General features: G+C 60.7%; 115 protein-coding genes (2 of these 115 running past the window's edge). 92 read left to right on the top strand and 23 right to left on the bottom strand.

The features are described 5' to 3' along the window. The 42 genes from GDV60_RS08355 to GDV60_RS08560 all read left to right on the top strand — a co-directional run. Positions 1-1,229 carry the 3' portion of a flagellin gene (locus GDV60_RS08355; RefSeq protein ID WP_092234526.1) on the top strand. 442 nt of this gene lie to the left of the window's left edge, so only the last 1,229 of its 1,671 coding nucleotides appear in the window; its start codon lies beyond the left edge, outside the window; its stop codon occupies positions 1,227-1,229. Positions 1,230-1,470: 241 nt separating this feature from the next. Continuing rightward, positions 1,471-3,129 (top strand): flagellin, encoded by a 1,659-nt coding sequence (locus GDV60_RS08360; RefSeq protein WP_092234528.1) that lies wholly within the window; start codon positions 1,471-1,473, stop codon positions 3,127-3,129. A 330-nt stretch (positions 3,130-3,459) separates the two neighbouring features. Further along, positions 3,460-3,807 (top strand): flagellar protein FlaG, encoded by a 348-nt coding sequence (locus GDV60_RS08365; RefSeq protein ID WP_159906852.1) that lies wholly within the window; start codon positions 3,460-3,462, stop codon positions 3,805-3,807. An 81-nt stretch (positions 3,808-3,888) separates the two neighbouring features. Further along, positions 3,889-5,247 carry a flagellar filament capping protein FliD gene (gene fliD / locus GDV60_RS08370; RefSeq protein ID WP_159906854.1) on the top strand — a complete coding sequence of 453 codons (1,359 nt, stop codon included), beginning with the start codon at positions 3,889-3,891 and terminating at the stop codon, positions 5,245-5,247. 139 nt (positions 5,248-5,386) lie between these two features. Further along, positions 5,387-5,785, top strand: a complete 399-nt coding sequence (fliS, locus tag GDV60_RS08375) for a flagellar export chaperone FliS (RefSeq protein WP_092234537.1) — start codon at positions 5,387-5,389, stop codon at positions 5,783-5,785. A gap of 25 nt (positions 5,786-5,810) precedes the next feature. Next, positions 5,811-6,107: a flagellar protein FliT gene (fliT, locus tag GDV60_RS08380; protein ID WP_029292500.1), complete on the top strand. Its 297-nt coding sequence runs from the start codon at positions 5,811-5,813 to the stop codon at positions 6,105-6,107. A 173-nt stretch (positions 6,108-6,280) separates the two neighbouring features. Continuing rightward, entirely contained in the window at positions 6,281-7,756 is a 1,476-nt protein-coding gene (locus GDV60_RS08385) for a sigma-54 dependent transcriptional regulator (protein WP_159906856.1), read from the top strand. A 110-nt stretch (positions 7,757-7,866) separates the two neighbouring features. Beyond that, positions 7,867-9,078 (top strand): PAS domain-containing sensor histidine kinase, encoded by a 1,212-nt coding sequence (locus GDV60_RS08390; RefSeq protein WP_029292505.1) that lies wholly within the window; start codon positions 7,867-7,869, stop codon positions 9,076-9,078. Positions 9,079-9,283: 205 nt separating this feature from the next. Beyond that, a complete protein-coding gene (locus GDV60_RS08395) occupies positions 9,284-10,663 on the top strand; it encodes a sigma-54 dependent transcriptional regulator (RefSeq protein ID WP_029292507.1) in 1,380 nt (459 codons plus the stop codon). A gap of 131 nt (positions 10,664-10,794) precedes the next feature. Then, positions 10,795-11,124: a flagellar hook-basal body complex protein FliE gene (gene fliE, locus GDV60_RS08400; RefSeq protein WP_029292509.1), complete on the top strand. Its 330-nt coding sequence runs from the start codon at positions 10,795-10,797 to the stop codon at positions 11,122-11,124. 16 nt (positions 11,125-11,140) lie between these two features. Then, positions 11,141-12,916, top strand: a complete 1,776-nt coding sequence (gene fliF, locus GDV60_RS08405; RefSeq protein WP_159906858.1) for a flagellar basal-body MS-ring/collar protein FliF — start codon at positions 11,141-11,143, stop codon at positions 12,914-12,916. Continuing rightward, entirely contained in the window at positions 12,909-13,928 is a 1,020-nt protein-coding gene (fliG, locus tag GDV60_RS08410; RefSeq protein ID WP_029292514.1) for a flagellar motor switch protein FliG, read from the top strand. Before fliF ends, fliG begins: the two co-directional genes overlap by 8 nt. Positions 13,929-13,938: 10 nt before the next feature. Continuing rightward, positions 13,939-14,703 carry a flagellar assembly protein FliH gene (gene fliH, locus GDV60_RS08415; RefSeq protein ID WP_029292516.1) on the top strand — a complete coding sequence of 255 codons (765 nt, stop codon included), beginning with the start codon at positions 13,939-13,941 and terminating at the stop codon, positions 14,701-14,703. Further along, complete coding sequence (fliI, locus tag GDV60_RS08420; RefSeq protein ID WP_029292518.1) at positions 14,693-16,051, top strand: flagellar protein export ATPase FliI; 1,359 nt, start codon at positions 14,693-14,695, stop codon at positions 16,049-16,051. The genes fliH and fliI overlap by 11 nt, the downstream gene beginning before the upstream one ends. A 6-nt stretch (positions 16,052-16,057) precedes the next feature. Beyond that, complete coding sequence (gene fliJ, locus GDV60_RS08425) at positions 16,058-16,507, top strand: flagellar export protein FliJ (RefSeq protein WP_029292520.1); 450 nt, start codon at positions 16,058-16,060, stop codon at positions 16,505-16,507. Positions 16,508-16,758: 251 nt separating this feature from the next. Continuing rightward, positions 16,759-17,064, top strand: a complete 306-nt coding sequence (locus GDV60_RS08430; protein ID WP_092234555.1) for an STAS domain-containing protein — start codon at positions 16,759-16,761, stop codon at positions 17,062-17,064. A gap of 8 nt (positions 17,065-17,072) precedes the next feature. Continuing rightward, entirely contained in the window at positions 17,073-18,773 is a 1,701-nt protein-coding gene (locus GDV60_RS08435) for a fused response regulator/phosphatase (RefSeq protein ID WP_159906860.1), read from the top strand. A gap of 30 nt (positions 18,774-18,803) precedes the next feature. Continuing rightward, complete coding sequence (locus GDV60_RS08440) at positions 18,804-19,145, top strand: Hpt domain-containing protein (protein WP_092234563.1); 342 nt, start codon at positions 18,804-18,806, stop codon at positions 19,143-19,145. Between the two features lie 90 nt (positions 19,146-19,235). Continuing rightward, positions 19,236-20,558 carry a flagellar hook-length control protein FliK gene (locus tag GDV60_RS08445; protein ID WP_159906862.1) on the top strand — a complete coding sequence of 441 codons (1,323 nt, stop codon included), beginning with the start codon at positions 19,236-19,238 and terminating at the stop codon, positions 20,556-20,558. A gap of 202 nt (positions 20,559-20,760) precedes the next feature. Beyond that, complete coding sequence (gene fliL, locus GDV60_RS08450; RefSeq protein WP_029292530.1) at positions 20,761-21,264, top strand: flagellar basal body-associated protein FliL; 504 nt, start codon at positions 20,761-20,763, stop codon at positions 21,262-21,264. 9 nt (positions 21,265-21,273) lie between these two features. Next, entirely contained in the window at positions 21,274-22,242 is a 969-nt protein-coding gene (gene fliM / locus GDV60_RS08455; protein ID WP_029292532.1) for a flagellar motor switch protein FliM, read from the top strand. A gap of 55 nt (positions 22,243-22,297) precedes the next feature. Continuing rightward, positions 22,298-22,765 (top strand): flagellar motor switch protein FliN, encoded by a 468-nt coding sequence (gene fliN / locus GDV60_RS08460; protein WP_029292534.1) that lies wholly within the window; start codon positions 22,298-22,300, stop codon positions 22,763-22,765. 1 nt (position 22,766) lies between these two features. Next, positions 22,767-23,201 (top strand): flagellar biosynthetic protein FliO, encoded by a 435-nt coding sequence (fliO, locus tag GDV60_RS08465; RefSeq protein ID WP_256679364.1) that lies wholly within the window; start codon positions 22,767-22,769, stop codon positions 23,199-23,201. Further along, positions 23,201-23,944 (top strand): flagellar type III secretion system pore protein FliP, encoded by a 744-nt coding sequence (gene fliP, locus GDV60_RS08470; protein WP_029292538.1) that lies wholly within the window; start codon positions 23,201-23,203, stop codon positions 23,942-23,944. The genes fliO and fliP overlap by 1 nt, the downstream gene beginning before the upstream one ends. A gap of 4 nt (positions 23,945-23,948) precedes the next feature. Then, the gene (gene fliQ, locus GDV60_RS08475; protein WP_003192936.1) at positions 23,949-24,218 is read left to right on the top strand and encodes a flagellar biosynthesis protein FliQ; all 270 of its coding nucleotides are present in this window, start codon (positions 23,949-23,951) and stop codon (positions 24,216-24,218) included. Between the two features lie 4 nt (positions 24,219-24,222). Continuing rightward, positions 24,223-25,008, top strand: coding sequence for a flagellar biosynthetic protein FliR (gene fliR, locus GDV60_RS08480; protein ID WP_029292545.1), 786 nt, complete (start codon positions 24,223-24,225; stop codon positions 25,006-25,008). Positions 25,009-25,011: 3 nt separating this feature from the next. Further along, positions 25,012-26,148, top strand: coding sequence for a flagellar biosynthesis protein FlhB (gene flhB, locus GDV60_RS08485; protein ID WP_029292547.1), 1,137 nt, complete (start codon positions 25,012-25,014; stop codon positions 26,146-26,148). A 328-nt stretch (positions 26,149-26,476) separates the two neighbouring features. Continuing rightward, positions 26,477-26,680, top strand: a complete 204-nt coding sequence (locus tag GDV60_RS08490; protein WP_159906864.1) for a cold-shock protein — start codon at positions 26,477-26,479, stop codon at positions 26,678-26,680. 134 nt (positions 26,681-26,814) lie between these two features. Continuing rightward, complete coding sequence (gene flhA, locus GDV60_RS08495; RefSeq protein ID WP_169852090.1) at positions 26,815-28,929, top strand: flagellar biosynthesis protein FlhA; 2,115 nt, start codon at positions 26,815-26,817, stop codon at positions 28,927-28,929. Between the two features lie 11 nt (positions 28,930-28,940). After that, a complete protein-coding gene (gene flhF / locus GDV60_RS08500) occupies positions 28,941-30,257 on the top strand; it encodes a flagellar biosynthesis protein FlhF (protein ID WP_029292553.1) in 1,317 nt (438 codons plus the stop codon). A 100-nt stretch (positions 30,258-30,357) separates the two neighbouring features. Beyond that, positions 30,358-31,191 (top strand): flagellar synthesis regulator FleN, encoded by an 834-nt coding sequence (gene fleN / locus GDV60_RS08505; RefSeq protein WP_003192912.1) that lies wholly within the window; start codon positions 30,358-30,360, stop codon positions 31,189-31,191. After that, positions 31,188-31,928 (top strand): RNA polymerase sigma factor FliA, encoded by a 741-nt coding sequence (fliA, locus tag GDV60_RS08510; protein WP_029292560.1) that lies wholly within the window; start codon positions 31,188-31,190, stop codon positions 31,926-31,928. Before fleN ends, fliA begins: the two co-directional genes overlap by 4 nt. Positions 31,929-32,096: 168 nt before the next feature. After that, positions 32,097-32,471 carry a chemotaxis response regulator CheY gene (locus GDV60_RS08515; protein WP_162473193.1) on the top strand — a complete coding sequence of 125 codons (375 nt, stop codon included), beginning with the start codon at positions 32,097-32,099 and terminating at the stop codon, positions 32,469-32,471. An 18-nt stretch (positions 32,472-32,489) separates the two neighbouring features. Next, positions 32,490-33,278, top strand: coding sequence for a protein phosphatase CheZ (locus tag GDV60_RS08520; protein WP_029292564.1), 789 nt, complete (start codon positions 32,490-32,492; stop codon positions 33,276-33,278). 276 nt (positions 33,279-33,554) lie between these two features. After that, positions 33,555-35,762, top strand: a complete 2,208-nt coding sequence (locus GDV60_RS08525; RefSeq protein WP_159906866.1) for a chemotaxis protein CheA — start codon at positions 33,555-33,557, stop codon at positions 35,760-35,762. A 49-nt stretch (positions 35,763-35,811) separates the two neighbouring features. Then, a complete protein-coding gene (locus tag GDV60_RS08530) occupies positions 35,812-36,933 on the top strand; it encodes a chemotaxis response regulator protein-glutamate methylesterase (RefSeq protein WP_029292568.1) in 1,122 nt (373 codons plus the stop codon). Beyond that, positions 36,933-37,673, top strand: coding sequence for a flagellar motor protein (locus tag GDV60_RS08535; RefSeq protein WP_029292570.1), 741 nt, complete (start codon positions 36,933-36,935; stop codon positions 37,671-37,673). Before GDV60_RS08530 ends, GDV60_RS08535 begins: the two co-directional genes overlap by 1 nt. Positions 37,674-37,818: 145 nt before the next feature. Further along, positions 37,819-38,706, top strand: coding sequence for a flagellar motor protein MotD (motD, locus tag GDV60_RS08540; RefSeq protein WP_029292572.1), 888 nt, complete (start codon positions 37,819-37,821; stop codon positions 38,704-38,706). Between the two features lie 51 nt (positions 38,707-38,757). Beyond that, positions 38,758-39,546, top strand: a complete 789-nt coding sequence (locus tag GDV60_RS08545) for a ParA family protein (RefSeq protein ID WP_133714231.1) — start codon at positions 38,758-38,760, stop codon at positions 39,544-39,546. An 84-nt stretch (positions 39,547-39,630) separates the two neighbouring features. Next, positions 39,631-40,431 carry a CheW domain-containing protein gene (locus GDV60_RS08550; RefSeq protein ID WP_133714232.1) on the top strand — a complete coding sequence of 267 codons (801 nt, stop codon included), beginning with the start codon at positions 39,631-39,633 and terminating at the stop codon, positions 40,429-40,431. A 75-nt stretch (positions 40,432-40,506) separates the two neighbouring features. Next, positions 40,507-40,992, top strand: a complete 486-nt coding sequence (locus GDV60_RS08555) for a chemotaxis protein CheW (protein ID WP_029292578.1) — start codon at positions 40,507-40,509, stop codon at positions 40,990-40,992. Further along, positions 40,993-41,385: a DUF2802 domain-containing protein gene (locus tag GDV60_RS08560; RefSeq protein ID WP_104911851.1), complete on the top strand. Its 393-nt coding sequence runs from the start codon at positions 40,993-40,995 to the stop codon at positions 41,383-41,385. A gap of 211 nt (positions 41,386-41,596) precedes the next feature. Here GDV60_RS08560 and GDV60_RS08565 read toward each other — a convergent pair whose 3' ends face one another. Both GDV60_RS08565 and GDV60_RS08570 read right to left on the bottom strand, forming a co-directional pair. Beyond that, positions 41,597-41,926 carry an EscU/YscU/HrcU family type III secretion system export apparatus switch protein gene (locus GDV60_RS08565; protein WP_029292582.1) on the bottom strand — a complete coding sequence of 110 codons (330 nt, stop codon included), beginning with the start codon at positions 41,924-41,926 and terminating at the stop codon, positions 41,597-41,599. Then, complete coding sequence (locus tag GDV60_RS08570; RefSeq protein ID WP_104911852.1) at positions 41,923-43,500, bottom strand: flagellar hook-length control protein FliK; 1,578 nt, start codon at positions 43,498-43,500, stop codon at positions 41,923-41,925. The genes GDV60_RS08565 and GDV60_RS08570 overlap by 4 nt, the downstream gene beginning before the upstream one ends. A gap of 197 nt (positions 43,501-43,697) precedes the next feature. Here GDV60_RS08570 and ccmA point away from each other — a divergent pair, with 197 nt between their 5' ends. The 25 genes from ccmA (at position 43,698) to GDV60_RS08695 (ending at position 62,547) form a co-directional block, all read left to right on the top strand. Further along, entirely contained in the window at positions 43,698-44,333 is a 636-nt protein-coding gene (ccmA, locus tag GDV60_RS08575; RefSeq protein ID WP_029292586.1) for a cytochrome c biogenesis heme-transporting ATPase CcmA, read from the top strand. After that, entirely contained in the window at positions 44,330-44,998 is a 669-nt protein-coding gene (gene ccmB / locus GDV60_RS08580) for a heme exporter protein CcmB (RefSeq protein ID WP_029292588.1), read from the top strand. Before ccmA ends, ccmB begins: the two co-directional genes overlap by 4 nt. Before the next feature lie 85 nt (positions 44,999-45,083). Beyond that, positions 45,084-45,839 carry a heme ABC transporter permease gene (locus GDV60_RS08585; RefSeq protein WP_029292590.1) on the top strand — a complete coding sequence of 252 codons (756 nt, stop codon included), beginning with the start codon at positions 45,084-45,086 and terminating at the stop codon, positions 45,837-45,839. Next, the gene (gene ccmD, locus GDV60_RS08590; protein WP_029292593.1) at positions 45,836-46,012 is read left to right on the top strand and encodes a heme exporter protein CcmD; all 177 of its coding nucleotides are present in this window, start codon (positions 45,836-45,838) and stop codon (positions 46,010-46,012) included. Before GDV60_RS08585 ends, ccmD begins: the two co-directional genes overlap by 4 nt. Next, on the top strand, positions 46,009-46,464 hold the full coding sequence (gene ccmE, locus GDV60_RS08595; RefSeq protein WP_104911854.1) for a cytochrome c maturation protein CcmE: 456 nt from the start codon (positions 46,009-46,011) through the stop codon (positions 46,462-46,464). Before ccmD ends, ccmE begins: the two co-directional genes overlap by 4 nt. Before the next feature lie 3 nt (positions 46,465-46,467). Then, a complete protein-coding gene (locus GDV60_RS08600; RefSeq protein WP_029292597.1) occupies positions 46,468-48,456 on the top strand; it encodes a heme lyase CcmF/NrfE family subunit in 1,989 nt (662 codons plus the stop codon). Further along, entirely contained in the window at positions 48,453-48,989 is a 537-nt protein-coding gene (locus tag GDV60_RS08605; RefSeq protein WP_029292599.1) for a DsbE family thiol:disulfide interchange protein, read from the top strand. Before GDV60_RS08600 ends, GDV60_RS08605 begins: the two co-directional genes overlap by 4 nt. Then, complete coding sequence (locus GDV60_RS08610) at positions 48,986-49,459, top strand: cytochrome c-type biogenesis protein (RefSeq protein ID WP_029292601.1); 474 nt, start codon at positions 48,986-48,988, stop codon at positions 49,457-49,459. Before GDV60_RS08605 ends, GDV60_RS08610 begins: the two co-directional genes overlap by 4 nt. Beyond that, a complete protein-coding gene (gene ccmI / locus GDV60_RS08615) occupies positions 49,452-50,645 on the top strand; it encodes a c-type cytochrome biogenesis protein CcmI (protein ID WP_159906868.1) in 1,194 nt (397 codons plus the stop codon). Before GDV60_RS08610 ends, ccmI begins: the two co-directional genes overlap by 8 nt. Before the next feature lie 16 nt (positions 50,646-50,661). Then, positions 50,662-51,057 carry a hypothetical protein gene (locus GDV60_RS08620; RefSeq protein WP_029292605.1) on the top strand — a complete coding sequence of 132 codons (396 nt, stop codon included), beginning with the start codon at positions 50,662-50,664 and terminating at the stop codon, positions 51,055-51,057. A gap of 311 nt (positions 51,058-51,368) precedes the next feature. Continuing rightward, on the top strand, positions 51,369-52,202 hold the full coding sequence (gene phnC, locus GDV60_RS08625; RefSeq protein WP_092234593.1) for a phosphonate ABC transporter ATP-binding protein: 834 nt from the start codon (positions 51,369-51,371) through the stop codon (positions 52,200-52,202). Positions 52,203-52,234: 32 nt separating this feature from the next. Continuing rightward, positions 52,235-53,236, top strand: coding sequence for a phosphonate ABC transporter substrate-binding protein (gene phnD, locus GDV60_RS08630; RefSeq protein WP_159906870.1), 1,002 nt, complete (start codon positions 52,235-52,237; stop codon positions 53,234-53,236). 146 nt (positions 53,237-53,382) lie between these two features. Further along, positions 53,383-54,165 (top strand): phosphonate ABC transporter, permease protein PhnE, encoded by a 783-nt coding sequence (phnE, locus tag GDV60_RS08635; protein WP_032859104.1) that lies wholly within the window; start codon positions 53,383-53,385, stop codon positions 54,163-54,165. Between the two features lie 35 nt (positions 54,166-54,200). After that, on the top strand, positions 54,201-54,905 hold the full coding sequence (phnF, locus tag GDV60_RS08640; RefSeq protein ID WP_166647836.1) for a phosphonate metabolism transcriptional regulator PhnF: 705 nt from the start codon (positions 54,201-54,203) through the stop codon (positions 54,903-54,905). Between the two features lie 11 nt (positions 54,906-54,916). Then, entirely contained in the window at positions 54,917-55,354 is a 438-nt protein-coding gene (gene phnG, locus GDV60_RS08645) for a phosphonate C-P lyase system protein PhnG (RefSeq protein ID WP_092234599.1), read from the top strand. Then, complete coding sequence (phnH, locus tag GDV60_RS08650) at positions 55,354-55,944, top strand: phosphonate C-P lyase system protein PhnH (protein WP_104911860.1); 591 nt, start codon at positions 55,354-55,356, stop codon at positions 55,942-55,944. Before phnG ends, phnH begins: the two co-directional genes overlap by 1 nt. Continuing rightward, a complete protein-coding gene (locus GDV60_RS08655; protein WP_133714239.1) occupies positions 55,944-57,020 on the top strand; it encodes a carbon-phosphorus lyase complex subunit PhnI in 1,077 nt (358 codons plus the stop codon). Before phnH ends, GDV60_RS08655 begins: the two co-directional genes overlap by 1 nt. After that, positions 57,013-57,879: an alpha-D-ribose 1-methylphosphonate 5-phosphate C-P-lyase PhnJ gene (locus GDV60_RS08660; RefSeq protein ID WP_159906872.1), complete on the top strand. Its 867-nt coding sequence runs from the start codon at positions 57,013-57,015 to the stop codon at positions 57,877-57,879. Before GDV60_RS08655 ends, GDV60_RS08660 begins: the two co-directional genes overlap by 8 nt. After that, complete coding sequence (gene phnK, locus GDV60_RS08665; RefSeq protein ID WP_178121342.1) at positions 57,840-58,649, top strand: phosphonate C-P lyase system protein PhnK; 810 nt, start codon at positions 57,840-57,842, stop codon at positions 58,647-58,649. The genes GDV60_RS08660 and phnK overlap by 40 nt, the downstream gene beginning before the upstream one ends. Next, on the top strand, positions 58,649-59,368 hold the full coding sequence (phnL, locus tag GDV60_RS08670; RefSeq protein WP_092234614.1) for a phosphonate C-P lyase system protein PhnL: 720 nt from the start codon (positions 58,649-58,651) through the stop codon (positions 59,366-59,368). The genes phnK and phnL overlap by 1 nt, the downstream gene beginning before the upstream one ends. Then, positions 59,358-60,503: an alpha-D-ribose 1-methylphosphonate 5-triphosphate diphosphatase gene (locus GDV60_RS08675; protein WP_092234617.1), complete on the top strand. Its 1,146-nt coding sequence runs from the start codon at positions 59,358-59,360 to the stop codon at positions 60,501-60,503. Before phnL ends, GDV60_RS08675 begins: the two co-directional genes overlap by 11 nt. Beyond that, the gene (phnN, locus tag GDV60_RS08680) at positions 60,503-61,069 is read left to right on the top strand and encodes a phosphonate metabolism protein/1,5-bisphosphokinase (PRPP-forming) PhnN (RefSeq protein ID WP_154906354.1); all 567 of its coding nucleotides are present in this window, start codon (positions 60,503-60,505) and stop codon (positions 61,067-61,069) included. The genes GDV60_RS08675 and phnN overlap by 1 nt, the downstream gene beginning before the upstream one ends. Continuing rightward, a complete protein-coding gene (phnP, locus tag GDV60_RS08685) occupies positions 61,060-61,809 on the top strand; it encodes a phosphonate metabolism protein PhnP (protein ID WP_092234623.1) in 750 nt (249 codons plus the stop codon). Before phnN ends, phnP begins: the two co-directional genes overlap by 10 nt. Positions 61,810-61,930: 121 nt before the next feature. Beyond that, positions 61,931-62,119 (top strand): type II toxin-antitoxin system HicA family toxin, encoded by a 189-nt coding sequence (locus GDV60_RS08690; RefSeq protein ID WP_029292612.1) that lies wholly within the window; start codon positions 61,931-61,933, stop codon positions 62,117-62,119. A gap of 23 nt (positions 62,120-62,142) precedes the next feature. Then, entirely contained in the window at positions 62,143-62,547 is a 405-nt protein-coding gene (locus GDV60_RS08695; RefSeq protein WP_029292614.1) for a type II toxin-antitoxin system HicB family antitoxin, read from the top strand. Between the two features lie 144 nt (positions 62,548-62,691). Here the strand turns inward: GDV60_RS08695 and GDV60_RS08700 are convergent, their stop codons facing one another. The 9 genes from GDV60_RS08700 to gcl all read right to left on the bottom strand — a co-directional run bounded on the left by GDV60_RS08700 (position 62,692) and on the right by gcl (position 73,482). Then, a complete protein-coding gene (locus GDV60_RS08700) occupies positions 62,692-63,888 on the bottom strand; it encodes an MFS transporter (protein ID WP_169871594.1) in 1,197 nt (398 codons plus the stop codon). 246 nt (positions 63,889-64,134) lie between these two features. Next, entirely contained in the window at positions 64,135-65,139 is a 1,005-nt protein-coding gene (locus GDV60_RS08705) for a sulfate ABC transporter substrate-binding protein (RefSeq protein ID WP_029292620.1), read from the bottom strand. Positions 65,140-65,232: 93 nt separating this feature from the next. Further along, positions 65,233-66,057, bottom strand: a complete 825-nt coding sequence (locus GDV60_RS08710) for an ion transporter (protein WP_029292622.1) — start codon at positions 66,055-66,057, stop codon at positions 65,233-65,235. Positions 66,058-66,088: 31 nt separating this feature from the next. Then, positions 66,089-66,964 (bottom strand): urea transporter, encoded by an 876-nt coding sequence (locus GDV60_RS08715; protein ID WP_159906876.1) that lies wholly within the window; start codon positions 66,962-66,964, stop codon positions 66,089-66,091. 116 nt (positions 66,965-67,080) lie between these two features. After that, positions 67,081-68,496 carry a pyruvate kinase gene (gene pyk, locus GDV60_RS08720; RefSeq protein ID WP_029292627.1) on the bottom strand — a complete coding sequence of 472 codons (1,416 nt, stop codon included), beginning with the start codon at positions 68,494-68,496 and terminating at the stop codon, positions 67,081-67,083. Next, positions 68,486-69,766, bottom strand: a complete 1,281-nt coding sequence (locus GDV60_RS08725) for a glycerate kinase (RefSeq protein ID WP_092234630.1) — start codon at positions 69,764-69,766, stop codon at positions 68,486-68,488. Before GDV60_RS08725 ends, pyk begins: the two co-directional genes overlap by 11 nt. A gap of 107 nt (positions 69,767-69,873) precedes the next feature. Continuing rightward, the gene (locus GDV60_RS08730) at positions 69,874-70,764 is read right to left on the bottom strand and encodes a 2-hydroxy-3-oxopropionate reductase (protein WP_029292631.1); all 891 of its coding nucleotides are present in this window, start codon (positions 70,762-70,764) and stop codon (positions 69,874-69,876) included. Between the two features lie 149 nt (positions 70,765-70,913). Next, positions 70,914-71,696 carry a hydroxypyruvate isomerase gene (gene hyi, locus GDV60_RS08735; RefSeq protein ID WP_159906878.1) on the bottom strand — a complete coding sequence of 261 codons (783 nt, stop codon included), beginning with the start codon at positions 71,694-71,696 and terminating at the stop codon, positions 70,914-70,916. A gap of 10 nt (positions 71,697-71,706) precedes the next feature. After that, positions 71,707-73,482, bottom strand: coding sequence for a glyoxylate carboligase (gcl, locus tag GDV60_RS08740; RefSeq protein WP_029292636.1), 1,776 nt, complete (start codon positions 73,480-73,482; stop codon positions 71,707-71,709). Between the two features lie 268 nt (positions 73,483-73,750). On the opposite strand from gcl, the gene GDV60_RS08745 reads away from it, so the two are divergent. Continuing rightward, on the top strand, positions 73,751-74,191 hold the full coding sequence (locus GDV60_RS08745) for a heme-binding protein (RefSeq protein WP_029292638.1): 441 nt from the start codon (positions 73,751-73,753) through the stop codon (positions 74,189-74,191). 102 nt (positions 74,192-74,293) lie between these two features. Here GDV60_RS08745 and GDV60_RS08750 read toward each other — a convergent pair whose 3' ends face one another. After that, positions 74,294-74,752 carry a transposase gene (locus tag GDV60_RS08750; RefSeq protein ID WP_029292639.1) on the bottom strand — a complete coding sequence of 153 codons (459 nt, stop codon included), beginning with the start codon at positions 74,750-74,752 and terminating at the stop codon, positions 74,294-74,296. Positions 74,753-74,962: 210 nt separating this feature from the next. Next, positions 74,963-75,568, bottom strand: coding sequence for a TetR/AcrR family transcriptional regulator (locus GDV60_RS08755; protein ID WP_029292641.1), 606 nt, complete (start codon positions 75,566-75,568; stop codon positions 74,963-74,965). Positions 75,569-75,702: 134 nt separating this feature from the next. Here GDV60_RS08755 and GDV60_RS08760 point away from each other — a divergent pair, with 134 nt between their 5' ends. Next, positions 75,703-76,617: a DUF808 domain-containing protein gene (locus tag GDV60_RS08760; protein WP_159906880.1), complete on the top strand. Its 915-nt coding sequence runs from the start codon at positions 75,703-75,705 to the stop codon at positions 76,615-76,617. A gap of 51 nt (positions 76,618-76,668) precedes the next feature. On the opposite strand, the gene GDV60_RS08765 is transcribed toward GDV60_RS08760, so the two are convergent. The 3 genes from GDV60_RS08765 to GDV60_RS08775 all read right to left on the bottom strand — a co-directional run bounded on the left by GDV60_RS08765 (position 76,669) and on the right by GDV60_RS08775 (position 79,410). After that, complete coding sequence (locus GDV60_RS08765) at positions 76,669-77,139, bottom strand: hypothetical protein (protein ID WP_159906882.1); 471 nt, start codon at positions 77,137-77,139, stop codon at positions 76,669-76,671. 191 nt (positions 77,140-77,330) lie between these two features. Continuing rightward, the gene (locus tag GDV60_RS08770) at positions 77,331-78,119 is read right to left on the bottom strand and encodes a VacJ family lipoprotein (RefSeq protein ID WP_070995408.1); all 789 of its coding nucleotides are present in this window, start codon (positions 78,117-78,119) and stop codon (positions 77,331-77,333) included. Next, entirely contained in the window at positions 78,112-79,410 is a 1,299-nt protein-coding gene (locus tag GDV60_RS08775) for a serine/threonine protein kinase (RefSeq protein WP_092234639.1), read from the bottom strand. The genes GDV60_RS08770 and GDV60_RS08775 overlap by 8 nt, the downstream gene beginning before the upstream one ends. Positions 79,411-79,647: 237 nt before the next feature. Between GDV60_RS08775 and GDV60_RS08780 the strand changes: the two genes are divergently transcribed. Beyond that, positions 79,648-80,016, top strand: a complete 369-nt coding sequence (locus GDV60_RS08780; RefSeq protein WP_029292649.1) for a hypothetical protein — start codon at positions 79,648-79,650, stop codon at positions 80,014-80,016. A 348-nt stretch (positions 80,017-80,364) separates the two neighbouring features. On the opposite strand, the gene GDV60_RS08785 is transcribed toward GDV60_RS08780, so the two are convergent. Then, entirely contained in the window at positions 80,365-81,918 is a 1,554-nt protein-coding gene (locus GDV60_RS08785) for a beta (1-6) glucans synthase (protein ID WP_371923819.1), read from the bottom strand. Positions 81,919-82,191: 273 nt separating this feature from the next. Here GDV60_RS08785 and GDV60_RS08790 point away from each other — a divergent pair, with 273 nt between their 5' ends. The 3 genes from GDV60_RS08790 (at position 82,192) to GDV60_RS08800 (ending at position 85,251) form a co-directional block, all read left to right on the top strand. Further along, a complete protein-coding gene (locus GDV60_RS08790; protein WP_029292653.1) occupies positions 82,192-83,043 on the top strand; it encodes a glycine betaine ABC transporter substrate-binding protein in 852 nt (283 codons plus the stop codon). A 241-nt stretch (positions 83,044-83,284) separates the two neighbouring features. Further along, positions 83,285-83,596: a DUF485 domain-containing protein gene (locus GDV60_RS08795; protein ID WP_029292656.1), complete on the top strand. Its 312-nt coding sequence runs from the start codon at positions 83,285-83,287 to the stop codon at positions 83,594-83,596. Continuing rightward, the gene (locus GDV60_RS08800) at positions 83,593-85,251 is read left to right on the top strand and encodes a cation acetate symporter (RefSeq protein WP_029292658.1); all 1,659 of its coding nucleotides are present in this window, start codon (positions 83,593-83,595) and stop codon (positions 85,249-85,251) included. Before GDV60_RS08795 ends, GDV60_RS08800 begins: the two co-directional genes overlap by 4 nt. A 244-nt stretch (positions 85,252-85,495) precedes the next feature. On the opposite strand, the gene gltA is transcribed toward GDV60_RS08800, so the two are convergent. Next, positions 85,496-86,785, bottom strand: a complete 1,290-nt coding sequence (gene gltA / locus GDV60_RS08805; RefSeq protein ID WP_003222994.1) for a citrate synthase — start codon at positions 86,783-86,785, stop codon at positions 85,496-85,498. 364 nt (positions 86,786-87,149) lie between these two features. Between gltA and sdhC the strand changes: the two genes are divergently transcribed. From sdhC to GDV60_RS08865, 12 genes are all read left to right on the top strand, one after another. Then, complete coding sequence (sdhC, locus tag GDV60_RS08810; protein WP_070995406.1) at positions 87,150-87,524, top strand: succinate dehydrogenase, cytochrome b556 subunit; 375 nt, start codon at positions 87,150-87,152, stop codon at positions 87,522-87,524. Next, positions 87,518-87,886, top strand: coding sequence for a succinate dehydrogenase, hydrophobic membrane anchor protein (gene sdhD, locus GDV60_RS08815; RefSeq protein ID WP_029292670.1), 369 nt, complete (start codon positions 87,518-87,520; stop codon positions 87,884-87,886). The genes sdhC and sdhD overlap by 7 nt, the downstream gene beginning before the upstream one ends. 3 nt (positions 87,887-87,889) lie before the next feature. Next, positions 87,890-89,662, top strand: coding sequence for a succinate dehydrogenase flavoprotein subunit (gene sdhA, locus GDV60_RS08820; protein ID WP_029292672.1), 1,773 nt, complete (start codon positions 87,890-87,892; stop codon positions 89,660-89,662). Positions 89,663-89,673: 11 nt separating this feature from the next. Beyond that, complete coding sequence (locus GDV60_RS08825) at positions 89,674-90,378, top strand: succinate dehydrogenase iron-sulfur subunit (protein ID WP_029292674.1); 705 nt, start codon at positions 89,674-89,676, stop codon at positions 90,376-90,378. 260 nt (positions 90,379-90,638) lie between these two features. Then, positions 90,639-93,470 carry a 2-oxoglutarate dehydrogenase E1 component gene (locus GDV60_RS08830; protein WP_070995405.1) on the top strand — a complete coding sequence of 944 codons (2,832 nt, stop codon included), beginning with the start codon at positions 90,639-90,641 and terminating at the stop codon, positions 93,468-93,470. 44 nt (positions 93,471-93,514) lie between these two features. Continuing rightward, the gene (gene odhB, locus GDV60_RS08835) at positions 93,515-94,747 is read left to right on the top strand and encodes a 2-oxoglutarate dehydrogenase complex dihydrolipoyllysine-residue succinyltransferase (RefSeq protein WP_159906887.1); all 1,233 of its coding nucleotides are present in this window, start codon (positions 93,515-93,517) and stop codon (positions 94,745-94,747) included. A gap of 97 nt (positions 94,748-94,844) precedes the next feature. Continuing rightward, entirely contained in the window at positions 94,845-96,281 is a 1,437-nt protein-coding gene (gene lpdA, locus GDV60_RS08840; protein ID WP_029292680.1) for a dihydrolipoyl dehydrogenase, read from the top strand. Positions 96,282-96,485: 204 nt separating this feature from the next. After that, a complete protein-coding gene (gene sucC, locus GDV60_RS08845) occupies positions 96,486-97,652 on the top strand; it encodes an ADP-forming succinate--CoA ligase subunit beta (RefSeq protein ID WP_003233235.1) in 1,167 nt (388 codons plus the stop codon). Then, positions 97,652-98,533 (top strand): succinate--CoA ligase subunit alpha, encoded by an 882-nt coding sequence (gene sucD, locus GDV60_RS08850; RefSeq protein WP_029292685.1) that lies wholly within the window; start codon positions 97,652-97,654, stop codon positions 98,531-98,533. Before sucC ends, sucD begins: the two co-directional genes overlap by 1 nt. A gap of 416 nt (positions 98,534-98,949) precedes the next feature. Next, on the top strand, positions 98,950-100,263 hold the full coding sequence (brnQ, locus tag GDV60_RS08855) for a branched-chain amino acid transport system II carrier protein (RefSeq protein WP_029292687.1): 1,314 nt from the start codon (positions 98,950-98,952) through the stop codon (positions 100,261-100,263). Between the two features lie 264 nt (positions 100,264-100,527). Beyond that, complete coding sequence (locus GDV60_RS08860; RefSeq protein WP_029292689.1) at positions 100,528-101,268, top strand: DUF599 domain-containing protein; 741 nt, start codon at positions 100,528-100,530, stop codon at positions 101,266-101,268. Beyond that, complete coding sequence (locus tag GDV60_RS08865) at positions 101,265-101,666, top strand: MAPEG family protein (protein ID WP_029292690.1); 402 nt, start codon at positions 101,265-101,267, stop codon at positions 101,664-101,666. The genes GDV60_RS08860 and GDV60_RS08865 overlap by 4 nt, the downstream gene beginning before the upstream one ends. A 74-nt stretch (positions 101,667-101,740) precedes the next feature. Here GDV60_RS08865 and GDV60_RS08870 read toward each other — a convergent pair whose 3' ends face one another. Continuing rightward, positions 101,741-101,992, bottom strand: a complete 252-nt coding sequence (locus GDV60_RS08870; RefSeq protein ID WP_029292691.1) for a hypothetical protein — start codon at positions 101,990-101,992, stop codon at positions 101,741-101,743. Positions 101,993-102,150: 158 nt separating this feature from the next. Here GDV60_RS08870 and GDV60_RS08875 point away from each other — a divergent pair, with 158 nt between their 5' ends. The 4 genes from GDV60_RS08875 to GDV60_RS08890 all read left to right on the top strand — a co-directional run bounded on the left by GDV60_RS08875 (position 102,151) and on the right by GDV60_RS08890 (position 105,923). Next, complete coding sequence (locus GDV60_RS08875) at positions 102,151-102,627, top strand: PaaI family thioesterase (RefSeq protein WP_070995402.1); 477 nt, start codon at positions 102,151-102,153, stop codon at positions 102,625-102,627. After that, the gene (locus tag GDV60_RS08880) at positions 102,624-103,088 is read left to right on the top strand and encodes a PaaI family thioesterase (RefSeq protein WP_159906889.1); all 465 of its coding nucleotides are present in this window, start codon (positions 102,624-102,626) and stop codon (positions 103,086-103,088) included. Before GDV60_RS08875 ends, GDV60_RS08880 begins: the two co-directional genes overlap by 4 nt. A gap of 89 nt (positions 103,089-103,177) precedes the next feature. Next, entirely contained in the window at positions 103,178-105,082 is a 1,905-nt protein-coding gene (gene htpG, locus GDV60_RS08885; protein WP_029292695.1) for a molecular chaperone HtpG, read from the top strand. Between the two features lie 112 nt (positions 105,083-105,194). After that, positions 105,195-105,923 carry a dienelactone hydrolase family protein gene (locus GDV60_RS08890; RefSeq protein ID WP_104911876.1) on the top strand — a complete coding sequence of 243 codons (729 nt, stop codon included), beginning with the start codon at positions 105,195-105,197 and terminating at the stop codon, positions 105,921-105,923. A gap of 363 nt (positions 105,924-106,286) precedes the next feature. On the opposite strand, the gene GDV60_RS08895 is transcribed toward GDV60_RS08890, so the two are convergent. After that, positions 106,287-107,153, bottom strand: coding sequence for a pirin family protein (locus tag GDV60_RS08895; protein ID WP_092234662.1), 867 nt, complete (start codon positions 107,151-107,153; stop codon positions 106,287-106,289). Positions 107,154-107,217: 64 nt separating this feature from the next. After that, the gene (locus GDV60_RS08900) at positions 107,218-107,634 is read right to left on the bottom strand and encodes an OsmC family protein (protein ID WP_029292701.1); all 417 of its coding nucleotides are present in this window, start codon (positions 107,632-107,634) and stop codon (positions 107,218-107,220) included. Between the two features lie 140 nt (positions 107,635-107,774). Here GDV60_RS08900 and GDV60_RS08905 point away from each other — a divergent pair, with 140 nt between their 5' ends. The 3 genes from GDV60_RS08905 to GDV60_RS08915 all read left to right on the top strand — a co-directional run bounded on the left by GDV60_RS08905 (position 107,775) and on the right by GDV60_RS08915 (position 111,076). Further along, positions 107,775-108,779: an amidohydrolase family protein gene (locus GDV60_RS08905; protein ID WP_159906891.1), complete on the top strand. Its 1,005-nt coding sequence runs from the start codon at positions 107,775-107,777 to the stop codon at positions 108,777-108,779. 67 nt (positions 108,780-108,846) lie between these two features. Next, a complete protein-coding gene (locus GDV60_RS08910; protein WP_070995398.1) occupies positions 108,847-109,311 on the top strand; it encodes a DUF3859 domain-containing protein in 465 nt (154 codons plus the stop codon). Between the two features lie 139 nt (positions 109,312-109,450). Beyond that, positions 109,451-111,076 (top strand): methyl-accepting chemotaxis protein, encoded by a 1,626-nt coding sequence (locus GDV60_RS08915; RefSeq protein ID WP_159906893.1) that lies wholly within the window; start codon positions 109,451-109,453, stop codon positions 111,074-111,076. 175 nt (positions 111,077-111,251) lie between these two features. On the opposite strand, the gene fabB is transcribed toward GDV60_RS08915, so the two are convergent. After that, a complete protein-coding gene (gene fabB / locus GDV60_RS08920; RefSeq protein WP_159906895.1) occupies positions 111,252-112,472 on the bottom strand; it encodes a beta-ketoacyl-ACP synthase I in 1,221 nt (406 codons plus the stop codon). 11 nt (positions 112,473-112,483) lie between these two features. Continuing rightward, a protein-coding gene (fabA, locus tag GDV60_RS08925; protein ID WP_010211704.1) for a 3-hydroxyacyl-[acyl-carrier-protein] dehydratase FabA crosses the window boundary here: on the bottom strand, positions 112,484-112,891 show its 3' portion. 108 nt of this gene lie beyond the right edge of the window; 408 of the gene's 516 nt are visible here — the last part of the coding sequence; the start codon falls outside the window, past its right edge; it ends in the stop codon at positions 112,484-112,486.

A 112,891-nucleotide genomic window follows, 5' to 3' on the forward strand; every position in this document is an offset into this window, starting at 1 on the left:
AGATCGGCGCCAACGCCAATGAAACCATTTCGTTTGGTATGACTGATATCAGTGCTACCGGCCTGAAAGGTTCCTACGGCGAAGCCAAGGCTGCTGGTGCGGCGACTGATCTGTCTGCCAAAGTGACGGGGGCCGAAGGCCAGTTTGCGGGCTTTGGTACCACCAACGCGTTCACTACCACTACAGCCGCTCGCGTTTTGACTGTCAACGGTACTGACATTGCAATGGGCACGGGCACTACCCTGGCTCAGGCGGTTGATCTGGTTAACCAGCAGTCGAGCAAAACCGGCGTGACCGCAGTAGTTGATACTGGTCAGTTGAAAATGACTTCAGCAACCGCCTTTAGTGTCCAAGGCAGCACTACCGAAGTCGGCCCGGCGGTGGCTACCCCTGCTGCTGCGTTCACTGGCCTGGTCAGTGGCGCTGAAATCAATATCAATGGCACTGCAGTGACTATCGCTGCTGGCCAGACCCTGACCCAGGCAATCGGTACAATTAATGCCACTGCTACCGTAGCCGCTACTGGTGTGACTGCTTCCCAGCAGGACGGCCGTTTGGTTCTGACTTCTGCTGACGGTAAAGCTATCAAGCTGGATAACGGTACTAACGCTACTACCGGTCCGGGCGCGCTGTCCAAGTTGGGTCTGCAATCGGGTACTACCCAAGCCAAGCTGACCGCCGACACTTCGGTGGTCCTGAACGGCGTAGAAGTGAAGTTCAAGAAGGGTGACACCGCTGACGCGATCGTTTCCTCGATCAACAGTGCAAGTACCGGCGTTACGGCCAGCAAAAATGCTGACAACACCCTGGCGCTGTTCTCCAACAAGACCTTCACCGTTGCCAATGGCAGCGCTGGCACTGGTCTGGCTCAACTGGGTCTGACAGCTGCCACGTCGACGGCAGTTACCGTGGAAACCACTGTTTCCAACCTGAGCATCCAGGATGCCGCTTCGTCGCAGCGTTCGGTTCAGGCGCTGAACGATGCGATCCAGCAGATCGACAGCCAGCGCTCCCAGTTGGGTGCAGTGCAAAACCGTTTCACCAGCACCGTTGCCAACCTGCAAAGCATTTCGGAAAACTCCACTGCTGCCCGTAGCCGTGTGCAGGACGCCGACTTTGCTTCGGAGACTGCCGAGCTGACCAAGCAGCAAACCCTGCAACAGGCTTCTACTGCCATTTTGTCGCAGGCTAACCAACTGCCATCGTCGGTACTGAAACTGCTTCAGTAATCGCTTAAGGCTGGTTAAAGACGGAAGGGCGCCTAGTGCGCCCTTTTTTTGTCTGGATTCAAGCTGATAACACTCTTCTAGATCAAGATTCAGTGCTATTTGCAAGTGGAAAAGGGTCGGACTGCAAAAAAAACCTAAAGAAGCCGGCGATGTCGACGATAACTCTTGTGTAAGGTTTTCACTATCAAGCCAGGCGGTTGCCCGGTCGGAAGCCGCTAATACCATTTACGAGGACTTTGTCATGGCTTTATCTGTCAATACCAACATCACTTCTCTGGGCGTTCAGAAGAATCTGAACAAGGCTTCCGACGCGTTGAGCACCTCGATGAGCCGCCTATCTTCGGGCCTGAAAATCAACAGCGCCAAAGACGATGCTGCCGGCATGCAGATCGCTAACCGTCTGACCAGTCAGGTCAAAGGCCTGACTGTCGCTGTGGCTAACGCCAACAACGGCGTGTCGATTGCCCAGACTGCTGAAGGCGCGATGCAAGAATCGACCAACATTCTGCAGCGTATGCGTGAACTGGCCCTGCAATCGGCGAACGGTTCGAACAGCGATGACGACCGTACGTCCCTGCAGCAGGAATTCACGGCGCTGACCGGTGAATTGACCCGTATTTCCCAGACTACCAACTTCGGTGGCCGTAAACTTCTGGACGGTTCGTTCGACAACGTAGGCTTCCAGATCGGCGCCAATGCCAATGAAACCATCTCGTTCGGTATGACTGATATCAGTGCTACAGGCCTGAAAGGTTCCTTCGGCGAAGCCAAGGCCGCAGGTGCTGCGACTGACCTGGCGGCTTCGGTAGTTGGAAGCTCATCGCTGCCGTTTGCGGCGCAAGGTGCTGCGGCATATACCACGGCAACAGCCAACAACACTCTGAAACTCAATGACACCACTATTGATCTGGCGACGGGCACCACTGCCGGTCAGGCCGTAGCGCTGATCAATGAAAAAACGTCCTCCACTGGCGTCACCGCCTCGCTGAGTGCGGCGAATGAGTTGGTGCTTCAGTCTGATAGTGCCTTCACTGCCACAAGTAACAGTGCAGAAGCGGGCTTTGGAACTGCGACCGCAGCTGCGCGCACGCTGGTTGGTGATACCGACATCAGCGTCAATGGTACGCTGGTCAATCTCACGAATGGCATGGACCTGGCTGCTGTCGCTGGTGCCATTGAAGCTGAAAAAGCCACTACTGGTGTAGGTGCTAGCGTTGCAAACGGTCGTCTGTTGTTGACCTCTGAAGATGGCAAGGCTATCAAGCTGGATAACGGTGGCACTGCCAACGGCCCGGGTGCTTTGGCCAAAATTGGTCTGCAAGCAGGTACGTCCCAAGCTAAGCTGACCGCCGACACTTCGGTGGTCCTGAACGGCGTAGAAGTGAAGTTCAAGAAGGGTGACACCGCTGACGCGATCGTTTCCTCGATCAACAGTGCAAGTACCGGCGTTACGGCCAGCAAAAATGCTGACAACACCCTGGCGCTGTTCTCCAACAAGACCTTCACCGTTGCCAATGGCAGCGCTGGCACTGGTCTGGCTCAACTGGGTCTGACAGCTGCCACGTCGACGGCAGTTACCGTGGAAACCACTGTTTCCAACCTGAGCATCCAGGATGCCGCTTCGTCGCAGCGTTCGGTTCAGGCGCTGAACGATGCGATCCAGCAGATCGACAGCCAGCGCTCCCAGTTGGGTGCAGTGCAAAACCGTTTCACCAGCACCGTTGCCAACCTGCAAAGCATTTCGGAAAACTCCACTGCTGCCCGTAGCCGTGTGCAGGACGCCGACTTTGCTTCGGAGACTGCCGAGCTGACCAAGCAGCAAACCCTGCAACAGGCTTCTACTGCCATTTTGTCGCAGGCTAACCAACTGCCATCGTCGGTACTGAAACTGCTTCAGTAATCGCTTAAGGCTGGTTAAAGACGGAAGGGCGCCTAGTGCGCCCTTCCGTCTTTTCTGGCTCCGTTTGCGGGCGAGATCGATCTGATTGAAAACACGGCCTACAGTCGTGTTTAGGAAAATAATCCGCAAAAATTCTCAAGCTACACGTTTTTGGGTCGATATACCTTACGAGGCTTTATAAATCACCTCAGGCAGTTGCTAGGTCGACAGTACAATTTTTAAAAACGGTCTGCCCTGAAGTCAAAGCTTGAGTAGGGCGGTACGGCAATTGGCTGGGGCACACTGTGGCGTAGCCTTCTATTTTTTCACTTGAATAATTAGGTGGCACAGATGGATATGAGCGTGAAGCTGAACTTATCCTACACGACGGCTGCAGCGGCCCAAGTCGTGAAGACGCCCGAGATCGTCAATCAGCCCAAAGTCGAGGTGACCGCCCAGGCCGCCCGCGAGCCCAAGCGGGACGATTTGGAGAAAGCGGTGACAGATATTCGAGAGTTCGTACAGGCAGCGCGGCGTGAGCTGGATTTTTCCATCGATGACTCTACAGGGAAGGTGGTGGTCAAAGTTATTGCTACCGATAGTGGAGAGGTAATTCGACAAATTCCCTCGGAAACCGCATTGAAACTGGCACAGAGTTTGACCGATGCCAGCAGCCTGCTGTTTGATATGAAAGCCTGAATTGGCATGAAAATTGTTTGTGTCTGCGCTTGAAGGGGCTTTTGTCAAGAAAGCTGCAGCCACCGGTTAAGGAGCAAAAAGATGGCGAGTTCAACGATCAGTGGCGTGGGATCTGGCGTCGATACACAGGCAATCGTCAAGGCTTTGGTGGAGGCAGAAAAGGCACCAAAGCAAGCGCAGATTACCGCCCAGCAAAAGACCACGACTACGCAGTTGTCCGCTGTCGGCAGTGTTAAGTCTGCGATGGAAGCTTATCGTGCGGCCATCGCCAAGCTGAATACGGCCTCCTCATTCACGGGCCTGGCCGCCACGTCCTCTGAAGAGAAATTCGCCAAGGTGACCTTGGGTGACTCCGCCTCCAGTGGCAGCTATGCGCTGCATGTAGAGAAACTCGCTACTGCATCCAAAACCCAATCGGCAGTGTTTGCTGATGGTGCTTCGACGGTCGTTAACTCCGGTTCGGAGGCTCAGATACTTACGATTTCCCAATCTGATACCGACCATAGGGTATCGATCCCGGCGGGTGCCACGCTGCAACAGACGCGTGATCTGATCAATACCCAGCTACAGTCTAAAGGCCTTAGTGCAAATATTCTGACTGACGCCAATGGTTCGCGCTTGGTGATGACTTCGCAGACCACTGGCAAGGGCAGCGATATTACCGTTGCTTCCGGTACGCTTGGCCTGGGCACTTTTACGAGAGTGGGTGAGCTTGCACAAAATGCTGAGTACACCATTGATGGTATTGCAATGGAGTCCACCAGTAACAAGGTTACGTCGGCGATCAGTGGTGTGAATCTGGAGTTGATCGCAAAGGGTGACAGTTCCATCAAGGTGGCGAGCAATACCGATACCCTCAAGACCTCGGTGCAGTCGTTTGTTACGGCCTACAATGCTTTAATTGGCTCGATCAACAGCCAGACCAAGGTAACTGCCACTGGAGAAACTGCGACTACTACGGCGGGTGCTCTGACTGGTGACGCGACTATGCGTCAGTTGGTTTCTACCTTGCGTGGTGAGCTGCTTAACGGCTCGGGTTCGGGCGCCCTGGCCAGCCTATCGCAGATTGGCCTAAACACTGACCAGAAGACTGGCCTGCTGTCCCTTGACAATAAAAAGTGGGACAAGGCGGTAGCTACTGGTGGGGCGGATGTCGCGGGTTTGTTCACCGGCGATAAGGGTTTGATCACCCGCATGACTAAAGCTACTGACAGCTATGTGGGTACTACTGGAGTTCTGGCGTCGCGAACCAGTAGCCTGGACGCTAAACTGACGGATCTGGACACCGAGCAGAAAGCCCTTGACCGTCGAATCGAGAGTCTGCAGTTGTCCCTAAGCGCAAAGTACAATGCCATGGACTCCTTGGTGGCTAAGCTCCGGGCCAGCAGTAGCAGTATCATGACTACGCTCAACTCATTGAATAATCCCAAGACGACCTGATTAGCGCTTGGCTCTTTGGGTTTGGATCAATTGCGTTTTTGATCCGGGCCTATGCGCTAGCGTTTTAAAGTTTTTTGTCGCGTGGTCGACATAATAGTTAGAACAGTTTTTCAGCTATTTCCGGTAGGGAGTTAGAGATATGAACCCCATGAGAGCCCTTCGTCAGTATCAGAAGGTCAATTCCCACGCGCAGATTTCCGAAGCCAGTCCGCACCGTCTTGTGCAGATGCTGATGGAGGGTGGGTTGGATCGTTTGGCGCAGGCAAAAGGCGCTATGAGCCGTGGCGATGTGGCACAGAAAGGGTTGATGCTCGGCAAGGCGATTGAAATCATTTCGGGGTTGCGCGAAGGTCTGGATCCGGAAAAGGTTGAAGATCCGACGTCGATCAAGCGTCTGGATGAGCTTTATGCCTACATGACATCTCGTTTGGTTGAGGCCAACAGTGGCAACGACGCTCAGATGATTGATGAGGTTGCAGGCCTGCTGATCACTGTTAAAAGCGGTTGGGATGCCATTGCTGCCGAGGCAGCCAATTAAGGCCGCCGGCCTTGAGGAACACAGCATGAGCCACGCACTGCAACGCATTGACGAAACCCGCGACGCCTTGATCGGTGCGCTGGCAGAACGCAATTGGGATGCTATCGGCGAGTTGGACATGGGTTGCCGCGCCTGTATCGACGAAGTGCTCAGTGAAGCGCCGGTGGACGAGGGTGCGCTGCGCGAGAAGCTGGAGAGCCTGTTGGTGGTCTACCAACAGCTGCTGGAGGTGACGACCGGCGAGCGCCAGGCGATATTTGAAGAGATGTCGCAGATCAACCAAGCGAAAAATGCGTCAAAGGTTTACCATCTGTTCGGCTGATCTGGCTCAGTTAATCCGAACATAGCGCGTCATAAATTTGACTGCTCGCATAATTTTGACTTAACTAGTGCTATTTTCAGACGTCAGGTAACCGTAGCGCAGAAAACGCCTACAGCTATCTAGATTGCCCCGATTCGAGGGCATTAGAGTTTTACTAGGGAAGTTGCTATTGCATGTGGCGTGAAACGAAAATTCTGCTGATTGATGACGATAGCGTCCGTCGCCGCGATTTGGCGGTGATTTTGAATTTTCTTGGTGAAGAAAATTTACCCTGCGGCAGCCACGATTGGCAGCAGGCCGTCAGCTCTTTGTCATCGAGCCGTGAAGTCATCTGTGTGCTGATCGGGACGGTAAACGCTCCTGGCGCAGTTCTTGGCCTGTTAAAGACACTCTCATCCTGGGATGAGTTCCTTCCCGTGTTGCTGATGGGCGATATTTCTTCCGTGGATTTGCCGGAAGACCAGCGCCGCCGTGTGCTTTCTACCCTGGAAATGCCCCCCAGCTACAGCAAATTGCTCGACTCCCTGCACCGTGCCCAGGTCTATCGCGAGATGTACGACCAGGCCCGCGAGCGCGGTCGTCACCGCGAACCCAACCTGTTCCGCAGCCTGGTCGGCACCAGCCGTGCGATCCAGCACGTGCGCCAGATGATGCAGCAAGTGGCCGATACCGACGCCAGCGTGCTGATCCTCGGCGAGTCCGGCACCGGCAAGGAAGTGGTCGCGCGCAACCTGCATTACCATTCCAAGCGCCGCGACGGACCTTTCGTGCCGGTCAACTGTGGGGCGATCCCGGCAGAGCTGCTCGAAAGCGAACTGTTCGGCCACGAGAAGGGCGCCTTTACCGGGGCGATCACCAGCCGTGCCGGGCGTTTTGAGCTGGCCAACGGCGGCACCCTGTTCCTCGACGAAATCGGCGATATGCCGTTGCCGATGCAGGTCAAGCTGCTGCGCGTGTTGCAGGAACGCACCTTCGAACGCGTGGGCAGCAACAAGACCCAGAGCGTCGACGTGCGCATCATCGCCGCCACCCACAAGAACCTCGAAAGCATGATCGAGGTCGGCAGCTTCCGCGAAGACCTGTACTACCGCCTCAACGTATTCCCCATCGAGATGGCTCCGCTGCGCGAGCGTGTGGAAGATATCCCGTTGCTGATGAACGAGCTGATCTCGCGCATGGAGCACGAAAAGCGCGGCTCGATCCGTTTCAACTCCGCCGCAATCATGTCCCTGTGCCGCCACGGCTGGCCGGGCAACGTGCGCGAGTTGGCCAACCTGGTGGAACGCATGGCGATCATGCATCCGTACGGGGTGATCGGCGTGGTCGAGTTGCCGAAGAAATTCCGCTACGTCGACGATGAAGACGAGCAATTGGTGGACAGCCTGCGCAGTGATCTCGAAGAACGCGTAGCCATCAACGGCCACACCCCGGACTTCGGTGCCAATGCCATGTTGCCCCCCGAAGGCCTGGACCTTAAGGACTACCTCGGCAGCCTCGAACAAGGGCTGATCCAACAAGCCCTGGACGACGCCAATGGCATCGTCGCCCGTGCCGCCGAGCGCCTGCGCATCCGCCGCACCACGTTGGTGGAGAAGATGCGCAAGTACGGCATGAGCCGGCGTGAAGGTGATGAACAGGCGGATGATTGACGCCTGTTTTTTAACCTGCTGAAAAATAAGGATATTTTTTTCGGCACGGGTATTGCTATAGCACTCGCAACGTTCCGTTTAACTGACGGTCAGCCAAGCGAGAGAGCACGATGCCCCACGCCGCCCACCTTTCTTCAGTCCCTGACACCCAGGGACTTGTCCCGTCCGTAGAGCAGATCAGCCGGCAAGGGCTTGAGCAGGCGTTTTCGCTGTTCAGCCAGATGTCCAGCCAGTTGACAGACTCCTACAGCCTGCTGGAAGCCCGGGTTTCGGAGCTTAAGGGCGAGTTGGCGGTGGTCAGTGCCCAGCGCATGCAAGAGCTGGCCGAGAAAGAGCGCCTGGCCAACCGTCTGCAAAACCTCCTCGACCTGTTGCCCGGTGGCGTGATCGTGATCGACGACCAGGGCCGCGTGCGCGAAGCCAACCCTGCGGCCTGTGACCTGCTGGGCCTGCCGCTGGAAGGCGAGCTGTGGCGCCATGTCATCACCCGCTGCTTTGCCCCCCGTGAAGACGACGGCCACGAAATTTCCCTCAAGGACGGGCGCCGCCTGTCCATCGCCACCCGTTCCCTGGACGCCGAGCCTGGTCAATTGGTGCTGCTCAACGACCTGACAGAAACCCGTCACCTGCAAGACCAGCTGGCGCGCCATGAGCGCTTGTCGTCCCTGGGGAGGATGGTGGCTTCGCTGGCGCATCAGATCCGCACGCCGTTGTCCGCTGCGTTGATCTACGCCAGCCATTTGACTGATGAGCAATTGCCGACCGCCACCCACCAGCGTTTTGCCGGGCGGCTCAAGGAGCGCCTGCATGAGCTGGAGCACCAAGTGCGCGACATGCTGGTATTCGCCCGTGGCGAATTGCCGCTGACCGACCGGGTCACGCCCGCCGCCTTGATGCAGTCGCTGCAGGCCGCCGCCGCCACCCATGTACAGGAAGCCTCGGTGCGTTGGCAGTGCGACAGCCATTGGGGCGAGCTGCTGTGCAATCGCGACACCCTGGTGGGCGCGCTGCTCAACCTGATCGAAAACGCCAGCCAGGCCAGCGGCCCGGGCGCGCGACTCAAAGTGCACCTGTACAGCCGCGAGCAAACCCTGCGCCTGTGCATCAGCGACAGCGGCAGTGGGATTGATCCAGCCGTGTTGCAGCGCCTGGGTGAACCCTTCTTTACCACCAAGACCAACGGCACCGGCCTGGGGCTGACCGTGGTCAAGGCGGTGGCCCGTGCCCATCAGGGAGAATTGCAGTTGCGTTCCCGTGTGGGGCGCGGCACTTGTGCATTGATAACGCTGCCGCTGTTTTCGGGCACGGCAAGCGCGGAGTAAACAACACGCTTATGCCCTGTGGCGAGGGGGTTTATCCCCCGTTGGGCTGCATAGCAGCCCCAATAAGATCGATGACTTTTTCTGATAGACCGAGTGAGCGGTTTTAGGGCCGCTACGCAGCCCAACGGGGGATAAACCCCCTCGCCACGGGGCAAAAATGCAGCTGCCTTTTCAAAAACCTTGAAAAGGATGGGAGTAAGGATAAATGGCTATCAAGGTTTTACTGGTTGAAGACGATCGCGCCCTGCGTGAAGCACTGGCTGACACGCTGTTGTTGGCGGGCCATGACTATCGGGCGGTCGGTTCGGCCGAGGAAGCCTTGGAGGCGGTGGAGCAAGAGTCCTTCAGCCTGGTGGTCAGTGACGTCAACATGCCTGGCATGGACGGCCACCAATTGCTCGGCCTGCTGCGGGCACGCCAGCCGCAACTGCCGGTGCTGTTGATGACCGCCCACGGTGCGGTAGAGCGCGCCGTCGATGCCATGCGCCAGGGCGCGGCAGATTACCTGGTCAAGCCTTTCGAGCCCAAGGCCTTGATCGAGCTGGTGGCACGCCATGCTCTCGGCGTCGTCGGGGCGGCAGACAGTGAGGGACCGATTGCCTGCGAACCGGCCAGTGCGCAACTGCTGGAGCTGGCGGCCAAGGTTGCCCGCAGCGATTCCACGGTACTGATCTCCGGCGAGTCCGGTACCGGCAAGGAAGTGTTGGCGCGCTATATCCACCAGCAATCCCACCGCGCCAGCCAACCGTTTATCGCGATCAACTGTGCTGCGATCCCCGACAACATGCTCGAAGCCACCCTGTTCGGCCATGAGAAAGGCTCCTTTACCGGCGCCATCGCCGCCCAGGCCGGCAAGTTTGAGCAGGCCGATGGCGGCACCATCCTGCTCGACGAAATCTCCGAAATGCCCCTCGGCCTGCAAGCCAAGCTGCTGCGCGTGCTGCAAGAGCGCGAAGTGGAGCGGGTCGGCGCACGCAAGCCGATCCAGTTGGATATCCGCGTGGTCGCCACCACCAACCGTGACCTCGCCGGCGAAGTGGCGGCGGGGCGCTTTCGTGAAGACTTGTTCTACCGGCTCTCGGTCTTCCCGCTGGCCTGGCGCCCGTTGCGTGAGCGCCCGGCCGATATCGTGCCGCTGGCCGAGCGCCTGTTGAACAAACACGTCAATAAAATGAAGCATGCCCAGGCGCGCCTGTCGGCCGAGGCCCAGGCCTGCCTGATCAGTTACCCATGGCCCGGTAACGTGCGTGAACTGGACAACGCGATCCAGCGTGCGCTGATTTTGCAGCAGGGCGGCCTGATCCAGCCCCAGGACTTCTGCCTGGCGGTCGGTGCCGGTACGGCGCCGATGCCGAGCCTGGCCCCGGCGCCTTTGCAAAGCGCGCCGGCCGAGGCCGCAGGTGGCTTGGGCGACGACCTGCGCCGCCGCGAATTCCAGATGATTATCGACACCCTGCGTGCCGAACGTGGCCGCCGCAAAGAGGCTGCCGAGCGCCTGGGCATCAGCCCGCGCACCTTGCGCTACAAGCTGGCGCAAATGCGCGATGCGGGTATGGACGTGGAAGCGTTTCTTTTCGCCAGCTGAGATACACATCAGCTGACAAGGTTTGTCGGCTTTTCTTACGAGTTGCCATGGAGCTGGCACCCTTGTTGCTACCACCCCTACTAACCGCTGCGTAGTGTCAAAAAATTGCGGGTCGTCGGAGAGAGAAGTTCATGAGCCAAGGTGTTGAGTTCAATCGGTTGATGTTGGATATGCGATCCATGCAAATGGACGCCATGTCCCAGCCGAAATCCGTCGTGCAAGCGCCGGAATTGGGCCAAAGCAGCTTCGCCGATATGCTCGGTCAAGCCATCAACAAAGTCAGCGATACCCAGCAGGCGTCCAGCCAACTGTCGACCGCTTTCGAAATCGGCAAGAGTGGCGTCGACCTCACCGACGTGATGATCGCATCCCAGAAAGCCAGCGTTTCCTTCCAGGCCTTGACCCAAGTGCGCAACAAGCTGGTTCAGGCTTATCAAGACATCATGCAGATGCCGGTTTAAGGACGAGATTTAAGTCATGGCAGAAGCAGTCGTGGATAACGTACCCGCCAAGACAGACGGCAAGCCGCCGCTGTTTGGCCTGTCGTTCCTGGAAAACCTCTCCGAAATGACCATGTTGCGTCAGGTGGGCCTGATGGTCGGCCTGGCTGCCAGCGTGGCGATTGGTTTTGCCGTGGTGTTGTGGTCCCAGCAACCCGATTACCGGCCACTCTATGGCAGCCTGGCGGGGATGGATGCCAAGCAGGTCATGGAAACCCTGGCCGCCTCCGATATCGCCTATACCGTGGAGCCCAACTCCGGCGCCTTGCTGGTCAAGGCCGACGACGTCGCCCGTGCCCGCTTGAAGCTGGCCGGCGCCGGCGTGGCACCGACCGACGGCAACATCGGTTTTGAGATTCTCGATAAAGACCAGGGCCTGGGCACCAGCCAGTTCATGGAAGCCACCCGCTACCGTCGCGGCCTGGAAGGCGAACTGGCGCGCACCATCGCCAGCCTGAACAACGTCAAGGGTGCCCGTGTGCACCTGGCGATCCCGAAAAGCTCGGTATTTGTGCGCGACGAGCGCAAGCCCAGCGCTTCGGTATTGGTCGAACTGTTTGCCGGGCGCTCCCTGGAGCCGGGCCAGGTCCTGGCCATCGTCAATTTGGTGGCGACCAGCGTGCCTGAGCTGAGCAAGTCACAGATCACCGTGGTCGACCAGAAGGGCAACCTGCTCTCCGACCAGGCGGAAAACTCCGCGCTGACCATGGCTGGCAAGCAGTTCGACTACAGTCGCCGCATGGAAAGCATGCTCACCCAGCGTGTGCACAACATCCTGCAACCGGTACTGGGCAATGACCGCTACAAGGCTGAAGTGTCCGCCGACGTGGACTTCAGCGCCGTCGAATCGACCTCCGAGCAGTTCAACCCGGACCAGCCGGCCCTGCGCAGCGAGCAATCGACCAGCGAACAACGCACTGCCGCCAATGGTCCTCCGCAAGGCGTACCCGGTGCCCTGAGCAATCAGCCGCCAGCGCCGGCCAGTGCCCCGCAAACCACCGGTGGCGCCGCCGCGACCGCCAGCGCGATCCAGCCCGGCCAGCCGCTGTTGGACGCCAATGGTCAGCAGATCATGGACCCGGCCACCGGCCAGCCGATGCTCGCGCCGTATCCCGCCGACAAGCGTTCGCAATCGACGAAAAACTTCGAACTGGACCGCTCCATCAGCCACACCAAGCAACAGCAAGGGCGCTTGAACCGCCTGTCGGTGTCGGTGGTGGTGGATGACCAGGTCAAGATCAACCCCGCCAACGGCGAAACCACCCGCGCCCCGTGGACCGCCGATGAATTGGCGCGCTTCACCCGCCTGGTGCAGGACGCCGTGGGCTTCGATGCCAGCCGTGGTGACAGCGTCAGCGTGATCAACATGCCGTTCTCCCTGGAGCGCGGTGAGGTGATTGCCGATATTCCGTTCTACTCTCAACCCTGGTTCTGGGACATCGTCAAGCAAGTGCTGGGGGTGTTGTTCATCCTGGTGCTGGTGTTTGGCGTGCTGCGCCCTGTGCTCAACAACATCACCGGCCACGGCAAGAAGCAGCTGGCGCCGTTCGGCGATGTCGAGTTGGGTGGCATGGGCGGCCTGGATGGCGAACTGGCCAACGACCGCGTCAGCCTCGGCGGGCCGCAGAGCATTCTGCTGCCAAGCCCGAGCGAAGGTTACGACGCGCAGTTGAATGCAATCAAAAGTCTGGTGGCAGAAGACCCGGGTCGTGTGGCCCAGGTCGTGAAAGAGTGGATCAACGCAGATGAGTGATAATCGAGCCTCTGTTGCCAAGCTGACCCGGGTCGACAAAGCCGCCGTGCTGTTGCTGTCCCTGGGTGAGACCGACGCGGCCCAAGTGCTGCGCCATATGGGCCCCAAGGAAGTGCAACGGGTCGGCGTCGCCATGGCGCAGATGCGCAATGTGCACCGCGAGCAAGTCGAGCAGGTGATGAGCGAGTTCGTCGAGATCGTCGGCGACCAGACCAGCCTGGGCGTTGGCTCCGACAGCTATATCCGCAAGATGCTCACCTCGGCCCTGGGCGAAGACAAAGCCAACGGCCTGATCGACCGCATCCTGCTGGGCGGCAACACCAGCGGCCTCGACAGCCTCAAGTGGATGGAACCGCGAGCGGTGGCGGACGTGATCCGTTACGAGCACCCGCAGATCCAGGCGATTGTCGTGGCCTACCTGGACCCGGACCAGGCCGGCGAAGTGCTCGGCCATTTCGACCACAAGGTGCGCCTGGACATCATCCTGCGCGTCTCATCGTTGAACACCGTGCAGCCGGCGGCCTTGAAAGAACTGAACACGATCCTGGAGAAGCAGTTCTCCGGCAACTCCAACGCCGCACGCACCACCCTGGGCGGTATCAAACGCGCGGCCGACATCATGAACTTCCTCGACAGCTCGGTCGAAGGCCAGCTGATGGACTCGATCCGCGAGATCGACGACACCCTGTCGGTGCAGATCGAAGACCTGATGTTCGTGTTCAACAACCTCTCCGATGTCGACGACCGTGGCATCCAGGCGTTGCTGCGCGAAGTGTCCTCCGATGTACTGGTGCTGGCCCTCAAGGGCTCGGACGAGGGCGTCAAGGAAAAGATCTTCAAGAACATGTCCAAGCGTGCTTCCGAACTGCTGCGCGACGACCTCGAGGCCAAGGGCCCGGTGCGCGTCAGCGACGTGGAAACCGCGCAGAAAGAAATCCTCACCATTGCCCGCCGTATGGCCGAAGCCGGAGAAATCGTTCTCGGCGGGAAGGGCGGCGAAGAAATGATCTAAGGCGCAGCGCATGTCGAACAATGATGAGACGCCCAGCGACTTGATTCGCGCCCGGGACGTCGGCGGGTTCGACGTCTGGTCGCTGCCCAGCTTCGACCCGCATAAGCCCGAACCCGAGCCCGAGCCGGTCGAAGAGACCCCGGTGGAAATGGAAGAAGTGCCCCTGGACGAAGTCCAGCCACTGACCCTCGAAGAGCTCGAAAGCATCCGCCAGGAGGCTTACAACGAAGGCTTCGCCACGGGTGAGAAAGAGGGCTTTCACAGCACCACCCTCAAGGTTCGCCAGGAAGCTGACGCGGCCCTCGCTGTGAAACTGGCCAGCCTCGAACGGCTGATGGGCAACCTGTTCGCGCCGATTGCCGAGCAGGACTCGCAACTGGAAAAAGCCATGGTCGGCCTGGTGGAGCACATCACCCGCCAGGTTATCCAGCGTGAACTGGCGCTGGACTCCAGCCAGATTGAAAGCGTGATGCGCGAAGCCCTCAAGCTGTTGCCCCTGGGCGTCGGCAATGTGCGGCTGTACATCAACCCGCAGGATTTCGAGCAGGTCAAAGCCCTGCGCGAGCGCCATGAGGAAACCTGGCGCATTGTCGAGGATGCCGCGTTGCAGCCCGGTGGTTGCCGGGTCGAGACCGAGCACAGCCGGATCGACGCCACGGTCGAGACGCGTATCACGCAGATCATGGCCAAGCTGTTCGACCAGTTGCACGAACAGGCGCTGCACCCGGCGGCACCGGACCTGAGCACGGACCTGGACGCACCTGATGCGCCTTGATCGCACCAGCTTCGCCAAGCGCCTGGGTGGTTATATCGAAGCCACCGAGTTGCCCGGCCAGCCGATCCTGGAAGGCCGCCTGCTGCGCATGGTCGGCCTGACCCTCGAAGCCGAAGGCCTGCGCGCGGCCATGGGCAGCCGCTGCCTAGTGATCAACGATGACAGCTACCACCCGGTGCAGGTGGAGGCGGAAGTCATGGGCTTTTCCGGCAGCAAGATTTTCCTGATGCCGGTCGGCAGCCTCGCCGGTATTGCGCCAGGCGCACGCGTGGTGCCGTTGGCGGATACCGGGCGCCTGCCGATGGGCATGAGCATGCTCGGCCGCGTACTCGACGGCGCCGGTCGTGCGCTGGACGGCAAGGGCGGGATGAAGGCCGAAGACTGGGTGCCGATGGACGGCCCGACCATCAACCCGCTCAAGCGCAACCCCATCAGCCAGCCGCTGGACGTGGGTATTCGTTGCATCAACGGTTTATTGACGGTCGGTCGCGGCCAGCGCCTGGGCCTGTTTGCCGGTACCGGCGTGGGCAAGAGTGTGCTGCTGGGCATGATGACGCGCTTTACCGAGGCCGACATCATCGTGGTCGGCCTGATCGGTGAGCGGGGCCGTGAGGTCAAGGAATTCATCGAGCACATCCTCGGTGAAGAAGGCCTCAAGCGGTCCGTGGTGGTGGCGTCGCCGGCGGACGATGCGCCATTGATGCGCCTGCGTGCCGCCATGTATTGCACGCGGATTGCCGAATATTTTCGCGACAAGGGCAAGAATGTCCTGTTGCTGATGGACTCCCTCACGCGTTTCGCCCAGGCCCAGCGGGAAATCGCCTTGGCCATTGGCGAGCCGCCTGCCACCAAAGGCTATCCGCCGTCGGTCTTCGCCAAGCTGCCCAAGCTGGTGGAACGTGCCGGTAATGCCGAGGCCGGTGGCGGCTCGATCACCGCGTTCTACACCGTGTTGTCCGAAGGCGATGACCAGCAGGACCCGATTGCCGACTCGGCGCGGGGCGTGCTCGATGGGCACATCGTGCTGTCCCGGCGCCTGGCCGAGGAAGGGCACTACCCAGCCATCGATATCGAAGCGTCCATCAGCCGGGTCATGCCCTCGGTGGTCAGCGCCGAGCATATGACCCGCGCCCAGCAGTTCAAACAGTTGTGGTCGCGCTACCAGCAGAGCCGCGACCTGATCAGCGTCGGCGCCTATGTGGCCGGTGGCGATCGCGAGACCGATCTGGCGATTGCCCTGCAACCGCAACTGGTGACCTACCTGCGCCAGGGCCTGAACGACAACATCAGCATGGCCGAAAGCGAAGCGCACCTGGCGTCGGTGTTCGCACCTGCGCCTGGCGGCTAACCCCGCATGGCCAGCAGTCGCGCCGCGCGTCTTGCGCCGGTGGTGGAGATGGCTGAAAGCGCCGAACGCACCGCCGCCCAGCGCCTGGGGCATTTCCAGGGCCAGGTGCGCCTGGCCGAGAGCAAACTGGGCGACCTGGAACGCTTTCGGGGCGAGTACCAGCAGCAGTGGATCGATCGCGGCAGCAAGGGCGTTTCCGGGCAGTGGCTGATGAATTACCAGCACTTTCTCAACCAGCTGGAAAGCGCCGTCGGCCAGCAGCGCCAGAGCCTGGCCTGGCACCAGAACAACCTCGACAAGGCCCGCGAAGGCTGGCAACAGGCCTACGCCCGGGTCGAAGGCCTGCGCAAGCTGGTGCAGCGCTACATCGACGAAGCCCGCGCCCTGGAAGACAAGCGCGAGCAGAAGCTGTTGGATGAACTGTCCCAGCGCTTGCCACGCCAGGATCAGTACTAGCCGCACGCTTGTTGTGGCGAGGGGGCTTGTCCCCCGCTGGGCTGCGCAGCAGCCCCAAGACCTGCCGGCCCGGTCTATCTGAAAAACTCAGCGGTCTTATTGGGGCCGCTACGCAGCCCAGCGGGGGACAAGCCCCCTCGCCACGACAGCACCTTGCCCACAACAAACACCACATTTGCTGCTGCTTGTTGCCCACTCTGTGATCACCTGCTACACCTTGTTGCACATACCCACGACAAGGAAGCAGTCGTATGTCAGTCGAGTCAGAAGTGTCCCTGGATGGGAAGCAGTTGACGATCGCAATCAAGGGCCGATTCGATTTCGGTAGTCACCAGCCCTTTCGTGATTCCTATGAGCGGTTCTACAAGGTTCCCGATGTCTACGTGGTGGACTTGAAAGAGGCCACCTATCTCGACAGCTCGGCCTTGGGCATGTTGCTGCTGTTGCGTGATCATGCCGGGGGCGATAACGCGGATGTGCGTGTGATCAACAGCAACTCCGACGTGCGCAAGATCCTCGCCATCTCCAACTTCGAAAAGCTGTTCGATATCACTTGAGCACTCAAGTGCCTGAAACCCTGACCGTGCTGATCGCCGAAGACAGCGCCACTGATCTGCTATTGCTCTCGACCATCGTGCGCCGCCAGGGCCATCACGTGCTGACCGCCAGCAATGGCGCCGAAGCGGTGCAGGTGTTTGCCCGCGACCGCCCGCAGTTGGTGTTGATGGATGCCCTGATGCCGGTGATGGACGGCTTCGAGGCGGCCCGGCAGATCAAGCAGCTGGCTGGCGAGGCGCTGGTGCCCATCATCTTCCTCACCTCCCTGCGTGAGAGTGAAGCCCTGGCGCGCTGCCTGGATGCCGGCGGCGACGACTTTCTGGCCAAGCCCTACAACCAGGTCATCCTGGCGGCGAAGATCAACGCCATGGACCGCCTGCGCCGGTTGCAGGCCACGGTCCTCGAGCAGCGCGACCTGATCGCCCGCCACCATGACTACCTGCTGCACGAGCAACGGGTGGCCAAGGCGGTGTTCGACAAGGTTGCCCACTCCGGCTGCATCAACGCGGCCCCGAATATTCGCTACCTGCAATCACCCTATGCGCTGTTCAACGGCGACCTGCTGCTGGCGGCCTACACGCCATCGGGGGACATGCACGTGCTGCTGGGTGATTTCACCGGCCATGGGCTGCCGGCGGCCGTCGGCGCGATGCCCCTGGCCGAGGTGTTCTACGGCATGACCGCCAAAGGCTATGGCCTGGCGCAGACCCTGCGGGAGATGAACGCCAAGCTCAAGCGCATCCTGCCGGTGGACATGTTCTGCTGCGCCACGCTGTTGTGCCTCAGCGTGCAGCGGCGGGTAGTAGAGGTATGGAACGGCGGGATGCCCGATGGCTATGTGCATGAAGTGGCCACCGGCAGGCGCACGCCGTTGGTGTCCCGGCATTTGCCGCTGGGCGTGTTGGCGCCCGAGGTCTTTGACGATGGCACTGAAGTCTGGCCGATGGCCCTGGGGGATCGGGTGTTCCTGCTGTCCGATGGGGTGATTGATACGGCGGATGCCAGCGAACAATTGTTTGGGGTGGAGCGTTTGCTTGAGGTGTTCGCCGCCAACCGCGAGCCTGAGCGCCTGTTTGAGGAAATCGAACAAGCCCTTGCCGGGTTTCGTGGCCAGGTACGCGATGATGTGAGCCTGGTGGAAATCAGCCTGTTGCCCGGCCAGGTTTTGCATTCTTCGACCATGCAATACACCGACAGTGGGCAGTCGTGCCCGCTGGACTGGTCAGTGAGTTTTGAATTTCGCGCCGAAACCCTAAAACGTTACAACCCGTTGCCGTACTTGCTGCAACTGCTCCTGGAAATCCACGGCCTGCGCGGCCAGAGTGGCGCGCTGTACAGCGTAATGGCCGAGTTGTATTCCAATGCGCTGGAGCATGGCGTGCTGGGCCTGGACTCCCAGCTCAAGCGCGATGTGCAGGGCTTTGCCCGCTACTATCGCCTGCGCAGCGAGCGGCTCGACCAGTTGAACAGTGGTTATGTGCGCATACATGTGGATGTGCTGCCGACCGAAGTGGGTGGGCGCCTGAGCTTGCGTATCGAAGACAGTGGTCCGGGCTTTGACGTGGAAGCCATGCTGGCGCGGCCCCTGGATATCGACCGTCTGTCTGGGCGCGGGCTGAACCTGGTCCGGCAACTGAGCAGCGATGTACGCTGGACCGATGGCGGGCGCAGCGTGTGCGTGGAGTTTTGCTGGGTGGCTCTGGCATAATCCGCCGATTCTTGATCAAGGAGCGAGCAAGTGACGCAGATACATATGGACCCTGAAGTGTTGGTGGGGTTGCGGGAAGTGATGGAGGGTGAATACCCCCTTTTGCTCGACACCTTCCTCGATGACTCGCAAAAGCGCGTCGAAGCACTGCGCAAGGCGCGCGATGACGCCAAGGCGCTGGGGCAGATTGCCCACAGCTTCAAGGGCAGCAGCGGCAACCTCGGTGCGGTGCGCCTGGCGCGGCTGTGCCAGCGCCTGGAGGCAGAATCAGCCAAGGCGCAGGTGACCGACCTGGGCAAACTGGTCGACCAGATCGACCACGAGTTTGCCTTGGTCAAGCCGCTGTATGAATCGGAGCGCCAGCGCTTCTAGGGTTGCCCGGGCCGGTTTGCAAAGCTGGCCCGACTTTTGCTCTCTATCTTCTGCCTGCGCCCTCGACCCTGCGCAGCGGAGACCTGAACTATGCCTCTAGCCCCCAACTCGCTCCTGCAGGCCGCCCCCGCGGTCAAGCCGCAGGCTTCCCCCGCCAATGCGCAGGCAACGGCCGCGGACGCGCGGGCCAAAGCGCCAGGCTTTGCACAGGTGTTCGCCAAGGAGTCCAAGGCGGCACCTTCCAAGGCTGTGGAAATGGCGCCCAAGCCCAGCCGCGACAAGCCGGCCGAGGCCAGCGCGAAGAAGGATGTCGGCAACGACAAGCCTGCCGCTGGCACTCCAGCAGTTGCCGATAGCGGCAAGACTTTGCCTGCCACGCCGCCCGCCAAGGCAGACGCGGCAGCCAGCAGCGATGACGATAAAAGTGCCGACAAGGATCTGGCGCAAGCCCAGCCACCGGCAGTCGACCCGGTGCTTGATCCAGCCGTGATCGCGGCGGTGGCCCCCGCCCCAGTGGCGGCCCAGGCTGGCGCGGCAGATGACGTCAGCACGCCGCTGCTGGTGACCACGCTGCCGGTCACGGAAGAGGTCGCGCCGGCCTTCGACCCCGAAGCCGATCCATTGGACTCGTTGCCGGCGGTGCGCCTGGCGATGGAGCAGGGCGGCCATGTCTCAGCCAGCAGCCAGGCGGCGCAAAAGAACTTGCCGGCCCAGGCTGAACCCACCGCCGCGCAGAACTTCACCAACGGCCTGGCGGCCATGGTCGACCAGCAGGCGGCCAAGGACAGCACCGACCAGGGGGGCGAAAAGGCTTTCAGTGGCCTGATCGAAGATGGCCTCAAGGATTTGAAAGGCGCGAGCAGCGACACCCGCGTCGATGACTTCGCCAATCGCCTGGCCGCCTTGACCCAGGCCGCCACGCCCAAGACTGCCAACGCCTTGCCGCTGAACAACCAGCCGCTGGCCATGCACCAGGGTGGCTGGACCGAGGAAGTGGTGAACCGGGTCATGTACCTGTCCAGCGCCAACCTCAAGTCTGCCGATATCCAATTGCAGCCGGCCGAACTGGGGCGCCTGGATATCCGCGTGAACATCACCGCCGACCAGCAGGCCCAGGTGAATTTCATGAGCGGCCATGCCGCCGTGCGCGAGGCCCTGGAAAGCCAGTCCGGGCGCCTGCGGGAGATGTTCGCCCAGCAGGGCATGGGCCAGGTCGATGTGAACGTGTCCGACCAGTCCCGTGGCTGGCAGGGCCAGGGCCAGGACCAACAGCAGAACCAGGCCCGTGGTGTCAGTGGCAGTGGTGGGCACAACGATGGGCATGACACTGGCCTTGCCGGCGAAGTCACCGAAGTGGCGGCGCCGATAGCCCAATCCGTCATCGGCTCCAGCGCCGTGGACTACTACGCCTGAAACCTGACCTCTGTGGGAGCTGGCTTGCCTGCGATAGCGGTGGGTCAGCAATATAGCTCGTGCCTGACACACCGCTATCGCAGGCAAGCCAGCTCCCACACTGGTTTTGTAGCGTTGCTGAAAACCGTGACAACTCTGGCATAACACTTGCTCTTGCCTTCCCGTGGATCTATGAAACCCCGAATAGTGACGGATTATTGGCATGGCGAAGAGTGACGACGCAGCAACAGCTCCTGCAGCAGGCAAGGGCAAGCTCAAGATGATCCTGTTGATTGTCCTGGCCTTGTTATTGGCCATCGGCGTGTCGGTGGGGGCTACCTGGTACTTTATGCACAGTGCCCAGAGCAAGCCGGTACCTGCGGCCGAGACCGCCAGCAACGTCAAGCAACCGGCAATCTTCGAGCAGATGCTCCCGGCCTTTGTCGCCAACTACAACCAGAACGGTCGACAACGCTACCTGCAGGTGAGTATTTCCCTGCTGGCGCGCAACCAGGCGGACCTCGATGCCCTCAAGGTGCATATGCCGGTGATCCGCAACAACCTGGTGATGCTGTTCTCCGGGCAGAGTTTCGACAGCCTGGCCACCCCGGTGGGCCAGGAAATGCTGCGCCAGAAAGTCACTGCCAGTGTGCAGGAAGTGGCCCAGAAAGAGCTGGGCAAAGTCGTGGTCGAGCAGGCACTCTTCACTAATTTCGTATTGCAGTAGGATCACGACATGGCCGTGCAAGACCTGCTGTCCCAGGATGAAATCGACGCCCTGTTGCATGGCGTCGACGATGGTCTGGTACAGACCGAAATGGCTGCCGAGCCCGGCAGCGTCAAAAGTTATGACCTGACCAGCCAGGATCGCATCGTCCGTGGACGCATGCCGACCCTGGAGATGATCAACGAACGTTTTGCCCGCTACACCCGTATCAGCATGTTCAACATGCTGCGCCGCTCGGCGGACGTGGCAGTGGGCGGCGTGCAGGTAATGAAGTTTGGCGAGTACGTGCATTCGCTGTACGTGCCCACCAGCCTCAACCTGGTCAAGATCAAGCCCCTGCGTGGTACCGCGCTGTTCATCCTCGACGCCAAACTGGTGTTCAAGCTGGTGGACAACTTCTTTGGCGGCGACGGCCGTCACGCCAAGATCGAAGGCCGTGAATTCACGCCTACCGAGCTGCGCGTGGTGCGCATGGTGCTGGAGCAGGCCTTTATCGATTTGAAGGAAGCCTGGCAGGCGATCATGGAAGTCAATTTCGAGTACATCAACTCGGAAGTGAACCCGGCCATGGCCAACATCGTCGGGCCCAGCGAAGCCATTGTGGTCTCCACCTTCCACATCGAACTCGATGGCGGTGGCGGCGACCTGCACGTGACCATGCCGTACTCGATGATCGAGCCGGTGCGCGAGATGCTCGATGCGGGCTTCCAGTCCGACCTCGACGACCAGGACGAACGCTGGGTCAAGGCCCTGCGCGAAGACCTGCTGGATGTCGACGTGCCGCTGAGCGCCACCGTGGCGCGTCGCCAATTGCGCCTGCGGGACATTTTGCATATGCAGCCGGGGGATGTGATTCCTGTCGAACTGCCAGACGAATTGATCATGCGCGCCAACGGCGTGCCGTCGTTCAAGGTCAAGCTCGGTTCCCACAAGGGCAACCTGGCGTTGCAGGTGGTCGAGCCGATCAACCGTCGCTGACTCAACCCGATGATGCATCCCTAATTCATGATTTTTGCTGCGCCGAGGACATGTAATGGCTACCGAACACGAAAACACTTCCGCCGAAGACCAGGCCCTGGCTGACGAATGGGCGGCAGCCCTGGAAGAAACCGGCGATGCAGGCCAGGACGATATCGACGCCTTGCTGGCCGCCGACGCCGCCACTGCACCCGTGGGCAACCGCTTGCCTATGGAAGAGTTCGGCAGCGTGCCGAAGAACCATGAGCCGGTATCGCTGGATGGTCCGAACCTGGACGTGATCCTCGATATCCCGGTGTCGATCTCCATGGAAGTGGGCAGTACCGAGATCAATATCCGCAACCTGCTGCAGCTCAACCAGGGTTCGGTGATCGAGCTCGACCGCCTGGCCGGCGAGCCGCTGGATGTGCTGGTCAACGGCACATTGATTGCCCATGGCGAAGTCGTAGTGGTCAACGAGAAGTTCGGCATCCGCCTGACTGACGTGATCAGCCCCAGCGAACGTATCAAGAAGCTGCGCTGAGATGGCGCGCCGCTGGCTGGGACTCGTGTGGGCATTGCCCCTGGGCGTGATGGCGGCTGAACCGGTGGCCCAGGTCGCCGTGCCCGCCGCCGGCGCCAGCGTGACGGGGCAGCTGACCCAGTTGGTGCTGGGCCTGTTGCTGGTGGTGGGGCTGATCTTCGTCCTCGCCTGGCTGTTGCGCCGGGTGCAACGCATCGGCCCGGGCAACGCCCAGGTCATTGAGCTGGTGGGCTCGCGGGCCTTGGGGCCGCGTGATCGCCTGGTGCTGGTGCAGGTGGGCGAAGAGCAGATCCTGCTCGGCCTCACCCCAGGCCGTATTACCCCGTTGCATGTGCTCAAGCATCCGGTGAGCGTGGCCCAGACCGAGCCCGCCACACCGGAGTTCGCCCAGCGCCTGATGGAGCTGATGGGCAAGGACCAGAAGGATAAGAAGTAATGCGCGTTCTACTGACGCTCATGCTGTTGCTGGCAGCGCCGCTGGCGTTCGGCGCGGACCCGTTGTCGATCCCGGCGATCACCCTGGGCACCAATGCGGCCGGCGCCCAGGAGTATTCGGTCAGCCTGCAGATCCTGCTGATCATGACCGCGCTGAGCTTTATCCCGGCGTTCGTCATGCTGATGACCAGCTTTACCCGGATCATTATCGTGTTCTCGATCCTGCGCCAGGCCCTGGGCCTGCAGCAGACCCCCTCGAACCAGATCCTCACCGGCATGGCGCTGTTCCTGACGCTGTTCATCATGGCGCCGGTGTTCGACAAGGTGAACCAGCAAGCCCTGCAACCCTACCTGGCAGAGAAAATGACGGCCCAGGACGCGGTGGAAAAGGCCCAGGGCCCGATCAAGGACTTTATGCTGTCGCAGACCCGCTCCAGCGACCTGGAGCTGTTCGTGCGCCTGTCCAAGCGCACTGACATCGCCAGCCCGGACCAGGCACCCTTGACCATCCTGGTGCCGGCGTTTGTCACCTCCGAGCTCAAGACCGCGTTCCAGATCGGCTTCATGATCTTTATCCCGTTCCTGATCATCGACCTGGTGGTGGCCAGTGTGCTGATGGCCATGGGTATGATGATGCTGTCGCCGCTGATCATTTCGCTGCCGTTCAAGATCATGCTGTTTGTATTGGTGGATGGTTGGGCGCTGATTATCGGCACCCTGGCCGGCAGTTTCGGAGGGGTATAGCGCCATGACTCCGGAAGTCGCCGTCGACCTGTTTCGTGAAGCACTGTGGCTGACCACCCTGATGGTCGCCGTGCTGGTGGTGCCCAGCCTGTTGGTGGGTTTGCTGGTGGCGATGTTCCAGGCCGCCACGCAGATCAACGAACAAACCTTGAGCTTCCTTCCGCGCCTGCTGGTGATGCTGGTGACGCTGATCGTTGCCGGCCCCTGGCTGGTGCAGACCTTCATGGAATACATCCTGCAGTTGTACGGCAGTATTCCGCAGTTGATCGGCTGACCTGATGCAGTCCTTGCTGGCGTTGACCGACACCCAGATCAGCACCTGGGTGGCTGCGTTCATCCTGCCGCTGTTTCGGGTGGGCGCCTTGCTGATGACCATGCCGGTGATCGGTACCACGCTGGTCCCCAAGCGCGTACGCCTGTTTTTCACGGTAGCGATTACGGTGGTCATCGTGCCGACGCTGCCAGCGATGCCGCCGGTCAACGCCCTGGACCTCAGTGCGCTGTTGCTGATCGCCGAACAGATCCTGATCGGCGCCTTGATGGGCTTCTCCCTGACCCTGTTCTTCCAGGCCTTCGTGATTGCCGGGCAAATCGTCTCGATCCAGATGGGTATGGGCTTCGCCTCCATGGTCGACCCCACCAACGGCGTATCGGTGGCGGTGATCGGGCAGTTCCTGACCATGCTGGTGACCTTGCTGTTTCTGGCAATGAACGGCCATCTGGTGGCGTTCGAGATCCTCACCGAGAGCTTCACCACTTTGCCGGTGGGCGAGGGCTTGATCGTCAATCACTTCTGGGAAGTGGTCGGTCGTCTCAGTTGGGTGCTGGGCGCCGCGTTGCTGCTGGTGCTGCCGGCGATCACCGCGCTGCTGGTGGTCAACATTGCCTTCGGCGTGATGACCCGCGCCGCGCCGCAGTTGAACATCTTTGCCATTGGTTTCCCGCTGACCCTGGTGTTGGGCCTGGGGATTTTCTGGGTCGGCCTGGCTGACATTCTCAATCAGTATCAACCGCTGGCCAGTGACGCCTTGCAGTTCTTACGTGATCTGGCACGGGCGCGCTGAGCCATGGCCGAGAGCGAGAGTGGTCAGGACAAAACAGAAGACCCCACGGAGAAACGTAAAAAGGACTCCAGGGAAAAGGGCGAGATTGCCCGCTCCAAAGAGCTCAACACCCTCGCGGTGATGCTCGCCGGTGCCGGTGGCCTGCTGATCTACGGCGGCGGCCTGGCCCAGGACCTGATGGAAATCATGAAGCACAACTTCTCCCTGCCCCGGGAAGTGCTGCTGGACCCGCGTGCCATGGGCATCTACCTGCTGCATTCGGGGAAGATCGCGATCCTTGCCGCGCAACCGGTGCTGATCACCTTGCTCCTGGCGGCGATCATCGGGCCGATCTCCTTGGGCGGCTGGCTGTTTGCGGCTGGCAGCCTGGCGCCAAAATTCAGCCGGATGAACCCCGGTGCCGGGATCAAGCGCATGTTCTCCGCCAAGGCCGTGGTGGAGCTGCTCAAGGCCTTGGCGAAATTCTTTATCATCCTGTTCGTGGCGTTGGTGGTGTTGAAGTCAGATATCGACGACCTGCTGCGTATCGCCCATGAGCCGCTGGACCTGGCAATCATCCATAGTGTGCAGTTGGTGGGGTGGAGCTCATTGTGGATGGCCTGCGGGCTGATCCTGATTGCAGCGGTGGATGCGCCGATCCAGCTGTGGGAAAGCCACAAGAAACTGCTGATGACCAAGCAGGAAGTGCGCGACGAGCACAAGGACCAGGAAGGCAAGCCGGAAGTGAAGCAGCGCATCCGCCAGCTGCAGCGCGAGATGTCCCAGCGCAAGATGATGGCTTCGGTGCCCGATGCCGACGTGGTCATCACCAACCCGACCCACTATGCCGTGGCGCTCAAATACGACGCCGAGAAGGGCGGTGCGCCGCTGTTGCTGGCCAAGGGCAGTGACTTCACCGCCTTGAAAATCCGCGAAATCGCCCAGGCCAACGACATCCTGCTGCTGGAATCACCGGCGCTGGCGCGTTCGATCTTCTACTCAACCGACCTTGACCATGAAATCCCGGCCGGGCTGTACCTGGCGGTGGCGCAGGTGCTGGCCTATGTCTACCAGATTCGCCAATACCGTGCGGGCAAGGGCAAGCGTCCGGATCCGCTCAAGGATTTGCCGATTCCGCCGGATTTGCAGCGCGATTCCTGAGTAGCAACTGGGGGCTTGCCTGGGTTTTAGGGGGTTGTTTGTGGCGAGCGGGCTTGCCCCGCGCTGGGCTGCGAAGCAGCCCCAAAACCAGCCGCCTCGGTTTGCCTGGCACTACGCGGCGGCCCTATTGGGGCTGCTACGCAGCCCAGCGCGGGGCAAGCCCGCTCGCCACAGACAAATCCACAACCCACAGACGATCCATAAGCCCCCTGCAAGCCCTTACCATCGGTCTGAAGTTGCGCGCAACCTGTCAACTTTGACAGTAGCCGGCACTCGCGTAGCGCGCTTTGATAGGCCGTGAAGAATGGGCTGATCCGGGAGACGGGCAATGGCAACGGGCACAGTGAAGTGGTTCAACGATTCAAAGGGCTTTGGCTTTATTACGCCGGACGGTGGCGCAGAGGACCTGTTTGTTCACTTTTCCGGCATTGCCAGTAGTGGTTACAGGGCACTGGTAGAGGGCCAAAAGGTCGAGTTCAATGTCAGCGAGGGTCCAAAAGGCAAGCAAGCGGTAGACGTCAGGCCGCTCTAGCCAGCATCCTGGCGTACCACCGGTAGTCCTCAAGCAAAAGTTGGAAGGCTTCTTGCAACAGCGCCTTCAAGTCGCCTCCTGGCGTCAAAGTTTTGCTTTAAGGGACACGAGGAATACCGGTGGATCGCTCTAATATGTTCAGCACAGCCCGTGGCACCCTGACAGACCTCTCGCGAGGCAATCTGGGTGTGCCGCTGTTGCTGCTGGTGATGTTGGCAATGATGATGTTGCCGATGCCGCCGTTCCTGCTGGACGTGTTCTTCACCTTCAACATTGCCCTGTCGATCGTCGTGCTGCTGGTCTGCGTCTACGCGCTGCGGCCGTTGGATTTCGCGGTCTTCCCTACCATTTTGCTGGTTGCCACGCTGCTGCGCCTGGCCCTTAACGTGGCCTCCACGCGGGTGGTGATGCTGCACGGCCAGGACGGTCACGCTGCGGCGGGCAAGGTGATCCAGGCCTTCGGTGAGGTGGTGATCGGCGGTAACTACGTGGTCGGTATCGTGGTGTTTGCGATCCTGATGATCATCAACTTCGTGGTAGTGACCAAGGGGGCCGGGCGCATCTCCGAGGTGAGCGCGCGGTTTACCCTCGACGCGATGCCCGGCAAGCAAATGGCAATCGACGCCGACCTCAACGCCGGCCTGATCGACCAGAACCAGGCCAAGGCCCGCCGTTCCGAGGTGGCCCAGGAAGCCGAGTTCTATGGCTCCATGGACGGTGCGAGCAAGTTCGTGCGCGGCGACGCCATCGCCGGCTTGCTGATTCTGTTTATCAACCTGATCGGCGGCATGGCGGTGGGGATCTTCCAGCACGGCATGACTTTCGGCGATGCGGGCAAGGTGTACGCCCTGCTGACCATCGGTGACGGATTAGTGGCGCAATTGCCATCACTGTTGTTATCAACAGCTGCGGCGATCATGGTGACCCGTGCGTCCGGCTCCGAAGACATGGGCAAGCAGATCAACCGCCAGATGTTCGCCTCGCCCAAGGCCCTGGCCGTGGCGGCCGGCATCATGGCGATCATGGGCATCGTGCCGGGCATGCCGCATTTCTCGTTCCTGAGCATGGCCGCCCTGGCCGCTGGCGGCGCGTACCTGTTCTGGAAGAAGCAGAACACGGTCAAGGTCCAGGCCTTGAAAGAGGTGGAACGCCAGCAGGACCTGCTACCGTCGCCGGCCCGTGCCCAGGAAACCAAGGAGTTGGGCTGGGATGACGTGACGCCCATCGACATGATCGGCCTGGAAGTCGGCTACCGCCTGATCCCCCTGGTGGACCGCAACCAGGGCGGCCAGTTGTTGGCGCGGATCAAGGGTGTGCGCAAGAAGTTGTCGCAGGACCTGGGCTTTTTGATGCCCACCGTGCATATCCGTGACAACCTCGACCTGGCCCCCAGCGCCTATCGCCTGACGCTGATGGGCGTGACCCTGGCCGAAGCCGAGATCTATCCCGACCGCGAGTTGGCGATCAACCCCGGGCAGGTATTTGGCACCCTGAGCGGCATAACCGCCAAAGATCCGGCTTTTGGCCTGGACGCGGTGTGGATCGAAGTCAGCCAGCGGAGCCAGGCACAATCGCTGGGTTACACCGTGGTCGACGCCAGCACGGTGGTCGCCACGCACCTCAACCAGATTCTGTACAAGCACTCCCACGAGCTGATTGGCCACGAAGAAGTCCAGCAACTCATGCAATTGCTGGCCAAGGCCTCGCCTAAACTGGCCGAAGAGCTGGTGCCGGGGGTGTTGTCGCTGTCGCAACTGCTCAAGGTTTTGCAGGCGCTGTTGGCCGAACAGGTGCCGGTGCGCGATATTCGCAGCATTGCCGAGGCTGTCGCCAACAATGCTGCCAAGAGTCAAGATACTGCCGCGCTGGTGGCGGCGGTGCGCGTCGGTTTGTCGCGTGCCATCGTCCAAAGCATTGTAGGGCTTGACTCTGAGCTGCCTGTAATCACCTTGGAACCAAGGTTGGAACAAATATTGCTCAATAGTATCCAGAAGGCCGGACAAGGCCAGGAAGAGGGCGTCTTGCTGGAGCCAAGCATGGCTGAAAAGCTCCAGCGTTCGTTGATCGACGCCGCACAACGTCAGGAAATGCAGGGCCAACCGGTGATTCTGCTGGTAGCCGGCCCCGTCCGGGCGATGTTGTCGCGGTTTGGACGCCTGGCAGTACCGAATTTGCACGTATTGGCTTATCAGGAAATTCCTGACAACAAGCAAGTGACTATCGTCGCGACAGTAGGGCCCAACGGCTGAGGTAGTGGGTTATGCAAGTAAAGCGTTTTTTCGCCGCCGATATGCGTCAGGCCATGAAGCTGGTTCGTGATGAACTGGGCGCCGACGCAGCGATTATCGGTAACCGTCGCATTGCCGGCGGTGTCGAGCTGACGGCTGCCCTGGATTACAAACCCCAGGCCTTGGCGCCGCGCGTGCCAAACATGGAACTCGAAGACGAGTTGCGCAAGACCGCCTCGCGCATTGTCTCGGCCCAGGCCGAGCTGAGCATGCGTGGCGACAGCGATGCGACCACCAACCGCCAACTGTTTGCCGGCCTGCCGCTGACCGCGGCCGAGCCCCTGGTGGAGCCGACCTTCGTCGAGCCGCCGCGCCCTGCTGCGCCGGCGCCGGCTGCGGCGGTCGACCAGCGCGTGTTCGACTCGATGCGCTTTGAACTCAACGGCCTGCGCGAACTGCTGGAAGTGCAGTTGGGCTCGCTGGCCTGGAACCAGTTGCAAGGCAGCAAGCCGCAACAGGCCAACCTCTGGCGTCGCCTGCAACGCATCGGCTTGTCCGGCCCGTTGTCGCGTGACCTGCTGGAGCTGACCACCGGTATCGAAGAACCTCGCCAGGCCTGGCGCATGCTGCTGGCCCACTTGGCGCGGATGATCCAGACCCCGGAAATCGAACCCCTTGAAGAAGGTGGCGTGATTGCCATGGTCGGCCCTGCCGGCATGGGCAAGACCACCACCCTGGCCAAGCTGGCCGCCCGTTATGTACTTAAGTACGGCGCCCACAATATTGCCCTGGTGAGCATGGACAGCTACCGCATCGGTGCCCAGGAACAGCTCAAGACGCTGGGCCGCATCCTCAATGTGCCGGTGACCCATGTCGACCCGGGCCAATCCCTGGCCAACGCCCTCGACCCGCTGCTGCGCAAGCGCGTGGTGCTGATCGATACCGCCGGCCTGCAAGCCAGCGATCCGGCGTTGCGCATGCAACTGGAAAGCCTGGCCGGGCGTGGGATCAAGTCGAAAAATTACCTGGTACTTGCAACAACCAGCCAAAAACAGGTTCTGACTGCTGCGTACCACAGCTACAAGCGTTGCGGGCTGGCCGGTTGCATCCTGACTAAGCTGGATGAAACGGCAAGCCTGGGCGAAGTGTTGAGCCTTGCCATCAGCCATGAACTACCGGTCGCCTACCTGACCGACGGGCCGCGGATCCCGGATGACTTGCATCTGCCGCGCCGTCATCAGTTGGTCAGCCGTGCAGTCAGTGTGCAAATGCAGGACGAACCCAGTGAAGAGGCGATGGCGGATATGTTCGCCGACCTCTATCACAACCCAGCCAAGCGGGTCGGCTGAAGGCAACATGAAACACAGTGCAATGTACCTACATCGATGGTCTGCTACCGCGGCCACCCTATGTAGCCTGCGGCTAAGCAAGACAAGGTAAAGAAAGAACATGGGCAGCATGCATCCCGTACAGGTGATCGCGGTGACCGGCGGCAAAGGTGGCGTCGGGAAAACTAACGTGTCAGTGAATTTGTCCCTGGCCCTGGCAGAGCTTGGCCGCCGCGTCATGCTGCTGGATGCCGACCTGGGCCTGGCGAACGTTGACGTTCTGCTGGGACTGACGCCCAAACACACCCTGGCCGATGTCATCGAGGGCCGCTGTGAGCTGCGCGACGTGCTGTTGCAGGGGCCAGGGGGGATTCGTATCGTCCCGGCCGCCTCCGGCACCCAGAGCATGGTGCATCTGAGCCCGGCGCAGCATGCCGGCCTGATCCAGGCCTTCAGTGATATCGGCGACAACCTCGACGTGCTGGTGATCGACACCGCCGCCGGGATCGGCGAGTCGGTGGTCAGCTTCGTACGCGCCGCGCAGGAAGTGTTGCTGGTGGTCTGCGACGAACCCACCTCGATCACCGACGCCTACGCCCTGATCAAGCTGCTCAACCGCGACTACGGCATGAACCGCTTCCGCGTGCTGGCCAACATGGCCCAGAGCCCGCAAGAGGGGCGCAACCTGTTCGCCAAGTTGACCAAGGTCACAGATCGCTTCCTCGATGTCGCCTTACAATACGTCGGCGCAGTTCCCTATGACGAGTGTGTGCGCAAGGCTGTGCAAAAGCAGCGTGCAGTCTATGAAGCGTTCCCTCGTTCGAAATGCGCGTTGGCGTTCAAGGCAATTGCTCAGAAGGTCGATACCTGGCCACTGCCCGCCAATCCCCGGGGGCATCTGGAGTTTTTCGTCGAGCGATTGGTGCATCAGACGAGTGCAGGACCGGTGCTATGACAGCCAGCGGCTACAACCTTTACAAAAAATCAGCGCGTGACAGCCAGGGCGAATTGATCGAGCGCTATGCGCCTCTGGTCAAGCGCATTGCCTACCACCTGCTGGCACGCCTGCCCGCCAGTGTCCAGGTCGAAGACCTGATCCAGGCGGGGATGATCGGCCTGCTCGAAGTGTCGACCAAGTACGACGCGAGCAAGGGTGCGAGTTTCGAGACGTATGCGGGTATCCGCATCCGTGGCGCGATGCTCGATGAAGTGCGTAAAGGTGATTGGGCGCCGCGTTCGGTCCACCGCAATACCCGGATGGTGAGTGACGCAATTCGCTCAATTGAAGCAAAAACCGGTCGCGACGCTAAAGATCACGAAGTTGCGGCCGAACTCCAATTGAGTCTCGACGATTACTACGGGATTTTGAACGATACCTTGGGCAGCCGCCTGTTCAGTTTCGACGACCTGCTACAGGACGGCGAACATGAAGGGCTGCACGAGGACGGCGCGAGCGCTCACCAGGAGCCTTCACGCGACCTGGAAGATGAACGCTTCCAGGGCGCCCTGGCAGAGGCGATTGCCAACCTGCCGGAGCGTGAGCGGCTGGTGTTGGCGCTGTACTACGACGAAGAGCTGAACCTCAAGGAAATCGGTGAGGTCCTGGGGGTCAGCGAATCGCGGGTCAGCCAGCTACATAGCCAATGCGCGGCCCGCTTGCGGGGGCGTTTGGGAGAGTGGCGAGCGCGCTGACAGGCAGTGTGGGGACACTGTGAGCGATAACCGCCAGGGCGCAAGCCGGGCGGGAGCGGCTCGTGGTGCGCCCCGGCAGTCCTTTTTGTGTAATGCCTGTTGAATGATATGGCGCGCCCAGGTGCTGGACGCGTTTAAGACTGCTTGGAGGTCGAATTGGACAAGAACATGAAAATCCTCATCGTTGATGACTTCTCAACGATGCGGCGGATCATAAAAAACCTGTTGCGTGACCTTGGGTTCACTAACACGGTCGAGGCGGATGACGGTATTACGGCGATTCCGATCCTCAACAGCGGGAGCATCGACTTTCTGGTAACCGACTGGAACATGCCTGGCATGACCGGTATCGATCTGCTGCGCCATGTGCGCGCCGATGAAAAACTGCGCAATCTTCCGGTGTTGATGGTGACCGCCGAAGCCAAGCGTGAACAGATCATTGAAGCCGCCCAGGCTGGGGTCAACGGCTACGTGGTCAAGCCATTCACTGCATTGGCGTTGAAAGAGAAGATCGAAAAGATCTTTGAACGCATCCACGGTTGATGTCGCCACGGGGGAGCTATGGAGCATAAAGAAACATCGCAGGGGGACTTTGAGTCGACCTTGAAAAAACACGCTCACCAGTTGGTCGACAGCCTTGAAAAAGGCCAGTTCGGCGACGCGGTGCAGTTGATCCATGAGCTCAACCAGACCCGCGACCGCGGCCTGTACCAGGAAGTGGGCAAGCTCACCCGTGAGTTGCACAGTGCGATCGTCAATTTCCAGATCGACCCGCACATGCCCCAGGCCGAGGAAATCTCGCAGATCACCGATGCCACCGAACGCCTGTCCTATGTGGTCAGGCTGACTGAGGCGGCAGCCAATCGCACCATGGACCTGGTGGAAAACGCCACGCCTCTGGTGAACGGCATGGCCAATGAGGCCAAGGCGTTGAGCGCTGACTGGGGGCGCTTCATGCGTCGCGAAGTAGGCGCAGAAGAATTTCGTGACCTGGCGCGTCGGGTCGAAGGTTTTCTGTCACGCAGCGAGCAGGAAAACCGTACGGTTTCCAGCAACCTCAATGACATTCTGCTGGCCCAGGATTACCAGGACCTCACCGGTCAGGTGATCAAGCGCGTGACCCTGCTGGTCACTGAAGTGGAAAGCAACTTGCTCAAGCTGGTGCTGATGGCTGGCCAGGTCGACCGTTTTGCCGGCATCGAACATGACCGCGAAGCGATCCTCTCGGAAAAAGATCCACAAAAACACCTCGCCAAGGGTGAAGGTCCGCAGATTCATGCCGATAAACGTGAAGACGTTATGTCAGGTCAAGATGACGTAGACGATTTGCTGTCCAGTTTAGGCTTTTAGGTCCTGATAACGGCAAATGACGGTCGCGCCGCGCCCCGCAAGGCGCAAGACTAGGCATGAGGAGAGAAGTTTGGTTTTTCCAAATGAACGACGAATAACGACGGATTGCGCCTTGCGGGGCGCGGCCCTCCGGGTTGGAGCTGTGAGCGCGCCATGCTGCGTTGCGGAACTTGACAAGGAAACAACCCTTGCCTGCGTTCCGCGCCTTGCCTGGCCCGCTCACAGCTCCAACGCGATCCGCCATTTGCCGTTATCAGGACCTAAAGGAGCACGTATATGAGCTTCGGCGCCGATGAAGAAATCCTTCAGGATTTCCTTGTAGAGGCCGGCGAAATTCTAGAGCAGTTGTCCGAGCAACTGGTCGAGCTGGAAAGCCGACCGGATGATGCGAACCTGCTCAATGCAATTTTTCGCGGTTTTCACACTGTAAAAGGGGGCGCCGGCTTCCTCCAGCTCCATGAGCTGGTGGAGTGCTGCCACATCGCCGAAAACGTGTTCGACATCCTGCGCAAGGGTGAGCGGCACGTTGATTCGGAATTGATGGACGTGATCCTCGAAGCCCTGGACGCGGTCAACGGCATGTTCAATGAAGTGCGTGAACGCGCACCGATTACTGCCGCCACCCCGGAACTGCTGGCCGCCCTGGCGCGCCTGGCAGAACCTGCCGCCCTGGCCGCCGCCCCGGTGGTTGAAGCGGCGCCTGAACCGGTTGCCGAACCCGACGTTACCGACAGCGAATTCGAACAACTGCTGGACTCCCTCAATGCCGTCAAGGCCGAGGCCGAAGCACCGGCAGCGGCTGCGCCGGCCATGGTGCCGACCAGCGAAGACATCACCGACGCCGAGTTCGAGTCCTTGCTCGACCAGTTGCACGGCAAGGGCCAGTTCGCGCCGGACGCCGTGGCGGCCACACCGCCGCCTGTAGAGGCTGCTGCGCCAGCGGCCAGCACCGATATCACCGACGACGAATTTGAAGCGCTGCTCGATCAGTTGCATGGCAAGGGCTCGTTTGCTGCCGATGCCTTGCCCGCAGTCGCTGCGGCGGCTGCACCTGCTGCGGCGGCGCCTGCTGCCGCACCGGCGGCGGATGGCCTGATCACCGACCACGAATTCGAATCCCTGCTGGACGAATTGCACGGCAAGGGCAAGTTCTCTGAAGTGGCGCCTGCCGCCGCAGCCACCGCGACCGCTACAGCAGCGGTGGCCAAACCGGCACCCGCTGCCGCCAAGGCCGCTGCACCGACTCCAGCACGTGCCGCCGCCCCGGCGCCAGCCCGCGCGCCGGCCGCTGCCGAAAAAGCCCCGGCCAGTGAAGCCGAAACCACCGTGCGGGTAGATACCGCGCGCCTGGACGACATCATGAACATGGTCGGCGAACTGGTGCTGGTGCGTAACCGCCTGGTGCGCCTGGGCTTGAACAGTGGCGACGAAGCCATGCAAAAGGCCGTGTCGAACCTCGACGTGGTCACTGCCGACCTGCAGACCGCGGTGATGAAGACGCGCATGCAGCCGATCAAGAAGGTCTTCGGGCGCTTCCCGCGCCTGGTCCGTGACTTGGCCCGGCAGTTGAAAAAAGAGATCGCCCTGGAACTGGTGGGCGAAGAAACCGACCTCGACAAAAACCTGGTCGAGGCCCTGGCCGACCCGCTGGTCCACTTGGTGCGCAACGCGGTTGACCACGGTGTGGAAACCCCGGAAGAGCGCGAAGCCAGCGGCAAGCCGCGCCTGGGCAAAGTGATTCTGGCGGCCGAACAGGAAGGCGACCATATCCTGCTGTCGATCACCGATGACGGCAAAGGCATGGACTCCAATATCCTGCGCGGCATCGCGGTCAAGCGCGGCGTCATGGACAAGGACGCGGCCGACCGCCTGACCGATACCGAGTGCTACAACCTGATTTTTGCTCCGGGCTTCTCGACCAAGACCGAGATTTCCGACGTGTCCGGCCGTGGCGTGGGCATGGACGTGGTGAAGACCAAGATCAGCCAGCTCAACGGCTCGATCAATATTTACTCGACCAAGGGCCAGGGCTCGAAGATCGTCATCAAGGTGCCGTTGACCCTGGCGATCATGCCGACCCTGATGGTGATGCTGGGCAACCAGGCGTTCGCTTTCCCGCTGGTCAACGTCAACGAGATCTTCCACCTCGACCTGTCGCGCACCAATGTGGTCGACGGCCAGGAAGTGGTGATCGTGCGGGACAAGGCCCTGCCTTTGTTCTACCTCAAGCGTTGGCTGGTGGCATCCGCCGCTCATGAAGAGCAGCGCGAAGGCCACGTGGTGATCCTGTCCGTGGGCACCCAGCGTATCGGCTTTGTCGTCGATCAACTGGTTGGCCAGGAAGAAGTGGTCATCAAGCCATTGGGCAAGATGCTGCAAGGAACGCCAGGCATGTCGGGTGCGACCATTACCGGTGACGGTCGGATCGCGCTGATTCTCGATGTTCCGAGCATGCTCAAGCGTTACGCCGCACGGCGTATTTGATTCGGCCCGGGCAGGGCGATTGTCCCTCGCCCGGCCTAACGGAGTGGTTATGGTAGTCAAGGTTCTGGTGGTGGATGATTCGGGTTTCTTCCGCCGCCGCGTCTCGGAAATTCTTTCAGCGGATTCCAACATCCAGGTGGTCGGTACGGCCACCAACGGCAAAGAGGCGATTGATCAGGCCCTGGCGTTGAAGCCGGACGTGATCACCATGGACTACGAGATGCCGATGATGGATGGCATCACCGCCGTGCGCCACATCATGCAGCGTTGCCCGACCCCGGTGTTGATGTTCTCGTCGCTGACCCACGAAGGCGCCCGAGTGACCCTCGATGCGCTGGACGCTGGCGCCGTGGACTTTCTGCCGAAGAATTTCGAAGACATCTCGCGCAACCCCGAGAAGGTCAAGCAGATGCTCTGCGAGAAAGTGCACAGCATCTCGCGCAGCAACCGCAGCAGCTTCCGTGCCCCGGTGGCTCCCGCCCCGGTAGCGGCGCCTGCACCGACCAGCAGCAGTTTCGGGCGTCCGGCTCCCGCGCCAGTGGCACGGCCTGCCGTGGCGCCGACGCGCACGGCGGCGCCAACTCCTGCGTCGCCTGCGCCCAAGCGCAAGGCCTACAAACTGGTGGCGATCGGTACGTCCACCGGCGGCCCGGTGGCCTTGCAGCGCGTCCTGACCCAATTGCCCGCCAACTTCCCCGCGCCCATCGTGCTGATCCAGCACATGCCCGCCGCATTTACCAAGGCCTTTGCCGAGCGCCTGGACAAGCTGTGCCGCATCAGCGTCAAGGAAGCCGAAGACGGCGATATCCTGCGCCCGGGCCTGGCCTTGCTGGCCCCCGGTGGCAAGCAAATGATGGTCGACGGTCGCGGCGCGGTGAAAATCCTGCCGGGTGATGAGCGTCTGAACTACAAGCCGTGTGTGGATATCACCTTCGGTTCGGCCGCCAAGTCCTACGGTGACAAAGTTCTGGCGGTGGTCCTCACCGGCATGGGCGCGGACGGTCGTGAAGGCGCGCGCCTGCTCAAGCAGGGCGGTAGCTCGATCTGGGCCCAGGACGAAGCCAGTTGCGTGATCTATGGCATGCCCATGGCCATCGTCAAGGCTGACCTGGCCGACGCGGTCTACAGCCTGGATGACATCGGCAAGCACCTGGTGGAGGCCTGTCACTGATGGATGTGTTGAGCCTGGTTGGGATACTCCTGGCGTTTGTCGCCATTATTGGCGGCAACTACCTGGAAGGCGGCCACCTTGGCGCCCTGGCCAACGGCCCGGCAGCGCTGATCGTGATCGGCGGTACCGTCGGCGCGGCGCTGTTGCAGTCACCCCTGAGCTCATTCAAGCGGGCCATGCAGATCCTGGTGTGGATCATTTTCCCGCCGCGCGTGGACCTGGCCGGCGGTATCGACCGCGTGGTCAACTGGAGCCTCACCGCCCGCAAGGAAGGCCTGCTCGGCCTTGAAGGCGTGGCCGATGCCGAGCCCGACAGCTACGCGCGCAAAGGTCTGCAGCTGCTGGTCGACGGCGCCGAGCCGGAAGCGATCCGTAGCATCCTCGAAGTGGACTTCTACACCCAGGAAAGCCGCGATATCAACGCGGCCAAAGTTTTCGAAAGCATGGGCGGCTATGCGCCGACCATCGGCATCATCGGTGCGGTCATGGGCCTGATCCACGTGATGGGCAACCTGGCCGACCCCTCGCAACTGGGCAGCGGCATTGCCGTGGCATTTGTCGCCACCATCTATGGCGTGGCCAGTGCCAACCTGTTGCTGCTGCCGATTGCCAGCAAGCTCAAATCCATTGCCATGCGCCAATCCCGCTACCGGGAAATGCTCCTGGAGGGCATCCTGTCGATTGCCGAGGGCGAGAACCCGCGCTCCATCGAATTGAAGCTCCAGGGCTTCATGGATTGATGAGCATGCGCCTCCCTGTAGGAGCGAGCTTGCTCGCGAAAAACCCGAGAGCACCGCGTTTAACCCGCAGCCCCGCGTTATCGTTCGCGATTTTCGCGAGCAAGCTCGCTCCTACAGTTGATGTGTGTTGTGAGGGGTATTGCCTGTGAGCCGTCGCCGCCGCGAGCCTGAAGAGCACGTCAACCATGAGCGCTGGCTGGTGTCCTACGCCGACTTCATCACCTTGCTGTTCGCCTTCTTCGTGGTGATGTACTCCATTTCTTCGATCAACGAAGGCAAGTACAAAGTCATCTCCGAAGCCCTGGTGGGCGTCTTTACCGATTCCGACCGGGCCCTCAAGCCGATTCCCATTGGCGATGAGCGGCCCAAGACCATGACCCCGGCCAAGCCCTTGGTCAAGGACAGCGACGAGACCGACGCCGGTATCAGTGGCGGCAGCGATCCGCTCAAGAGCATCGCCGACGATATCAGTGCGGCCTTTGGCGACCTGATCAGCTCCAACCAGATGACCATTCGCGGCAACGAGTTGTGGGTAGAGATCGAGCTCAACTCCAGTCTGCTGTTCGCCAGCGCCGATGCGCTGCCCAGTGATATTGCGTTCAGCATCATCGATAAGGTGGCGGCCATCCTCAAGCCCTTCGACAACCCGATCCACGTCGAAGGTTTTACCGATGACCAACCGATCCATACCGCGCAATTTCCCACTAACTGGGAGCTGTCGTCGGCGCGTTCGGCGAGCATCGTGCGCATGCTGGCGATGCAGGGCGTGAACCCTGGGCGCCTGGCGTCGGTGGGGTATGGTGAATTCCAGCCCGTGGCCAATAATGCGACGGCCGAAGGCCGCGCGCGCAACCGTCGGGTGGTGTTGGTGGTGTCGCGCAACCTGGATGTGCGCCGCAGCCTGACCGCCACCGGCGCGGCCAATGCACAACCTGATGCTGCAATGAAGCGGGCTGGCACACAAACTGCACCGACGCCCGTAAAGCCGCCGGTTCGGGAGAGTGCCGTCAATTCTCCGTCACCGGCTCTATAACCTCGTGCTATTTCTCGGTCGAGCCAGTGCCTGCCGGGAGGAACAATCCGAATGAGAGTCTGGGCAGTTGCCAATCAAAAAGGTGGAGTCGGCAAGACCACCACCTCCATCGCCTTAGCCGGTCTGCTGGCCGAGGCGGGCAAGCGTGTGGTCATTGTCGACCTGGATCCCCACGGCTCGATGACCAGCTATTTCGGCTACGACCCCGATGCCCTGGAGCACAGTTGCTTCGACCTGTTCCTGCACAAGGGCAGTGTGCCCACCGGCTTGCCCGGGCAACTGCTGTTGCCCACCAGCAACGAGAAGATTTCCCTGCTGCCCTCCAGCACCGCCCTGGCCACCCTTGAGCGCCAGTCGCCGGGGCAGAGCGGCCTGGGCCTGGTGATCGCCAAGAGTCTGGCGCAACTGTGGCAGGACTTCGACTACGCAATCATCGACAGCCCGCCATTGCTCGGCGTGCTGATGGTCAATGCCCTGGCGGCCAGCCAGCAACTGGTGATCCCGGTGCAGACCGAACACCTGGCGGTCAAGGGCCTGGAGCGCATGGTCAGCACCCTGACCATGATCAACCGCTCACGCAAACAGGCGTTGCCGTTCAGCATCGTGCCGACCCTGTTCGACCGTCGTACCCAGGCTTCCCTGGGCACCTTGCGCGTACTGCGCGACGCTTACCCGGAAACCATCTGGCAAGGCTATATCCCGGTGGATACGCGCCTGCGTGACGCCAGCCGCGCGGGCCTGGCGCCGTCGCAATTCGATGGCAAGAGCCGTGGCGTGCTGGCGTACCGCGCCTTGCTCAAGCACCTGCTGGCCCAGCAACTTGTGGCGCAGGTGGCGTGAAATGAACCTCAATTCAAGTCCACGGGGCATCGCGCCGATAACCTTTGAATACACGGTTAACGGGGCTTGCGCGTGGGCATACAGATGAGTCGTCCTGTCGATATCAAGACCCGGCCGCAACTGGCGCTGCAGTCCTACCTGGACGCGCTGCTGCAAGAGGCGACCGAGGAAGTACTGCCCGAGCCGATCCTGGTGCTGGATGAAGCGCTGGCGGTGCCTGTGGTCGAGGCTGAGGCCGGCCTGGATGAGTTTCAACTGGCGGTCCTGGAAGAGCAGGCCCGTGATGCGGTGGTGGTGCCGGTTGCCGTTGTGGTCGCGCCTGAGCCTGTACCGCTGGTGCTGGTACCGCCGGTGGCCGAGGTGCATCGGCCGCCGAGCATTACCCCGCCACCGGTGGAAACCGATGGTCGACCGGCCTGGGCTGCCGAGTCGTTCGAATGCCTGCTGTTTGATGTCGCCGGGCTGACACTGGCGGTGCCGCTGGTGTGCCTGGGGTCGATCTATTCCCTGGAAGGCCAGGAACTGACGCCGTTGTTCGGTCAGCCGGAGTGGTTTCTCGGGATCCTGCCGAGCCAGGCCGGCAACCTCAAGGTGCTGGACACTGCGCGCTGGGTGATGCCCGACCGCTATCGCGATGATTTCCGCCAGGGCCTGCAATACGTGATTTCGGTGCAGGGCTACGAATGGGGGCTGGCGGTGCATCAGGTCAGCCGTTCGCTGCGCCTGGACCCCAACGAAATCAAATGGCGCAGCCACCGTGGCCAGCGGCCATGGCTGGCGGGCACGGTGATTGAACATATGTGCGCGCTGCTGGATGTCGCCGAATTGGCGGAGCTGATTGCCAGCGGCGCGGTAAAGGATCTGCCAGGTAACAAACGTACTTGATAAGAGGCGCAGCGCCACGGTGCTGCCAAAGAAGAACACACGCCGTTATCAACGGTATTTGAAGGGGTCAGGGGTATGAACAAGTCGTCAGCGTCCGCACAGGGTTTGGATGATCCGATTCTGCAATGGGTGACCTTCAAGCTGGACAACGAGTCCTACGGCATCAACGTGATGCGGGTGCAGGAAGTGCTGCGCTACACCGAAATCGCGCCAGTGCCGGGTGCGCCGAGCTACGTGCTGGGCATCATCAACCTGCGCGGCAACGTCGTGACCGTGATCGACACCCGCCAGCGCTTTGGCCTGATGCCGACTGAAGTCAACGACAACACCCGTATCGTCATCATCGAAGCCGACAAGCAAGTGGTCGGGATCATGGTCGACAGCGTGGCCGAAGTGGTTTACCTGCGTCAGTCGGAAGTCGAGACTGCGCCGAATGTCGGCAACGAAGAGTCGGCCAAGTTTATCCAGGGCGTATGCAACAAGAACGGCGAGCTGCTGATTCTGGTTGAGCTGGACAAGATGATGAGCGAAGAAGAGTGGTCGGACCTGGAGAACATCTGATTGATGCTTGAGGTAGCGGTAATCGTCCTGGCCCTGCTGTGGGTCGGGACCCTGGTGGTGTTGCTGCGTTATATGCGCCAACAACGCGAATTGGTGCTGCAGCAGGCCGAGCGCGACGCCGTGCGCGATCAACGTCTGCGCGAGATCGCCAAGCGCGTGGACAACTACCAGCAAAGCGCCGTGCGGGTGGGGGAGGACGTGCATGAACTGCGTTCAATCCTCGCCCCGTTGCCCGACAAACTGTCGGCACTGGAACAGCGCGACCCGGCCAACCTGTCCTTCGCCCAAGCGGCGAAGCTGGTGGGCATGGGCGCCACGGTGGACGAACTGACCCAATCCTGCGGCCTGACCCAGGCCGAGGCGCAGTTGATGAGCAAATTGCACAAAACCTGAACTGGCCGCAGTTCCCATGTGGAAGCGGGCCGTTGTGGCGAGCGGGCTTGCCCCGCGCTGGGCTGCGCAGCAGCCCCAGTAAGCCGAATGCATTGTGTCAGATACACCATGGAGGCTGGTTTTGGGGCTGCTGCGCAGCCCAGCGCGGGGCAAGCCCGCTCGCCACAATAGCTAGCTCCCACATTTTGGGTCGGCATACAGCCTTGGGATTTCAGTAATCATCCCCGCGCGCCGTCACATCCCGCTCCTCTGGCTCGGCATTCGGGTCATAGCCCACCGGGAATTTGCCCTTCAACGTCCAGGCAAACGCAATGATCTCGGCGATGGTCCGGTACAGCTCTTCGGGAATGCTGTCCCCCAGTTCCATGCGCGCCAGCAATTTCACCAGCTCGGCATTTTCATAAATCGGTACTTCGTGCTCCCGCGCCAACTTCAGAATGGCTTCGGCCAGGGCGTCGTCGCCTTTTGCGGTCAGGGCGGGAGCCGCTTTGCCGTCGTATTTGAGGGCGATGGCCTGGCGCGGTGGGTTGGGGTTTTTCATGCGGTTTCATCCACCCAGCGTTGTTCCAGCCCGGTCTTTGGCCCGCGGGGCGGGGTGCCGAGGTGGCAGTCGAGGTCGCCGACGTTGAGGCCCGACGACACCAGGCGTTCGCGCAGGCTACCCAGGTGGCTTTCGATCAGGCTGGCGGTGAACGGGCGGGTGGCCCACAACTGGCTGGAGAGTTTGCCTTCGCTCAGTTGCGCCTGGACCTGCAACGGGCCCAGGGGCTCCATGTCGAACGCCAGCTCCACGCGCCAGAGCATTTTTTTGGCGTCGCGTTCGATCTTGCGTTCAGGCTCGTCCTTGTCCGGCGCCGGTTCTTCGCGCTGGAATTTGACCTGCAGTGGCACGATGTCCTGCAGGGTACGCATGGGGATTTCCATCTGCCAGGTGGTTTGCAGGCGGCCGTCGGCGGTGGTGCCGGTCTGTTCCAGGCTCGACAATTGGTGGCTCTGCAAACGGGAGATGGCGCCGGCGGCCAGGCGCAGCAGGTTTTCCAGGCTGTTTTCACCCTCCAGGCGCTGCAACAGCCGCTCCGGCAAAGGGAAGCCGCCCGGTGCGGTGCGGGCGCCCATCTGGCCGAGGGTGCCCAAGGGGCTACGCACAAAACTGGGCAGCATCTGCGCCAGGGTGTTGGCGGCCAGGATGGCATTGAGATTGGTGCTGGCGGGGAGGGCGGGCATCAGCTCGGCCACCAGGCGCAGCAGGCTGCCCTTCATGTCCAGAGGCGGGACCAACGGATTTTGCCCGGCCAGCAGCTTGGCTTCCAGCAGCGCGCCGCTGTTGTGCAGCAATTGCGCCAGCACCTTGGGGTTACTGACTTGGGCCAGGTCGGGCATGCCGGCCAGCACCCGCTCTACCGCTGCGCGCAGATCCGCCGGCAGGTCGGCAGTGCGCGGCAGGTTTTGCAGGGCGCTGAGCAGGCCTTCCAGTGAGCCCTGGCGGCTTTGCTGAGTCGCCAATTGCTGACTGACTGCCAGTTGATCGCGCAGCCCGCTCAAGGGCACGAAATCCAGAGTCTGCGCGCCCTGTACCACGGCGCTGAGCAAGCTGCCGACGCGCAGCGGTTGCGGGCTTTCCAGGGTCAGGGTGGTGCCGCTCAAGGCGCTGTTGAGCACCGACACCAGCGAGCGGTACAGCGCCGGTTGCCCGGCGCCCTGGGGCAGCATCTGCGAGGTCAGGACCTTGGCTTGCAGCAAGGTGCCCAACGGCAATTGATTGGTGTCGATACGGGTCAGGGCCGCGACATTGGCGCTGAGGGCCTGTTGCAGGCTGATGGCCAGGTCGCCGGACGCCGTCTGGCTCACCGCGACGTTGCTGCCCAGGGGCAGCGGCTGGCTGCTGGCGGCCTGTACCAGGGTTTGGCGGCCACCTTCGAGGGTCAGCTTGAGCAGTAGCTGAAAGGCTTCACCGCCTTGCTTGAGCGCCAGCACCTCGGCGTTCACGGTTTTTCCGGCGTCGATCAAGCCTGTCTGGGGCTCCAGCAGTTTCAGCAGTTCGCCCACTGCAGGCGCAGGCCTGGGCCCGGTGGCCGGGGCTGGGGGGAGGGTCGGAAGGTTGATGTCACCGGTCATCGTGGCCGCCGTCTCAAGGAAATTGCCCTCTTTAGAGTAGGGCATCGCATGTATAATGCCGCCCGTCTTCAAAGAGCGGGTCAAAAACATCACAACTGATTGATCCAGCTCTCTAAAACAGGCCGCCAATGCAGTTATTGTGCATCTCTTTAACGGCCGTTCCACCGCCGACTTGAACCGTAAAGGCCCGCGATCTTGTGACCAGTCCACTACTTGAAGCCGTTGCGCTTGCCTGTGAGCGAGACCTGCGGATGCTGTTCGAACACCTCGAACTGCGTCTGGCGGGCGGCGATATGGTGCAGATCAGTGGGCCCAACGGCAGCGGCAAGACCAGCCTGCTGCGCCTGCTGGCCGGTCTGATGCAGCCCACGGCAGGGCAGGTGCGCCTTAACGGCAAACCGCTGCACGAACAACGCACGGAGCTGGCGCGCAACCTGCTGTGGATCGGCCACGCCGCCGGGATCAAGGATGTGCTGACGGCTGAAGAAAACCTCAGTTGGCTCAGCGCCCTGCATCACCCGGCTACGCGCGAGTCCATCTGGCAGGCCCTGGCCGCCGTGGGCCTGAAGGGTTTCGAAGATGTTCCCTGCCATACCCTGTCGGCCGGCCAGCAACGCCGCGTGGCCCTGGCCCGGCTGTACCTGGATGGCCCGCCGCTGTGGATCCTCGACGAACCGTTCACTGCCCTCGACAAACAGGGCGTGGCCCAGCTTGAAGAACACCTGGCCCGGCATTGCGAGCAGGGTGGCATGGTGGTCCTCACCACCCATCACACCTTGACCCGCATGCCCGCCGGCTACCGTGACCTGGACCTGGGGCGGTGGTCGGTATGAGTGTCTTTGCCCTGTTGGTCGCCCGCGAAGCTCGCTTGCTGTGTCGTCGCCCGGCCGAGTTGGCCAACCCGCTGGTGTTTTTTGCGATTGTCATCGCCTTGTTCCCTTTGGCGGTCGGCCCCGAGACTAAACTGTTGCAAACCTTGTCTCCGGGACTGGTGTGGGTAGCGGCACTTTTGTCCGTCCTGCTCTCGCTGGACGGGCTGTTTCGCAGTGATTTCGAAGATGGATCCCTCGAACAGTGGGTCCTTTCGTCGCACCCCCTGCCTCTTCTGGTACTGGCCAAGGTACTGGCACACTGGGCCTTCTCCGGCCTGGCGCTGGTCTTGCTCGCGCCGCTGCTGGCGATGATGTTGGGACTGCCTTCCGAATGCCTGCCGGTGTTGCTGGCCTCGTTGTTGCTAGGCACCCCGGTGCTGAGCCTGCTGGGGGCCGTCGGTGCGGCACTGACCGTCGGCTTGAAGCGCGGTGGGCTGTTGCTGGCCTTGCTGATTTTGCCTTTGTATATCCCGGTGTTGATCCTGGGCAGCGGCGCCTTGCAGGCCGCGCTCATGGGGATGCCGGCGACCGGTTACCTCTTGTGGCTTGGCAGCCTGACCGCCCTGGCGGTAACCCTGACACCCTTTGCTATAGCGGCCGGCCTGAAGATCAGCGTCGGCGAATAATGAGGTCTGACCCAGTGTTTTCACTGAGTCAGTAAAGACCCTAAGCTTCTTGCAACGACAAGAAGCAACCGTGATGGAAACAGCAATGAACTGGACCTGGTTTCACAAGCTCGGCTCGCCCAAGTGGTTCTATGGCATCAGCGGCAAAATGCTGCCCTGGCTCGCCGTCGCCGCCTTCCTGCTGATCGGTATCGGCCTGGTCTGGGGCCTGGCCTTCGCGCCGCCGGACTACCAGCAGGGCAATAGCTTTCGCATCATCTATATCCACGTTCCCGCCGCGCTGCTGGCCCAGTCCTGCTACGTGATGCTGGCGGTGTGCGGCATCGTCGGCCTGGTGTGGAAGATGAAGCTGGCCGACGTCGCCCTGCAATGCGCCGCGCCCATCGGTGCCTGGATGACCGCGGTTGCATTGCTGACCGGGGCGATCTGGGGCAAGCCGACCTGGGGTTCGTGGTGGGTCTGGGATGCGCGACTAACGTCCATGTTGATCCTGCTGTTTCTGTACTTCGGTCTGATTGCCCTGGGCAACGCGATCAGCAATCGTGAGAGTGCCGCTAAGGCCTGCGCGGTGCTGGCGATTGTCGGCGTGATCAATATCCCGATCATCAAGTACTCCGTGGAGTGGTGGAACACCCTGCACCAGGGCGCCACCTTCACCCTCACCGAAAAACCGGCGATGCCCGTGGAAATGTGGGCGCCGCTGCTGCTGATGGTCCTGGGCTTCTACTGCTTTTTCGGCGCGGTGCTGCTGATGCGCATGCGCCTCGAAGTGCTCAAGCGTGAAGCCCGCGCCAGTTGGGTCAAGGTCGAAGTGCAAAACAGCCTGGGAGCCCGTGGATGAGTTTCGCCTCTTTCAGTGATTTTCTCGCCATGGGCCACCACGGCCTGTACGTCTGGACCGCTTATGGCATCAGCCTGGCAGTCCTGGCCCTCAACGTCGTTGCGCCGATCCTGGCCCGCAAGCGTTACCTGCAACAAGAGGCGCGTCGTCTGCGCCGGGAGACCGATAAGTGAATCCGCTGCGTAGAAAGCGTCTGTTGATCATCCTTGCCATCCTGGTGGGCGTCGGCGTTGCCGTAGGCCTGGCCTTGAGCGCCTTGCAGCAGAACATCAACCTGTTCTATACCCCGACCCAGATCGCCAATGGTGAAGCGCCGCAAGACACGCGCATCCGTGCCGGTGGCATGGTCGAGGCCGGCTCCCTGAAGCGTTCCGGCGACTCGCTGGACGTGACCTTCGTGGTCACCGACTTCAACAAATCCGTGACCATCACCTACCGTGGCATCCTCCCGGACCTGTTCCGCGAAGGGCAGGGCATCGTGGCCCTCGGCAAGATCAACGCCCAGGGCGTGGTGGTGGCCGACGAAGTGCTGGCCAAGCACGATGAAAAATACATGCCGCCGGAAGTGACCAAGGCCCTGAAAGAAAGCGGCCAATCCGCGCCAACCCCAGCCAAGGAGGGTTAAGCAATGACCTCTACATTGTTTATTCCCGAGTTGGGCCAGTTGGCGATGATCCTCGCCCTGTGCTTTGCCATCGTCCAGGCCATCGTGCCGCTGCTGGGCGCCTGGCGCGGTGATCGGCTGTGGATGAGCCTGGCGCAACCCGCCGCCTGGGGCCAGTTCGCGTTCCTGGCGTTCGCCTTTGGTTGCCTGACCTACGCCTTTATGACCGACGACTTTTCCGTCGCCTATGTCGCCAGCAACTCCAACAGCGCTTTGCCCTGGTACTACAAGTTCAGCGCCGTCTGGGGGGCCCACGAAGGCTCCCTGCTGCTGTGGGCCTTCATCCTCGGCGGCTGGACCTTTGCGGTGTCGGTGTTCTCCCGGCAGTTGCCGCAAGTGATGCTGGCGCGGGTGCTGGCGGTGATGGGCATGATCAGCATCGGCTTCCTGCTGTTCTTGATCATGACCTCCAACCCGTTCGAGCGGATTCTGCCGCAGATTCCCGTGGACGGTCGCGACCTCAACCCGCTGCTGCAGGATATCGGCCTGATCGTCCACCCGCCGATGCTGTACATGGGTTATGTGGGCTTCTCCGTGGCGTTCGCCTTTGCCATCGCCGCCTTGCTCGGCGGGCGTCTCGACGCCGCCTGGGCGCGCTGGTCGCGGCCGTGGACCATCGTCGCCTGGGCCTTCCTGGGTATCGGCATCACCCTGGGCTCGTGGTGGGCCTACTATGAACTCGGCTGGGGCGGCTGGTGGTTCTGGGACCCGGTGGAAAACGCCTCCTTCATGCCCTGGCTGGTGGGCACGGCACTGATTCACTCCTTGGCAGTCACCGAAAAACGCGGCGTGTTCAAGAGCTGGACGGTGTTGTTGGCCATTGCCGCCTTCTCCCTGAGCCTGCTGGGCACCTTCCTCGTGCGTTCCGGCGTGCTGACGTCGGTGCATGCGTTCGCTGCCGACCCTGAGCGCGGCGTGTTCATCCTGATCTTCCTGCTCTGCGTGGTGGGCGGCTCGCTGACCCTGTTCGCCCTGCGTGCGCCGGTGGTCAAGAGCCACGTGGGCTTCAACCTGTGGTCGCGGGAAACCCTGCTGCTGGGGAACAACCTGGTCCTGGTGGTCGCCGCTTCGATGATCCTGCTGGGCACCCTGTACCCGCTGGTGCTCGATGCCCTGACCGGCGCCAAGCTGTCGGTCGGCCCGCCGTACTTCAACGCCTTGTTCATCCCGTTGATGGGCCTGCTGATGGTGGTAATGGCCATTGGCGTGCTGGTGCGCTGGAAAGACACCCCGGTCAAATGGCTGCTGGGCATGCTGACCCCGGTGCTGCTGGGCAGTGCCGCCTTGTCGGTGATTGCCGGGATTGCCTACGGCGACTTCAACTGGGCCGTGCTCGCGACCTTCATGCTGGCGGCCTGGGTGTTGCTGGCCGGCGTGCGCGATATCTTCGACAAGACCCGCCACAAGGGCCTGATCAAAGGCCTGCCGACCCTGACCCGCAGTTACTGGGGTATGCAGATCGCCCACATCGGCATCGCCGTGTGTGCCCTGGGCGTGGTGTTGTCCAGCCAGAACAGCGCCGAGCGCGACTTGCGCCTGGCCCCTGGCGAGTCCATGGACCTGGCGGGCTACCAGTTCGTGTTTGAAGGTGCCAAGCACTTCGAAGGGCCGAACTTCACTTCCGACAAAGGCACCGTGCGCGTGGTGCGCAACGGCAAGCAAATCGCCGTGCTGCACCCGGAGAAACGCCTGTACACCGTGCAAAGCTCGATGATGACCGAAGCCGGGATCGACGCCGGGTTCACCCGTGATCTCTACGTGGCACTGGGCGAGCCATTGGGCGATGGCGCCTGGGCCGTGCGCGTGCACGTCAAACCGTTTGTGCGCTGGATCTGGTTCGGTGGCCTGCTGACCGGCTTCGGCGGGTTGCTGGCCGCGATGGACCGGCGTTACCGGGTCAAGGTCAAGAGCCGGGTGCGTGAAGCCCTTGGCATGCAAGGAGCCGCTGTATGAAGCGTTGGTTGATGGTATTGCCGCTGGCGCTGTTTCTGCTGGTCGCGGTGTTTTTGTATCGCGGCCTGTACCTGGACCCGGCCGAACTGCCGTCGGCGATGATCGGCAAGCCGTTCCCGGCGTTCTCGCTGCCGACGGTGCAGGGCGACAAAACCCTGACCCAGGCCGATCTGATCGGCAAACCGGCGCTGGTCAACGTGTGGGCCACCTGGTGCATCTCGTGCCGCGTGGAGCACCCGGTGCTGAACAAACTGGCCGAGAAGGGCGTGGTGATCTACGGCATCAACTACAAGGACGACAATGCGGCGGCCTTGAAGTGGCTGGCGGAATTCCACAACCCGTACCAGTTGGACGTGCGTGATGAAGACGGCAACCTGGGCCTGAACCTCGGCGTCTACGGTGCCCCGGAAACCTTCTTTATCGACGCCAAGGGCGTGATCCGCGACAAGTTCGTGGGGGTGATCGACGAAGTGGTCTGGCGCGAACAACTGGCGGCCAAGTACCAGGCCCTGGTGGATGAGGCCAAGCCATGAAGCGTTGGCTGACCGCTGCTGTATTGGCGCTGGGGCTGGTGGGCGTGGCCCATGCCGCCATCGACACCTATGAATTCGCCCGGGATGGCGACCGCGAGCGTTTCCGCGAGCTGACCAAGGAACTGCGCTGCCCCAAGTGCCAGAACCAGGACATCGCCGACTCCAACGCGCCGATTGCCGCCGACCTGCGCAAAGAGATTTTCCGCATGTTGGGCGAGGGCAAGGACAACCAGCAGATCATCGACTTCATGGTTGATCGCTACGGTGAGTTCGTCCGCTACAAGCCGGCGTTGACCGGCAAGACCGCCTTGCTCTGGTTTGGCCCCGCTGCCCTGTTGCTGGGCGGCCTGGTGGTCATGGCCGTGATCGTCCGCCGTCGCCGTGCGGCTCCCACCGATGGCAGCGACGCGCTATCTGCCCAAGAGCGCCAACGCCTCGACCAACTGCTGGACAAAAAAACTGATGATTGATTTCTGGCTCGCAGCTGGCCTGCTGCTCCTGGTTGCCTTGAGTTTCCTGTTGATCCCGGTGTTGCGCGTACGTCGCGCCCAGCGTGAAGAAGACCGCACCGCGCTGAACGTCGCGCTGTATCAGGAACGTGTTGCCGAACTGCAAACCCAACAAAGCGAAGGCGTGCTCAACGCGGCGCAACTCGACACCGGTCGTGCTGAAGCCGCCCGTGAATTGCTGGCCGATACCGAAGGCGTGGAAAAGCCCCGGGAATCGCGCCTGGGCAAACCGCTGCCACTGCTGGCCGCGGTGCTGGTGCCGGTATTGGGCCTGGCGCTGTACCTGCATTACGGCGCCATCGACAAAGTTGAACTGACCCGCGAATTCGCCGAGCCGCCGGTGTCCCTTGCCGACATGACCCAGCGCCTGGAACGGGCAGCGGCGGCGCAACCGGATTCGGCCGAAGGCCTGTACTTCCTGGGGCGCGCCTACATGGCCCAGGACCGCTCGGCGGATGCGGCCAAGGTCTTCGAGCGCGCCGTGGCCCTGGCCGGTCGCCAGCCGGAACTGCTCGGGCAGTGGGCCCAGGCGCAGTACTTTGCCAACAACAAGCAATGGTCGCCGCAGCTTCAGGCCTTGACCGACGAAGCGCTGAAGCTCGATCCGAAGGAAGTCACCAGCCTCGGCCTGCTGGGCATCGCCGCCTTTGAGGGGCAGCGGTACCAGGACGCCATCGACTACTGGAACCGCCTGCTGGCCCAGTTGCCGGAGCACGACAACTCCCGCGCAGCGCTGCAAGGCGGCATCGACCGTGCAGCCGAGAAGTTGAAAGAAGGTGGCGGTGTTGTCGCCCCGACCGTCAAGAGCGCCGTGATGAAAGTGCGTGTGGACCTCGCGGCTGACGTCAAAGCCCGTGCGCTGCCGACTGACAGCGTCTTCATCTTCGCCCGCGCTGTTTCCGGCCCGCCGGCGCCACTGGCGGCCAAGCGCGTGACCGTGGCCGACCTGCCGGTGACCGTCGAACTGGGCGATGCCGACGCGATGGTGCCGCAGTTGAAACTGTCCAACTTCGCCGAAGTCCAACTGGTTGCGCGCATCTCACGGGCCGGTCAACCGACTGCCGGCGAGTGGATCGGCCGCAGTCAACCCCTGGCCAGCAGCACCACCGCGACCCAGCAGTTGACCATCGACAGTCCGGATCAATAATTTCGAGGAAACGCCCATGACCGCCATCGCTCGTATCACCCTGCTCAGCCTGGTATTGGGCTTGAGTGCTTGCGCGGTTCATCGGCCACCACCAGCCCCTACGGGCCCGACCATTCCACCGTCGGGCCCGTCGACCCAGCCGAGCAGCAAACCCAGCGGCCCGGTCATCGCCCCGCCCAAACCCTTGCCGAGCAAGTCCCCGACCTTCGCCCCGCCTCCCGGCGCTGCCAGCCATTGGGACGGCAAGATGCAGGTCTACGTGCTGGACGAGCAACCGGACACCTTCTACCGCCAGCGCACCTACTACCGCTGGAGCAACGGCTGGAGCCGCTCCATCAGCCCGAACGGGCCATGGGAAGAGACGAATGTGCAGGGTGTACCGCCGGGGTTGAGCAAGCAGTACGCGAAATGACAAAAGGCGACCTTCGGGTCGCCTTTTTCTTGCCCGCCTGGCACACCGCTACCCATGCCATCACCCTTTGCCAGCGAAAAACTCCCAGACGCTGCGGTCATCCTGAACGCCCGCGTCATCGTTGACGTCCATCGCTGGCAAGCCAGCTCCCACAGGAGAACCCTGCGTGTCAGCCAACCTTTCATAAAACCTTCATCAAGCCGCCCCCCTCCCGTCATGTGCAAGTCATAGGTCTGACACCTCCCGCGCCTACTGTCGTTTGAACTCAAACACAGCCATGGAAGGCTGTTCAAACCAAGACAGAGAAGCCCATGACTCCCGCTATCCATGTCGATCACTTGAACAAGACCTTTTCGAAGAAAACCGCACTGGTCGATCTCGAACTCACCATCGCCACGGGTGAGATGGTCGCGCTGATTGGTGCGTCCGGCTCCGGCAAGTCCACCTTGTTGCGCCATTTGGCGGGCTTGGCCTGTTGCGACAAAGGTAATGGCGGCAGCGTCAAGGTACTGGGCCGGGAGGTGCAGGCCAGTGGGCGGTTGAATGGCAGGGTGCGCAGGTTGCGGGCGGATATCGGTTATATCTTCCAGCAGTTCAACCTGGTCAATCGCCTGAGTGTGATCGACAACGTGCTGCTCGGTTGCCTGGGCCGCATGCCGCGCTGGCGCGGCAACCTCGGGTTGTTCAATGCCGAGGAAAAGCAATGTGCCATGCATTCTTTGGCGCGGGTCGGCCTGGCGGACCTGGCCCAGCAGCGCGCCTCGACCCTGTCCGGTGGCCAGCAGCAGCGCGTGGCGATTGCCCGGGCGCTGACCCAGCGCGCCGAGGTGATTCTCGCCGATGAACCCATCGCCTCACTCGACCCGGAGTCGGCGCGCAAGGTCATGGAGATCCTCGCCGACATCAATCGCCGCGACGGCAAGACCGTCGTGGTGACTCTGCATCAAGTCGATTACGCCATGCGTTATTGCCCGCGTGCCGTGGCGCTCAAGGGTGGGCGCATTCATTTCGACGGGCAGGGCAGCGCAATGAGCAGCCAGTTTCTCAACGATCTGTACGGTGCCGATGTCGACACCAGTCTGATGTTTTCCGACCAGTCCCGCCACGCCGAGTTGCCCCAGCGGCTGGCCCTGGCACGCGCTTGAACCCTTACTCACGAGCCACAGGAGCCTGTTCCATGCTGAACCGTATCGGTCATGTTTTTCTATCTGCGGTGTTGTTGGCCAGTGTCGCCATGGGCAATGCCCAGGCTGCCGACAAGGCGATCAACTTCGGCATCATGTCCACCGAGTCTTCGCAGAACCTCAAGAGCATCTGGCAGCCATTTCTCGATGACATGCACAAGAAGACCGGCCTGACCATCAACGCCACCTTCGCCTCTGACTATGCCGGCCTGATCCAGGGCATGCGTTTCAACAAGGTCGATGTGGCCTGGCTCGGCAACAAGGCGGCGATGGAAGCGGTGGACCGCTCCAACGGTGAGATCTTCGCCCAGACCGCCGCCGCCAACGGTGCCGCCGGTTACTGGAGCCTGTTGATCGTGCGCAAGGACAGCCCCCTCAACTCCGTTGAAGACATGCTCAAGAACGCCAAGAACCTGACCTTCGGCAATGGCGACCCCAACTCCACCTCGGGCTATCTGGTGCCGGGCTACTACGTGTTCGCCAAGAACAACGTGGATGCCGCCACCGCCTTCAAGCGCACCCTCAACTCCAGCCATGAAGTCAACGCACTGAGCGTGGCCAAGGGGCAGTTGGACGTGGCCACCTTTAACCCCGAAAGCTGGGACCGCCTTGAAGTGACCCAACCGGACAAGGCCGCGCAACTCAAGGTGATCTGGAAGTCGCCACTGATCCCCGCCGACCCGATGGTGTGGAGCAAGGCATTGACCGACAGCGAGAAAACCAAGATCCGTGAGTTCTTTGCCAATTACGGCGACACCGATGAAGAGAAGGCGGTGCTCAAGAACATGCAGCTGGGCAAGTTCCTCGCTTCCAACGACGACCAGTTGCTGCCGATCCGCCAACTGGAGCTGTTCAAGCAGCGCACCACGATCAGTGCCGACAGCAAGCTCGACGCCGCCGACAAGGCCAAGAAGCTGGCCGACATCGACGCTGACCTGGCCAAGCTGCAACAGCGCCTGACCGAGTTGGACAAGAAAACCGCGGCAAACAGCTAACCCCCTGTGGGAACCGGGCCTATGTGGGAGCGGGCTTGCTCGCGAAAGCGGTGCATCAGTCGCTGGATGGGTTGAATGACACACCGCATTCGCCAGCAAGCCCGCTCCCACACAAACCCGGTTCCAACAATTATCGAGAGTGACCCATGACTACGTTGCACGCTGAAGCCGTTGGCAAGCGCACCTGGCCGCAATACCTCGGCTGGGGCCTGTTCCTGGTGCTGTTGGCCTGGGCCTGGAAGGGCGCCGAGATGAACCCGCTGGCGCTGTATCGCGATTCGGGAAACATGGCGACCTTCGCTGCCGACTTCTTCCCGCCTGACTTCCACGAATGGCGCTCTTACCTCAAGGAGATGATCGTCACCGTGCAAATCGCCCTCTGGGGCACGGTGCTGGCGATTGTCTGCTCGGTACCCCTGGGCATCCTCTGCGCCGACAACATCACCCCATGGTGGATTCACCAGCCGTTGCGCCGGGTGATGGACGCCTTCCGCTCGATCAACGAGATGGTGTTCGCCATGTTGTTCGTGGTGGCGGTCGGCCTGGGTCCGTTTGCCGGCGTTCTGGCCTTGTGGATCAGCACCACCGGGGTCCTTGCAAAGTTGTTTGCCGAAGCGGTCGAGGCCATCGACCCAGGCCCGGTGGAAGGGGTGCGCGCCACCGGTGCCAGCGCCTTGCAGGAAGTGATCTACGGCGTGATCCCGCAAGTGATGCCGCTGTGGGTGAGCTACGCGCTCTACCGCTTCGAAGCCAATGTGCGCTCGGCAACGGTGGTGGGCATGGTCGGCGCCGGCGGGATCGGGGTGATCCTGTGGGAGAACATCCGCGCCTTCCAGTTCGTCCAGACCTGTGCGGTGCTGCTGGTGATCATTGTGGTCGTGAGCCTGATCGACGTGCTGTCCCAACGCCTGCGCAAGCGGTTTATCTGACTTCGGAGGGGTGCCTGAGGGCGCTTTTTTAAAGCATGCAGTTGTCTAGACAAGATGAGCCGGTGTATCGCGAGCTCGCCGATATCCTGCGTCGCGAACTCAGCGACTACCAGGCCGGTGACTTCCTGCCGGGCGAGGTGCAATTGGCTGAACGTTTTGGCGTCAACCGCCACACGCTGCGTCGGGCCATTGATGAGTTGGTGTTCGAAGGCAGCCTGCTGCGTCAGCAGGGCAAGGGCACGCAAGTGCTGGACCGGCCGCTGATCTACCCGATGGGCGCCGACACCGCCTACAGCCAATCACTGTCGGCCCAGGGCCACGGGGTGCAGGCGCTGTTGCTCAAGCGCCGTTATTGCTACGCCAGCCGTGACGAAGCGCAGCACCTGGGGATCGCCGAGATGGCGCCGATGATCGAGCTGCAAACCCTGCGCAAACTTGACCAGCAGCCGGTCAGCCTGATCCGCCATCGCTACTGCGCCAGCCATGCGCCGCTGCTGGCTGACTACAACGGCGGCTCCCTGCGCCAATACCTGCGCGAGCGTGACCTGCCGCTGACCCGCACCCAGAGCCTGATCGGTGCGCGCCTGCCCAACCGTGATGAAGCTGCGCTGCTGATGATGCCCCGGCACTTGCCAGCCTTGACCGTATTCACCCTTTCCCGCGATCGCGATGGCCGCCCGGTGGAGCTGGCGCAGTCCACCAGCCGTTCGGATCGCTTCCAGTACCAGGTGCTGACCTGATGGAGAGTTTGATGAGCCTGTCCCCGCGTCAACACTGGATCGGCGTGCTTGCCCGCGCCCTTCGCAGTGAACTGATCCCCCACGAAGCGGCCCTGCGCGACGCCGATTACCAACTGATCCGTGCCCCGGAAATCGGCATGACCCTGGTTCGCGGACGCATGGGCGGCAATGGCGCACCGTTCAACGTCGGCGAAATGAGCGTGACCCGTTGCGTGGTACGCCTGGCCGATGGGCGCACCGGCTACAGCTACCTGGCAGGGCGCGACAAGGTGCATGCCGAACTGGCGGCCCTGGCCGATGCCCATCTGCAAAGCGCGCAGCCGAGCCAGTGGCTCAGTGATTTGATCGACGCACTGGCCAACGCCCAGGCCCGGCGCCGTGCGCAAAAAGAAGCCGATACCGCCGCCACCAAGGTCGAGTTCTTCACCCTGGTGCGAGGAGAAAACTGATGAATGCTCAATTATTGCAACCGGCGTTTGTCGATCCGGTCCTGGATGCCCAACGCAGCTTTCGCGCAGCGCTCAAGGCCTTGGCCGAACCGGGCTTGATCCAGCCGCTGTCCACGGCCCCGCATCTCGAAGGCCTGGCGCCGGCCACCTACGCCTTGTGCCTGGGGCTGTTGGATGCAGACACGCCGTTGTGGCTGGCGCCGAGCTTCGATACGCCGCTGATCCGCGCCAACCTGGCCTTCCACTGTGGCTGCCCGCTGGCCGTGCGCCGCGAAGACGCGGTGTTCGCCTTGTTGGGGGAGCACGACTTGCTCGACCTGAGCGGCTTCGACCACGGCAATGACCGTTATCCCGACCAGTCGTGCACCTTGCTGGTCCAGTTGAGTGACCTCGATAGCGGGCGCGGCCTGAACTGGAGCGGCCCGGGCATCCAGGCCGGGCGCCAGGTCAACCTGCCGCTGCCCCAGGCGTTCTGGCTGGAACGCCTGCGTCGCGAGGCGTTCCCCCGAGGCCTGGACGTGCTGTTCTGCGCCGGCCACCACCTGCTCGGTTTACCCCGCAGCACCCGCATCGCAGAGGAGTGTGCCTGATGTACGTAGCCGTCAAGGGTGGCGAACAGGCCATCGACAATGCCCACCGCCTGCTGGCGAAAAAACGCCGGGGCGACACCGCGATTCCCGAACTGAGTGTGGAGCAGATCCGCCAGCAGCTGCCGCTGGCCGTTGCGCGGGTGATGACCGAAGGCTCGCTGTACGACGAAGAACTGGCCGCACTGGCAATCAAGCAAGCGGCGGGGGACCTGGTGGAAGCGATCTTCCTGTTGCGCGCCTATCGCACCACGTTGCCGCGCTTCAGCCCCAGCCTGCCGATCGACACCGCGCAGATGCAGCTCAGCCGGCGTTTGTCCGCAACCTTCAAGGACGTGCCCGGCGGCCAATTGCTTGGCCCCACGTTCGACTACACCCACCGCCTGCTGGATTTTGCGCTGCTGGCCGAAGGTGAGTATCCAGGCCCGGAAACCAGCGCCCAAGCACGGGTTGAAGCGTGCCCACGCGTACTGGGGTTGTTGGCCAAAGAAGGCTTGATCAAGAACGAAGCCGACGACGATGCCCGCGTTGCCGATATCACCCGCGACCCGCTGGAGTTCCCTGCCAGCCGCGCCGAGCGCCTGCAAGCCCTGGCCCGTGGCGATGAGGGGTTTCTGTTGGCGCTGGGTTATTCGACCCAGCGCGGCTATGGGCGCAATCACCCTTTTGCCGGGGAAATTCGCATCGGTGACGTAGAGGTGTGGATCGATCCCGAGGAACTGGGTTTTCCCATCTGCCTGGGCAGCATCGAAGTCACCGAGTGCGAGATGGTCAACCAGTTCGTCGGCTCGGTCACTGAGCTGGCGCAGTTCACCCGTGGCTACGGCCTGGCGTTCGGGCATGCCGAGCGTAAGGCCATGGGCATGGCGCTGGTGGACCGCTCGCTGCGCGCCGAAGAGTTCAACGAAGAGGTGGTGTCGCCGGCCCAGCGTGAAGAGTTTGTGCTGGCCCACTGTGACAACGTCGAGGCCGCCGGTTTTGTCTCGCACCTCAAATTGCCTCACTACGTGGACTTCCAGGCCGAACTGGAGCTGATCCGCAAACTGCGCCAACCGGCTGAGGGTTCCCGCCATGAATGACATTACCCAGATACCCGCGCGTGATCCGGCCTACAACTTCGCCTACCTCGACGAACAGACCAAACGCATGATCCGCCGCGCCTTGCTCAAGGCCGTGGCAATCCCGGGTTACCAGGTGCCATTCGGTGGCCGCGAGATGCCGCTGCCCTACGGCTGGGGCACCGGCGGCATGCAATTGAGCGCGGCAATCCTGGGCGCTGAGGACGTGCTCAAAGTCATCGACCAGGGCGCCGACGACACCACCAACGCCGTGTCCATTCGCCGTTTTTTTGCGCGCACCGCCGGCATCGCCACTACCGAGGCCACCCCCGAGGCGACGGTGATCCAGACCCGCCACCGCATCCCCGAAACGCCGTTGCAGGCCGGGCAGATCATGGTCTATCAGGTGCCGATCCCCGAGCCGCTGCGTTTTATCGAGCCCTCGGAAACCGAGACCCGCACCATGCATGCCCTCAATGACTACGGGGTGATGCACGTAAAGCTCTACGAAGATATCGCCACCTTTGGCCATATCGCCACGGCCTATGCCTACCCGGTGATGGTCGACGAACGCTATGTGATGGACCCCTCGCCAATCCCCAAATTCGACAACCCCAAACTCGACATGAGCCCGGCGCTGATGCTGTTCGGTGCCGGTCGCGAAAAGCGCCTGTACGCGGTGCCGCCGTACACCCAGGTCAGCAGCCTGGACTTCGAGGATCACCCGTTCGAAGTGCAGAAGTGGCAACACTGCTGTGCGATCTGTGGCAGCCACGAATCATTCCTCGACGAGCTGATTCTGGATGACGCCGGCACCCAGAGTTTCGTGTGTTCCGACACCTGGTATTGCGCCCAGCGGGTCAAGGAGAACAACCAGTGAGCCAGCCTTTATTGCAAGTACGTGACCTGTCCCTGTTGTACGGCCCGCAGAAGGGTTGCCAGGGCGTGAGCTTTGATCTGTACCCCGGCGAAGTACTGGGGATTGTCGGCGAGTCCGGCTCGGGCAAATCCACCTTGCTCTCGCTGTTGAGCGGGCGCTTGCCGCCCCAGGCCGGCAGCATCGGTTATCGGAGCAAGGAGGGCGAATGGCTGGACCTGTACAGCGCCAGCGAAGCCGAACGCCGCACTTTGCTGCGCACCGAATGGGGCTTTGTCGAGCAGAACCCCCGCGACGGCCTGCGCATGGGCGTTTCGGCTGGCGCCAACATCGGCGAGCGCTTGATGGCCCAGGGTGTGCGCAACTACCAGCAACTGCGCGGCGCCGGCCTGGATTGGCTGGGCCAGGTGGAAATCGACCCGCAACGTATCGACGACTTGCCGCGCACCTTCTCCGGCGGTATGCAGCAGCGCCTGCAAATCGCCCGCAACCTCGTCTCCAGCCCGCGCCTGGTGTTTATGGATGAACCCACTGGCGGCCTTGACGTGTCGGTGCAGGCGCGCTTGCTCGACTTGTTGCGCGGCCTGGTGCGCGAGCTGGACCTGGCGGTGGTGATCGTCACTCACGACCTGGCCGTTGCGCGTCTGCTGGCCGACCGCCTGATGGTGATGCGCCGTTCACGGGTGGTGGAAACCGGCTTGACCGACCAGATCCTCGACGATCCACAGCATCCTTACTCCCAACTGCTGGTGTCTTCGGTATTGCAGCCATGATGAATACGTTGATTGAGGTCCGAGACCTGTCGAAAACCTTCACCTTGCACCAGCAGAACGGCGTGGTGCTGAACGTGCTGCGCGGGGTGGATTTCAGTGTGCAGGGCGGTGAGTGCCTAGTACTCCACGGCCAGTCCGGCGCCGGTAAAAGCACCTTGCTGCGCACCCTGTACGGCAACTACCTGCCTGCGGGCGGCAGTATTCGCATCTGCCACGACGGGCAATGGCTGGAACTGGTGGGCGCACAACCCCGGGACATTCTCCAGGTACGCCAGCAGACCCTGGGCTATGTCAGCCAGTTCTTGCGGGTGATCCCACGGGTGGCGTGCCTGGATGTGGTAATGGAACCGGCACTGGCCCGTGGTTGGCTGAAACCTCAGGCCCAGGCGCGGGCCGAGCACTTGCTGGCGCGCCTGAATATCCCGCAGCGCCTGTGGCAACTGGCGCCGGGTACGTTCTCTGGTGGCGAGCAGCAGCGGGTCAATATTGCCCGCGGCTTTATGGTGGCCTGGCCGGTGATGTTGCTGGACGAACCGACGGCTTCCCTGGATGACAGCAACCGCCAGGTTGTTCTGGAACTGATGAACGAAGCCAAGGCCGGCGGTGCCGCACTGATCGGCATCTTCCATGACCGCGCCGCCCGTGAAGCGGTGGCCGACCGTCATTTGGACATGACACCTGCCCATCAAGCCGAAGAGGACTACGCCCATGCCCGTTGAACAGATCCTCAGCAATGCCCGGTTGGTCACGGCTGATCGTGTATTTCTCGGCAGCGTGGTGTTGCGTGACGGGATGATCGTCGACCTCGCCGAAGGCCGCAGCCAGTTGCCCCAGGCCCAGGACCTGGGCGGAGATTTCCTGCTGCCGGGGCTGGTGGAGTTGCACACCGACAACCTGGAAAAGCACATGACCCCACGGCCCGGCGTGGACTGGCCGTCGACTTCGGCGGTGCTCAGCCATGACGCGCAGATCATCGCCGCCGGCATCACCACGGTGTTCGACGCGGTGTCCATCGGCGACGTCAATCCCAGGGGCAATCGCATGCAGAAACTGCCGGCGATGCTCAATGCCATTGCCTCGGCGCAAGAAGCCGGTCTGACCCGCGCCGAACACCGCCTGCACCTGCGTTGCGAGCTGTGCCACCCGGATACCTTGAGCGTGTTCCGCGACCTGGTAGAAAACCCGTTGGTGCAACTGGTGTCGGTGATGGACCACTCACCGGGCCAGCGCCAGTTTGTGCTGGAGTCCAAGTACCGTGAGTACTACATGGGCAAGTACCACCTGAACGACGAGACCATGGACGCGTTTATCGTGCTGCAAATGGCTAACTCAAAGGCCTATAGCGAGCGTTACCGTGCCGCGATTGTCGAGCATTGCCTGGCGCGTGGCCTGTCGGTGGCCAGCCATGACGACGCGACTCTGGCCCATGTCGAGGAGTCGGCGCGCTACGGCATGAGCATCGCGGAATTCCCCACCACCCTGGAAGCCGCGCGCGGTTGCAGGCAACTTGGGATGAACGTGCTGATGGGCGCACCGAACGTGGTGCGTGGCGGGTCGCACTCGGGTAATGTGGCCGCCGCCGGCCTGGCCGCCGAAGGATTGCTGGATATACTTTCCAGTGACTATTACCCCGCCAGCCTGCTACAGGCGGCGTTCGTCCTGGCCGATCAGCAGGATGGCGGCGATCTTTCGCGCGCGGTCAGGATGATCAGCCAGGCTCCGGCACGCGCTGCGGGCTTGCATGATCGTGGTGAAATTGCCATTGGCCTGCGGGCGGACCTGGTGCAAGCTCGCAGCCGTGAAGGGCTGCCAGTGGTCCAACAAGTCTGGCGACAAGCCAAGAGGGTGTTTTGATGGCGGGCAGGTTGATCTATCTCATCGGGCCATCGGGTTCGGGCAAGGACAGCCTGTTGGATGCCGCGCGTGCGCCATTGGCCGAGCGCGGCTGCCGCATTGTGCGGCGGGTCATCACCCGTTCGGCTGAAGCGGTGGGCGAGGCCGCCCAGGGCGTAAGCCCCGCGCAATTCGCGACATTGCAAGCCGAGGGCGGCTTTGCCCTCAGTTGGCAGGCCAATGGTTTGTCTTATGGTATTCCACGGCAGATCGACGACTGGCTGGCGGCCGGCGACGATGTGCTGGTCAATGGCTCCCGTGGGCACCTGGCGCAAACCCGCACGCGTTATCCAACGCTGTTGGTGGTGCTGCTGACGGTGGACCAGGCGGTGTTGCGCCAACGCTTGCTGGCGCGGGGCCGTGAGTCGGTGGCAGAAATCGACGCACGCCTGGCCCGCAACGCACAGTTCAGCGACAGCCTGAAGGCCGCGCCCGGGGTGTTCCTGCTGGATAACTCCGGGCCGTTGGCGCACACCGTCGCCCGATTGCTCGATTGTCTGGAGCCGGGGCATTCGGCATGCGCCTGACCCTGCTGGGCACCGGCGATGCCCGCCAAGTCCCGGTGTATGGCTGCGAATGCGCCGCCTGTGCCCTGGCGCGCAGCCATGAACACTTGCGCCGCCGCGAGTGCAGCGCGCTGATCGAGTGCGGCGACCAGCGCTGGTTGATCGACAGCGGGCTGACAGACCTGACCGAGCGCTTCCCGCCACGCAGCCTCAACGGCATTCTGCAGACCCACTACCATGCGGATCATGCCCAGGGCCTGCTGCATCTGCGCTGGGGCCAGGGCCTGATCATTGCGGTGCATGGCCCGGCCGATCCCGAAGGCCTGTCGGACCTCTACAAACACCCCGGTATCCTTGATTTCAGCCAGCCCTTTGCCGAGTTCGAAACCCGGCAGTTTGGCGAACTGGCGGTCACCGCGTTGCCCCTCCAGCATTCCAAGCCGACGTTCGGGTACCTGCTGCAAGGGCAGGGGCGGCGCCTGGCCTATCTGACCGATACCACGGGCCTGCCGCCGGCAACCATTGCCTGGTTGCGCCGCGAGCCCCTGGATGTGATGGTCATCGACTGCTCCATGCCACCGCAACCCCAGGCGCCGCGCAATCACAATGACCTGACATTGGCCCTGCACTGCATCGACGCGTGCGGCGCCGAGCTTGGGGTGTTGACCCACGTTGGGCACACGCTGGATGCCTGGCTGTTGCAGCATCGCGCTGAGCTGCCGGGGCATGTGACGGTGGGCTGGGATGGGCGGGTGCTTTAACCCAAGGCCTGCGGGTTTTCAATATCCGGCAAAACAACCGCCAGTCTGCCTCGATAAATCTGTGCTTGAGTAAAGATAACTCTGGGGTTATTTTTGTTCGGGCCAGAGCAAGGAGGCTGTGGTGCAAAGCAGGCTATTGATCAAGGAACTGCAAGCGGCGGGCTGGGTGCTGGATCGGGTCACGGGCAGCCATCATATTTTCACGCATCGCTATAACCCGTACACGATACCGGTGCCCCATCCCAAGAAGGACCTGCCCTTGGGCACCGTGCGAAGTATCAGGCAGCGTGCCGGGCTGTTTTCGTTCTAGAGCGGTTTTTAAGGAGAATATTCATGCAATACCCAATCTGTATCGAATGGGGCGATGACTTTACCGCCACCGGTATCCAGATCCCCGATATTCCAGGTGCGGTGACCGCCGGGGACAGTTTTGAAGAGGCTTACAACGCGGCAGTGGAAGTGGCGCACATCATGCTGCAAGAGATGGCCAGTGAAGGCCGGGCGATTCCCATGCCGACCTCGGTCGCGGCGCACCACGGCAACGAGGAATACGCCGGGATGGGCTGGGGCATGCTGGAGCTCGATATCTCGCCTTACCTGGGCAAGACCGAGAAGGTCAATGTGACCTTGCCAGGGTATGTGATCCAGCGCATTGACCGGTATGTACGCGAGCACAAGGTGAAGAGCCGCTCATCATTCCTGGCCGATGCGGCGTTGGAGAAGTTGGTGCGTTCTTGATTGTGCTGCGCTGAATGTAGATCGGATGTTTCTTGTGCAACTGACGATTTGCCTTGAAAAATACTGTTCCTTTTTGCGTTTTTTATAGGGGCTCTTGCGGTTGCTTGGGACAGGATCCTGGGCGTGGCGGCGTGGTCTTGAACGTCAGGCGCTGACTGTCCAAGCGCCTCTGGAAACACTCATGAACCGCAACAGGGCCACCAGGGGGAACGCGCTGCCCACCAGGATCACCCCAAACCAGCCGCCGTGTTCATACACACTGCTGGCAATCGCCGAGCCCAGGGCACCGCCGATGAAGATACTGGTCATGTACAGCGCATTCAGACGGCTGCGGCTATGGGCATCGAGGGCGTAGATGGTGCGCTGGCCGAGGACCATGTTCATTTGCACGCAGAAATCCAGGACCACGCCGGTGACCATCAAGCCGATGACACTGTAGGCCGGGTGTACCAACGCAGGCAGAAAACTCAAGGTTGCCAGCAACATTGCCAGCAGCGAAGCACGATGGGTGTGGCCGGCATCTGCCAGGCGTCCGCTGATCGGCGCGGCAATGGCGCCGAGGGCACCCACCAAGGCAAACAGGGCGATTTCACTTTGGCTCAGGCCGTGATTACGCGAGAGCTCCAGGGGGGCGGCAGTCCAGAACAGGCTGAAGGCGGCGAACATACAGCCCTGGTAGAACGCCCGTTGGCGCAGCAAAGGTTGCTGACGCAGCAGTGAGCCCAACGACCCCAGCAACTGGCCGTAGCTGGCGCTGTGGTCGGGCTGGCGCTTGGGCACGGTGCGCCACAGCACCAGGCTGATAGCGGCCATCATCGCTGCCGCCGCCATGAACATCGCCCGCCAGCCGAAGTGGTCGGCGACCAGGCTGGAAACCGGACGTGCCAGCAGGATGCCCAGCAACAGGCCGCCCATGATGCTGCCCACCACCCGGCCACGGGATTCGGCCGGCGCCAGGTGCGCGGCCAGGGGAATCAGGATCTGTACCGACACCGAGCTGAAGCCGATCAGCAACGACACCAGCAAAAACAGGTTGGGTTGTTCGGTAAACGCCGCGCCCAGCAGGCTGGCAATGGCAACCACGGTGGTGATGATCATCAGCCGGCGGTTTTCCAACAGGTCGCCCAGCGGCACCAGGAAGAACAGGCCCAGGGCATAACCGATCTGGGTCAGGGACACAATCAGGCTGGCCATGGCGGGCGTCAGGCCGATATCCGGGGCGATCAGTTCAATGATCGGTTGCGCGTAGTAGATATTGGCGACGATAGCGCCGCAGCAGAATGCAAACAGCAGCACCATGCCACGGGTCAGGGGGGCGGTCGCGGGCGGGGTAGCGATCATGGTGTTCTCGTTAAAACGGGGAAGGAGGGCGTGAAGGGTAAAGCGTAGGCGAAGGAAGGGAGTAAGTGTTACTGATGATTTCAGTCATGCCTGGCATTGATGCCTTACGCGCAAGCCAATGTGTGGGAGCGGCTTTTGTGGGAGCGGGCTTGCTCGCGAATGGGGTGTATCAGTCAAAAACTATTTGTCTGACCCACCGCATTCGCGAGCAAGCCCGCTCCCACACAAGCCCGCTCTCACATTCAGTTACTGGCCGCTGTAGATCTGGTCGAATACCCCGCCATCATTGAAGTGGGTCTTTTGCACGGTGCGCCAGTCACCAAAGGTCTTCTCCACCGACAAGAAGTCGACTTTCGGGAAGCGATCGGTGTATTTGGCCAGCACTGCCGGGTCCCGTGGACGCAGGTAGTTGTTGGCGGCAATTTCCTGGCCTTCGGCCGACCACAGGTATTTCAGGTAGTCATTGGCAACGTCTCGGGTGCCTTTTTTGTCGACCACTTTATCGACCACCGACACCGGTGGCTCGGCTTCGGCGGAGACGCTTGGGTAGACCACTTCGAATTGATCGCGGCCGAATTCACGGGCAATCATTTCCGCTTCGTTTTCAAAGGTCACCAGCACGTCGCCGATCTGGTTGGTCATGAAGGTCGTGGTGGCGGCACGGCCACCGGTATCGAGCACCGGTGCTTGCTTGAACAGCTTGCCAACAAAATCCTTGGCCTTGTTTTCATCACCGCCGTTCTTCAGCACATAGCCCCAGGCCGACAGGTAGGTATAGCGACCGTTACCCGAGGTCTTGGGGTTGGGCACGATCACTTGCACGCCATCCTTGAGCAGATCCGGCCAGTCTTTCAGGGCCTTGGGGTTGCCCTTGCGCACGATAAACACGGTGGCGGACGTGAACGGCGCACTGTTGTTCGGCAGGCGGGTGACCCAGTTGTCTGGCACCAGTTTGCCGTTGTCGGCCAGGGCGTTGATGTCGGTGGCCATGTTCATGGTGATCACGTCAGCCGGCAGGCCGTCGATGACCGAGCGCGCCTGTTTGCTGGAACCGCCGAAGGACATCTGCAAGGTCAACTTGTCGTCCGGGTGCTCGGCTTGCCAGTGCTTCTGGAACGCGGCGTTGTAATCCTTGTAGAAGTCGCGCATCACGTCATAGGAGACGTTGAGCAGGGTGGTCGAGGCAGCCTGGGCGCCGATAGACAGTGCAAGGCCTGCGGCCAGGAGAGAAGCGCTAACGAGTTTTTTCACTGCTCATTCCTTGTTGTTCGAGAAGGTAGTGGCTTATAGCCCACGACTATAGCCGGGGCGGCATAGACGCTTAAAGATTAAAAAGAACTTTGCTTATTCCACTTTCTGATAGAGCCCGTTGCCACAGCGCGAACAGAAGGCCGCGTTGGGTTCATGGGTATTTTTCTTGCACACCGGGCAATCATGTTGCAGTTGCTCGCCGCGCATGGCGTTGGCTAGTTCGGCGGTGAAAATCCCGGTAGGCACGGCGATGATCGAGTAACCGGTGATCATCACCAGCGACGAGATCACCTGGCCCAGTGGGGTCTTGGGCACGATGTCGCCAAAGCCCACGGTGGTCAGGGTCACGATAGCCCAGTAAATACCCTTGGGGATGCTGGTAAAACCATGCTCCGGGCCTTCAATCACGTACATCAGTGTGCCGAACACCGTTACCAGGGTGCAGACGCTGACCAGGAACACCACGATCTTCTGCTTGCTGCCGCGCAGCGCCGACATCAGGTAGTTGGCTTGCTTGAGGTACGGGCTGAGCTTGAGCACACGGAAGATCCGCAGCATGCGGATGATGCGGATAATCAGCAGGTACTGGGCGTCGCTGTAGTACAGGGCAAGGATGCCGGGGACGATGGCCAGCAAGTCCACCAACCCGTAGAAGCTGAAGGCATAGCGCAACGGCTTGGGCGAGCAATACAGGCGCAGGCCGTACTCGATAGCGAAGATCAGCGTGAAGCCCCACTCGATATAGGCCAGCACATCAGCGTAGTTCTGGTGCACTTCGTCGATGCTGTCGAGCATCACGATCACCAGGCTTGCGAGGATGATCAGCAACAGGATGCCGTCAAAACGCCGCCCGGCTGCCGTGTCGCTCTGGAATACCATGACGTAGAGCCGTTGGCGCCAGTCGTTGTTGCTGTCCATGTAGTTCGCCTGAATCGAAGGTCTGCGAAGCCTAGGGGGATTCGAACGGGCTGTCCATGTTGGCCCTGTGCCGCAGGCGCAACGTCGCGCGCACCAGCCAGCAGGCCAGGATAAACGGTGCCGTCAGCGGTGCCAGGTGCAGGCCGGCAAAACCGGGGGCAAGCAGGCTTGCCAGGAGGATGCCGAGCAAAGGCAGCCAGGGTTGGCGCCGGTACTGGCTCAGAGCCAGGGCGGCAAGCGCGGGGTTGTAGCTGTGCAGGCCGAGCAGGGCGCCGGTGGGGTCGTCGAGCAACAGGCCGAGTACCACGCCGCTGCTGGCGCCGAGCATCGCCCAGAGTGCCGCGCGAGGGCTGGCCAGCAGCAGGCCAAGGGCGATCAGCAAGCCGGCCAGTGGTTGATCCAACAGTATGATCTGGCCCAGGCCGACCAGTGGGGCGTCGAGCCAGGCGAGGGAGGCCGCTGGGGTTGCCGGCAGCGCGGCGGGTGAGACCGTGCCGAGCAACAACCAGCCGATGGCCACGAAGGGCACGGTATAGGCCGGGAGGTCATCGCCATGGACCATGCGCTTGACCCATTGCCGGGTCAGGATCGCACTCAGGCCACCGCACGCCAGGATCAGCGGCGGTACCAGCGCCGACCAGGCGAAGTGCTGACTGATCAGCAAACCCAGCAACACACCGTTATAGCTATAGAGCCCGGCCTGACGCTCGGCCTTGGGATAGTCGCGGCGCTGGGCGGTGAGCAAACCGGCGACCCCGCCCAGCAGCGCACCGCCAAGCAGGGCCGGGGCGCAGGAGAGGATTGCCAACAGGCACAGCAGGCCACACAGCGGGTGGCGCTGCAGGAAGATCTGGCTGAAGCCGTTGAGCAGGGCTTCGGCCCAGTCGGGGCAGGTTGGGTTGGGCATGGTGAGGGAGTCAGGGAGACCGAGTTACCCTTATCGCGGGCAAGCCCACACATTTTGATTGGCGAACCCAATCAAATGTGGGAGCGGGGTTGCCCGCGATAAGGCCCGAACAGACGCTAGATCAACGTCTCGATACGCAGCGAGTTGGTCGACCCCGGCTGCCCAAAGGGCACCCCCGCAGTGATCAACAACGTATCCCCACGCTGCGCCATGCCCTGGGCCTGGGCGATTTCCAGCGCCGTGGAACACACCTCGTCCACTTGCCGCAACCGATCATTGACCACCGAATGCACGCCCCAGGCCACGCTCAGGCGCCGGGCGGTGGACAGGTTCGGCGTGAGATTGAGGATCGGCACCGCCGGCCGTTCCCGCGCCGCGCGCAGGCTGGAGCTACCCGACTCGCTGTAGTTCACCAGCACCGCCACCGGCAGGATGCTGCTGATCCGGCGGATTGCGCAGCTGATGGCGTCGGACACCGTGGCCTCGGCCTTGGGTCGGCTTACATCCAGCTGGGTCTGGTAATCCGGGCCGTTCTCCACCTGGCGAATGATCTTGCTCATCATCTGCACCGCTTCCAATGGGTACTCGCCGGAGGCGGTTTCGGCCGACAACATCACCGCATCGGTGCCCTCGGCGACGGCATTGGCCACGTCGGTGACTTCGGCGCGGGTGGGTGCCGGCGAGAAACGCATGGATTCGAGCATCTGCGTGGCCACCACCACCGGCTTGCCCAACTGGCGGCAGGTGCTGATGATGTCTTTCTGGATTTGCGGCACGCTTTCGGCCGGTACTTCCACGCCCAGATCCCCTCTGGCGACCATGATCGCATCGCTCAGCTCGGCGATTTCCTGCAGGTAGCGCACCGCCGAGGGCTTCTCGATCTTCGCCATCAAGAACGCCTTGTCGCCGATCAGCTCGCGGGCTTCGCGGATGTCTTCGGGACGCTGCACAAACGACAGCGCCACCCAGTCCACGCCCAGTTCCAGGCCGAAGCTCAGGTCGCGGCGGTCCTTGGCGGTCAGTGGGCTGAGTTCCAACAAGGCTTGTGGGACATTCACCCCTTTACGGTCGGACAGTTCACCGCCATTCAATACCGTGGTGTCGATTGCATCGGCATGTTTGGTAATCACCCGCAGGCGCAGCTTGCCGTCGTCCAGCAGCAGGTCCATGCCCGGCTCCAGGGCCTTGATGATCTCCGGATGGGGCAGGTTGACCCGGCGCTGGTCGCCCGGCGTGGGGTCAAGGTCCAGGCGCAAGGCTTGGCCACGCACCAGTTGCACCTTGCCCTCGGCAAAACGCCCGACGCGCAGTTTCGGCCCCTGCAGGTCCATCAGGATCCCCAGCGGGTAGTTGAGCTGGCGCTCGACCTGGCGGATCCACTGGTAGCGCTGGGCATGGTCGGCGTGATCGCCATGGCTGAAGTTCAGGCGGAAGATATTCACCCCGGCTTGCACCAGCTCGCGGATGTCATCGATGCCGTCGGTGGCCGGCCCCAGGGTGGCGAGGATTTTGACCTTCTTGTCAGGCGTCATGTTCAGGACTCTCAAGTATCAGAATGGCGCGGAAGTCGTTGACGTTGGTACGGGTCGGCTCGGTGACGATCAACGCGTCGAGTGCCGCGAAATAGCCGTAGCCATTGTTGTTGTCCAGCTCATCGCTGGCCGACAGGCCCAAGGCCTCGGCGCGGGCGTAACTGGTGGGGGTCATGATCGCCCCGGCGTTGTCTTCGGAACCGTCGATGCCGTCGGTGTCGCCGGCCAGGGCGTACACGCCGGGCAGGCCCTTGAGGCTGTCGGTCAGGCTTAGCAGGAACTCGGCGTTGCGTCCGCCACGGCCATTGCCGCGCACGGTCACGGTGGTCTCGCCGCCGGACAGGATCACGCAGGGCGCTGCCAGTGGCTGGCCGTGCTGGATGATCTGCCGGGTGATGCCGGCGTGGACCTTGGCCACGTCCCGGGCTTCGCCTTCCAGGTCGCCGAGGATCAGCGGGCTGAAACCGGCCTGGCGCACTTTTACCGCCACTGCTTCCAAAGACTGCTGCGGCCGTGCGATCAGTTGGAAATGGCTGCGCGCAAGGCACGGATCGCCGGGTTTGACGGTCTCCGACTCAGGGCTTTGCAACCAACTGCGCACCGAGGCCGGGATGTCGATCTGGTAACGCTTGAGGATCGCCAGCGCTTGTTGCGAGGTGCTCGGGTCGCCCACGGTCGGGCCGGAGGCAATCACTGTGGCTTGATCGCCCGGTACATCGGAAATCGCGTAGGTGTAGACGGTGGCGGGCCAGGATGCCTTGGCCAATCGCCCGCCCTTGATCGCCGAGAGGTGCTTGCGCACGCAATTCATCTCGCCGATGGTGGCGCCGGATTTGAGCAGGGCCTTGTTGATCGCTTGCTTGTCGGCCAGGGTAATCCCTGCTGCGGGCAAGGCCAGGAGGGCGGAGCCGCCGCCGGACAAGAGAAAGATCACGCGGTCGTCTTCGTTCAGGTTGCTGATCAGCTCCAGCACGCGCTTGGCCACGGCCTGGCCAGCGGCATCGGGCACTGGGTGCGCGGCTTCGACCACTTCGATTTTCTGGCAGGGCGCGCCGTGGCCGTAGCGGGTGACCACCAGGCCCGAGACTTGGCCTTGCCAGCTGTTTTCCACCACCAGGGCCATGGCGGCCGCAGCTTTGCCCGCGCCGATCACGATCACGCGGCCGCTGCGGTCAGCGGGTAGGTAAGGTTCGAGGACTTGCCGGGGGTGGGCAGCGTCGATGGCTGTGGCAAACAGCTCGCGAAGCAGATGTTGCGGATCGACCGACATAAGCGGGCTCCCGGATTTTTGTTATTGGATTTGAAGCTTGAAGCGCAATCAAAATGTGGGAGCAGGCAAGCCAGCTCCCACAAGGTATTGCCTTTCAAAAGGCGGGGTTACTTATCGCGAATCGAGAAGTTCGCCATATGCTCCAGGCCCTTGATCAGCGCTGAATGGTCCCAGTTGCCGCCGCCAATCGCGGTGCAGGTGCTGAACACTTGTTGGGTGCCGGCGGTGTTGGGCAGGTTGATTCCCAGCTCCTTGGCGCCGGCCAGGGCCAGGTTCAAGTCCTTCTGGTGCAGGTTGATACGGAAGCCCGGGTCGAAGGTGCCCTTGATCATGCGCTCGCCATGCACTTCGAGGATCTTCGACGAGGCGAAGCCACCCATCAGCGCTTCGCGCACCTTGGCCGGATCTGCGCCGTTCTTCGAAGCAAACAGCAGCGCTTCAGCCACAGCCTGGATGTTCAGGGCGACGATGATCTGGTTCGCCACCTTGGCGGTCTGGCCATCTCCATTGCCACCCACCAGGGTGATGTTCTTGCCCATGCTCTGGAACAGCGACAGGGCGCGCTCGAAGGTCTGCGGCTCGCCGCCGACCATGATGCTCAGGGTCCCGGCCTTGGCGCCGACTTCACCACCCGATACCGGGGCGTCGAGGTACTGCGCGCCAGTGGCGTTGATCTTCGCGGCAAAAGCCTTGGTGGCGGTGGGCGAGATCGAACTCATGTCGATCACCACTTTGTTCGGCGACAGGCCGGCCGCTACACCATCGGCGCGGAACAACACGTCATCGACCTGAGGGGTGTCAGGCACCATGACGATGATGAACTCTGCTTCCTGGGCCACTTGCTGCGGGTTGGCCAGGGCCACGGCACCGGCGGCGATCAGCTCGGCAGGTGCTTTGCCATGGTGCTCGGACAGGAACAATTGATGACCTGCTTTCTGCAGGTTCGCGGCCATGGGTTGGCCCATGATGCCGGTGCCGATAAAGCCGATTTTAGCCATGATCAAATCCTCTTTTTATTCGTTATGCAGGTTTTGCGCTGCCCCCGTGGGAGCTGGCTTGCCTGCGATGGCTTCACCTGGGTATGCCTGATACACCGAGGTGTCCGCATCGCAGGCAAGCCAGCTCCTACAGGTTTTTATGGTGTCGGTCAGATCGCGTTATGGGTCTTGAGCCAGCCAAGGCCGGCTTCGGTCGTGGTCAACGGCTTGTACTCGCAGCCCACCCAGCCCTGATACCCAATCCGCTCAAGATGCTCGAACAGGAAGCGGTAGTTGATCTCACCGGTGCCCGGCTCGTTGCGCCCTGGGTTGTCGGCCAACTGGATATGGTTGATCTGATCCAGGTGAGTGGCCATGGTGCGGGCCAGGTCGCCTTCCATGATTTGCATGTGATAGATGTCGTATTGCAGGAACAGGTTGGCGCTGCCCACTTGTTCGCGGATCGCCAGGGCCTGGGCCGTGTTGTTCAGGTAGAAACCGGGAATGTCGCGGGTGTTGATCGCTTCCATCACCAGCTTGATGCCCACCGCTTGCAGCTTGTCGGCGGCGTACTTGAGGTTGGCGACAAAGGTTTTTTCCAGGGTGGCGTCATCCGCGCCGGCAGGGCGAATCCCCGCCAGGCAGTTGATCTGGGTATTGCCCAGCACCTGGGCATAGGCGATGGCCAGGTTGACCCCCGCGCGGAATTCCTCGACCCGCTCAGGGTGGCAGGCCAGGCCGCGCTCGCCGCTGGCCCAGTCGCCGGCCGGCAGGTTGAACAGCACTTGGGTCAGGCCGTGGGCGTCGAGTTGCGCCTTGATTTCGGCAGAGCTGAACTCGTAGGGGAACAGGTATTCCACCCCACTGAAACCGGCGTCGGCGGCGGCTTTGAAGCGGGCGAGAAAGTCCTGTTCGGTAAACAGCATGGACAGGTTGGCGGCAAAACGCGGCATGGTGTTCTCCTTAATCGAGCATTGAAATGGCAGTCGGTGCGTCGTTGCCCACCAGCGCCAGATCTTCGAATTCGTTGACGGCGTTGATCTCGGTGCCCATGGAAATATTGGTCACGCGCTCCAGAATGATCTCGACAATCACCGGCACCTTGAATTCTTCGATCATTGCCTGGGCCTTGCGCAGCGCGGGCTGGATCTGGCCCGGCTCGAATACACGCAGGGCCTTGCACCCCAGGCCTTCGGCGACGGCGACGTGGTCGACGCCATAACCGTTGAGTTCCGGGGCGTTGAGGTTGTCGAAAGACAACTGCACGCAGTAGTCCATTTCAAAACCGCGCTGGGCCTGGCGGATCAGCCCCAGGTACGAGTTGTTCACCACCACGTGGATGTACGGCAGCTTGAACTGCGCGCCCACGGCCAGCTCTTCGATCATGAACTGGAAGTCATAGTCGCCCGACAGTGCCACTACCTTGCGACTCGGGTCGGCCTTGACCACGCCCAGCGCAGCAGGAATGGTCCAGCCCAGCGGGCCGGCCTGGCCGCAGTTGATCCAGTGGCGTGGCTTGTAGACGTGCAGGAACTGCGCGCCGGCAATCTGCGACAGGCCGATGGTGCTGACGTAGCAGGTATCTTTACCGAACACCTGGTTCATCTCTTCGTACACCCGTTGCGGCTTGACCGGTACGTTGTCGAAGTGCGTCTTGCGGTGCAGGGTGGCTTTGCGCTGCTGGCAATCATGCAGCCAGGCGCTGCGGTCCTTGAGCTTGCCGGCGGCTTTCCATTCGCGGGCCACTTCAATAAACAGGGTCAGCGCGGCGCCGGCGTCGGACACGATGCCCAGGTCCGGGGTGAATACGCGGCCGATTTGCGTCGGCTCGATGTCAACGTGAATGAACTTGCGCCCCTCAGTGTACACCTCCACCGAACCGGTGTGGCGGTTGGCCCAGCGGTTGCCGACGCCCAGCACCATGTCCGACTTGAGCATCGTCGCGTTGCCGTAGCGGTGCGAGGTTTGCAGGCCGACCATGCCCACCATCAGCGGGTGATCGTCGGGGATAGTGCCCCAGCCCATCAGGGTCGGGATCACCGGGATACCCGTCAGTTCGGCGAATTCCACCAGCAGTTCGCTGGCGTCGGCATTGATCACGCCGCCACCGCTGACCAGCAGCGGGCGCTCGGCCTGATCGAGCATGGCCAGGGCTTTTTCGACCTGGATGCGCGTGGCCAGTGGCTTGGCCAATGGCAGTGGCTGGTAGGCGTCGATATCAAACTCGATCTCAGCCATCTGTACGTCGAATGGCAAGTCGATCAGCACCGGGCCGGGGCGGCCGGAGCGCATTTCATAGAAGGCTTTCTGGAACGCATACGGCACCTGGCCAGGCTCTAGCACGGTGGTTGCCCACTTGGTCACGGGCTTGACGATGCTGGTGATATCCACGGCCTGGAAATCTTCCTTGTGCATCCGGGCGCGAGGCGCTTGCCCGGTGATGCACAGGATCGGGATGGAATCGGCCGAGGCGCTGTACAGGCCGGTGACCATATCGGTACCCGCCGGGCCCGACGTGCCGATGCACACGCCGATATTGCCGGCCTTGGTGCGGGTATACCCCTCGGCCATGTGCGAAGCGCCTTCCACGTGGCGAGCAAGGACGTGATCGATGCCGCCGACCTTTTGCAGGGCGGAATACAACGGGTTGATCGCGGCGCCTGGGATACCGAAGGCGGTGTCTACACCCTCACGGCGCATCACCAGGACAGCGGCTTCGATTGCTCTCATTTTGCTCATGGTTTTGGTGCCTCTTGCGTTTTGTAATTGTATACAAGTGGTGTTGCTTCAAAGTGTATTCACGGCGAGCGGCGCAGGTCAATCCATTTTGTCTCAGAGCCTGTGCATTCGTCGGAAGGCTTTTTAGCGGGAGTATTTCGACGTGTGGTGCGTATGTTTCAAAATATTGTATACAAAAAATAAATCTATTGTGTTCTATTTGTTGCATCCGGCTTCTGATCAATCAGAGCCCCAAGGCTTTCTCAATAACAAGATAAGGACGGCACCCATGAGCGCTCTAACCTTGAAAGTCGCAGTCAACCTGGTCAGCCAGGCCATCACCGCAGGCCGCACCATTGCCGCTGCACCGCTGACCATCGCGGTGCTCGACAGCGGCGGACACCTGATCACCCTGCAACGGGAAGACGGCGCCAGCCTGCTACGCCCGCAGATCGCCATCGGCAAGGCCTGGGGCGCGATAGCCCTGGGCAAGGGCTCGCGCTTGCTGGCGCTGGATGCCCAACAGCGGCCGGCGTTTATTGCCGCCTTGAACAGCCTGGGGCAGGGCGGTGTAGTGCCGGCACCGGGCGGGGTGTTGATACGGGACCCGGCGGGCGTGGTGCTGGGGGCGATCGGGATCAGTGGGGATACGTCGGATATCGATGAGCAGTGCGCGATCACGGCGATTGAGGGGCTGGGGTTGTTGGCGGATGCGGGGGTGTCCGCTTGATGTTGTAGTGACAGGGGGCCCGCTTTCGCGAGTTTTGACCTGTGGGCGCGGTCAAAATGTGGGAGCGGGCTTGCTCGCGAAAGCGGCGACTCGGTCTTGCATCTATACCCAAACCGCATCCCACAGCGGATAGTCGCCAACCCTCTCCACCAATCCCGCCCTCAATGGATTGGCCACCACATACCTGGCCACTTTCACCAGGTCTTCTTCCTTGCGAAGCGCATGGTCATGAAAGCTGGTTTGCCAGAGCCTTCCCTTGCGGCCAGTGGCGCCATTGACCGATCGAGTGCTTTTGGATTTGACCTGGCATACCAAGTCGCCCAGGGAGCCTTTTTGCAGCTCGATCAGCCAGTGGAAATGGTCGGGCATCACCACCCAGGCCAGAGAGTGTGCCAGCCCTTGATACTGGGCGAGCCTGAACTGCCAGACCACCAGGCGGCCCAGGTAGAAGTCACTGAAGATGGGCACGCGTTCGTGGGTGTTGGTGGTGATCAGGTAGATGCGGCTGGTTTCGCTGAACCGGCCGATGCGCAGGCGGTGTGAGGTGGCTCGATCAGGCATTCCGTTGCCTCTCTTCAGATGGGGTCTTGAGAGGCTAGATCGGGGAGTTTGAGGCTGATGGGCAGGTTTTTGGCAGGATGTGTCTGGGAGGGCGCTTTCGCGAGCAAGCCCGCTCCCACATGGGATCTTGGTTGTTCATACATTTTGTGTCTGGCACAACTCTAGTGTGGGAGCTGGCTTGCTCGCGAATCTTGGCCACACCACCTCCCATCAGTCCGGCTCGCACCCCTTCAACACCAGCCGAATAATCGTCTGCGCCGCCGCTTCATAATCGGCCTCGTCGAGCTTGGCCTTGCCGGTCACCGCCGAGATCTGCCAGTCGAAGTCGGCATAGGTCTGGGTCGCCGCCCAGATGCTGAACATCAGGTGATGAGGATCAATCGCGGCGATCAGGCCGCGATCGACCCAGCTCTGGATGCAATCGATATTGTGCTTGGCCTGGGCGTTGAGCTGCTGCACCTGCTCGGGGCTCAGGTGGGGGGCGCCGTGCATGATTTCGCTGGCGAATACTTTCGAGGCAAACGGCAGGTCGCGGGAGATGCTGATTTTTGAACGGATATAGCCGCTCAATACCTGCTTGGGGTCGCCGTCCGGGTTGAAGGGGGTGGAGGCGGCCAGGATCGGCTCGATGATGCTTTCGAGCACCTCGCGGTAGAGGTTGTCCTTGGACTTGAAGTAGTAATAGACGTTGGGCTTGGGCAGCCCGGCCTTGGCGGCGATATCACTGGTTTTGGTCGCGGCGAAGCCCTTGTCGGCAAACTCCTCGCTGGCAGCCCGCAGGATCAGTTCTTTGTTGCGCTCGCGAATGGTGCTCATAGACCAGATGATTCCTTGCCACGACAGGCGGTTGCGCATGGTAGCACCGGCGATCTGCGCGCCTCAAGAATCTGCCCGCGACGCTTTGTACCACGCTATGCTGCGAAATATCCCACATTAAGGACGTCCGATTCATGGCAGGAAGCAGCTTGTTGGTTTTGATCGATGACATCGCCGCGGTTCTCGACGATGTGGCCCTGATGACAAAAATGGCTGCCAAGAAAACCGCCGGTGTGTTGGGTGACGATCTGGCGCTCAATGCCCAGCAAGTCTCTGGCGTGCGCGCCGAGCGGGAAATTCCGGTGGTGTGGGCCGTTGCCAAGGGCTCGTTTATCAACAAACTGATCCTGGTGCCCACCGCGCTATTGATCAGCGCCTTCGCGCCGTGGGCGGTCACGCCACTGCTGATGCTCGGCGGCGCCTATCTGTGTTTCGAAGGCTTTGAAAAGCTCGCCCATAAATTCCTGCACAGCAAGGCGGATGATCAAGCCGAGCACGCGCAGTTAGTCGAAGCGGTGGCCGACCCCGCAACGGATCTGGTGGCCTTCGAGAAGGACAAGATCAAGGGTGCGATCCGCACCGACTTTATTCTCTCTGCCGAAATCATCGCCATCACCCTGGGGACCGTGGCCGACGCGCCGTTGATGCAGCAAGTTATCGTGCTGTCGGGCATCGCCCTGGTCATGACCATTGGCGTGTACGGCCTGGTGGCCGGCATCGTCAAGCTCGATGACCTGGGCCTATGGATGGCGCAGAAGCCGGGCCAGCTGGTACGCGATATCGGCAACGGGCTTCTGCGGGCCGCGCCGTACATGATGAAAAGCCTCTCGGTGATTGGCACAGCGGCGATGTTCATGGTCGGTGGTGGCATCCTGACTCACGGCGTGCCCGTAGTGCATCACTGGATTGAGAGCGTCAGCCAGAGCGTTGGCGGCATCACTTGGTTGATGCCGACTTTGCTCAATGCCATCGTAGGGATCATCGCTGGGGCGGTGGTACTGGCGCTGGTCTCGGTAGCGAGCAAGCTGTGGCGTGCCTTGAAGGGGTGAGCGAATGAGCGCACTGAAGGCCCTCTGTTGAAGAGGGCCAATGGGGTTGGATTACTGCAGTGCGCTGTAGCCTTTTTCACTGAAAGCCTTGAGCTTCTGTGCTTCCGACCCTGCTGAAACACTGCCGAACTGACCGAAACCTTGTATGTGTTGATCGTTCTGTTGGGGCGAATCCTGGCGCGTGATATCAGTGCGGCCATTGATGTGATTGACTACTTCGGCCAGGTTATAGGCGGCATCAGCGCGTGATTCAGGGTTGCGGTTGGCAGGGCTCCAGTCGCCGGTTTGATTCTTGAGCTGATTGAAGAAACTATTTGCAAAAGGACCGTTTTGTTTCAGGACATCTTTGAGGATCGGATTGTCCTTGAAGATTTGTTGTGCACTGCGCGTATCCCCGGCAGGTCGGCCATGGGCGCCTCTGGGGGCTTGCAGGTCAGGCGTTGTTGAAGTCAGGGGTTCGACTGCCACAGGGCCGAGGGCTACAGGCTGGGTGATGGTGGGTGGGGAAACAGAGATCGTCATGTTGAAATTCCACGGGAGAGTTCGAGGTGGGCAGCGCAGTCAGCCTGTTTTATGTCAGGCGTATCAGCGTGGGTGCTTGAACGTGCGTGGTGAACATGTACGAAACGGTTCCGAGCAGTGCCGGAGAGTGACGCTTACAGCCATTAAAAAGGCCATCGAAGCGATCGATGGCCTTTTGTTTGTGTCGAGTATCACTCTGCTATCTGTAGTTTTCGCGACTCGCTGTACACGTACCGCACCTTTTCATACTCGAACGGCGAGTTCATCTGGCCGTAGCGAAAGCTCGTCTGGTAGCGCTTGTCTACCGCGCGCAACGCCCAGATTTCCGGGTGGTTGGAGCTGACTTCGGCGACGTTGAGGTAGTTGATCTGGGATTCGGCGGTGTAGTCCACCAACAGGCCGCCGGTGTCGCGCAGGTTCGACGGGCCGAGGATCGGCAGGATCAGGTAGGCGCCGCCGGGTACGCCGTAGAAGCCCAGGGTCTGGCCGAAGTCTTCGCTTTGGCGGGGCAGGCCCATGGCGGTGGCCGGGTCCCACAGGCCGGCGATGCCGAGGGTGGTGTTGACCAGCAGGCGGCCGGTGGTTTCCAGGGAACGGTGGCCCTTGAGCTGCAGCAGGCTGTTCATCAGGTTGGGCACGTCGCCCAGGTTGTTGAAGAAGTTGCTGACGCCGGTACGCAGGAAACTTGGGGTGACGTAGCGATAGCCATCGACCACCGGCAAGAATACCCATTGGTCGAAGCGATAGTTGAAGTGGTACACCCGGCGGTTCCACGACTCCAGCGGGTCATAGACGTTGAGGGCGTTGAGGGTCGAACGCTCGAATTCACGCTGGTCCAGGCCAGGGTTGAACTTGAGTTTGCTCAAGGGCTCTTTGAAGCCATCCTGGTCGACCACGGTCGGTGCGTGAGCCTTGCTGTTGTCCGCGTTGGCAACGCCTGCACAGAGTAAGGCCGCGAGAAGCAGGAGATGTTTAGCCACGGAAGAACTCCAGCATAGCGTCGGCGTTGACGCGGTAATTGAGGTTGCCGCAATGGCCGCCCAGTGGGTAGACGGTCAGGCGATCGCCGAAGGTCTTGCGCAAAAAGCCCAGGTCGCCAGGGCCGAGGATCACGTCGTCGGCGTTGTGCATCACGGCAATTTTCGGGCTGTCGCGCAGATAGTCCTCAAGGGCATACAGGCTGACCTGGTCGATCAATTGCAGCAGGCTGCCGCCGTCGGAGCGGGCACGCCACATCGGGATCACTTGTTCGGTGAGGTAGCAGTCGAAATCACATTGCAGCGCACGCTTGAGGAACGGCGTGAGGCTGGTGCTTTCGGTGATCGGGTACTTGGGCGGGATAATCAGGCCACGGCGGTTGATCAGGTCCGAGGTGAAGGCGATATCGGCCGCCGAGAAGCGGAACGAGGTGCCGATCAGCATCGCCATCTGCTCGTTGGTCAGGTGCTCCTTGGAGTTCTGGAAGTCGTAGAGCAGGGCGTCGTTGAGGTCGATGTAGCCTTTTTGCTGGAAGTAACGGGTCAGCTTGTTCAGCACCAGTTCATAGAAGGTGGTGCTGTTGTTGATGCCCTTGACCTCGGTCTGCACCAGTTTGTCGAGGTTGGTGATGGAGGTATAGAGGTTGACTGGCGGGTTGAGCAGCAACACCTTCTTGAAGTTGAAGCTGCGCCGCGTTTCGTCCAGCTTGCTGACGAACGCCGCGTCCAGCGCGCCCAGGCTGTAGCCGGTGAGGTAGAAGTCGGTGACTGGCAACGTGGCGTTTTGCGCACGTACGGCCTGCATCACGCGGTACATGTCCTCGGCGTCTTCCTGGGTGATGCCGGGGGTGGCAAAGCGCGAGGCGGCGCTGATGAAGTCAAAGCTGGTAGGCGACGACAACTGGACGACGTGGTAGCCGGCCTTGTAGTAGAGCTTTTTCAGGTATTCATTCAGGCTGCTGTCAAAGCGCGCACCGGTGCCGGCGATCAAGAAGATCAGCGGTGCCGCACGGTCTTGCTTGGCAATGCGGTAGGTGAGTTTCTTCACCGCCCAGAAGTTGTCGGGCAGGCTGAATTCACGCTCCGGGCGCATGGTCAGGGTGTAGTCGGACTGGTTGATGTCATCGATGGATGGCAAGTCCGGCCGCAGGTCCGGTGGCGTTGTGGCGATGGTCGCTTCGAACGGGTTGGTCAAAGGGTAGCCATAGCTGGCCGGGTCGATATCGACCGCCAGTGCTGACGCACTCAAAAAAAGGCCGCCCAACAGGGCAGCACAGCGCAAGGAACGGAGCATGACTAAATCCCTAAGAGGAAAACGTGCTGAATGAAGTTCGCAGGCTATGACCACCGCGTTGTCACCGAAGTGCCAGCCATCGGCACTAAATATCGGAAAAAAACGTAGGAATCGGGGTAATAGTAGCCAGACGATACACTTTGGCACGCTTTGATGAATAGTTATCTGCGTGCAACCCTTGCCAATGGCCCCCGGGAGATTAAGCTGGGCGCCGTTTTCGCCTATCGGAGTGCCCTTATGTCCCCTCGTTTGCCGCTGATCCTACTGCTGTTGGCCTTGCCGTTATGGTTGGCCGCCAGTTATGGCGCCCGTTACGGGTTTATGGAAGACGGGCAGTGGGTGGGCATCTGCGCTGACGACGCCAGCCGCTGGGAGTGCCAGTTGCGCGCCAATCTGGGGTTGATGATTCACTTTCGGGTGCTGGGTTGGGCCGCGTTGGTCACGTCGATTCTGGCGTTCTTGCTGCCAGGCCGTGCGGGCTGGGGATTGGCGGTGTTGGGCCTGGCGTTCGGAATCCCGGCATTGGCGTTGTACAACACCAATTTTGCGGTGTTTGCGTTGGTGATTGCCGGGTTGCGATTGGTCAGGGCGCCTCGGGCTGTCTGATAGGGCCAATCGCAGCATAGGTATCTACACAACTTTCAGAAACTGACGCCCCCCCCGTGGCGAGCGGGCTTGTCGGAACGCCGCATCGCCCGCGCTGGGCTGCGAAGCAGCCCCAAAAAGCCCGCCGCGTTTCTTCAGATAAATCGCGATGGCCGGATTTAGGGCTGCTTCGCAGCCCAGCGCGGGCGATGCGGCGTTCCGACAAGCCCGCTCGCCACAACTGCGCAATATGCTTGGATTTAGGTGTTGCGGCAAAGTTGTGTAGATACCGATGCCAATCGCAGGCAAGCCAGCTCCCACATTTGAATGTATTCACAGATCAAAATGTGGGAGCGCGCGATAGCAATCTCAGGGTTTGCGCACCCGCAGGCAACGCCACAGGGCAGCCACCACCAAACCACTGACCAATGCCCAACCCAGCGCCTGCTGGTTCATCAAGCCTTCGCGGTACAGCTGCGGCGCAATGCCGGCACCGATGATGAAGGCCAGCAGGGCAATTTCCCGCCGTGGTCCGGTAACCGGGCGCAGCAGGTACACCAGCGCCGGCAGCAGCAGGGCGGCGCTGGGGAAGCTGCGGTAGCGAGGGTCGAACACCAGCGCCAGCATCATCACTGCCGTGGCAAACCCGGCAAATGCGATCAGCCAGCCAGCGCGTTGCTCCAGCCAGGCGAAGGCCCGTTCACGCCAACCCTGGCGAGCGCTCAAGGCCAGGGCTGCATGGGCCAGCACCAACAGGTTCAGGGCCAGCAACAGGCCGGCCCAGATCCACTCATCAGTGAAGCGCGCCGTCACCCGGGTCAGTTCGGCCCAGCTGCCAATGGAGCCGGCCGCCACTGCGCCCAGCAACGGCAGCAACAACGCGGCGCGTGTGCTGCGAACACTCCCACCAAGCACCAGGGTGCCGAGCAGGATCAGCCCGCCAACGCCCAGCCACACCGGCCAGTACGGCACGTTGGTGACCGGACCGGCCAGAATGCCCTTGTCTTGGCGATCGGCATCAAACAGCCCCCAGTAACCGCCAACCGCACCTTCGCTGGCGCGCTTCCACGGCTGGTCAAAGGCTTCGATCAGGTTGTAGTGCCAGTCATTGGCTTCGGCCATGGCGACAAAACCGCGAATGAACTTGGCTTCGTTGACCCGGCTCGGGACGGCGGTTTCGCGCTGGCGGCCTTCGCTGGGCCAGCCGGTTTCGCCAATCATCACGTCCTTGGGGGCGAAGCGGTTGCCGAATGTCTGGCGAATATCGCCGACATGGCGCAGGGCCTGATCGATACCTGCCGGGTCATCTTCCCAGTACGGCAACAGGTGGATGGTCAGGAAATCTACGGCCGGGGCAATTTCCGGGTGCTGCAGCCAGAACTCCCAGACGTCGGCGTAGGTAACTGGCTGCTGGATCTGGCTTTTGACTTGTTCGATCAGCTTCACCAACTGCGTGGCGGTGATTTCCTTGCGCAGCAGGGCTTCGTTGCCGACGATCACCGACGTGACCACGTCGGGGTTGGCATTGGCCGAGGCGATCAGCTTGTCGACTTCCTTGGCATTGTCCACCGGGTTGCTGCTGATCCAGGCACCGCTCATCAACTTCAGGCCATGCTTGCGCGCCAGGTCGGGCAGGGCTTCGAGGCCGGTCATGGAGTAGGTGCGGATGCACTCAAAGCGCGTGGCCAACAGTGCCAGGTCGGCGTCCATGCGCTCGGGGCGCAGCTTGAACGGCTGGTCGAATGGCGATTGGTCCTTGTCGAATGGCGTGTAGGACGCGCATTGCAGCTTGTGACTGGCGCTGGCCACGTCCGGCAGCACCACTGGCTGGCCAAGGCCGTACCAGTAGCCGCCGAGGGCAAACAGGCCGAGCAACAAGGCAAATACATAAGGCAGGAAGGGGAAGCGGGCAGTCGCGGTCATGGTCAGGCCGTGTGGGAGCAAAGGCGCGCATCTTACCTGCATTTGCCGGTTTTCAGGGGCGCCGCATAATTTTGACATGCAAAGTTCGGGCGGAATTTTGACGTTACTTCCTGCGAATTGTCCTACTGGCGTTGTGATGTCGTTTCTTGCTCCGCTGAGGTCGTAGTCAGAGCAGGTCCACAGGGGCAGCAGGTTGATGATCGAACGGCACCACCTGACAACAGGTTGACGTCGCTCGGCATCCGCCGGGCGCAGCACTTTCGGGGAAGCACTATGAAGATGCGACGACTTTTGGGCGCAGCTGCCACGTTGGTAGTTGCGATGAGCTCCACACTGGCCAGCGCCGACAGCAAGACCCTGAGCATCGGCTATGTGGACGGCTGGTCGGACAGTGTCGCCACCACCCACGTGGCCGCTGAAGTGATCAAGCAAAAGCTGGGTTATGACGTGAAACTGCAGGCGGTCGCCACCGGGATCATGTGGCAGGGGCTGGCCACCGGCAAGCTCGACGCCATGCTGTCGGCCTGGCTGCCGGTGACCCATGGTGAGTACTGGACCAAGAACAAGGACAAGGTGGTCGACTACGGCCCCAACTTCAAGGATGCGAAGATCGGCTTGATCGTGCCGGAGTACGTCAAGGCCAAGTCCATCGAGGACTTGAAGACCGACACCACCTTCAAGAACAAGATTGTCGGCATCGATGCCGGTTCAGGGGTAATGCTCAAGACTGATGAAGCCATCAAGCAATACGGGCTGGACTATAAGCTGCAAGCCAGTTCCGGCGCAGCCATGATCGCCGAACTGACCCGTGCCGAAGACAAGCAGGACTCCATCGTGGTGACGGGTTGGGTGCCACACTGGATGTTCGCCAAATGGAAACTGCGTTTCCTTGATGATCCAAAAGGCATTTATGGCGCCGCCGAGACGGTCAATAGCATCGGCAGCAAGGGCCTGGAAAAGAAAGCCCCGGAAGTCGCGGCGTTCCTGAAGAAATTCCAGTGGGCCTCCAAGGATGAAATCGGCGAAGTGATGCTGGCCATCCAGGAAGGCACCAAGCCTGACGTGGCGGCCAAGGATTGGGTCGCCAAGCACCCTGAGCGTGTGGCCGAGTGGACCGCCCAATAATCGGATAAACCTGTAGGAGCGGGCTTGCTCGCGAAGAACGCAAAGACGCCGCAATCATCCAGGGTGTGCGCGTTATCGTTGACGTTTTTCGCGAGCAAGCTCGCTCCTGCAATTGTTTCTGTCGCCCCCCAAACCCTCGCTACACTGGTTCTAAGACTAAGGTCGTCTGGAACCTGTCCTGCAGCCGCATACAGTGGATACGTTCCAATAATAAAAAAGCTGTGCTGCGAGGATAAAAACAATGAACGACAGCATTTACCTCTCGATTCAAAACAGCCCGCGCTTCAAGGAGCTGGTAAGAAAAAGGGAAAAGTTCGCCTGGATTCTCTCGGCGATCATGCTTGGGCTTTACTCCGGATTCATCCTGTTGATCGCCTACGGACCCCAAGTCCTGGGGGCCAAGATCAGTCCTGAATCGTCCATAACCTGGGGAATCCCTATCGGGGTCGGGCTGATTGTCTCGGCCTTTGTTCTCACAGGCATCTACGTGCGACGCGCCAACGGCGAATTCGACGACCTGAACAATGCGATTCTCAAGGAGGCTGCGCAATGATCCGTCGTCTATTGGCTGTATTCGGCGCTTCGCTTTTTGCTCCTGCCGTTTGGGCGGCGGACGCATTGGCCGGTGAAGTGCACAAGCAACCGCTGAACATCGCAGCGATCCTGATGTTTGTCGCCTTCGTCGGCGCAACATTGTGCATTACCTACTGGGCATCCAAACGTAACAACTCGGCGGCCGACTACTATGCGGCCGGCGGCAAGATCACCGGTTTCCAGAACGGCCTGGCGATTGCCGGCGACTATATGTCGGCCGCGTCCTTCCTGGGGATTTCCGCGCTGGTGTTCACCTCTGGCTACGATGGCCTGATCTACTCGATCGGCTTCCTGGTGGGCTGGCCGATCATTCTGTTCCTGATCGCCGAGCGCCTGCGTAACCTGGGCAAGTACACCTTCGCTGACGTGGCGTCCTATCGCCTCGGGCAGACCCAGATCCGCAGCCTGTCGGCCTGTGGTTCGCTGGTGGTGGTGGCGTTCTACCTGATCGCGCAGATGGTCGGCGCGGGCAAGCTGATCCAGTTGCTGTTCGGCCTTGATTACCATGTAGCGGTGATCCTGGTGGGCATCCTGATGTGCCTCTATGTGTTGTTCGGCGGCATGCTGGCGACCACCTGGGTACAGATCATCAAGGCAGTGCTGCTGCTGTCCGGTGCCTCGTTCATGGCGCTGATGGTGATGAAGCACGTCAACTTCGACTTCAACATGCTGTTCTCCGAGGCGATCAAGGTTCACCCTAAGGGTGAGGCGATCATGAGCCCGGGTGGCCTGGTGAAAGACCCGATTTCGGCGTTCTCCCTCGGCCTAGCCCTGATGTTCGGTACCGCTGGCCTGCCACACATCCTGATGCGCTTCTTCACCGTGAGTGACGCTAAAGAAGCCCGTAAGAGCGTGCTGTATGCCACTGGCTTTATCGGCTACTTCTATATCCTGACCTTCATCATCGGCTTCGGCGCGATTCTGCTGGTCAGCACCAACCCGGCGTTCAAGGATGCAGCAGGCGCTCTGTTGGGCGGCAACAACATGGCGGCGGTGCACCTGGCCAACGCGGTGGGCGGCAGTATCTTCCTGGGCTTCATCTCGGCCGTGGCGTTTGCCACCATCCTCGCGGTGGTTGCCGGCTTGACCCTGGCCGGTGCTTCGGCGGTGTCCCATGACCTGTATGCCAGCGTGATCAAGAAAGGCAAGGCCAACGAGAAGGATGAGATTCGCGTGTCGAAGATCACCACCATCGCCCTGGCAGTGCTGGCGATTGGCTTGGGTATTCTGTTCGAAAGCCAGAACATTGCGTTCATGGTCGGCCTGGCGTTCTCCATCGCGGCCAGCTGCAACTTCCCGGTGCTGCTGCTTTCCATGTACTGGAAAAACCTCACCACCCGTGGCGCAATGATTGGCGGTTGGCTGGGCCTGGTCAGTGCGGTAGGCCTGATGATTCTGGGTCCGACCATCTGGGTCTCGATCCTGCATCATGAAAAGGCGATCTTCCCGTACGAATACCCGGCGTTGTTCTCGATGATCATCGCGTTCGTGGGTATCTGGTTCTTCTCCATCACCGACAAGTCGGCTGCGGCGGTGAAAGAACGAGCGCTGTACTTCCCGCAGTTTGTGCGTTCACAGACTGGCCTGGGGGCAAGCGGGGCGGTTAACCACTAAGCTTGTAGCCCAATAAGAAATGCCCCGGTCGAAAGGTCGGGGTATTTTTTTGCCTGGGGTTCTGTGTTGCCTGGGCTATTGCTTTCGCGAGCAAGCCCGCTCCCACAGTTGACCGCATTTCAACGGGTGTACACGGTCAGCTGTGGGAGCGGGCTTGCTCGCGAAAGCGTTATGTCAGACAGCGCAAAAAAAAACGGCCTCCACTAAGGGAGGCCGTTCTCAATGCAGCTAAGCAGTTTAATGCTTACTTGCGGTCTTCCAGCTTGGTAATGTCACGCGACTCGTAGCCGGTGTACAGCTGGCGCGGGCGGCCAATCTTGTACGGGCTGGAGAGCATTTCTTTCCAGTGGGAGATCCAGCCCACGGTCCGCGCCAGGGCGAAGATCACGGTGAACATGCTGGTTGGAATGCCGATCGCCTTGAGGATGATCCCCGAGTAGAAGTCGACGTTCGGGTACAGCGAGCGTTCGATGAAGTACGGGTCGGTCAGGGCGATCTCTTCCAGGCGCATGGCCAGTTCGAGTTGCGGATCGTTGTTGATCCCCAGTTCCTTCAATACTTCGTCGCAGGTCTGCTTCATTACGGTGGCGCGTGGGTCGCGGTTCTTGTAGACCCGGTGACCGAAGCCCATCAACTTGAACGGATCGTTCTTGTCCTTGGCCTTGGCAATGAACTTGTCGATGTTGGACACATCGCCGATTTCATCGAGCATGGTCAACACGGCTTCGTTCGCACCGCCGTGGGCAGGGCCCCACAGTGCGGCGATACCCGCGGCGATACAGGCGAACGGATTGGCACCCGAGGAGCCCGCCAGGCGCACGGTGGAAGTCGAGGCGTTCTGTTCGTGGTCGGCATGGAGGATGAAGATCCGGTCCATTGCCTTGGCCAGCACCGGGCTGATCGGTTTGATCTCGCACGGGGTGTTGAACATCATGTGCAGGAAGTTTTCCGCGTACGTCAGGTCGTTGCGCGGGTACATCATGGGTTGGCCCATGGAGTACTTGTAAACCATTGCGGCCAGGGTCGGCATCTTGGCAACCAGGCGGATCGCGGAGATTTCGCGATGCTGCGGGTTATTGATGTCCAGGGAGTCGTGATAGAAGGCCGACAGGGCGCCGACTACGCCGCACATGACGGCCATCGGGTGGGCGTCGCGACGGAAGCCGTTGAAGAAGGTCTTCAACTGCTCGTGAACCATGGTGTGGTTCTTCACGGTGCTGACAAACTGGGCTTTTTGCTCGGCTGTTGGCAATTCGCCATTTAGCAGCAGGTAGCAGGTTTCCAGGTAGTCCGATTTCTCGGCCAGTTGTTCGATCGGGTAGCCACGATGTAGCAGAATGCCATTGTCGCCGTCGATATAGGTAATCTTCGACTCGCAAGAAGCGGTCGACATGAAGCCTGGGTCGAAAGTGAAACGGCCCGTGGCCGTCAGGCCCCGTACGTCGATAACATCGGGACCAACGGTGCCGGTTAAAATGGGCAGCTCGACGGGGGCTGCGCCCTCGATGATCAACTGCGCTTTTTTGTCAGCCATGTGGCCTCCTATTTATGCTTCAAATCATCAGACAGACCCCCCACGCAGGGCCCGCACCACTATATTGATATAAATCCAGATGTCAATTTGCCTAAAGTCTTGCCCCAGAAGGCTTTAACCGTACTTTTTCCTCGAAATTGCCTGCCGTTTACGCCTTTTATCCCGTCAGCGCAATCAGCTATTAGGGTGAGGAGCGCGCGTTGTCATTAGTAGCCTAACTGTCTATACTCGGCCACCGACCGCCAAGGGCTTTTGGGCTTGCTTTCATTGGGGGTCGCACTCCCTGGGTGGTGCTTACCTGACCAGTGCACTCCCCAACAACTTTGCCCTGATTGTTAGGGGCTCTTCAGTGTGAAAAAAAGCCGTGAATAGCCAACGACCTGTAAACCTAGACCTAAGGACCATCAAACTCCCCATCACCGGCGTTACGTCGTTCCTGCACCGTGTTTCCGGCATCATCCTGTTCCTGGGCTTGGGCATCATGCTTTATGCATTGAGCAAATCCCTGGGTTCCGAGGAAGGATACGCCGAGGTGAAGGCATGCTTGACCAGCCCGCTGGCCAAGTTCGTAGCATGGGGCCTCCTGTCCGCTCTGCTGTATCACCTGGTAGCCGGTGTGCGCCACTTGATCATGGATATGGGCATCGGTGAGACGCTGGAAGGCGGCCGCCTGGGCTCGAAAATCATCGTCGCCATTTCCGTGGTGCTGATCGTTCTGGCAGGAGTTTGGATATGGTAACCAGCGTTACGAACCTTTCGCGTTCGGGCCTCTATGACTGGATGGCGCAGCGTGTGTCTGCGGTCGTTCTCGCGGCTTATTTCATTTTCCTGATCGGGTACCTCGTTGCAAACCCTGGCATTGGCTACGCCCAATGGCACGGTCTGTTCTCCCATAACGGGATGCGTATCTTCAGTCTGCTCGCCCTTGTGGCCCTGGGCGCTCACGCCTGGGTCGGCATGTGGACCATCGCGACCGACTACCTGACGCCGATGGCGCTGGGCAAGTCCGCGACTGCAGTACGTTTCCTTTTCCAGGCAGTATGCGGCGTCGCGATGTTCGCTTACTTCGTCTGGGGTGTGCAGATTCTCTGGGGTATCTGATTCATGGCTAACATTCCAACGATTTCTTTTGACGCCATCATTATTGGTGGCGGCGGCGCCGGCATGCGTGCTGCACTGCAGCTGGCCCAGGGCGGTCACAAGACGGCCGTGATTACCAAGGTGTTCCCGACCCGTTCCCATACCGTATCGGCCCAGGGTGGCATCACCTGCGCCATCGCGTCTGCCGATCCGAACGATGACTGGCGCTGGCACATGTACGATACCGTCAAGGGTTCCGACTATATCGGTGACCAGGACGCTATCGAGTACATGTGTCAGGAAGGCCCGGCCGCGGTGTTCGAGCTGGACCACATGGGTCTGCCGTTCTCCCGTACAGAGCAAGGTCGTATCTACCAGCGTCCATTCGGTGGCCAGTCCAAGGATTACGGTAAAGGCGGCCAGGCTGCCCGTACCTGCGCAGCTTCCGACCGTACCGGTCACGCGCTGTTGCACACCCTTTATCAGGGCAACCTGAAAGCCGGCACCACGTTCCTGAACGAGTACTACGCAGTTGACCTGGTGAAAAACCAGGACGGCGCATTCGTCGGCGTGATCGCTATCTGCATCGAAACCGGTGAAACCACCTACATCCGCGCCAAGGCTACCGTTCTGGCGACTGGCGGTGCAGGTCGTATCTACGCATCGACCACCAATGCCCTGATCAACACCGGCGACGGCGTTGGCATGGCCCTGCGTGCAGGCGTTCCGGTGCAAGACATCGAAATGTGGCAGTTCCACCCAACCGGCATCGCCGGCGCCGGTGTACTGGTTACAGAAGGGTGCCGTGGTGAAGGCGGTTACCTGATCAACAAGCACGGCGAGCGTTTCATGGAGCGTTATGCTCCGAACGCCAAGGACCTTGCCGGTCGTGACGTGGTTGCCCGTTCGATGGTTAAAGAAATCATCGCCGGCAACGGTTGCGGTCCGAACGGCGACCACGTGATGTTGAAGCTCGATCACCTGGGCGAAGAAGTGCTGCACAGCCGCCTGCCAGGTATCTGCGAACTGTCCAAGACTTTCGCGCACGTTGACCCGGTTGTTGCTCCGGTTCCGGTTGTTCCAACTTGCCACTACATGATGGGCGGCGTGCCGACCAACATTCATGGCCAGGCGATCACCCAGAACGCCGAAGGCGTGGACGAGATCATTCATGGTCTGTTCGCTGTGGGCGAAGTGGCTTGCGTATCGGTTCACGGTGCCAACCGCCTGGGCGGTAACTCGCTGCTCGACCTGGTGGTCTTCGGCCGCGCTGCCGGCCTGCACCTGGAAAAGGCGCTGACCGACGGCATCGAATACGATGACGCCACCGACGCCAACATTGAAGCTGCCCTGGCGCGTCTGAACGCTCTGAACGAGCGCACTGATGGCGAAGACGTGGCAACCCTGCGTCGCGAGCTGCAAAGCTGCATGCAGAACTACTTCGGTGTATTCCGTACTGGCGAATACATGCAGAAGGGTATTACCCAGCTGGCCGACCTGCGCAAGCGGATTGCCAACGTCAAGATCAACGATAAGAGCCAGGCGTTCAACACCGCTCGTATCGAAGCCCTTGAGCTGCAAAACCTGCTGGAAGTGGCTGAAGCGACTGCGATCGCCGCCGAGGTTCGTAAAGAATCCCGTGGTGCCCACGCTCGTGAAGACTTTGAAGATCGCGATGACGAAAACTGGTTGTGCCACACCCTGTACTTCCCGGGTGACAAGCGCGTAACCAAGCGTGCCGTGAACTTCTCGCCGAAGACGGTTCCGACGTTTGAACCGAAGATTCGGACTTACTAAGGGTGGCTGCCATGTTGAAAGTCAGTGTTTATCGCTACAACCCTGATCAGGACGCTGCGCCGTTCATGCAGGAATTTGAGGTCGATACCGGTGGTAAAGACCTGATGGTGCTGGATGTGCTGGCCCTGATCAAAGAGCAGGACGAAGGTTTCTCCTATCGTCGCTCTTGCCGTGAAGGCGTCTGCGGTTCCGACGGCATGAACATCAACGGCAAAAACGGCCTGGCGTGTGTTACGCCGCTGTCTGCCGTGGTCAAGAAAGGCAAGCTCGTTGTCCGTCCATTGCCAGGTTTGCCGGTTATCCGTGACCTGGTCGTCGATATGAGCATCTTCTACAAGCAATACGAGAAGGTTAAGCCATTCCTGCAGAACGACACGCCGGCTCCGGCCATCGAGCGTCTGCAGTCCCCGGAAGAGCGCGAGAAGCTCGACGGTCTGTACGAGTGCATCCTGTGCGCTTGCTGCTCGACCTCTTGCCCGTCCTTCTGGTGGAACCCGGACAAGTTCCTGGGTCCAGCTGCACTGCTGCAAGCCTATCGCTTCCTGGCAGACAGCCGTGACACCAAGACGTCCGAGCGTCTGGCTTCACTGGATGACCCGTTCAGCGTATTCCGCTGCCGCGGGATCATGAACTGCGTCAACGTATGTCCCAAAGGCCTGAACCCGACTAAGGCCATTGGTCACATCCGTAATATGCTGCTGCAAAGCGGCGTGTAAGACGTTGTAGCAAAAGCAGGACCGTTGTGCCCGTAAATGCTACGGCGCAGGCTTCAACCGGCGCCGTAGTTTTAACTTGAGCAGCGACTTACAAAGCCGCAGCTCTTATTTTGAAGAAATGAGACAAGCAGGGGCATTCGGGTTGGTACCCGAACTATCAGCGTGATCCTAAGTGGCTTGTTTTGGTCGCTGCACTTGGCCTTTTGCAAGCAAACTCGGTGTTTTCGCCGGTGGTGTCCCCAAATCGAGGGTGACCAAGCATGCAAGAAAGCGTGATGCAGCGCATGTGGAACAGCGGCTATCTTTCAGGTGGTAACGCTGCCTATGTGGAAGAGCTTTATGAGCTCTACCTGCACGACCCTAACGCTGTGCCAGAAGAATGGCGCACCAAATTTCAGACGTTGTCTTCAGACGGCAACGCTGCCACCGATGTATCGCATGCAACAATTCGCGATCAATTTGTGCTGCTGGCAAAGAACCAGCGCCGCGCCCAACCGGTTTCCGCCGGGAGCGTGAGCAGTGAGCACGAGAAGAAGCAAGTTGAAGTACTGCGACTGATCCAGGCCTACCGTATGCGTGGCCACCAGGCAGCCCAGCTTGACCCGCTGGGGCTGTGGCAGCGTCCTGCACCTGCAGACCTGTCGATCAATCACTACGGCTTGACCAATGCCGATCTTGATACGATTTTCCGTGCCGGCGACCTGTTCATCGGCAAAGAGGAAGCGAGCCTACGCGAAATTCACGAAGCGTTGCAGCAGACATATTGCCGCACCATCGGCGCTGAATTTACGCATATCACCGATTCCGAGCAGCGTCACTGGTTCCAGCATCGCCTGGAAGGCGTGCGTGGCCGTCCGGTGCTGTCCGCCGATGTGCGTGGCCACCTGCTTGAGCGCGTAACCGCTGCCGAAGGCCTGGAAAAATACCTGGGCACCAAATACCCGGGCACCAAGCGTTTCGGCCTGGAAGGCGGCGAAAGCCTGATTCCGATGCTCGACGAACTGATCCAGCGTTCCGGTTCCTACGGTACCAAGGAAATCGTGATCGGCATGGCTCACCGTGGTCGCCTGAACGTGTTGGTCAACACCTTCGGCAAGAACCCACGCGAGCTGTTCGACGAGTTCGAAGGCAAGAAGAAGGTCGAGCTGGGTTCCGGTGACGTCAAGTACCACCAGGGCTTCTCGTCCAACGTGATGACCACCGGCGGTGAAGTTCACCTGGCCATGGCGTTCAACCCATCCCACCTGGAAATCGTTTCTCCAGTGGTCGAGGGTTCGGTGCGTGCTCGCCAGGATCGTCGCAACGATTCCACCGGTGAGAAGGTCCTGCCGATTTCCATCCACGGTGACGCGGCATTCGCCGGTCAAGGCGTGGTCCTGGAAACGTTCCAGATGTCGCAGACCCGCGGCTTCAAGACCGGCGGTACGGTTCACATCGTTATCAACAACCAGGTTGGCTTCACTATCAGCAACCCGCTGGACGCGCGCTCTACCGAGTACGCGACCGACGTTGCCAAGATGATCCAGGCGCCGATCCTCCATGTGAATGGCGATGATCCGGAAGCCGTATTGTTCGTGACCCAACTGGCCATTGACTACCGCATGCAGTTCAAGCGTGACGTGGTCATCGACCTGGTTTGCTACCGCCGTCGCGGTCACAACGAAGCGGATGAGCCTAGCGGCACCCAACCGTTGATGTACCAGCAGATCACCAAGCAGCGCACCACCCGTGAGCTGTACGCCGAAAGCCTGACCAAGGCCGGCGTGCTGGATGAAGCGCGTGTTCAGGCGAAAATCGATGAATACCGCAACGCGCTGGACAACGGTCTGCATGTAGTAAAAAGCCTGGTCAAAGAGCCGAACAAAGAGCTGTTCGTGGACTGGCGCCCGTACCTGGGCCACGCCTGGACTGCACGTCACGACACCTCGTTCGATCTGAAGACCCTGCAGGAACTGTCCGCCAAGCTGCTGGAAATCCCGGAAGGCTTCGTAGTACAGCGCCAGGTTGCGAAGATCTACGAAGACCGTCAGAAGATGCAAGCCGGCGGCCTGCCGATCAACTGGGGTTATGCCGAAACCATGGCATACGCGACCCTGGCGTTCGAAGGTCACCCGATCCGCATGACCGGCCAGGACATCGGCCGTGGTACGTTCTCGCACCGTCACGCGGTATTGCACAACCAGAAAGACGCGGGCACCTACATCCCGTTGCAGCACCTGTATGAAGGCCAGCCACGTTTCGACCTGTACGATTCGTTCCTGTCCGAAGAAGCCGTGCTGGCGTTCGAATACGGTTACTCGACCACCACGCCAAACGCGCTGGTGATCTGGGAAGCCCAGTTCGGCGACTTCGCCAACGGTGCCCAGGTGGTTATCGACCAGTTCATCACCAGCGGCGAGCACAAGTGGGGCCGTCTGTGCGGTCTGACCATGTTGCTGCCACACGGTTATGAAGGTCAGGGTCCGGAGCACTCCTCGGCCCGTCTGGAGCGTTACCTGCAATTGTGCGCCGAGCACAATATCCAGGTGTGCGTGCCGACTACCCCGGCCCAGATCTACCACTTGCTGCGTCGTCAGGTGATCCGCCCGCTGCGCAAGCCGTTGGTAGTGCTGACTCCGAAATCGCTGTTGCGTCACAAATTGGCCATCTCGACCCTGGAAGATCTGGCCGATGGTTCGTTCCAGACCGTTATTCCGGAAATCGACACCCTGGACGCGGCCAAGGTCACTCGCCTGATCCTGTGCAGCGGCAAGGTTTACTACGACTTGCTGGAAAAACGTCGTGCCGAGGGCCGCGAAGACATCGCCATCGTGCGTATCGAGCAGCTTTACCCGTTCCCGGAAGACGACCTGATGGAGGCCATCGCGCCTTACACCAACCTCACCAATGTGGTGTGGTGTCAGGAAGAACCGATGAACCAGGGCGCGTGGTACAGCAGCCAGCATCACCTGCGTCGCAGCATCGGCAACCACAACAAGGCCCTGGGCCTGGAGTACGCCGGTCGTGATGCTTCTGCTGCACCTGCTTGTGGTTATGCATCGATGCACGCCGAGCAGCAGGAAAAACTGCTGCAAGATGCTTTCACTGTTTAACGCCTTCGCGCTGACTGAAACCGAATTTTAAGGACCCACAGATAATGGCTATCGAAATCAAAGCCCCGTCATTCCCGGAATCGGTTGCCGATGGCACCGTTGCCACCTGGCACAAGAAACCAGGCGAGGCCGTCAAGCGTGACGACCTGATCGTCGACATCGAGACTGACAAGGTCGTCCTGGAAGTGTTGGCCGAAGCCGACGGCGTCCTGGGTGCCATCGTTGCCGAAGAGGGCGCAACCGTCCTGTCCAACCAGGTCCTGGGCTCGATCGAAGCGGGCAGCGCTGCTGCCGCTGCTCCAGCCGCCGCTGCTGCTCCGGCTGCCGCACCTGCTGCTGCCGCTCCGGCCGCTCCGGCCGCTGGTGGTGAAGATCCAATCGCTGCACCGGCTGCGCGTCAGCTGGCTGAAGAAAACGGCATCAACCTGGCTTCCATCAAAGGCACCGGCAAAGACGGCCGTGTGACCAAGGAAGACGTGGTTGCCGCGGTTGAAGCCAAGAAAAACGCTCCAGCTGCCGCACCTGCCAAGGCTGCTGCCCCGGCTGCCGCTGCTCCTGTGTTCGCCGCTGGCGACCGCACCGAGAAGCGCGTACCGATGACCCGCGTTCGTGCCACCGTGGCCAAGCGCCTGGTTGAAGCACAGTCGAACATGGCGATGCTGACCACTTTCAACGAAGTCGACATGACTGAAGTCATGGCCCTGCGTTCGAAGTACAAGGACCTGTTCGAGAAGTCCCACAATGGCGTGCGCCTGGGCTTCATGTCGTTCTTCGTGAAAGCGGCCACCGAAGCACTCAAGCGCTTCCCGGCAGTCAACGCTTCCATCGACGGCAGCGACATCGTTTACCACGGCTATGCGGACGTCGGCGTTGCCGTCTCCAGCGACCGTGGCCTGGTGGTACCGGTCCTGCGTAACGCCGAGCTGATGAGCCTGGCTGAAATCGAAGGCGGCATCGCTGGCTTCGGCAAGAAAGCCCGTGACGGCAAGCTGACCATCGACGAGATGACCGGCGGTACCTTCACGATCACCAACGGTGGTACTTTCGGTTCGATGATGTCGACCCCGATCGTCAACCCGCCGCAAGCCGCGATCCTGGGCATGCACAACATCATCCAGCGTCCTATGGCCATCAATGGCCAAGTCGTGATTCGTCCGATGATGTACCTGGCACTGTCCTACGATCACCGCCTGATCGATGGTAAAGAAGCCGTGACTTTCCTGGTGACCATCAAGAACCTGCTGGAAGATCCAGCTCGTCTGCTGCTGGATATCTGATAAAGCGGCCGTGAGCCGCAAGTTTCAAGCTGCAAGCAATTGCAGCCTGGCTTGTGGCTCGGGCTTGAAGCTTTTTTGCTAAAGAGGATTTTTTTTCATGTCGCAGAAATTTGACGTTGTAGTGATTGGTGCGGGCCCTGGCGGCTACGTTGCCGCCATCAAGGCCGCTCAACTGGGCCTCTCGACTGCTTGCATCGAAAAATACACTGACAAGGAAGGCAAACTGGCGCTGGGCGGTACTTGCCTGAACGTGGGTTGCATTCCTTCCAAGGCGCTGCTGGACAGCTCCTGGAAATTCCACGAAGCCCAGGACGGTTTTGCCATCCACGGCATCAACCACGCTGGCGTGACCATGGACGTGCCAGCAATGGTCGGCCGCAAGGCCAACATCGTCAAAGGCCTGACCTCTGGCGTTGCTACCTTGTTCAAGGCCAATGGCGTCACTTCCCTGCAAGGTCACGGCAAACTGCTGGCCGGAAAGAAAGTTGAAATCACCAAGCCAGACGGTTCGACCGAAATCATCGAAGCCGAAAACGTGATCCTGGCTCCAGGTTCGCGTCCGATCGATATTCCACCGGCACCAGTTGACCAGAACGTGATCGTTGATTCGACCGGCGCCCTGGAATTCCAATCGGTACCAAAACGCCTGGGTGTGATCGGCGCTGGTGTTATCGGCCTGGAACTGGGTTCGGTCTGGTCCCGCCTGGGTTCCGAAGTGACCGTGCTGGAAGCCCTGGACACGTTCCTGCTGGCTGCCGACACCGCAGTGTCCAAAGAAGCGCTGAAGACCCTGACCAAACAAGGTCTGGACATCAAGCTGGGCGCTCGCGTGACCGGTTCGAAAGTCAACGGCGAAGAAGTTGTCGTGACCTACACCGACAAGGATGGCGAACAGACCATCACTTTCGACAAGCTGATCGTTGCCGTTGGTCGCCGTCCAGTGACCACTGATCTGCTGGCTTCCGACAGCGGCGTGACCATCGACGAGCGTGGCTTTGTGCATGTCGACGATCACTGCGCTACCACCGTTCCTGGCGTCTATGCCATTGGTGACGTGGTTCGCGGCATGATGCTGGCACACAAGGCATCCGAAGAAGGCATCATGGTGGTTGAGCGCATCAAGGGTCACAAGACCCAGATGAACTACGACCTGATCCCTTCGGTTATCTACACCCACCCGGAAATTGCATGGGTTGGTAAGAACGAACAGCAGTTGAAAGCTGAAGGCGTTGAAGTTAACGTCGGCACCTTCCCGTTTGCCGCTTCTGGCCGTGCCATGGCAGCGAACGACACTGGCGGTTTTGTCAAAGTCATCGCTGATGCCAAGACTGACCGCGTATTGGGCGTCCACGTGATTGGCCCAAGCGCTGCAGAACTGGTTCAGCAGGGCGCTATCGGTATGGAATTCGGCACCAGTGCCGAAGACCTGGGCATGATGGTCTTCTCCCATCCGACCCTGTCCGAAGCGTTGCACGAAGCAGCGTTGGCTGTGAATGGCGGCGCCATCCACATCGCCAACCGCAAGAAGCGCTAAGCGAGATAATAAGAAACCACGGCGGAGTTGCCCGTCGTGAGCCTTGCGCGCAAGACTCACCGCGGAATATCCGCTGGACGCAGTCTTGTGCAGCTTGACCGGGCTTAAGTTCGGCAAGTTGTGCGAGCAGCAGTCACAGGTGGCGCGGCACTCATAATGAGCGCAGCGCCGAATGCGCAGTACCTAACGAAGACGGTAAAAAGCATGAATCTTCACGAGTATCAGGGTAAGCAGCTGTTCGCTGAATACGGCCTGCCAGTTTCCAAGGGCTACGCAGTAGACACCCCGGAAGCAGCAGCAGAAGCTTGCGACAAAATCGGCGGCACCGAGTGGGTTGTCAAAGCCCAGGTCCACGCTGGTGGTCGCGGTAAAGCGGGCGGCGTTAAGCTGGTTCGCAGCAAAGAAGACGCCAAGGCCTTCGCACAGCAGTGGCTGGGCAAGCGTCTGGTGACTTACCAGACTGACGCCAATGGCCAGCCAGTCACCAAGATCCTGGTTGAATCGTGCACTGATATCGCTAAAGAGCTGTACCTGGGCGCTGTCGTTGACCGTTCTAGCCGTCGCATCGTGTTCATGGCTTCCACCGAAGGTGGCGTGGACATCGAGAAGATCGCTCACGAAACCCCAGAAAAAATTCTCAAGGCCACTATCGATCCACTGGTTGGCGCTCAGCCATTCCAGGGTCGCGAGCTGGCTTTCCAGCTGGGTCTGGAAGGCAAGCAAGTTGCCCAGTTCGCCAAGATCTTCGTGGGTCTGGCCAAACTGTTCCAGGATCACGATCTGGCCCTGCTGGAAGTGAACCCGCTGGTGATCAAGGCTGACGGCGATCTGCATTGCCTCGACGCCAAGATCAACATCGACGCCAACGCCATGTACCGTCAGCCTAAGCTGAAGACTTTCCACGATCCGTCGCAAGACGATCCGCGCGAAGCGCACGCTGCCAAGTTCGAACTGAACTACGTAGCCCTGGAAGGTAACATCGGTTGCATGGTCAACGGTGCTGGCCTGGCCATGGGTACCATGGACATCGTCAACCTGCATGGCGGCAAGCCAGCCAACTTCCTCGACGTGGGCGGTGGTGCTACCAAAGAACGCGTTACCGAAGCGTTCAAGATCATCCTGTCCGACTCCAACGTCGCTGCAGTACTGGTCAACATCTTCGGCGGCATCGTTCGTTGCGACATGATTGCCGAAGGCATCATCGGTGCAGTGAAAGAAGTCGGCGTGAAAATCCCGGTTGTTGTACGCCTTGAAGGTAACAACGCTGAACTGGGCGCTAAAGTACTGGCAGAAAGCGGTTTGAACATCATCGCTGCTACCAGCCTGACCGACGCTGCTCAACAAGTTGTCAAAGCTGCGGAGGGCAAATAATGAGCGTCCTGATCAATAAAGACACCAAAGTTATCTGCCAGGGTATTACCGGTTCGCAAGGTAGCTTCCACACCCAGCAAGCCATCGAATACGGCACCAAGATGGTTGGCGGCGTAACTCCAGGCAAAGGCGGCACCGAGCACCTGGGCCTGCCAGTGTTCAACACCGTGAAAGACGCTGTTGCTCAAACTGGCGCTACCGCCAGCGTGATCTACGTTCCAGCTCCTTTCTGCAAGGACTCCATCCTGGAAGCGGCATTCGGCGGCATCAAGCTGATCGTGTGCATCACCGAAGGCATTCCTACCCTGGACATGCTGGACGCTAAAGTTAAGTGCGACGAGCTGGGTGTTACCCTGATCGGCCCTAACTGCCCAGGCGTGATCACCCCAGGCGAATGCAAGATCGGCATCATGCCTGGTCACATTCACTTGCCAGGTAAAGTCGGTATCGTTTCCCGTTCCGGCACCCTGACCTACGAAGCTGTGAAGCAGACCACTGACGCCGGTTTCGGTCAGTCGACTTGCGTCGGCATCGGCGGTGACCCGATCCCAGGCTCGAACTTCATCGACATCCTGAAACTGTTCCAGGAAGACCCGAAGACCGAAGCGATCGTCATGATCGGTGAGATCGGCGGTTCGGCTGAAGAAGAAGCGGCTGCCTACATCAAGGCACACGTGACCAAGCCGGTTGTTTCCTACATCGCTGGTGTGACTGCCCCTGCGGGCAAGCGCATGGGCCATGCTGGCGCAATCATCTCTGGCGGCAAGGGCACTGCAGACGAGAAGTTTGCTGCCCTGGAAGACGCAGGCGTGAAAACCGTGCGTTCGCTGGCAGACATCGGCAAGGCTTTGTCCGAGCTGACAGGTTGGGCGATCAAGTAAGCCTCGCGCTTAGCTGACGCTTCACCACACAAAGGCCACCTTCGGGTGGCCTTTGTGCATTCTGCAGGTTGCTGAAGATCAAAATGTGGGAGCGGGCTTGCTCGCGAATGCGGTGTATCAGTTGATACATTCATTTCTGACCCACCGCATTCGCGAGCAAGCCCGCTCCCACATTTGTTCGTATTACCAAGTTAAGTATGAAAACGCGACATCAAAGTGTCGCTTATCGGACAGTCCGCCCCGCAACAGTGCGTTTGTCAGGCAAATTCTGTACGCTAGCCGCCTCTTTATGCGCCAGCATCCCAAAAGGAAGCCGCGTGCTAGACCGGCCGGTCCCCATAAGGGCCGGTAGCATTTCCCTCATCCATAGGGAATCCCTCTCTAAATTCCGATTCAGTAGTGTGGTATTTCCTCAAATGAAAGTGTTGAAAAGCCAGGACATCCTGGCGTTGGGCTTTATGACTTTTGCCCTGTTCGTGGGCGCCGGCAACATCATCTTCCCGCCTATCGTCGGTTTGCAGTCCGGGCCTCATGTCTGGATGGCAGCACTGGGCTTCCTGATCACTGCGGTCGGCCTGCCGGTCGTCACGGTCATCGCCCTGGCCAAGGTCGGCGGTGGCATGGACGCATTGAGCAGCCCCATCGGCAAGGTCGCCGGTGGCATCCTGGCTGCAGCGTGCTACCTGGCTGTCGGCCCGCTGTTCGCCACGCCACGTACTGCAACGGTCTCGTTCGAAGTAGGCCTGGCGCCATTGACCGGTGAAAGCCCGCTGGCCCTGTTCCTCTACAGCTCGGTGTACTTCCTGCTGGTGTTCTTCATCTCCCTGTACCCAGGGCGCCTGTTGGATACAGTCGGCCGTTTCCTCGCGCCGCTGAAGATCATTGCGCTGGCGGTACTGGGTATCGCGGCCTTTGCCCTGCCGGCAGGTGATATCGGCGTTGCTACGCCTGAGTACGTCGCCGCACCGTTTTCCCAAGGCTTCATCAATGGCTACCTGACCATGGATACCTTGGGCGCGCTGGTGTTTGGCATCGTCATCGTCAATGCCATTCGCTCCCGTGGCGTCGAGTCTCCACAGTTGATCACCCGCTACGCAATCATTGCCGGGCTGATTGCCGGCGTGGGCCTGGCGCTGGTGTACATCAGCCTGTTCCGCCTCGGTTCGGGCAGCCATGAAGTGGCCGCCGGCGCAGCCAACGGCGCGGCGGTATTGCACGCTTATGTGCAACACACCTTCGGCTCCCTGGGCAGCGGTTTCCTCGCGGTGCTGATCTCCCTGGCGTGCCTGGTCACGGCGGTGGGCCTGACCTGTGCCTGCGCCGAGTACTTCAGCCGGGTGCTGCCACTGTCCTACAAGACCCTGGTAGTGATCCTGGCGGCGTTCTCGCTGTTGGTCTCCAACCTGGGCCTGACCAAGCTGATCGCGTTCTCGATCCCGGTCCTGACCGCCATCTACCCGCCGTGCATCGTCCTGGTGGCCCTGAGCTTCTGCAAGGACTTCTGGCATGAGCATGGCCGCATCCTTGGCCCGGTGATGCTGGTGTCGTTCATCTTCGGTACCATCGACGCGCTCAAGGGCGCCGGCCTGGCCGGTTGGATGCCTGCACAAATGGCTAACCTGCCATTGAGCGAACAAGGCCTGGCATGGCTGGTGCCTTGTGTGATTACCCTGGTGGCCGCATTCGGGGTTGACCGTATGCTGGGCAAACGCAGCGAAGCCATCGCCTAAAGCGCCCCGTTACACGCTGACATCGAAATGCCCCGTATCAATCGATCCGGGGCATTTTTTATGGGCGATGGGCAGTGTCTTTTTTTGTGGGCTAACGTCGAACGGGTACGCAATTCTAAAGCTCAAGCGCGGTTGGTGTAGGAGCCGGCTTGCCAGCGATAGCGGTATATCGGTCGGCCTGATACTGACTGAAAGGACGCCATCGCCGGCAAGCCAGCGCCCACATTGACCGAGTGAGCCAGCCCTATTGTTCAGAGGACCCGCATGTCGTTCGTCGAAGCCAACCTGATTCACTTGCTTGCCGCGCTATGGTTCGTCATCTGCTGGGGCGGCTATACCCGCTACGCCAGCTGGAAAGCCCGGGACACTGCTTGTCTTGCCAGTGTGTTGCACCTGTATCGCGAGGACTGGATGCGCCGCATGCTCCTGCGGGACAACCGCATCGCCGACGCCAGTGTGATCGGTAACCTGGAGCGCAACGCCTCGTTCTTCGCCTCCAGTACCCTGATCATCCTCGCCGGTATCCTCACCGTGCTGGGGGCTTCGGAGCGCGCGGTATCGCTGCTGGCGGACATTCCCATGGTGCAACAGGCATCCCAGGGCATGTCGGAGATCAAGCTGCTGTGCCTGGCCCTGGTGTTTGTCTATGCCTTCTTTACTTTCAGTTGGTGCATGCGCCAGTACAACTTCGCGGCGATCCTGATTGGCTCGGCGCCGATGGTCGGTGAGCGTCACGTCTCCGAGCAGGAGCGCAAGGCGTTTGCCTCGCGGGCGGCGCGGGTGATCTCGATGGCTGCCAACCAGTTCAACTTCGGTCTGCGTTCCTATTACTTCGGCATGACCATGCTTGCCTGGTTTGTCAGCCCCTGGCTGTTCATGCTGATGAGCAGCGGGGTGGTGCTGGTACTGTACCGGCGCGAATTTCATTCTGACGTTCTGGAGGTGATGGTCTATACCCCTACAGAGGCACCGATGCCTGAAGCGCCCAAGGAGGCAATATCGTGAGTATTCCGTTCTGGTGTGTATTTATCAGCGCACTGCTGATTTTCGTGGCACGCATGCCGGTGGGCAAGGCCATGAAAGAGCAGGGGGGGTATGACAACCACCTTCCACGCCACCAACAGGCGCAGTTGACCGGCTTCGGCGCGCGGGCAGTGGCTGCGCATCAAAACAGTTTTGAAGCTTTTATCTTGTTTGCGGTGGGAGTCTTGATGGCTCATACCACCCAGACCCAGGGCTACCTGATTGACTGGCTGGCGATCATCTTTGTGATTGCGCGGGTAATCTATCTGGCCTGCTATTGGGCCGACTTGGCCTGGCAACGCAGCCTGGTGTGGTTGGTGGGGTTGCTGTGCTCACTATTGTTGATGGTTAGTCCTACATTTCGCACTTTGCTGATCTGATAAAAGTCCCGCACAAAGTAAAGCCCGCTATTTAAGCGGGCTTTCTTTTGCAACATGGTATTTAAACCGCGGTATCAGGAACCGGTTGCAGGTGTAGCTGGAGCAGCTTCTTTAGCGGCGGCTGCGTCAGATTCAGCTTGGGCTTTGGCGGCTTCGGCGTTTTCTTTTGCAGCGTCGTTCACTTTATCCTGAGCTTCGCTCATTTTTTCTTGAGCTTGTTCAGCATGCTGGTTGGCATCCTGAGCTTTGTCCTCGGATTTTTTATCGCAGGCAGCGAGGCCAAGGGCGGCAGCCAACATCAAGGAAACAGCGAAAGTCTTGCGCATGGGGTGTTTCTCCTTATTGAAGATATCTACTGGCCTTTCGAGCATGGGGTGCCTGCATTAGTTCCTTTAATCCCACAGATATATAAGACGTTTCGCCAAGGAACTTTCTTCCGGGGTATTTCTTTCGCCGGATCACTACTAATAAGAGTCTTTATCCAATGACCGATAGCCCCCTTTTAGAGCGTGCCGCACGGTTTGTCTCGGCCCTGCGTCACTGTCAGGTGCTGGGCATCGAGGTGCATGATGCGAACGCCGAGGGCATGACCCTGCGCTTGCCCTACAGCCCGCAGATCGTCGGCGACCCACAGACCGGGATCATCCATGGCGGCGCCTTGACCTCGCTGATGGACACGGCTTGTGGCATGGCAACCCTGTGCGTGTTGCCGGAGTTCGAGGTCTGCCCGACCCTGGATCTGCGCATTGACTACATGCACCCGGCCGAACCCCACAAGACGGTGTTCGGCTTTGCCCAATGTTATCGAGTGACCAGTGACGTGATTTTCACCCGTGGTTTTGCTTACCAGGACGACCCCCAGCAGCCGATTGCCCATGTGGTGGGTACGTTCATGCGTATGGGCAAACGGTTGAAGGGTACCAAGGGATTGGGCAGCAGCATCAAGGGAGAACAGGCATGACCCATCAATTCAAGACCCGGATGCAGCAGGCCCACCAACGCGGCGACTATAAGGCGTTGCTCGAGCTGATTCCCTACGCCCGACTGATCGGCGTCGAGTGCACGCGCCTGGGGGATGAGTTGTTGTTCCGCATGCCGGCCAACAAGGACAATATTGGTAACCCGATATTGCCAGCTATCCATGGTGGCGTGATCGCAGGCTTTATGGAGTTGTCGGCGGCCTTTCATCTATGGGTGACCACGCAGGCCCCGGGGGTTGAAAAAGGCCTGCCCAAGATCGTCGATTTTTCCCTGGATTACCTGCGGGCCGGGCAGTTTCGCGACACTTACGCCACCTGCCAGGTATGGCGTCAGGGACGGCGTGTGGCCAATGTGGCAATCACCGCCTGGCAAAGCACCCCGGCCGAGCCTATCGCCACCGCTCGTGCGCATTTCAAGATTCAGGAGCAGGGCCACCCTTGAAATCCTGGTCTTAGCCCCCAACTTTGATGACAACCCGCCGCCAACCCTCTCGGGCGCGGCCACTGCCATCCAATTGGAGTTTGATGACCATGAGTGTGGAAACTCAAAAGGAAACCCTGGGCTTCCAGACCGAGGTGAAGCAGCTGCTGCACCTCATGATCCATTCGCTGTATTCCAACAAGGAAATCTTCCTTCGCGAATTGATCTCGAACGCCTCTGACGCTGTCGACAAATTACGTTTCGAAGCCCTGTCCAAGCCTGAGTTGCTGGAAGGTGGCGCGGAACTGAAAATCCGTGTGAGCTTCGACAAGGACGCCAAGACCGTCACCCTCGAAGACAACGGCATCGGCATGAGCCGTGAAGACGCGATTACCCACTTGGGTACCATCGCCAAATCCGGCACCGCCGATTTCATGAAGAACCTCTCGGGCGACCAGAAGAAAGATTCGCACCTGATCGGCCAGTTCGGCGTGGGCTTCTATTCGGCCTTTATCGTCGCCGACAAAGTTGAAGTGTTCAGCCGCCGCGCCGGTCTTGATGCCAGCGAAGGCGTGCACTGGTCCTCCAAAGGCGAGGGCGAATTCGAAATCGCCACCGTTGATAAGGCTGACCGCGGTACCCGCATCGTGCTGCACCTCAAGGCCGGTGAAGACGAATTCGCCGATGGCTGGCGCCTGCGCAACATCATCAAGAAGTACTCCGACCATATCGCGCTGCCCATCGAATTGCCGAAAGAACAAGCGGCTGTCGAAGGCGAGGAGACCCCAGCCCAGGAATGGGAAGTGGTCAACCGCGCCAGCGCCCTGTGGACCCGTCCGCGCACTGAAGTGAAGGACGAGGAATACCAGGAGTTCTACAAGCACATCGCCCATGACTACGAAAACCCGCTGAGCTGGAGCCACAACAAGGTTGAAGGCAAGCTGGAATACAGCTCGCTGCTGTACGTCCCGGCCCGTGCTCCGTTCGACCTGTACCAGCGCGAAGCGCCCAAGGGCCTGAAGCTGTACGTACAGCGCGTATTCGTGATGGATCAGGCGGAGTCCTTCTTGCCGCTGTACCTGCGCTTTATCAAGGGCGTGGTGGACTCCAACGACCTGTCGCTGAACGTGTCGCGGGAAATCCTGCAGAAAGACCCGATCATCGACTCCATGAAGTCGGCGTTGACCAAGCGTGTGCTGGACATGCTGGAAAAGCTGGCGAAGAACGAGCCTGAGCAATACAAAGGCTTCTGGAAAAACTTCGGCCAGGTCATGAAAGAAGGCCCGGCGGAAGATTTTGCCAACAAGGAAAAAATCGCCGGCCTGCTGCGTTTTGCCTCGACTCAAGGTGAAGACGGCGAGCAGGTTGTGTCGCTGGCCGAGTACCTGGCGCGCGCCAAGGAAGGTCAGGACAAGATCTACTACCTGACTGGCGAAACCTACGCCCAGGTCAAGAACAGCCCGCACCTGGAAGTCTTCCGCAAGAAAGGCATCGAAGTGCTGCTGCTGACCGACCGTATCGACGAGTGGCTGATGAGCTATCTCAGCGAGTTCGACGGCAAATCCTTTGTCGACGTGGCCCGTGGTGACCTGGACCTGGGTAACCTGGATTCGGAAGAGGACAAAAAAGCCGCTGAAGAAGTGGCCAAGTCCAAAGAAGGCCTGGTTGAACGCATCAAGACCGCCCTGGGCGATGCTGTCAGCGAAGTGCGGGTTTCCCACCGTCTGACCGATTCCCCGGCGATCCTGGCCATCGGCGAGCAGGACCTGGGCATGCAGATGCGCCAGATCCTCGAAGCCAGCGGGCAGAAGGTGCCGGACTCCAAGCCGATCTTCGAATTCAACCCGGCTCACCCGCTGATCGAGAAACTCGACGGCGAGCAGAGTGAAGAGCGCTTTGGCGACCTGTCGCACATCCTCTTCGACCAGGCGGCCCTGGCTGCAGGGGACAGCTTGAAAGACCCGGCCGCTTATGTGCGCCGACTGAACAAGCTGTTGGTTGAACTGTCGGTTTAACAACGCTGCAAGAAAACCCCGCTTCGGCGGGGTTTTTCGTTATGGCTCTGCTGTAGGCGCGAGCTTGTCTCCTACAGGGAACCGCGTTAATCCATTCTCACTGGAGTAAATGATGAGCCAAGTCACCGTGCGTTCCGTGGTCTATCAGATTGATGGCCAGCCTTATGAAAGCCGCCTGGCCTTCGATGCCAGCCACAAGGGCCCGCTGCCGGGCCTGTTGATGGCGCCGAACTGGATGGGCGTCAGCGCCGGCGCCGAAGAGATCGCCAAGGCCGTAGCCGCCAAGGGTTATGTGGTGTTGATCGCCGATCTGTATGGGCAGCAAGTGCGCCCGTCCAATGGCGATGAGGCCGGGGCGGCGATGATGCCGTTGAAAAATGACCGTGGGCTTCTGAACACGCGCATGCAGGCGGCCTTTGAGCAGCTGCAAGGCCAGGTCGAAGCCGCTGTCGATACCTCGAAGCTGGCGACCTTTGGCTTCTGCTTTGGTGGTTGCTGCGCTTTGGAGTTGGCGCGTACCGGTGCGGCGTTGAAGGCTGCGGTGTCGTTCCATGGCACCCTGGATACGCCAAACCCGGCGGACGCGAAGAATATCAAGGGGTCAGTGCTGGTGTTGCATGGTGCTAGCGATCCGTTGGTGCCCAGGGAGCAACTGCCTGCATTTGAAGATGAGATGAACGCGGCCGGTGTCGATTGGCAATTGCTCAGCTACGGCGGCGCGGTGCATTCGTTCACCGATCCCCATGCCAATGTGCCGGGCAAGATGATGTACGACGCCAAGACGGCTGGTCGGGCGTTCCAGGCGATGCATAATTTGTTGGATGAAGTGTTCGGGGGCTGAGTCTTCAGCGCCTGTCAGGGTTTCATCGCGGCATCGGTATCTACACAACTTTGCCGCAACGCCTAAATCCAGGCAGATAGCGCAGTTGTGGCGAGCGGGCTTGTCGGAACGCCGCATCGCCCGCGCTGGGCTGCGAAGCAGCCCTAAACCCTGCCATCATGGTTTACCTGAAGAAACGCGGCGGGTTTTTTGGGGCTGCTTCGCAGCCCAGCGCGGGCGATGCGGCGTTCCGACAAGCCCGCTCGCCACGGGGGGCGTCAGTTTCTGAAAGTTGTGTAGATACCTATGCTCATCGCGGCAAGCCCGCTCCCACACTTACGGTGTTCACAAATCAACATGTGGGAGCGGGCTTGCCCGCGATAGCTACCTCACAGGCAACTCAATTCTCCCGCTTTCCCCCGGCACCGTCGGCCAATCCCCGGCCGCCCAGCGCTGGCGCGCCTGTTCGATCAACGCCGGATCACTGGCGACAAAATTCCAATTGATCCGCCGTGGCCCGTCCAGCGGCGCGCCACCGAAGATCACCAGGTGGCATTCGGTCTCGGCAAACAGCGCCATGCTCTGGCCTGCCGGCAACACCACCAGGCTATGGGCCTGCACCGGTTCGCCGTCCAACTGCGCATCACCGTCTAGCACGTACACCGCCCGTTCCTCATGTTCATCAGGAATCAGCAGGGTGGTGGCGGTTTGCATATGAACCTCGGCATACAGCGTCGGCGACAGCACGGGCACCGGTGACTCCAGGCAGAAGCCACTGCCGGCGATCAAGCGGATCGTCACGCCCAGGTTGTCGCTGACCGGCAGGCTGGTGGCGGGGTGATGGCTGTAATGCCCCGGGCCCTGCTCATGGGCCTTGGGCGATGCCAGCCACACCTGCAGGCCGTGCAGGTTGAAACCCTTGGCCTTGAGCGCGTCGGGCGTGCGTTCGACGTGGGCGATGGCGCTGCCCGCAGTCATCCAGCTGACATCGCCGGCCTGCACCACTTGGTCGGAGCCGAGGCTGTCCCTGTGCAGCAGTTCGCCTTCAAACAGGTAGGTGAGGGTAGACAGGCCGATATGCGGATGCTGGCGGATATTCATGCCGCTGCCGGGCGCGTAGCGGGTCTGGAGCATATGGTCGAAAAACACGAAGGGCCCCACGCTGCGGCACTCTCGCGAGGGCAGCGGGCGCAGGATAGGTTGGCCTTCGACATCTTCTGGGCGCGGGCGGATCACGGTCACGGTTGTCATGGAGCATCCCTGTCTGAGCGGGTTCGTAGGGCTTGAGCATAACCCGCCAGACAGGGAACCGGTGTTATTGGCTGAATGCACCTTCGGCGAGCTGGGTCTCGATGTTGATCTCGGCGGTGGTCATCAGTTTGTGCACCGGGCACTTGTCGGCCACGCGATGCAGTTCAGCGCGCTGCTCGTCGGTGAGCACGCCCTTGAGGGTCAGCTTGACGTTGAGCTTGTATTTACCCTTTTGCTCCTCGCTGCTGTCATGGGTCACTTCCACGGTCACGCCAGTCAGGGGGATGTCTTTTTTCTGTGCATACAGTTTGACGGTCAGGGCTTTGCACGAGGCCAGCGCGGCGTCGAAGTAATCGTGGGGCGAGGGCGCCGAGTCGTCGCCACCCAGGCTCTTGGGCAGGTCGGTAAACAGCTCGTGGTTATTGATGTTGACGCTATGGCGAAAGTTCTCGGTGTTCAGCGTGTTGACGATAACGGGCATGGTAAACCTCACAAGGTGGCAGGATGAACGTCATGCAGTTATAGAGCATGCTGGCATCGGAGTGTTCCGCGTTTTTTGCCGGATGAACCCTGGCAAGTCACCGGCGGTCTACCTCACTTAACCTGGATTGAGATTTTATCGTGCCCTGGACCCACCTGACCCTTGCCCTCTTGCTTAGCGCCAGCAGCCTGGCCGTGCACGCCCGCGACTATGCCTACAGCGACGCGCACCTGCATTACGTCGACTTCTTCCAGGAGACGGCAGGCATGGACAAGCTGCTCAAGGCCATGGCGGCCAATCGCATCGAGCATGTGATGATTTCCGGCGTGCCCGTGGCGAAGAAATGGCATGAAGACGAGCCCAAGCGCCCGCGCTATTACGCCGGTGATGACGCGGATGCCTATTGGTACAGCGCCACTGATGTGATCGTGGCCGCTGCGGTCAACAAGCTGACCGCCGAACAGCGCCAGCATTTCCATCCGTTCCTCAGCGGCTTCAACCCTAACGACAAGAACTCCGAGGCCCATATCCAGCGCATGCTCGACCTCAATCCAGGGCTGTGGCAGGGCATCGGTGAAGTCTTCACCCGCCACGATGATCTAACGGCGCTGACCTCCGGCGACACGCCACGGGCCAATAACGAGGCTATGACGCGGATCTATCACCTGGCCGCCGAGAATGACCTGCCGGTGCTGGTGCATTCCAACATCACCTCCAAGCGCGAGCGCAATCCTCTGTATCTGGCAGAAATCGAAGAGCCGCTGCGCAATCATCCGCACACCCGGTTTATCTGGGCCCATGCCGGCACCAGCATGGAGATCCACCGGCACCAGACGCAGCTGGACTTCCTGCTGCCGACCCTGAGCCGGATGCTGGAGGCCTATCCCAACCTGTACGTCGACCTGTCCTGGAGCGTGCTCAACCCCTATTTGCTGGATGAGGCGGGAAAGCCCCGGCCGGAGTGGCTGAAGCTGGTAGAGCGGTTCCCGGAGCGCTTTATGCTGGGGTCTGATGTTGTAGGGCGGTTCAACAAGCTGGGTAAGGAAATGCGTAGCTTCAATCCTTTCCTTGATGCCTTGCCTGAAGACGTTGCGCGAAAAGTTGCGCGGGACAATTTCCTCGCGATTTTGCCCAAGGCGCGCTGATCGGGTTTGTCATCGTCCCGTCATACCGGTGTCATAAGCTCCCGCCATCTCACTCAAGGAGCCCACTATGCACCTCACCCGTTTAAGCGCCCTGGCGGCATTGATGATGATCAGCGGCCTGGCCAGTGCCGAAGTCCGTATCGAAGGCCCGGTGGAATTCGGCGTGTTTGAAGGACCCAAAGCCGAGCTGCAGTCGGGCGAGCGCGTATTGCGGCGCAGCAACGAACAGATCCAGGCCACCACCGAGGTGCCGGCCAAGTTGGGCACCAAGTTTGGCCTGCGCTACCAGTTGCTGGGCAAGGTCGCCGAAGATACCCCGCTGACCTTGCTCTACTTCACCCCCGGCATCCGCACGGCCGACGGCCAGCGCCATGACAAATTCGAAGTGACCCAGAAACTGGTGCCCGGTGCGCCTCAGGACGTGATGGCCTATGAGTTCACCGAAAGCCACGAAGTGGTGCCGGGCGAATGGCGATTCATGGTGTTCCAGGGTGACCGCTTGCTGACCCAGAAGAGCTTTACCGTGCGCTGAATCGCTACAGTCATGCAGTCGTTGGATAAAGGCGTTTTGATATCGCGTTTTCGTCTTACGCAAAAAGTCGAAGACGCCGATACCTTTCATGAGCAACCCGCTGCAGGTGGATGCAGCGCTCTTGAAAGGAATCAGCGCAATGAGTATCAGAAGTCTCAATATCGCTCCGCGTGCAGGCCTGGGTTTTGGATTGTTGGCGTTGATGGTGTTTGTGCTGGGCGGGTTCGCCTTGATGCAAATGGCCAATATGCGCGAGCAATCGGACCAGGTGGAAACCAACTGGCTGCCCAGCGTGATGGCCGTCGGCGAAATGAATCAGGACCTGCTGCGGGTGCGGGCCTTGACCTTGCGTCTATTGGTCAACCGCGACCCGCAGGCGGTGGCGCAGAATGAACAGAAAATCAGCGATATCAAAAAGCAGCTGCACAACGCGCAGTCGCTGTATGACGCGCTTATCGTCCTGCCCCAGGAGCGAGTGCTGTTCGACCGCTTCAAGGTCGAGGAGCAGCAATACCTGCAACGCCAGGAGCAGGTCATGGCGTTCTCCCGGCAAAATCAGGTGGAGGAGGCGATCAAGGTGGTCAACGGCGAGATGAATCATCTGGCCGATGCCTTGGCCGGCACCCTCGGCGAACTGGTCACACTCAACAAGGACAGCGCCAACCAGGCGGCAGACTTGGCCCAGCGGGTATTCAGTCAGTCGCGAATCTGGGTGATCGGCATGATCGCCGTGACCGCGCTGATTACCATCGCCCTGGCCGTTTTGTTGACCCGCAGTATCGTGTTGCCACTGGCGCAGTCGGTGAGGGTCGCCCAGGGGGTCGCCAGCGGCGACTTGACCGGCGAGATCACCGTCAGCGGCAAGGACGAGCCAGCGCGCCTGCAACAGGCGCTCAAGAGCATGCAGGAAAATCTGCGCGAGACGATCCGGCGCATTTCCGACTCTTCCAACCAACTGGCCTCTGCTTCCGAGGAACTCAGTAGTGTCACCGAAGACGCCACCCGTGGCCTGCACCAGCAAAGCCAGGAAATCGAACAGGCCGCCACGGCGGTCAACCAGATGACCGCAGCGGTGGAGGAGGTGGCCAGTAACGCAGTAGCCACCTCACAGGCCTCGCGGGAGTCCGATCGCATTGCCCAGCACGGGCGCGAGCAGGTGCACCAGACGGTGTTGTCGATCGAGTCCCTGGCCGACGACGTGACTGCCAATGCCACCCAGGTCGAGGACTTGGCGCAGAAGGTGTACGGAATCAGCAAGGTATTGGATGTGATTCGCTCCATTGCCGAACAGACCAATCTGCTGGCGCTGAATGCGGCGATCGAGGCGGCGCGGGCGGGCGAGGCCGGACGGGGTTTTGCGGTGGTCGCCGATGAAGTGCGGGCCCTGGCCCATCGCACCCAGCAATCGACCCGGGAAATCGAGCAGATGATCGGTGGGATTCAGCAGGGCACCGATCAGGCCGTCAGTTCCATGCAACAGAGTAATGGCCGGGCACGTGCGACCCTGGGCATTGCCAAGTCAGCAGGCACAGCGTTGGAGGAGATTGCCTCGGCGTTCACCCTGATCAACGAGCGCAACCTGGTGATCGCCAGCGCGTCGGAGCAGCAGGCGGCGGTGGCGCGGGAAGTGGACCGCAACCTGATGAATATCCGCGACCTGGCGATGCAGACATCGGCGGGCGCCAATCAGACCAGTGCGGCGAGCCATGAGTTGTCGCGATTGGCGGTGGACCTGAACAGCATGGTTGCGCGGTTTTCGGTGTAGGGCTGAAGATCGCCATCGCAGGCAAGCCAGCTCCCACATTTGACCGCGTTGGAATGCGATCAATGTGGGAGCTGGCTTGCCTGCGATGAAGGCGACACGGTCCATCATTAACCCCGACCAATAAAAAACGCCCCGAACCAGTCGGGGCGTTTTCACATGCACAACCTGCGGGGTATTACTTACCCTGCCAGCGTTTCAGTACCAAGGTGGCATTGGTGCCACCAAAGCCGAAGCTGTTGCTCATGACCGTGTTGATGGTGGCATCTTCACGGGTCTTGGTCAGGATCGGCATATCCGCAACGGCTGGGTCCAGCTCTTCGATGTTGGCCGAGCCCGCCATGAAGTTGCCTTCCATCATCAGCAGGCAATAGATCGCTTCGTGAACGCCAGCGGCACCCAGGGAGTGACCCGACAGGCTCTTGGTGGAGCTGATGGCTGGAGCCTTGTCGCCGAAGACCGCACGCACGCCTTCCATTTCCTTGGCGTCGCCCACCGGAGTGGAGGTGCCATGGGTGTTCAGGTAGTCGATGGGTGTATCAACGGTGGCCATGGCCATCTGCATGCAGCGGATGGCGCCTTCGCCGCTTGGCGCAACCATGTCGTAGCCGTCGGAAGTGGCGCCGTAGCCGACGATTTCCGCGTAGATCTTCGCGCCACGGGCCAGGGCGTGTTCCAGCTCCTCGACCACGACCATGCCGCCGCCGCCGGCGATGACGAAACCGTCACGCTTGGCATCGTAGGCACGGGAAGCTTTTTCCGGAGTGTCGTTGTACTGGGTGGACAGCGCGCCCATGGCGTCGAACAGGAACGACTGGCTCCAATGTTCTTCTTCACCGCCACCGGCGAATACGATGTCTTGCTTGCCCAACTGGATCTGCTCGACAGCGGTACCAATGCAGTGGGCACTGGTGGCGCAGGCGGAGGAGATCGAGTAGTTCACGCCCTTGATCTGGAATGGAGTGGCCAGGCACGCGGAAACGGTGCTGCCCATGGTCCGCGTGACGCGGTACGGGCCAACGCGCTTGACGCCTTTCTCGCGCAGGATGTCCAGCGCTTCCATCTGGTTCAAGGTCGACGCGCCGCCGGAGCCAGCGATCAGGCCGGTGCGCACGTTGGATACCTGGTCGTCGCTCAGGCCGGAGTCGGCGATTGCGTCTTTCATGGCCAGGTAGGCATAAGCTGCGGCGTGGCCAACGAAGCGATAGATCTTGCGATCGATCAGTTCTTCGAGGGGGAGGTCGATGGAGCCGGAAACCTGGCTACGCAGACCCATTTCGGCATATTCCGGGTTGAAGCGGATGCCAGGGCGACTTGCACGCAGGTTAGCGGAGACGGTCTCTTTGTCATTGCCCAGGCACGAAACGATGCCCAGACCAGTGATAACGACGCGGCGCATGCGGATAACCCTTAAAAGTTGTCAGTGGAAGTAAACACGCCGACGCGAAGGCCTTCGGCGGTGTAGATCTCGCGACCGTCGACGCTCACCGAACCATCGGCGATGGCCAGGTTCAGCTTGCCCTTGAGGACGCGCTTGATCTGAATGTTGTAGGTGACTTTCTTGGCGGTCGGCAGGACCTGGCCAAAGAACTTCACTTCGCCCGAACCCAGGGCGCGACCGCGGCCCGGCAGGCCTTGCCAGCCAAGGAAGAAGCCGACCAGTTGCCACATGGCATCAAGGCCCAGGCAGCCCGGCATGACCGGATCGCCTTCGAAATGGCAGGCGAAGAACCACAGGTCCGGGGTGATATCCAGCTCGGCGACCAATTCACCTTTGCCGTACTTGCCACCCTCTTCGCTGATATGGGTGATGCGATC

Source organism: Pseudomonas sp. DTU12.1, assembly GCF_009873475.1.
Taxonomy (GTDB): Bacteria; Pseudomonadota; Gammaproteobacteria; order Pseudomonadales; family Pseudomonadaceae; genus Aquipseudomonas; species Aquipseudomonas proteolytica.

Coding starts and splice junctions, on each gene's coding strand:
- fliA (WP_029292560.1), top strand. CDS start 31,188: ATGACAGCCAGCGGCTACAACCTTTACAAAAAATCAGCGCGTGACAGC.
- GDV60_RS08880 (WP_159906889.1), top strand. CDS start 102,624: ATGACCCATCAATTCAAGACCCGGATGCAGCAGGCCCACCAACGCGGC.
- GDV60_RS08830 (WP_070995405.1), top strand. CDS start 90,639: ATGCAAGAAAGCGTGATGCAGCGCATGTGGAACAGCGGCTATCTTTCA.
- GDV60_RS08915 (WP_159906893.1), top strand. CDS start 109,451: ATGAGTATCAGAAGTCTCAATATCGCTCCGCGTGCAGGCCTGGGTTTT.
- GDV60_RS08550 (WP_133714232.1), top strand. CDS start 39,631: ATGAGTCGTCCTGTCGATATCAAGACCCGGCCGCAACTGGCGCTGCAG.
- GDV60_RS08870 (WP_029292691.1), bottom strand. CDS start 101,992: ATGCGCAAGACTTTCGCTGTTTCCTTGATGTTGGCTGCCGCCCTTGGC.
- GDV60_RS08710 (WP_029292622.1), bottom strand. CDS start 66,057: ATGGACAGCAACAACGACTGGCGCCAACGGCTCTACGTCATGGTATTC.
- fliQ (WP_003192936.1), top strand. CDS start 23,949: ATGACTCCGGAAGTCGCCGTCGACCTGTTTCGTGAAGCACTGTGGCTG.
- fliO (WP_256679364.1), top strand. CDS start 22,767: ATGGCGCGCCGCTGGCTGGGACTCGTGTGGGCATTGCCCCTGGGCGTG.
- hyi (WP_159906878.1), bottom strand. CDS start 71,696: ATGCCGCGTTTTGCCGCCAACCTGTCCATGCTGTTTACCGAACAGGAC.
- fleN (WP_003192912.1), top strand. CDS start 30,358: ATGGGCAGCATGCATCCCGTACAGGTGATCGCGGTGACCGGCGGCAAA.
- sdhD (WP_029292670.1), top strand. CDS start 87,518: ATGGTAACCAGCGTTACGAACCTTTCGCGTTCGGGCCTCTATGACTGG.
- GDV60_RS08570 (WP_104911852.1), bottom strand. CDS start 43,500: ATGACCGGTGACATCAACCTTCCGACCCTCCCCCCAGCCCCGGCCACC.
- GDV60_RS08730 (WP_029292631.1), bottom strand. CDS start 70,764: ATGGCTAAAATCGGCTTTATCGGCACCGGCATCATGGGCCAACCCATG.
- GDV60_RS08695 (WP_029292614.1), top strand. CDS start 62,143: ATGCAATACCCAATCTGTATCGAATGGGGCGATGACTTTACCGCCACC.
- brnQ (WP_029292687.1), top strand. CDS start 98,950: ATGAAAGTGTTGAAAAGCCAGGACATCCTGGCGTTGGGCTTTATGACT.
- fliG (WP_029292514.1), top strand. CDS start 12,909: ATGAGTGATAATCGAGCCTCTGTTGCCAAGCTGACCCGGGTCGACAAA.
- fliD (WP_159906854.1), top strand. CDS start 3,889: ATGGCGAGTTCAACGATCAGTGGCGTGGGATCTGGCGTCGATACACAG.
- GDV60_RS08860 (WP_029292689.1), top strand. CDS start 100,528: ATGTCGTTCGTCGAAGCCAACCTGATTCACTTGCTTGCCGCGCTATGG.
- GDV60_RS08785 (WP_371923819.1), bottom strand. CDS start 81,918: ATGACCGCGACTGCCCGCTTCCCCTTCCTGCCTTATGTATTTGCCTTG.
- GDV60_RS08610 (WP_029292601.1), top strand. CDS start 48,986: ATGAAGCGTTGGCTGACCGCTGCTGTATTGGCGCTGGGGCTGGTGGGC.
- GDV60_RS08755 (WP_029292641.1), bottom strand. CDS start 75,568: ATGAGCACCATTCGCGAGCGCAACAAAGAACTGATCCTGCGGGCTGCC.
- fliR (WP_029292545.1), top strand. CDS start 24,223: ATGCAGTCCTTGCTGGCGTTGACCGACACCCAGATCAGCACCTGGGTG.
- fliH (WP_029292516.1), top strand. CDS start 13,939: ATGTCGAACAATGATGAGACGCCCAGCGACTTGATTCGCGCCCGGGAC.
- phnE (WP_032859104.1), top strand. CDS start 53,383: ATGACTACGTTGCACGCTGAAGCCGTTGGCAAGCGCACCTGGCCGCAA.
- GDV60_RS08910 (WP_070995398.1), top strand. CDS start 108,847: ATGCACCTCACCCGTTTAAGCGCCCTGGCGGCATTGATGATGATCAGC.
- GDV60_RS08790 (WP_029292653.1), top strand. CDS start 82,192: ATGAAGATGCGACGACTTTTGGGCGCAGCTGCCACGTTGGTAGTTGCG.
- fliM (WP_029292532.1), top strand. CDS start 21,274: ATGGCCGTGCAAGACCTGCTGTCCCAGGATGAAATCGACGCCCTGTTG.
- fliP (WP_029292538.1), top strand. CDS start 23,201: ATGCGCGTTCTACTGACGCTCATGCTGTTGCTGGCAGCGCCGCTGGCG.
- GDV60_RS08715 (WP_159906876.1), bottom strand. CDS start 66,964: ATGCCCAACCCAACCTGCCCCGACTGGGCCGAAGCCCTGCTCAACGGC.
- sdhA (WP_029292672.1), top strand. CDS start 87,890: ATGGCTAACATTCCAACGATTTCTTTTGACGCCATCATTATTGGTGGC.
- GDV60_RS08605 (WP_029292599.1), top strand. CDS start 48,453: ATGAAGCGTTGGTTGATGGTATTGCCGCTGGCGCTGTTTCTGCTGGTC.
- lpdA (WP_029292680.1), top strand. CDS start 94,845: ATGTCGCAGAAATTTGACGTTGTAGTGATTGGTGCGGGCCCTGGCGGC.
- GDV60_RS08655 (WP_133714239.1), top strand. CDS start 55,944: ATGTACGTAGCCGTCAAGGGTGGCGAACAGGCCATCGACAATGCCCAC.
- htpG (WP_029292695.1), top strand. CDS start 103,178: ATGAGTGTGGAAACTCAAAAGGAAACCCTGGGCTTCCAGACCGAGGTG.
- fliT (WP_029292500.1), top strand. CDS start 5,811: ATGAGCCACGCACTGCAACGCATTGACGAAACCCGCGACGCCTTGATC.
- GDV60_RS08895 (WP_092234662.1), bottom strand. CDS start 107,153: ATGACAACCGTGACCGTGATCCGCCCGCGCCCAGAAGATGTCGAAGGC.
- phnN (WP_154906354.1), top strand. CDS start 60,503: ATGGCGGGCAGGTTGATCTATCTCATCGGGCCATCGGGTTCGGGCAAG.
- GDV60_RS08395 (WP_029292507.1), top strand. CDS start 9,284: ATGGCTATCAAGGTTTTACTGGTTGAAGACGATCGCGCCCTGCGTGAA.
- flhF (WP_029292553.1), top strand. CDS start 28,941: ATGCAAGTAAAGCGTTTTTTCGCCGCCGATATGCGTCAGGCCATGAAG.
- sucC (WP_003233235.1), top strand. CDS start 96,486: ATGAATCTTCACGAGTATCAGGGTAAGCAGCTGTTCGCTGAATACGGC.
- flhA (WP_169852090.1), top strand. CDS start 26,815: ATGTTCAGCACAGCCCGTGGCACCCTGACAGACCTCTCGCGAGGCAAT.
- GDV60_RS08490 (WP_159906864.1), top strand. CDS start 26,477: ATGGCAACGGGCACAGTGAAGTGGTTCAACGATTCAAAGGGCTTTGGC.
- GDV60_RS08775 (WP_092234639.1), bottom strand. CDS start 79,410: ATGCTCCGTTCCTTGCGCTGTGCTGCCCTGTTGGGCGGCCTTTTTTTG.
- fliI (WP_029292518.1), top strand. CDS start 14,693: ATGCGCCTTGATCGCACCAGCTTCGCCAAGCGCCTGGGTGGTTATATC.
- GDV60_RS08520 (WP_029292564.1), top strand. CDS start 32,490: ATGGAGCATAAAGAAACATCGCAGGGGGACTTTGAGTCGACCTTGAAA.
- GDV60_RS08530 (WP_029292568.1), top strand. CDS start 35,812: ATGGTAGTCAAGGTTCTGGTGGTGGATGATTCGGGTTTCTTCCGCCGC.
- fliF (WP_159906858.1), top strand. CDS start 11,141: ATGGCAGAAGCAGTCGTGGATAACGTACCCGCCAAGACAGACGGCAAG.
- GDV60_RS08900 (WP_029292701.1), bottom strand. CDS start 107,634: ATGCCCGTTATCGTCAACACGCTGAACACCGAGAACTTTCGCCATAGC.
- GDV60_RS08365 (WP_159906852.1), top strand. CDS start 3,460: ATGGATATGAGCGTGAAGCTGAACTTATCCTACACGACGGCTGCAGCG.
- ccmD (WP_029292593.1), top strand. CDS start 45,836: ATGAGTTTCGCCTCTTTCAGTGATTTTCTCGCCATGGGCCACCACGGC.
- GDV60_RS08430 (WP_092234555.1), top strand. CDS start 16,759: ATGTCAGTCGAGTCAGAAGTGTCCCTGGATGGGAAGCAGTTGACGATC.
- pyk (WP_029292627.1), bottom strand. CDS start 68,496: ATGACGCCTGACAAGAAGGTCAAAATCCTCGCCACCCTGGGGCCGGCC.
- GDV60_RS08620 (WP_029292605.1), top strand. CDS start 50,662: ATGACCGCCATCGCTCGTATCACCCTGCTCAGCCTGGTATTGGGCTTG.
- odhB (WP_159906887.1), top strand. CDS start 93,515: ATGGCTATCGAAATCAAAGCCCCGTCATTCCCGGAATCGGTTGCCGAT.
- GDV60_RS08555 (WP_029292578.1), top strand. CDS start 40,507: ATGAACAAGTCGTCAGCGTCCGCACAGGGTTTGGATGATCCGATTCTG.
- gltA (WP_003222994.1), bottom strand. CDS start 86,785: ATGGCTGACAAAAAAGCGCAGTTGATCATCGAGGGCGCAGCCCCCGTC.
- GDV60_RS08750 (WP_029292639.1), bottom strand. CDS start 74,752: ATGCCTGATCGAGCCACCTCACACCGCCTGCGCATCGGCCGGTTCAGC.
- GDV60_RS08390 (WP_029292505.1), top strand. CDS start 7,867: ATGCCCCACGCCGCCCACCTTTCTTCAGTCCCTGACACCCAGGGACTT.
- phnC (WP_092234593.1), top strand. CDS start 51,369: ATGACTCCCGCTATCCATGTCGATCACTTGAACAAGACCTTTTCGAAG.
- GDV60_RS08525 (WP_159906866.1), top strand. CDS start 33,555: ATGAGCTTCGGCGCCGATGAAGAAATCCTTCAGGATTTCCTTGTAGAG.
- GDV60_RS08545 (WP_133714231.1), top strand. CDS start 38,758: ATGAGAGTCTGGGCAGTTGCCAATCAAAAAGGTGGAGTCGGCAAGACC.
- phnF (WP_166647836.1), top strand. CDS start 54,201: ATGCAGTTGTCTAGACAAGATGAGCCGGTGTATCGCGAGCTCGCCGAT.
- GDV60_RS08760 (WP_159906880.1), top strand. CDS start 75,703: ATGGCAGGAAGCAGCTTGTTGGTTTTGATCGATGACATCGCCGCGGTT.
- GDV60_RS08780 (WP_029292649.1), top strand. CDS start 79,648: ATGTCCCCTCGTTTGCCGCTGATCCTACTGCTGTTGGCCTTGCCGTTA.
- fliJ (WP_029292520.1), top strand. CDS start 16,058: ATGGCCAGCAGTCGCGCCGCGCGTCTTGCGCCGGTGGTGGAGATGGCT.
- GDV60_RS08385 (WP_159906856.1), top strand. CDS start 6,281: ATGTGGCGTGAAACGAAAATTCTGCTGATTGATGACGATAGCGTCCGT.
- GDV60_RS08675 (WP_092234617.1), top strand. CDS start 59,358: ATGCCCGTTGAACAGATCCTCAGCAATGCCCGGTTGGTCACGGCTGAT.
- fliE (WP_029292509.1), top strand. CDS start 10,795: ATGAGCCAAGGTGTTGAGTTCAATCGGTTGATGTTGGATATGCGATCC.
- phnG (WP_092234599.1), top strand. CDS start 54,917: ATGAGCCTGTCCCCGCGTCAACACTGGATCGGCGTGCTTGCCCGCGCC.
- sucD (WP_029292685.1), top strand. CDS start 97,652: ATGAGCGTCCTGATCAATAAAGACACCAAAGTTATCTGCCAGGGTATT.
- phnL (WP_092234614.1), top strand. CDS start 58,649: ATGAATACGTTGATTGAGGTCCGAGACCTGTCGAAAACCTTCACCTTG.
- GDV60_RS08660 (WP_159906872.1), top strand. CDS start 57,013: ATGAATGACATTACCCAGATACCCGCGCGTGATCCGGCCTACAACTTC.
- GDV60_RS08765 (WP_159906882.1), bottom strand. CDS start 77,139: ATGACGATCTCTGTTTCCCCACCCACCATCACCCAGCCTGTAGCCCTC.
- GDV60_RS08700 (WP_169871594.1), bottom strand. CDS start 63,888: ATGATCGCTACCCCGCCCGCGACCGCCCCCCTGACCCGTGGCATGGTG.
- gcl (WP_029292636.1), bottom strand. CDS start 73,482: ATGAGCAAAATGAGAGCAATCGAAGCCGCTGTCCTGGTGATGCGCCGT.
- phnP (WP_092234623.1), top strand. CDS start 61,060: ATGCGCCTGACCCTGCTGGGCACCGGCGATGCCCGCCAAGTCCCGGTG.
- fabB (WP_159906895.1), bottom strand. CDS start 112,472: ATGCGCCGCGTCGTTATCACTGGTCTGGGCATCGTTTCGTGCCTGGGC.
- GDV60_RS08565 (WP_029292582.1), bottom strand. CDS start 41,926: ATGAAAAACCCCAACCCACCGCGCCAGGCCATCGCCCTCAAATACGAC.
- GDV60_RS08725 (WP_092234630.1), bottom strand. CDS start 69,766: ATGTCGGTCGATCCGCAACATCTGCTTCGCGAGCTGTTTGCCACAGCC.
- GDV60_RS08825 (WP_029292674.1), top strand. CDS start 89,674: ATGTTGAAAGTCAGTGTTTATCGCTACAACCCTGATCAGGACGCTGCG.
- GDV60_RS08360 (WP_092234528.1), top strand. CDS start 1,471: ATGGCTTTATCTGTCAATACCAACATCACTTCTCTGGGCGTTCAGAAG.
- GDV60_RS08535 (WP_029292570.1), top strand. CDS start 36,933: ATGGATGTGTTGAGCCTGGTTGGGATACTCCTGGCGTTTGTCGCCATT.
- GDV60_RS08800 (WP_029292658.1), top strand. CDS start 83,593: ATGATCCGTCGTCTATTGGCTGTATTCGGCGCTTCGCTTTTTGCTCCT.
- GDV60_RS08445 (WP_159906862.1), top strand. CDS start 19,236: ATGCCTCTAGCCCCCAACTCGCTCCTGCAGGCCGCCCCCGCGGTCAAG.
- GDV60_RS08600 (WP_029292597.1), top strand. CDS start 46,468: ATGACCTCTACATTGTTTATTCCCGAGTTGGGCCAGTTGGCGATGATC.
- phnH (WP_104911860.1), top strand. CDS start 55,354: ATGAATGCTCAATTATTGCAACCGGCGTTTGTCGATCCGGTCCTGGAT.
- GDV60_RS08795 (WP_029292656.1), top strand. CDS start 83,285: ATGAACGACAGCATTTACCTCTCGATTCAAAACAGCCCGCGCTTCAAG.
- GDV60_RS08875 (WP_070995402.1), top strand. CDS start 102,151: ATGACCGATAGCCCCCTTTTAGAGCGTGCCGCACGGTTTGTCTCGGCC.
- GDV60_RS08890 (WP_104911876.1), top strand. CDS start 105,195: ATGAGCCAAGTCACCGTGCGTTCCGTGGTCTATCAGATTGATGGCCAG.
- phnD (WP_159906870.1), top strand. CDS start 52,235: ATGCTGAACCGTATCGGTCATGTTTTTCTATCTGCGGTGTTGTTGGCC.
- GDV60_RS08745 (WP_029292638.1), top strand. CDS start 73,751: ATGAGCGCTCTAACCTTGAAAGTCGCAGTCAACCTGGTCAGCCAGGCC.
- fliN (WP_029292534.1), top strand. CDS start 22,298: ATGGCTACCGAACACGAAAACACTTCCGCCGAAGACCAGGCCCTGGCT.
- ccmI (WP_159906868.1), top strand. CDS start 49,452: ATGATTGATTTCTGGCTCGCAGCTGGCCTGCTGCTCCTGGTTGCCTTG.
- fliL (WP_029292530.1), top strand. CDS start 20,761: ATGGCGAAGAGTGACGACGCAGCAACAGCTCCTGCAGCAGGCAAGGGC.
- flhB (WP_029292547.1), top strand. CDS start 25,012: ATGGCCGAGAGCGAGAGTGGTCAGGACAAAACAGAAGACCCCACGGAG.
- ccmB (WP_029292588.1), top strand. CDS start 44,330: ATGAGTGTCTTTGCCCTGTTGGTCGCCCGCGAAGCTCGCTTGCTGTGT.
- GDV60_RS08515 (WP_162473193.1), top strand. CDS start 32,097: ATGAAAATCCTCATCGTTGATGACTTCTCAACGATGCGGCGGATCATA.
- GDV60_RS08585 (WP_029292590.1), top strand. CDS start 45,084: ATGAACTGGACCTGGTTTCACAAGCTCGGCTCGCCCAAGTGGTTCTAT.
- fliS (WP_092234537.1), top strand. CDS start 5,387: ATGAACCCCATGAGAGCCCTTCGTCAGTATCAGAAGGTCAATTCCCAC.